The organism is Streptomyces sp. NPDC048565, assembly GCF_040650935.1.
GTDB lineage: Bacteria > Actinomycetota > Actinomycetes > Streptomycetales > Streptomycetaceae > Streptomyces.
Map to the genome: position 1 here is coordinate 1 of NZ_JBEZIH010000019.1, position 108871 is coordinate 108871.

At 70.0% G+C, this 108871-nt stretch carries 110 protein-coding genes, 7 pseudogenes and 1 riboswitch; of the genes and pseudogenes, 63 read left to right on the forward strand and 54 right to left on the reverse strand.

The window, feature by feature from the left end:
- Positions 1-60: 60 nt before the first annotated feature.
- On the reverse strand, positions 61-1176 hold the full coding sequence (locus AB0C75_RS22370) for a chemotaxis protein (RefSeq protein WP_362893444.1): 1116 nt from the start codon (positions 1174-1176) through the stop codon (positions 61-63).
- 140 nt (positions 1177-1316) lie between these two features.
- Here AB0C75_RS22370 and glsA point away from each other — a divergent pair, with 140 nt between their 5' ends.
- On the forward strand, positions 1317-2669 hold the full coding sequence (gene glsA / locus AB0C75_RS22375) for a glutaminase A (protein WP_362893445.1): 1353 nt from the start codon (positions 1317-1319) through the stop codon (positions 2667-2669).
- 30 nt (positions 2670-2699) lie between these two features.
- Here the strand turns inward: glsA and AB0C75_RS22380 are convergent, their stop codons facing one another.
- Positions 2700-3539 carry an endonuclease gene (locus tag AB0C75_RS22380; protein ID WP_362893446.1) on the reverse strand — a complete coding sequence of 280 codons (840 nt, stop codon included), beginning with the start codon at positions 3537-3539 and terminating at the stop codon, positions 2700-2702.
- Positions 3540-3774: 235 nt separating this feature from the next.
- Here AB0C75_RS22380 and AB0C75_RS22385 point away from each other — a divergent pair, with 235 nt between their 5' ends.
- The 4 genes from AB0C75_RS22385 (at position 3775) to AB0C75_RS22400 (ending at position 8426) form a co-directional block, all read left to right on the forward strand.
- Positions 3775-3981 (forward strand): hypothetical protein, encoded by a 207-nt coding sequence (locus AB0C75_RS22385; RefSeq protein ID WP_362893447.1) that lies wholly within the window; start codon positions 3775-3777, stop codon positions 3979-3981.
- Between the two features lie 70 nt (positions 3982-4051).
- Positions 4052-5209 (forward strand): methyltransferase, encoded by a 1158-nt coding sequence (locus AB0C75_RS22390; protein ID WP_362893448.1) that lies wholly within the window; start codon positions 4052-4054, stop codon positions 5207-5209.
- A 50-nt stretch (positions 5210-5259) separates the two neighbouring features.
- Entirely contained in the window at positions 5260-6198 is a 939-nt protein-coding gene (locus AB0C75_RS22395) for an oxygenase MpaB family protein (protein ID WP_362893449.1), read from the forward strand.
- Entirely contained in the window at positions 6180-8426 is a 2247-nt protein-coding gene (locus AB0C75_RS22400) for a serine/threonine-protein kinase (RefSeq protein ID WP_362893450.1), read from the forward strand. The genes AB0C75_RS22395 and AB0C75_RS22400 overlap by 19 nt, the downstream gene beginning before the upstream one ends.
- 3 nt (positions 8427-8429) lie before the next feature.
- Here the strand turns inward: AB0C75_RS22400 and AB0C75_RS22405 are convergent, their stop codons facing one another.
- Positions 8430-9056, reverse strand: coding sequence for a DinB family protein (locus tag AB0C75_RS22405; RefSeq protein WP_362893451.1), 627 nt, complete (start codon positions 9054-9056; stop codon positions 8430-8432).
- A gap of 146 nt (positions 9057-9202) precedes the next feature.
- On the opposite strand from AB0C75_RS22405, the gene AB0C75_RS22410 reads away from it, so the two are divergent.
- Complete coding sequence (locus tag AB0C75_RS22410; RefSeq protein ID WP_362893452.1) at positions 9203-10777, forward strand: NAD(P)/FAD-dependent oxidoreductase; 1575 nt, start codon at positions 9203-9205, stop codon at positions 10775-10777.
- 204 nt (positions 10778-10981) lie between these two features.
- On the opposite strand, the gene AB0C75_RS22415 is transcribed toward AB0C75_RS22410, so the two are convergent.
- The gene (locus AB0C75_RS22415; protein WP_362893453.1) at positions 10982-12232 is read right to left on the reverse strand and encodes an endo-1,4-beta-xylanase; all 1251 of its coding nucleotides are present in this window, start codon (positions 12230-12232) and stop codon (positions 10982-10984) included.
- Between the two features lie 342 nt (positions 12233-12574).
- Positions 12575-13768: pseudogene (locus AB0C75_RS22420) on the reverse strand (serine hydrolase domain-containing protein); the annotation flags it as partial.
- A 109-nt stretch (positions 13769-13877) separates the two neighbouring features.
- Between AB0C75_RS22420 and AB0C75_RS22425 the strand changes: the two are divergent.
- Entirely contained in the window at positions 13878-15383 is a 1506-nt protein-coding gene (locus AB0C75_RS22425) for an acyl-CoA synthetase (protein ID WP_362893454.1), read from the forward strand.
- Positions 15384-15413: 30 nt separating this feature from the next.
- Here AB0C75_RS22425 and paaK read toward each other — a convergent pair whose 3' ends face one another.
- Together paaK and AB0C75_RS22435 are read right to left on the reverse strand one after the other, a co-directional pair.
- Entirely contained in the window at positions 15414-16703 is a 1290-nt protein-coding gene (gene paaK / locus AB0C75_RS22430; RefSeq protein ID WP_362893455.1) for a phenylacetate--CoA ligase PaaK, read from the reverse strand.
- Positions 16704-16829: 126 nt separating this feature from the next.
- Complete coding sequence (locus AB0C75_RS22435; RefSeq protein WP_362893456.1) at positions 16830-17297, reverse strand: nuclear transport factor 2 family protein; 468 nt, start codon at positions 17295-17297, stop codon at positions 16830-16832.
- A gap of 99 nt (positions 17298-17396) precedes the next feature.
- Between AB0C75_RS22435 and AB0C75_RS22440 the strand changes: the two genes are divergently transcribed.
- Both AB0C75_RS22440 and AB0C75_RS22445 read left to right on the forward strand, forming a co-directional pair.
- Positions 17397-17960 carry a TetR family transcriptional regulator gene (locus tag AB0C75_RS22440; protein ID WP_362893457.1) on the forward strand — a complete coding sequence of 188 codons (564 nt, stop codon included), beginning with the start codon at positions 17397-17399 and terminating at the stop codon, positions 17958-17960.
- A gap of 56 nt (positions 17961-18016) precedes the next feature.
- Positions 18017-19537, forward strand: coding sequence for an alpha/beta hydrolase (locus AB0C75_RS22445; protein WP_362893458.1), 1521 nt, complete (start codon positions 18017-18019; stop codon positions 19535-19537).
- Positions 19538-19574: 37 nt separating this feature from the next.
- Here AB0C75_RS22445 and AB0C75_RS22450 read toward each other — a convergent pair whose 3' ends face one another.
- A complete protein-coding gene (locus AB0C75_RS22450; protein ID WP_362893459.1) occupies positions 19575-21209 on the reverse strand; it encodes an FAD-dependent monooxygenase in 1635 nt (544 codons plus the stop codon).
- Between the two features lie 272 nt (positions 21210-21481).
- Here AB0C75_RS22450 and AB0C75_RS22455 point away from each other — a divergent pair, with 272 nt between their 5' ends.
- The 7 genes from AB0C75_RS22455 to AB0C75_RS22485 all read left to right on the forward strand — a co-directional run bounded on the left by AB0C75_RS22455 (position 21482) and on the right by AB0C75_RS22485 (position 26744).
- Entirely contained in the window at positions 21482-22603 is a 1122-nt protein-coding gene (locus tag AB0C75_RS22455; RefSeq protein WP_362893460.1) for a SchA/CurD-like domain-containing protein, read from the forward strand.
- 69 nt (positions 22604-22672) lie between these two features.
- Entirely contained in the window at positions 22673-23116 is a 444-nt protein-coding gene (locus AB0C75_RS22460) for a cupin domain-containing protein (RefSeq protein WP_362893461.1), read from the forward strand.
- Positions 23113-24381, forward strand: a complete 1269-nt coding sequence (locus AB0C75_RS22465) for a beta-ketoacyl-[acyl-carrier-protein] synthase family protein (RefSeq protein ID WP_362893462.1) — start codon at positions 23113-23115, stop codon at positions 24379-24381. Before AB0C75_RS22460 ends, AB0C75_RS22465 begins: the two co-directional genes overlap by 4 nt.
- Complete coding sequence (locus AB0C75_RS22470; protein ID WP_362893463.1) at positions 24378-25637, forward strand: ketosynthase chain-length factor; 1260 nt, start codon at positions 24378-24380, stop codon at positions 25635-25637. The genes AB0C75_RS22465 and AB0C75_RS22470 overlap by 4 nt, the downstream gene beginning before the upstream one ends.
- A gap of 16 nt (positions 25638-25653) precedes the next feature.
- A complete protein-coding gene (locus tag AB0C75_RS22475) occupies positions 25654-25911 on the forward strand; it encodes an acyl carrier protein (RefSeq protein WP_362893464.1) in 258 nt (85 codons plus the stop codon).
- Position 25912: 1 nt separating this feature from the next.
- Complete coding sequence (locus AB0C75_RS22480) at positions 25913-26392, forward strand: SRPBCC family protein (protein ID WP_362893465.1); 480 nt, start codon at positions 25913-25915, stop codon at positions 26390-26392.
- A gap of 19 nt (positions 26393-26411) precedes the next feature.
- A complete protein-coding gene (locus AB0C75_RS22485) occupies positions 26412-26744 on the forward strand; it encodes a TcmI family type II polyketide cyclase (RefSeq protein WP_362893466.1) in 333 nt (110 codons plus the stop codon).
- A gap of 73 nt (positions 26745-26817) precedes the next feature.
- On the opposite strand, the gene AB0C75_RS22490 is transcribed toward AB0C75_RS22485, so the two are convergent.
- Both AB0C75_RS22490 and AB0C75_RS22495 read right to left on the reverse strand, forming a co-directional pair.
- Entirely contained in the window at positions 26818-27903 is a 1086-nt protein-coding gene (locus tag AB0C75_RS22490) for a methyltransferase (protein WP_362893467.1), read from the reverse strand.
- 52 nt (positions 27904-27955) lie between these two features.
- Positions 27956-29041 (reverse strand): right-handed parallel beta-helix repeat-containing protein, encoded by a 1086-nt coding sequence (locus AB0C75_RS22495; protein ID WP_362893468.1) that lies wholly within the window; start codon positions 29039-29041, stop codon positions 27956-27958.
- A gap of 122 nt (positions 29042-29163) precedes the next feature.
- Between AB0C75_RS22495 and AB0C75_RS22500 the strand changes: the two genes are divergently transcribed.
- A complete protein-coding gene (locus tag AB0C75_RS22500; protein WP_362893469.1) occupies positions 29164-29565 on the forward strand; it encodes an ACT domain-containing protein in 402 nt (133 codons plus the stop codon).
- Between the two features lie 47 nt (positions 29566-29612).
- The gene (locus AB0C75_RS22505; RefSeq protein ID WP_362893470.1) at positions 29613-30113 is read left to right on the forward strand and encodes a hypothetical protein; all 501 of its coding nucleotides are present in this window, start codon (positions 29613-29615) and stop codon (positions 30111-30113) included.
- Here AB0C75_RS22505 and AB0C75_RS22510 read toward each other — a convergent pair.
- Positions 30052-32313, reverse strand: coding sequence for a terpene synthase family protein (locus AB0C75_RS22510; RefSeq protein WP_362893471.1), 2262 nt, complete (start codon positions 32311-32313; stop codon positions 30052-30054). The genes AB0C75_RS22505 and AB0C75_RS22510 overlap by 62 nt on opposite strands.
- Before the next feature lie 237 nt (positions 32314-32550).
- On the opposite strand from AB0C75_RS22510, the gene AB0C75_RS22515 reads away from it, so the two are divergent.
- Positions 32551-33882 carry a peptidoglycan recognition family protein gene (locus AB0C75_RS22515; protein WP_362893472.1) on the forward strand — a complete coding sequence of 444 codons (1332 nt, stop codon included), beginning with the start codon at positions 32551-32553 and terminating at the stop codon, positions 33880-33882.
- A gap of 151 nt (positions 33883-34033) precedes the next feature.
- Here AB0C75_RS22515 and AB0C75_RS22520 read toward each other — a convergent pair whose 3' ends face one another.
- Positions 34034-35170, reverse strand: coding sequence for an aminoglycoside phosphotransferase family protein (locus AB0C75_RS22520; RefSeq protein ID WP_362893473.1), 1137 nt, complete (start codon positions 35168-35170; stop codon positions 34034-34036).
- Between the two features lie 231 nt (positions 35171-35401).
- On the opposite strand from AB0C75_RS22520, the gene AB0C75_RS22525 reads away from it, so the two are divergent.
- Entirely contained in the window at positions 35402-36895 is a 1494-nt protein-coding gene (locus AB0C75_RS22525; protein WP_362893474.1) for a hypothetical protein, read from the forward strand.
- A gap of 57 nt (positions 36896-36952) precedes the next feature.
- On the opposite strand, the gene AB0C75_RS22530 is transcribed toward AB0C75_RS22525, so the two are convergent.
- Positions 36953-38410 carry a SpoIIE family protein phosphatase gene (locus AB0C75_RS22530; protein ID WP_362893475.1) on the reverse strand — a complete coding sequence of 486 codons (1458 nt, stop codon included), beginning with the start codon at positions 38408-38410 and terminating at the stop codon, positions 36953-36955.
- Between the two features lie 480 nt (positions 38411-38890).
- Here AB0C75_RS22530 and rpmG point away from each other — a divergent pair, with 480 nt between their 5' ends.
- Positions 38891-39055, forward strand: coding sequence for a 50S ribosomal protein L33 (rpmG, locus tag AB0C75_RS22535; RefSeq protein ID WP_362893476.1), 165 nt, complete (start codon positions 38891-38893; stop codon positions 39053-39055).
- Positions 39056-39305: 250 nt separating this feature from the next.
- Here the strand turns inward: rpmG and AB0C75_RS22540 are convergent, their stop codons facing one another.
- Positions 39306-39806 (reverse strand): tetratricopeptide repeat protein, encoded by a 501-nt coding sequence (locus tag AB0C75_RS22540; RefSeq protein ID WP_362893477.1) that lies wholly within the window; start codon positions 39804-39806, stop codon positions 39306-39308.
- A 62-nt stretch (positions 39807-39868) separates the two neighbouring features.
- Between AB0C75_RS22540 and AB0C75_RS22545 the strand changes: the two genes are divergently transcribed.
- Positions 39869-40561, forward strand: coding sequence for a VanZ family protein (locus AB0C75_RS22545; RefSeq protein WP_362893478.1), 693 nt, complete (start codon positions 39869-39871; stop codon positions 40559-40561).
- Here AB0C75_RS22545 and AB0C75_RS22550 read toward each other — a convergent pair.
- Positions 40558-41958 carry a glycoside hydrolase family 6 protein gene (locus AB0C75_RS22550; RefSeq protein WP_362893479.1) on the reverse strand — a complete coding sequence of 467 codons (1401 nt, stop codon included), beginning with the start codon at positions 41956-41958 and terminating at the stop codon, positions 40558-40560. The genes AB0C75_RS22545 and AB0C75_RS22550 overlap by 4 nt on opposite strands.
- A 786-nt stretch (positions 41959-42744) precedes the next feature.
- Here AB0C75_RS22550 and AB0C75_RS22555 point away from each other — a divergent pair.
- From AB0C75_RS22555 to AB0C75_RS22585, 7 genes are all read left to right on the forward strand, one after another.
- Positions 42745-43272, forward strand: a complete 528-nt coding sequence (locus AB0C75_RS22555; RefSeq protein ID WP_362893480.1) for a glycoside hydrolase family 48 protein — start codon at positions 42745-42747, stop codon at positions 43270-43272.
- Positions 43273-43279: 7 nt separating this feature from the next.
- A complete protein-coding gene (locus tag AB0C75_RS22560; protein WP_362893481.1) occupies positions 43280-43795 on the forward strand; it encodes a DinB family protein in 516 nt (171 codons plus the stop codon).
- A 90-nt stretch (positions 43796-43885) separates the two neighbouring features.
- Complete coding sequence (locus AB0C75_RS22565; RefSeq protein WP_362893482.1) at positions 43886-44599, forward strand: DUF4230 domain-containing protein; 714 nt, start codon at positions 43886-43888, stop codon at positions 44597-44599.
- Between the two features lie 290 nt (positions 44600-44889).
- Positions 44890-45564 carry a TNT domain-containing protein gene (locus tag AB0C75_RS22570; RefSeq protein WP_362893483.1) on the forward strand — a complete coding sequence of 225 codons (675 nt, stop codon included), beginning with the start codon at positions 44890-44892 and terminating at the stop codon, positions 45562-45564.
- 7 nt (positions 45565-45571) lie between these two features.
- Entirely contained in the window at positions 45572-45805 is a 234-nt protein-coding gene (locus AB0C75_RS22575) for a hypothetical protein (RefSeq protein WP_362893484.1), read from the forward strand.
- Between the two features lie 120 nt (positions 45806-45925).
- Positions 45926-46927 carry an alpha/beta hydrolase gene (locus AB0C75_RS22580; protein ID WP_362893485.1) on the forward strand — a complete coding sequence of 334 codons (1002 nt, stop codon included), beginning with the start codon at positions 45926-45928 and terminating at the stop codon, positions 46925-46927.
- Positions 46928-46979: 52 nt separating this feature from the next.
- Positions 46980-47492 (forward strand): DUF664 domain-containing protein, encoded by a 513-nt coding sequence (locus AB0C75_RS22585; RefSeq protein WP_362893486.1) that lies wholly within the window; start codon positions 46980-46982, stop codon positions 47490-47492.
- Here the strand turns inward: AB0C75_RS22585 and AB0C75_RS22590 are convergent.
- A complete protein-coding gene (locus AB0C75_RS22590; RefSeq protein WP_362893487.1) occupies positions 47450-48292 on the reverse strand; it encodes an AraC family transcriptional regulator in 843 nt (280 codons plus the stop codon). The genes AB0C75_RS22585 and AB0C75_RS22590 overlap by 43 nt on opposite strands.
- An 89-nt stretch (positions 48293-48381) precedes the next feature.
- On the opposite strand from AB0C75_RS22590, the gene AB0C75_RS22595 reads away from it, so the two are divergent.
- Positions 48382-48813: a DUF2000 domain-containing protein gene (locus tag AB0C75_RS22595; RefSeq protein ID WP_362893488.1), complete on the forward strand. Its 432-nt coding sequence runs from the start codon at positions 48382-48384 to the stop codon at positions 48811-48813.
- A 123-nt stretch (positions 48814-48936) separates the two neighbouring features.
- Positions 48937-49224 (forward strand): hypothetical protein, encoded by a 288-nt coding sequence (locus AB0C75_RS22600; protein ID WP_362893489.1) that lies wholly within the window; start codon positions 48937-48939, stop codon positions 49222-49224.
- A gap of 24 nt (positions 49225-49248) precedes the next feature.
- Here AB0C75_RS22600 and AB0C75_RS22605 read toward each other — a convergent pair whose 3' ends face one another.
- The 6 genes from AB0C75_RS22605 to AB0C75_RS22630 all read right to left on the reverse strand — a co-directional run bounded on the left by AB0C75_RS22605 (position 49249) and on the right by AB0C75_RS22630 (position 54184).
- Positions 49249-49683 (reverse strand): protein-tyrosine phosphatase family protein, encoded by a 435-nt coding sequence (locus tag AB0C75_RS22605; protein WP_362893490.1) that lies wholly within the window; start codon positions 49681-49683, stop codon positions 49249-49251.
- Entirely contained in the window at positions 49680-49979 is a 300-nt protein-coding gene (locus AB0C75_RS22610; protein ID WP_362893491.1) for an HPr family phosphocarrier protein, read from the reverse strand. Before AB0C75_RS22610 ends, AB0C75_RS22605 begins: the two co-directional genes overlap by 4 nt.
- Before the next feature lie 47 nt (positions 49980-50026).
- The gene (locus AB0C75_RS22615) at positions 50027-52006 is read right to left on the reverse strand and encodes a fructose-specific PTS transporter subunit EIIC (protein ID WP_362893492.1); all 1980 of its coding nucleotides are present in this window, start codon (positions 52004-52006) and stop codon (positions 50027-50029) included.
- Positions 52007-52087: 81 nt separating this feature from the next.
- The gene (gene pfkB / locus AB0C75_RS22620; RefSeq protein WP_362893493.1) at positions 52088-53035 is read right to left on the reverse strand and encodes a 1-phosphofructokinase; all 948 of its coding nucleotides are present in this window, start codon (positions 53033-53035) and stop codon (positions 52088-52090) included.
- Complete coding sequence (locus AB0C75_RS22625) at positions 53032-53793, reverse strand: DeoR/GlpR family DNA-binding transcription regulator (protein ID WP_362893494.1); 762 nt, start codon at positions 53791-53793, stop codon at positions 53032-53034. Before AB0C75_RS22625 ends, pfkB begins: the two co-directional genes overlap by 4 nt.
- A 139-nt stretch (positions 53794-53932) precedes the next feature.
- On the reverse strand, positions 53933-54184 hold the full coding sequence (locus tag AB0C75_RS22630; protein ID WP_362893495.1) for a DUF6296 family protein: 252 nt from the start codon (positions 54182-54184) through the stop codon (positions 53933-53935).
- A gap of 276 nt (positions 54185-54460) precedes the next feature.
- On the opposite strand from AB0C75_RS22630, the gene AB0C75_RS22635 reads away from it, so the two are divergent.
- Together AB0C75_RS22635 and AB0C75_RS22640 are read left to right on the forward strand one after the other, a co-directional pair.
- Positions 54461-54706, forward strand: a complete 246-nt coding sequence (locus AB0C75_RS22635; protein WP_362893496.1) for a DUF5133 domain-containing protein — start codon at positions 54461-54463, stop codon at positions 54704-54706.
- Positions 54707-54889: 183 nt separating this feature from the next.
- On the forward strand, positions 54890-55744 hold the full coding sequence (locus AB0C75_RS22640; RefSeq protein ID WP_362893497.1) for a PepSY domain-containing protein: 855 nt from the start codon (positions 54890-54892) through the stop codon (positions 55742-55744).
- Positions 55745-55891: 147 nt separating this feature from the next.
- Here AB0C75_RS22640 and AB0C75_RS22645 read toward each other — a convergent pair whose 3' ends face one another.
- On the reverse strand, positions 55892-56395 hold the full coding sequence (locus tag AB0C75_RS22645) for a GNAT family N-acetyltransferase (RefSeq protein WP_362893498.1): 504 nt from the start codon (positions 56393-56395) through the stop codon (positions 55892-55894).
- A gap of 66 nt (positions 56396-56461) precedes the next feature.
- On the reverse strand, positions 56462-57865 hold the full coding sequence (locus AB0C75_RS22650) for a hypothetical protein (RefSeq protein WP_362893499.1): 1404 nt from the start codon (positions 57863-57865) through the stop codon (positions 56462-56464).
- Between the two features lie 206 nt (positions 57866-58071).
- Here AB0C75_RS22650 and AB0C75_RS22655 point away from each other — a divergent pair, with 206 nt between their 5' ends.
- Positions 58072-59220, forward strand: coding sequence for a hypothetical protein (locus AB0C75_RS22655; protein WP_362893500.1), 1149 nt, complete (start codon positions 58072-58074; stop codon positions 59218-59220).
- Between the two features lie 139 nt (positions 59221-59359).
- Complete coding sequence (locus tag AB0C75_RS22660; protein ID WP_362893501.1) at positions 59360-60127, forward strand: NPP1 family protein; 768 nt, start codon at positions 59360-59362, stop codon at positions 60125-60127.
- 15 nt (positions 60128-60142) lie between these two features.
- Here the strand turns inward: AB0C75_RS22660 and AB0C75_RS22665 are convergent, their stop codons facing one another.
- On the reverse strand, positions 60143-60565 hold the full coding sequence (locus AB0C75_RS22665; RefSeq protein WP_362893502.1) for a PPOX class F420-dependent oxidoreductase: 423 nt from the start codon (positions 60563-60565) through the stop codon (positions 60143-60145).
- A gap of 156 nt (positions 60566-60721) precedes the next feature.
- Here AB0C75_RS22665 and AB0C75_RS22670 point away from each other — a divergent pair, with 156 nt between their 5' ends.
- A complete protein-coding gene (locus AB0C75_RS22670) occupies positions 60722-60988 on the forward strand; it encodes a hypothetical protein (protein WP_362893503.1) in 267 nt (88 codons plus the stop codon).
- A 158-nt stretch (positions 60989-61146) separates the two neighbouring features.
- Here AB0C75_RS22670 and AB0C75_RS22675 read toward each other — a convergent pair whose 3' ends face one another.
- A complete protein-coding gene (locus AB0C75_RS22675; RefSeq protein ID WP_362893504.1) occupies positions 61147-61524 on the reverse strand; it encodes a MerR family transcriptional regulator in 378 nt (125 codons plus the stop codon).
- 129 nt (positions 61525-61653) lie between these two features.
- On the opposite strand from AB0C75_RS22675, the gene AB0C75_RS22680 reads away from it, so the two are divergent.
- Complete coding sequence (locus AB0C75_RS22680) at positions 61654-62727, forward strand: alkene reductase (RefSeq protein WP_362893505.1); 1074 nt, start codon at positions 61654-61656, stop codon at positions 62725-62727.
- Between the two features lie 278 nt (positions 62728-63005).
- On the opposite strand, the pseudogene AB0C75_RS22685 reads toward AB0C75_RS22680, so the two are convergent.
- Positions 63006-63242: pseudogene (locus AB0C75_RS22685) on the reverse strand (SAM-dependent methyltransferase); the annotation flags it as partial.
- A gap of 115 nt (positions 63243-63357) precedes the next feature.
- Here AB0C75_RS22685 and AB0C75_RS22690 point away from each other — a divergent pair.
- Positions 63358-63528 (forward strand): hypothetical protein, encoded by a 171-nt coding sequence (locus tag AB0C75_RS22690; protein ID WP_362893506.1) that lies wholly within the window; start codon positions 63358-63360, stop codon positions 63526-63528.
- Between the two features lie 35 nt (positions 63529-63563).
- The gene (locus AB0C75_RS22695; protein ID WP_362893507.1) at positions 63564-64079 is read left to right on the forward strand and encodes a GNAT family N-acetyltransferase; all 516 of its coding nucleotides are present in this window, start codon (positions 63564-63566) and stop codon (positions 64077-64079) included.
- 45 nt (positions 64080-64124) lie between these two features.
- Here AB0C75_RS22695 and AB0C75_RS22700 read toward each other — a convergent pair whose 3' ends face one another.
- A complete protein-coding gene (locus AB0C75_RS22700) occupies positions 64125-65030 on the reverse strand; it encodes an LLM class F420-dependent oxidoreductase (protein WP_362893508.1) in 906 nt (301 codons plus the stop codon).
- A 223-nt stretch (positions 65031-65253) separates the two neighbouring features.
- Here AB0C75_RS22700 and AB0C75_RS22705 point away from each other — a divergent pair, with 223 nt between their 5' ends.
- The gene (locus AB0C75_RS22705; protein WP_362893509.1) at positions 65254-66333 is read left to right on the forward strand and encodes a glycerophosphodiester phosphodiesterase family protein; all 1080 of its coding nucleotides are present in this window, start codon (positions 65254-65256) and stop codon (positions 66331-66333) included.
- Between the two features lie 165 nt (positions 66334-66498).
- Here the strand turns inward: AB0C75_RS22705 and AB0C75_RS22710 are convergent, their stop codons facing one another.
- Positions 66499-67134 carry a hypothetical protein gene (locus AB0C75_RS22710; RefSeq protein WP_362893510.1) on the reverse strand — a complete coding sequence of 212 codons (636 nt, stop codon included), beginning with the start codon at positions 67132-67134 and terminating at the stop codon, positions 66499-66501.
- Between the two features lie 515 nt (positions 67135-67649).
- Here AB0C75_RS22710 and AB0C75_RS22715 point away from each other — a divergent pair.
- Positions 67650-67853 (forward strand): cold-shock protein, encoded by a 204-nt coding sequence (locus AB0C75_RS22715; RefSeq protein WP_014158060.1) that lies wholly within the window; start codon positions 67650-67652, stop codon positions 67851-67853.
- Positions 67854-67934: 81 nt separating this feature from the next.
- The gene (locus tag AB0C75_RS22720; RefSeq protein ID WP_362893511.1) at positions 67935-69257 is read left to right on the forward strand and encodes a geranylgeranyl reductase family protein; all 1323 of its coding nucleotides are present in this window, start codon (positions 67935-67937) and stop codon (positions 69255-69257) included.
- Positions 69258-69305: 48 nt separating this feature from the next.
- Here the strand turns inward: AB0C75_RS22720 and AB0C75_RS22725 are convergent, their stop codons facing one another.
- From AB0C75_RS22725 to AB0C75_RS22735, 3 genes are all read right to left on the reverse strand, one after another.
- On the reverse strand, positions 69306-69749 hold the full coding sequence (locus tag AB0C75_RS22725) for a hypothetical protein (RefSeq protein ID WP_362893512.1): 444 nt from the start codon (positions 69747-69749) through the stop codon (positions 69306-69308).
- A gap of 123 nt (positions 69750-69872) precedes the next feature.
- Entirely contained in the window at positions 69873-70184 is a 312-nt protein-coding gene (locus AB0C75_RS22730) for a nuclear transport factor 2 family protein (RefSeq protein ID WP_362893513.1), read from the reverse strand.
- Between the two features lie 101 nt (positions 70185-70285).
- A complete protein-coding gene (locus tag AB0C75_RS22735; protein ID WP_362893514.1) occupies positions 70286-71662 on the reverse strand; it encodes a cytochrome P450 in 1377 nt (458 codons plus the stop codon).
- Positions 71663-71937: 275 nt separating this feature from the next.
- Here AB0C75_RS22735 and AB0C75_RS22740 point away from each other — a divergent pair, with 275 nt between their 5' ends.
- From AB0C75_RS22740 to AB0C75_RS22750, 3 genes are all read left to right on the forward strand, one after another.
- On the forward strand, positions 71938-72462 hold the full coding sequence (locus tag AB0C75_RS22740; protein ID WP_362893515.1) for a hypothetical protein: 525 nt from the start codon (positions 71938-71940) through the stop codon (positions 72460-72462).
- Positions 72463-72569: 107 nt separating this feature from the next.
- Positions 72570-73676 (forward strand): histidine kinase, encoded by a 1107-nt coding sequence (locus AB0C75_RS22745; protein ID WP_362893516.1) that lies wholly within the window; start codon positions 72570-72572, stop codon positions 73674-73676.
- The gene (locus AB0C75_RS22750) at positions 73673-74338 is read left to right on the forward strand and encodes a response regulator transcription factor (RefSeq protein ID WP_362893517.1); all 666 of its coding nucleotides are present in this window, start codon (positions 73673-73675) and stop codon (positions 74336-74338) included. Before AB0C75_RS22745 ends, AB0C75_RS22750 begins: the two co-directional genes overlap by 4 nt.
- A gap of 55 nt (positions 74339-74393) precedes the next feature.
- Here AB0C75_RS22750 and AB0C75_RS22755 read toward each other — a convergent pair whose 3' ends face one another.
- Positions 74394-74855 (reverse strand): MarR family transcriptional regulator, encoded by a 462-nt coding sequence (locus tag AB0C75_RS22755; RefSeq protein WP_362893518.1) that lies wholly within the window; start codon positions 74853-74855, stop codon positions 74394-74396.
- Between the two features lie 91 nt (positions 74856-74946).
- On the opposite strand from AB0C75_RS22755, the gene AB0C75_RS22760 reads away from it, so the two are divergent.
- Together AB0C75_RS22760 and AB0C75_RS22765 are read left to right on the forward strand one after the other, a co-directional pair.
- Positions 74947-75318, forward strand: coding sequence for a VOC family protein (locus AB0C75_RS22760; protein WP_362893519.1), 372 nt, complete (start codon positions 74947-74949; stop codon positions 75316-75318).
- Position 75319: 1 nt separating this feature from the next.
- Positions 75320-76258 (forward strand): DNA-3-methyladenine glycosylase 2 family protein, encoded by a 939-nt coding sequence (locus tag AB0C75_RS22765; protein ID WP_362893520.1) that lies wholly within the window; start codon positions 75320-75322, stop codon positions 76256-76258.
- A 4-nt stretch (positions 76259-76262) separates the two neighbouring features.
- On the opposite strand, the gene AB0C75_RS22770 is transcribed toward AB0C75_RS22765, so the two are convergent.
- The 3 genes and pseudogenes from AB0C75_RS22770 to AB0C75_RS22780 form a co-directional block, all read right to left on the reverse strand.
- Positions 76263-77129 (reverse strand): bifunctional 5,10-methylenetetrahydrofolate dehydrogenase/5,10-methenyltetrahydrofolate cyclohydrolase, encoded by an 867-nt coding sequence (locus tag AB0C75_RS22770; protein ID WP_362893521.1) that lies wholly within the window; start codon positions 77127-77129, stop codon positions 76263-76265.
- A gap of 21 nt (positions 77130-77150) precedes the next feature.
- Positions 77151-77236: riboswitch (ZMP/ZTP riboswitch) on the reverse strand.
- 5 nt (positions 77237-77241) lie between these two features.
- Positions 77242-77988, reverse strand: a pseudogene (locus AB0C75_RS22775) (isocitrate lyase/phosphoenolpyruvate mutase family protein); the annotation flags it as partial.
- A 96-nt stretch (positions 77989-78084) separates the two neighbouring features.
- A pseudogene (locus AB0C75_RS22780) lies at positions 78085-79518 on the reverse strand (glycoside hydrolase family 30 beta sandwich domain-containing protein); the annotation flags it as partial.
- Positions 79519-79794: 276 nt separating this feature from the next.
- On the opposite strand from AB0C75_RS22780, the gene AB0C75_RS22785 reads away from it, so the two are divergent.
- Positions 79795-80334 (forward strand): TetR family transcriptional regulator C-terminal domain-containing protein, encoded by a 540-nt coding sequence (locus AB0C75_RS22785; protein ID WP_362893598.1) that lies wholly within the window; start codon positions 79795-79797, stop codon positions 80332-80334.
- A 24-nt stretch (positions 80335-80358) separates the two neighbouring features.
- On the opposite strand, the gene AB0C75_RS22790 is transcribed toward AB0C75_RS22785, so the two are convergent.
- The 5 genes from AB0C75_RS22790 to AB0C75_RS22810 are packed head-to-tail and all read right to left on the reverse strand — an operon-like array spanning position 80359 to position 85141.
- Positions 80359-81753: a cytosine permease gene (locus AB0C75_RS22790; protein ID WP_362893522.1), complete on the reverse strand. Its 1395-nt coding sequence runs from the start codon at positions 81751-81753 to the stop codon at positions 80359-80361.
- 53 nt (positions 81754-81806) lie between these two features.
- Complete coding sequence (locus tag AB0C75_RS22795) at positions 81807-82739, reverse strand: ABC transporter substrate-binding protein (RefSeq protein WP_362893523.1); 933 nt, start codon at positions 82737-82739, stop codon at positions 81807-81809.
- 11 nt (positions 82740-82750) lie between these two features.
- Positions 82751-83422 carry an ABC transporter permease gene (locus tag AB0C75_RS22800; protein WP_362893524.1) on the reverse strand — a complete coding sequence of 224 codons (672 nt, stop codon included), beginning with the start codon at positions 83420-83422 and terminating at the stop codon, positions 82751-82753.
- Between the two features lie 4 nt (positions 83423-83426).
- A complete protein-coding gene (locus AB0C75_RS22805; RefSeq protein WP_362893525.1) occupies positions 83427-84077 on the reverse strand; it encodes an ABC transporter permease in 651 nt (216 codons plus the stop codon).
- Positions 84074-85141 (reverse strand): ABC transporter ATP-binding protein, encoded by a 1068-nt coding sequence (locus tag AB0C75_RS22810; RefSeq protein WP_362893526.1) that lies wholly within the window; start codon positions 85139-85141, stop codon positions 84074-84076. The genes AB0C75_RS22805 and AB0C75_RS22810 overlap by 4 nt, the downstream gene beginning before the upstream one ends.
- A 127-nt stretch (positions 85142-85268) precedes the next feature.
- On the opposite strand from AB0C75_RS22810, the gene AB0C75_RS22815 reads away from it, so the two are divergent.
- Positions 85269-86822 carry an aromatic amino acid ammonia-lyase gene (locus AB0C75_RS22815; protein WP_362893527.1) on the forward strand — a complete coding sequence of 518 codons (1554 nt, stop codon included), beginning with the start codon at positions 85269-85271 and terminating at the stop codon, positions 86820-86822.
- 249 nt (positions 86823-87071) lie between these two features.
- On the opposite strand, the gene AB0C75_RS22820 is transcribed toward AB0C75_RS22815, so the two are convergent.
- Entirely contained in the window at positions 87072-88055 is a 984-nt protein-coding gene (locus AB0C75_RS22820) for an IS481 family transposase (protein ID WP_362893528.1), read from the reverse strand.
- A 101-nt stretch (positions 88056-88156) separates the two neighbouring features.
- Positions 88157-88744 (reverse strand): helix-turn-helix domain-containing protein, encoded by a 588-nt coding sequence (locus AB0C75_RS22825; RefSeq protein WP_362893529.1) that lies wholly within the window; start codon positions 88742-88744, stop codon positions 88157-88159.
- A gap of 72 nt (positions 88745-88816) precedes the next feature.
- Here AB0C75_RS22825 and AB0C75_RS22830 point away from each other — a divergent pair, with 72 nt between their 5' ends.
- Positions 88817-89629: an SDR family oxidoreductase gene (locus tag AB0C75_RS22830; protein ID WP_362893530.1), complete on the forward strand. Its 813-nt coding sequence runs from the start codon at positions 88817-88819 to the stop codon at positions 89627-89629.
- Positions 89630-89681: 52 nt separating this feature from the next.
- On the opposite strand, the gene AB0C75_RS22835 is transcribed toward AB0C75_RS22830, so the two are convergent.
- Both AB0C75_RS22835 and AB0C75_RS22840 read right to left on the reverse strand, forming a co-directional pair.
- The gene (locus AB0C75_RS22835) at positions 89682-90188 is read right to left on the reverse strand and encodes a DinB family protein (protein ID WP_362893531.1); all 507 of its coding nucleotides are present in this window, start codon (positions 90186-90188) and stop codon (positions 89682-89684) included.
- 229 nt (positions 90189-90417) lie between these two features.
- Positions 90418-91287 carry a 2-dehydropantoate 2-reductase N-terminal domain-containing protein gene (locus AB0C75_RS22840; RefSeq protein ID WP_362893532.1) on the reverse strand — a complete coding sequence of 290 codons (870 nt, stop codon included), beginning with the start codon at positions 91285-91287 and terminating at the stop codon, positions 90418-90420.
- 68 nt (positions 91288-91355) lie between these two features.
- Here AB0C75_RS22840 and AB0C75_RS22845 point away from each other — a divergent pair, with 68 nt between their 5' ends.
- Both AB0C75_RS22845 and AB0C75_RS22850 read left to right on the forward strand, forming a co-directional pair.
- Complete coding sequence (locus AB0C75_RS22845) at positions 91356-91985, forward strand: TetR/AcrR family transcriptional regulator (RefSeq protein ID WP_362893533.1); 630 nt, start codon at positions 91356-91358, stop codon at positions 91983-91985.
- A gap of 57 nt (positions 91986-92042) precedes the next feature.
- Positions 92043-92462 (forward strand): annotated as a pseudogene (locus AB0C75_RS22850) (GNAT family N-acetyltransferase); the annotation flags it as partial.
- Positions 92463-92600: 138 nt separating this feature from the next.
- Here AB0C75_RS22850 and AB0C75_RS22855 read toward each other — a convergent pair.
- Complete coding sequence (locus tag AB0C75_RS22855; protein WP_362893534.1) at positions 92601-93368, reverse strand: MerR family transcriptional regulator; 768 nt, start codon at positions 93366-93368, stop codon at positions 92601-92603.
- A gap of 90 nt (positions 93369-93458) precedes the next feature.
- Here AB0C75_RS22855 and AB0C75_RS22860 point away from each other — a divergent pair, with 90 nt between their 5' ends.
- Both AB0C75_RS22860 and AB0C75_RS22865 read left to right on the forward strand, forming a co-directional pair.
- Positions 93459-94076, forward strand: coding sequence for a putative immunity protein (locus AB0C75_RS22860; protein ID WP_362893535.1), 618 nt, complete (start codon positions 93459-93461; stop codon positions 94074-94076).
- On the forward strand, positions 94073-94588 hold the full coding sequence (locus AB0C75_RS22865) for a putative immunity protein (protein ID WP_362893536.1): 516 nt from the start codon (positions 94073-94075) through the stop codon (positions 94586-94588). Before AB0C75_RS22860 ends, AB0C75_RS22865 begins: the two co-directional genes overlap by 4 nt.
- 318 nt (positions 94589-94906) lie before the next feature.
- On the opposite strand, the gene AB0C75_RS22870 is transcribed toward AB0C75_RS22865, so the two are convergent.
- The gene (locus AB0C75_RS22870; protein ID WP_362893537.1) at positions 94907-95611 is read right to left on the reverse strand and encodes a TetR family transcriptional regulator; all 705 of its coding nucleotides are present in this window, start codon (positions 95609-95611) and stop codon (positions 94907-94909) included.
- Between the two features lie 153 nt (positions 95612-95764).
- Here AB0C75_RS22870 and AB0C75_RS22875 point away from each other — a divergent pair, with 153 nt between their 5' ends.
- Positions 95765-97033: an NAD(P)/FAD-dependent oxidoreductase gene (locus tag AB0C75_RS22875; RefSeq protein WP_362893538.1), complete on the forward strand. Its 1269-nt coding sequence runs from the start codon at positions 95765-95767 to the stop codon at positions 97031-97033.
- A gap of 135 nt (positions 97034-97168) precedes the next feature.
- On the opposite strand, the gene arsM is transcribed toward AB0C75_RS22875, so the two are convergent.
- Positions 97169-98002, reverse strand: a complete 834-nt coding sequence (arsM, locus tag AB0C75_RS22880) for an arsenite methyltransferase (RefSeq protein ID WP_362893539.1) — start codon at positions 98000-98002, stop codon at positions 97169-97171.
- A gap of 98 nt (positions 98003-98100) precedes the next feature.
- Between arsM and AB0C75_RS22885 the strand changes: the two genes are divergently transcribed.
- From AB0C75_RS22885 to AB0C75_RS22910, 6 genes and pseudogenes are all read left to right on the forward strand, one after another.
- The gene (locus tag AB0C75_RS22885; protein ID WP_362893540.1) at positions 98101-98490 is read left to right on the forward strand and encodes a metalloregulator ArsR/SmtB family transcription factor; all 390 of its coding nucleotides are present in this window, start codon (positions 98101-98103) and stop codon (positions 98488-98490) included.
- Positions 98487-99602, forward strand: a complete 1116-nt coding sequence (gene arsB, locus AB0C75_RS22890) for an ACR3 family arsenite efflux transporter (protein ID WP_362893541.1) — start codon at positions 98487-98489, stop codon at positions 99600-99602. The genes AB0C75_RS22885 and arsB overlap by 4 nt, the downstream gene beginning before the upstream one ends.
- A gap of 141 nt (positions 99603-99743) precedes the next feature.
- Positions 99744-100493 carry an ATP-binding cassette domain-containing protein gene (locus AB0C75_RS22895; protein ID WP_362893542.1) on the forward strand — a complete coding sequence of 250 codons (750 nt, stop codon included), beginning with the start codon at positions 99744-99746 and terminating at the stop codon, positions 100491-100493.
- Between the two features lie 242 nt (positions 100494-100735).
- Positions 100736-101725: a hypothetical protein gene (locus tag AB0C75_RS22900; RefSeq protein WP_362893543.1), complete on the forward strand. Its 990-nt coding sequence runs from the start codon at positions 100736-100738 to the stop codon at positions 101723-101725.
- A complete protein-coding gene (locus AB0C75_RS22905) occupies positions 101722-102306 on the forward strand; it encodes a hypothetical protein (protein ID WP_362893544.1) in 585 nt (194 codons plus the stop codon). Before AB0C75_RS22900 ends, AB0C75_RS22905 begins: the two co-directional genes overlap by 4 nt.
- A 56-nt stretch (positions 102307-102362) precedes the next feature.
- Positions 102363-102677 (forward strand): annotated as a pseudogene (locus AB0C75_RS22910) (sugar nucleotide-binding protein); the annotation flags it as partial.
- A gap of 13 nt (positions 102678-102690) precedes the next feature.
- Here the strand turns inward: AB0C75_RS22910 and AB0C75_RS22915 are convergent.
- Entirely contained in the window at positions 102691-103176 is a 486-nt protein-coding gene (locus tag AB0C75_RS22915) for an NUDIX hydrolase (RefSeq protein WP_362893545.1), read from the reverse strand.
- A 223-nt stretch (positions 103177-103399) separates the two neighbouring features.
- Here AB0C75_RS22915 and AB0C75_RS22920 point away from each other — a divergent pair, with 223 nt between their 5' ends.
- Positions 103400-104164, forward strand: coding sequence for a glucose 1-dehydrogenase (locus AB0C75_RS22920; protein ID WP_362893546.1), 765 nt, complete (start codon positions 103400-103402; stop codon positions 104162-104164).
- A gap of 56 nt (positions 104165-104220) precedes the next feature.
- Here the strand turns inward: AB0C75_RS22920 and AB0C75_RS22925 are convergent, their stop codons facing one another.
- The 4 genes and pseudogenes from AB0C75_RS22925 to AB0C75_RS22940 all read right to left on the reverse strand — a co-directional run bounded on the left by AB0C75_RS22925 (position 104221) and on the right by AB0C75_RS22940 (position 107467).
- Positions 104221-104829, reverse strand: coding sequence for a TetR/AcrR family transcriptional regulator (locus AB0C75_RS22925; RefSeq protein ID WP_362893547.1), 609 nt, complete (start codon positions 104827-104829; stop codon positions 104221-104223).
- Between the two features lie 129 nt (positions 104830-104958).
- Positions 104959-105366 (reverse strand): annotated as a pseudogene (locus AB0C75_RS22930) (response regulator transcription factor); the annotation flags it as partial.
- 36 nt (positions 105367-105402) lie between these two features.
- A complete protein-coding gene (locus AB0C75_RS22935; protein WP_362893548.1) occupies positions 105403-106068 on the reverse strand; it encodes a DUF998 domain-containing protein in 666 nt (221 codons plus the stop codon).
- 184 nt (positions 106069-106252) lie between these two features.
- Positions 106253-107467, reverse strand: coding sequence for an FAD-dependent monooxygenase (locus AB0C75_RS22940; RefSeq protein ID WP_362893549.1), 1215 nt, complete (start codon positions 107465-107467; stop codon positions 106253-106255).
- Positions 107468-107641: 174 nt separating this feature from the next.
- Here AB0C75_RS22940 and AB0C75_RS22945 point away from each other — a divergent pair, with 174 nt between their 5' ends.
- Positions 107642-108160 (forward strand): MarR family winged helix-turn-helix transcriptional regulator, encoded by a 519-nt coding sequence (locus AB0C75_RS22945; RefSeq protein WP_362893550.1) that lies wholly within the window; start codon positions 107642-107644, stop codon positions 108158-108160.
- Between the two features lie 300 nt (positions 108161-108460).
- Here AB0C75_RS22945 and AB0C75_RS22950 read toward each other — a convergent pair whose 3' ends face one another.
- The gene (locus AB0C75_RS22950; RefSeq protein ID WP_362893551.1) at positions 108461-108841 is read right to left on the reverse strand and encodes an FKBP-type peptidyl-prolyl cis-trans isomerase; all 381 of its coding nucleotides are present in this window, start codon (positions 108839-108841) and stop codon (positions 108461-108463) included.
- Between the last annotated feature and the right edge of the window lie 30 nt (positions 108842-108871).

Here is a 108871-nt window from a genome sequence, read left to right on the forward strand (position 1 = left end):
CTACCCCCCGCTCTTCCGATCTGGCCTCGACGGGGGGAGGGGCGCCCCCCCCCCGCTTCGTCAAAAGCGCAGGACCGCCGCGAGCCGGCCGTGGTCCGCGAGGGAGTCGTCGGCGACGAACGCCACCTCGCCGCCGTTGTCCAGAACGGTCTCGATGAGCTCGTCCACGATGTCCTCGCGGATCCCGCCGTCGCCCGGCGCGACGTCCGCCGGGTCCACGGGCTGCAGGTGGTTGTCGGTGACCCTGACCGTCCGCTGGAAGTGCTCCTCGACCGCGACGAAAGCCACGCGGCCCTCCCTGGCGGCTGTCCAGACCTCGTCGAGGCCGCTCGTGAAGGACTTGGCGCCCCGGGCGGTGTCGAGCCTGCGCCGGGCAGCGGTGTCCGTCTGCGCGTGCCAGTCGTCCAGCGCGGCCTTCAGTTCATCGGCCAGCTCGGGCGCGGTGGTTTCCGCGGTCGTTCCCTTCGGAACCTTGCAGGCGGCAGACTTCGCGCTCTCCCCGACGTCCTCGAGCAGGGAGAGCGCCTGAGGCAGTCCGACCAGGAACAGTGGCCGGGGGTCCGCGGCCAGTACGGCGCGCAGCTTGCCGTCAACGGTGCGGAAGAAGCTGCGGGTGTCCTCGTTGGAGTAGATGCTCGGAGCGCCGCCGCTCCTGGCCTGGCGCTCCGGGTCGAAGTTCTCGTGCGGAGGGCTCAGCGGGAATCCGTGCCGCTCCTCCGCGCGCAGCACCTCGTTCGTGCCCGACCAGAGTGCCGCGTGTTCGGCGGAAACGCTGAGCACCCGGAAGAGCTGCGCTCCGGCCTTCGCCGCGACCAGGTTGCGGGTCAGATAGCTGTCGCTCAGCACCACTCGTTCGGGTGCGGTGCGCGGCAGCTGCCAGATCTGGTACTCGTCGGTTCCGGCGAAGACGACGAGGGACTCCAGGGCGCGGCGCTGGTCCACCTCGGCCACCGCGCGGTCGAGTTGCGCCTTCACCGCGGCCCTGGCCTCGTGGGTGACCCGGGAGTCGGCGTCCAGCCGGTTGCCGGCCTCGGCCACGAGGTTCCGCAGGCGTACGGCGTCCTGGGCGTTGTCCGGCGCGCGTCGGTGGGTCGGCATCGTCAGCGACAGAGCCGGATAGGGCCTGGTCGCGCGGAGTTCCTGCAGCAGGCCGGGCGTCAGGGCGTCCGTATCCATCGTTCCCTCCCGGAGGGTTCGGGGTCCGCGGTGCTCAGGGCCGCTCCTTGGCGCGGAGCGGTCATTCAACGAGTCAATTCATACCTTTTGATTTTAGTATGGGCGAATTGTCCCTTTGTCCTTCCGGAGGTGGATGCGAGGTGAGCGCGTCCGAGGCCGTGACGGACGCGCTGCGCGAGCTCCACGGGCGCTTCGCCGACGTACGTGAGGGGCGGCGCGCCGACTACATCCCGGAGTTGACCAGGTCCGATCCCGAAGACTTCGGGATCGCACTCGTCAGCATGGACGGGCACTCCTACAGCGCGGGCGCGGCGGATGTCCCCTTCACCCTGCAGTCGGTGTCCAAACCCTTCGTCTACGCCCTCGCGCTCGGCGTGCTGGGACTCGACGAGGTGGGCCGCTGGGTGGGCGCCGAACCGAGCGGTGAGGCGTTCAACGCCATCAGTCTGGAGCCCGGCACGGGACGGCCGGCCAACGCGATGGTCAACGCCGGCGCCATCGTCACCACCGCCCTGGTCCCCGACAGTCGCGAGGCCCCCGCATTCCAACGCATCCTGACCTGCCTGAGCCGGTTCGCCGGACGGAGGCTGGACGTCGACGAGGACGTGTACGGGTCGGAGGCCGCGACCGGGGACCGCAACCGGGCCCTCGCCTATCTGATCCGCAGCACGGGCACCCTGCCCGTCGATCCGGTGGCCGCGGTGGACACCTACTTCCGGCAGTGTGCGGTGCTGGTCGATGCCACCGACCTCGCCGTGATGGCCGCGACCCTGGCGCACGGCGGGCTCAACCCGGTCACCGGGGAGCGGGTGGTCTCACCCGAGGTCGCGGCGCAGGTCCTGGCGGTCATGGCGACCTGCGGTATGTACGACGCGTCGGGCGACTGGCTGCTGAGGGTCGGGCTGCCCGCCAAGAGCGGTGTGTCCGGCGGGCTGATCGCGGCCGGACCTGCCCGCTTCGGCCTGGCCGCCTACAGCCCGCGGCTGGACGCGGCCGGCGCGTCGGTACGCGGCCACGCCGCACTCGGCGCGCTCTCGGAACGCCTCGGGCTGCACCTCATGAGGAACCCGGCGCTGCCCGGCTCCACCGTCACGTTGGTCACCACCGCCGATGTGCTGCCCTCGGCGCCGTCCGGCCCGCGTGAGCGTGCGCTGCGTGAGCGCGTGGGTGTCGTCGCGGCGCAGGGGGCGCTGGACTTCACCGCTGCCGAGCGTGTGCTGTACGCGCTGGACGAGTCGGGACCGGGGCAGGCCGGTTCGGTGGTGCTCGATCTGCGCGAGGTGACCGGCGCCGACTCCCTCGCCCTCGAACTGCTGCACGCGGGCCTGTCCCGGCTCGCCCGGGAAGGCCGGAGCGCGGCCGTCGTCGATCCGGGCGACCGGTTGGGCCCGCCGGACCTGGTCAGGGAGCGGACCGGCCAGGACCTGCCGCGCTTCGACTCCCGCGAGGAGGCGGCCGAGCACTGCGTGCGGGCCCTGGCCGGGCCGGGCTGAACCGCTACCGGCCCGTCACCGGACGGCCGGTCACCAGATCTCGTCGACCCACTCGGGGTGGTCGACGAACGGGTTCCTGTTGTGCTGGAACTGGTCGAATATGACCTCGTTCCGGTTCTGCTCGAAGCTGTCCGGCGGGTCCTCCTGGCTCCACTCCTTCAGCACGGAGAGCCGCCCGATGTTCGGGGCCGAGCCGTTGCTCACGCTGTCGTTCGGCTCCAGGTCGGCGAAGGCGTCGTCGCCCTCGTAGCGCACCGCCATGTAGAGGATCATCCGGGCGACATCGCCCTTGACCGCGTCGCGCGGCTCGAAGGAGTCGCTGTCGGTGTAGTTGCCCGGCGCCCCCGATACGGCGCTGCCGCCGTTGTCGAAGTCCTTGTTGCCGCGGACGGAGTTGACCTGGACGTCCTCGGGACGCAGATGGTGGATGTCGGTGCCGGGCCCGGTCGAGGTGCCGAAGTCGCCATGGGACTTGGCCCAGACGTGCTCCCGGTTCCAGTCGCCGGTGTCGCCCCCGTTCTCGCTCTTGGCCTGGGAGCGGCCGGTGTAGAGAAGGATCACGTTGGAGGAGTTGGCCGGATCCTCGTCGGTCTCCTTGAGCGCGTCCCAGACCTGGCTGTAGGAGAGCGTGGTCTGCTCGCTGATGATCGAGTGCAGCGAGCTCTTGAGTGCGGTGCCCGTCTTGCCCAGGGCGTCCTGGTAGTAGGTGTCGTCGAGTGCGACGGCCTGGGACGACCGCTCGGCGGACGCGGATGCGGACGCGACTGCGGGTGTGGCGGCGGGCGCGGCGGCCGCGACGCCCGTGAGAACGACGACAGAGGCGGCTGTCGCGAGTAGTGGACGCGCGTAGAAACGGCGACGGCTGGACATGTGGGGTGTCCTCTCCGGGGCTGTGGAACGGCGGCGTGTCGGCCGGACGTTGACTGCTCGGTCGGGAGCCTTCCACACGCACGGTGCCCGCCGTGTGAACGTTGCGTAGTCATCATGTGCAGGTCAAGTGACGGCTTTTCGTGACCGGTTCCGTGGCCGCTTCCAGGACCGTCCTGGCATCGGATGCGCCGAGGTCGCACGAGGGCGAGAATTACGGAAAGGACGAGGAGGCGGTATGAGCGAAGAGTCCGAACCCGGATCCGTGCCCGAAGTACGAGGGGTGACCCCTGACCGCCTGCTGCACGCGGGAGGCGGTGATCAGCCCACCGCGGAGGACCTGGTGCTCGCCTCCGGGCGGGATCTGACCCCGGAGAGCCTGGAGTGGGCCCGGCGCAGGCTGTCCGAGGAAGGCCGCTCCGCGATGGACAAGCGGCTCCCGTAGGACCTGCGGGGCCCCCTGGGACGGGGAGCGTGCGGAGCACTTCCCGCCCCTCGGTTAGCCTGAACGCCATATGAACCGTTTGACGACGTCACAGGGCGAATACGATCTCGCCCGCTTTCCCGAGAACCCGCGCGACCCGTTCCGTGCGTGGGATGCCGCCGACGAGTACCTGCTGCGGCGGCTGGAGGGGGCGGACGGGAGCGAACCCGTCCACCCGGCCGGCACCGTGGCCGTGGTGGGCGACCGCTGGGGCGCCCTGGCCACCGTGCTGGCCGCACACCGGCCCGTGCAGATCACCGATTCGTATCTCGCGCGGCGGGCCACCGAGGCGAACCTGGCACGCAACGGCGCAGCCCCGGATTCGGTGCGCGTGCTCTCGGTGCGCGACACCCCGCCGGACCGCGTCGACCTGCTGCTCGTACGGGTCCCCAAGAGCCTCGCGCTCCTGGAGGACCAGCTCCACAGGCTCGCCCCGGCCGTGCACGCGGGGACCGTCGTCATCGGTACCGGCATGGTGAAGGAGATCCACACCTCCACGCTCAAGCTGTTCGAGCGGATCATCGGGCCCACCCGCACGTCCCTCGCCGTGAAGAAGGCGCGGCTCATCTTCTGCACCCCGGACCCGGCCCTGCCCAGGACCCCCAGCCCCTGGCCCCACCGCTACGAACTCCCCGACGACGTGGGCGCGGTCTCCGGCCGTACGGTCACCAATCACGCCGGGATCTTCTGTGCCGAGCGCCTGGACATCGGCACCCGCTTCTTCCTCAAGCACCTCCCGCAGCGCGGCGGGCCCGAACGCGTCGTCGACCTGGGCTGCGGAAACGGCGTCGTGGGTACCTCCGCGGCCCTCGCCAACCCCGAGGCCACGGTCACCTTCGTCGACGAGTCGTACCAGGCGGTGGCCTCCGCCGAAGCGACCTTCCACGACAACGCCCCCGCCGACGCCGAGGCCGACTTCGTGGTCGGCGACGGGACGGCGGACATGCCCCCGTCGAGCGTGGACCTCGTCCTGTGCAACCCGCCGTTCCACTCGCATCAGGCGGTCACCGACGCCACGGCCCGGAACATGTTCCACGGAGCGCGTTCCGCCCTGCGCCAGGGCGGGGAACTCTGGGTCGTCGGCAACCGGCATCTCGCCTACCACACCCAGCTACGCCGGATCTTCGGCAACTGCGTCACCGTCGCGGGTGACCCGAAGTTCGCGGTCCTGCGGGCCGTCAAGCGCTGACCGCCGGGCCGGTGCCCGGCGCGGTCATCCTACGAGGAAGGCACGAGCCGATGGACGATCCAGACCCGGGACTGTTCGGACCGGGCTCCGTCACCTGGCAGATGCACGGGGACCCCATGATGTGGGTGGCCGGCGTACGAGCCCTCTATCTCCAGGCGCTCCACCCCAGGGCCGTGCGCGGCGTCACGCAGAACTCCGACTTCCGCAAGGACGCCTGGGGCCGTCTCATGCGCACGGCCGGCTTCGTCGGCACGCTCACCTACGGCACCACGCAGGCCGCCGAGGAGTACGGGGCGCGTGTCCGCAGGATCCACCGGCTCCTGCGGGCCACCGACCCGGAGACCGGCGAGGTCTACGGCATCGACGAACCCGCGCTGCTGCTCTGGGTGCACTGCGCCGAGGTCGACTCCTACCTCCAGGTCGAACGCCGTTCCGGCTACCCGATCACCGATGCCCAGGCCGACCGCTACGTCGACGAGCAGCGGGAGTCCGCCCGTCTCGTCGGCCTCGACCCGTCGGACGTCCCGGGCACGACGGCGGCCCTCGCCGCCTACTTCGAGCAGGTCCGGCCGCTGCTCGCCGCAGGCCCGGAGGCCGCGGACGTCGACGACTTCCTGCGTGAACCGCCGGTCCCCGCCCTCCTGACGCCTGCCCGCGCCCTGTTCTGGCGGCGCGTGGCCGCACTCGCCTACGACTCCCTGCCGGCCTACGCCCACGCGCTGTACGGCAGAGCGGCACCGCCTCAGGCAAGGGTCGACCGCCGCCTGCGCATCACGGGAACCGCCCTGCGCGCGGTGCCCGCCCGCCTGCGCAGGCGCCTGCCGCCCGGGCACATTGTGAAGGCGATGGCACGACTCGGGCCCGGGAGCCGACCCACCCCGTACAAACTCCGCAGACAGGCAGCCATACTGGACGGGCCGGGAGGGCGCAGCGGTAGTGGCAGCGAAACAAACGGGGGCGACAACAGGCGATGGCGGACACCAGGCTGATCCAGAGCCGGTACCGGCTGCTCGATCTGATCGGGCGCGGAGGCATGGGCGAGGTGTGGCGTGCGCGCGACGAATCGCTGGGCCGGCAGGTCGCCGTCAAGTGCCTGAAACCGATGGGGCCGCAGCACGACCCGGCCTTCACCCGCATACTCCGCGAGCGCTTCCGCCGGGAGGCGCGGGTGGCCGCCGGGCTCCAGCACCGCGGCGTCACCGTCGTCCATGACTTCGGCGAGTCGGACGGCGTCCTCTACCTCGTCATGGAGCTCCTGGAGGGACGCAACCTCAGCCAGCTCCTGGAGGAGAACAAGCAGCGTCCGCTGCCCGTGGCCGATGTCGTCGACATCGCGGAGCAGGTCGCCGACGCCCTCGGCTACACCCACCGGCAGGGCATCGTGCACCGCGACCTCAAGCCGGCGAACATCATGCGGCTCGACGACGGAGCCGTGAAGATCTGTGACTTCGGCATAGCCAGGCTCGGCCGCGAGATCGGCCTCACCTCCCGGCTCACCGGCACCGGCGTGGCCATGGGAACCCCGCACTACATGTCGCCCGAGCAGATCAGCGGCGGTGAGGTCGACCACCGCAGCGACCTCTACTCCCTGGGCTGTGTGCTGTACGAAATCGCCACGGGAGTACCGCCGTTCGACATGGACGACTCCTGGGCCGTGCTCGTCGGACACCGCGACACCGCTCCCGAGCCACCACGCAACCATCGCGCCGAACTCCCCGGGTTCCTCGACAGGGTCGTCCTGGACCTGCTGGCCAAGACACCGGCCGAGCGGCCGGCCGACGCACGTGACCTGCGGCAGCGCATCTCGCTCGGGCGCACCGGCGAGCAGCCCGGGACCATAGGGGTCCCGCTCGCCCCGCCCGTCCTGGTCCAGCACCCCGGTGGCTCCGCCCCCCGGCTGCCTTCCTGGACGCGCGACATGACCACCGGGCACAAGGCGATCGCCGCGACGCCCCCGGAGACCTCCGCCGCCGACCACGACGCCGCGCTGACAGGAGCCTGGACCACCGGCTCAGGGCTCGTCCCCGCCGGCGCGCTGCCGCCCGCGGGAGCCGTCCGCCCCACCCCGTCGCCCGAACTGCTCGCCACCCTGGCCGGCCGGCACAGCGCCGGGCTCAACCTGGGGCGCCTGGGGCACTGGGAGGAGGCGGGCGACGTCCACCGCATGATCGCCTCCGAACGCGAAAAGGCCCTGGGGCCCGACCACCCCGACACCCTCGCCAGCAGGTACGAGATCGGCTTCACCCTCAGCCGCACCGGGCGGGCCGAGGACGCGCTGCGGGAATTCGGCGGGGTCGCCGACGGCCGGGAACGCACCCTGGGCCCCGACCACCCGGAAACCCTCGCGGCACGGCAGGAGACCGCGTACGTACTCGGCCAGCTCGGCCGTCACTTCGAGGCCCACCAGATCTACGCGGCGGTCCTCGCCTCGCGGGAGCGCTCCATGGGGCCTGAGCACCCCGACAGCCTGCGCTGCCGCCACAACCTCGCCTTCAACCTCAGCAGGCTGGGCCGCCTCGACGCCTCGTACCGCATGGCCCGCGAGGTGGCCGACGCCCGCGGCCGGCTGCTCGGCGCCACGCACCCGGACACCCTGGTCACGCTCTACGAAGTGGCGTACACACTGGGCCGTCTCGACCGCTGGACCGAGGCCCTTGCGACCTACCGCGAGGTGGCCGACGGCCGCGCCGTCACCCTCGGCACCGATCACCCCGACACACTGTCCGCACGCTACGAGGTGGGCATCAGCCTCGGCAGACTCGGCCGCAGCGCCGAGGCCCTGGAGCTCTACCGAGCCCTGGTCGACGACCGCACCCGGGCCGGCGGTCCCGCCGACCCCGAGACGCTGCGCGCCCGGCACGGCCTCGGTGTCAACCTGGGACGGATGGCGCGCTGGGAGGAGGCGCTCGATGAGTCACGCGAGGTCTGCGCGATCCGGGAACGCACCCTGGGCCCCGACCACGCCGACACGCTCGTCAGCCGCCGCGAGGTGGCCGTCGGGCTCGGCTGGCTCGGCCGCTGGGCCGAGGCGCTCACCGACTACCGCAGGGTCGCCGAGATCCGCGAACGGGTGCTGGGCGCCGACCACCCCGACGCCCTCGCGAGCCGCAACGACGAGGCGCACTGTCTGGAGCAGCTCGGCCGCGGTCCTGAGGCCGCCGACCTCTACCGGCGGGTCGCCGACCTGCGCAGGCAGCACGGGGCGCCGCCGCACTGACCCTCAGGCCAGGTCGGCCCGTACGCGGTAGAGGTCGCGCAGCAGCGCGATCTCCGCCCCGTGGTGCAGCAGCTCCTGGTTGACCCACCACACGGTCTCCAGGAAGGGGTTCTCCGGGTCGCTGCCATAGGGATACGAGCTGTACCCGACCGTGTCGAGCGCCGCGTCGTCGGCGCCGAGCAGCGCCGAACGCCAGACGGCCGCCGAGGCGTCGAAGTCCGCGACGGCCCCCGCAGCGTCCCCCACCACGCGGTAGTCGTCCCGGGTGAGGCCGTGGCTCCCCGCCGTGTGATCGGCGCGCAGCGCAAGGAGTTCGCTGAGATGACTCAGTCGCCACGCGAGGGTGGTGAAGGGCGGCGGCGAGGGATGAGGGAACGGCGCCGTGTCGCGTCCCCATGTGCCGGCACCCGTCAGAAAGGCCGCGCTCCGCCCGGGCCCGGCGCTCCGGAGGCGGACCGACCAGCAGTCCGGCACCGGCTCCCACAGATACTCCTCGTCGGTCAGCACGGGAACCTCCACGTCCGTGCCGTTGCCGCTGTCCACATGCGGGCCACTGAGCCGGTGGGTGAGCCGTTCGCGTGCCTGGTCGAACTGCTCCAGCAACGGGACCAGACGGGCGGGTGTGCTCATCGGACGGATTCTCCTGTGCCGGGCGCGTGACGATGCGGTGCGGGGCAGTACCTTGCCACAGCGGCCGCCCTGGCCCCACTCGTTTTCGACGCCCACCCCGGGCCGCCACCCTGTCCAGAGACGATCACCCCGTGTTACGAAGGGGCATGGCCGCAGACGAGACAACCCCACCCGGCACCCCCGCGCGCGCCGCCTACGACGCGGTGATCGTCGGCGGTGGGCACAACGGCCTGGTCGCCGCCGCCTACCTCGCGCGCGCAGGGCAGTCGGTGCTGGTCCTGGAACGCCTCGCCGGCACCGGGGGAGCCGCCGTGTCGACGCGCCCCTTCGCCGGGGTCGACGCCCGGCTCTCGCGCTACTCCTACCTCGTCTCGCTCCTCCCGCGGAAGATCGTTCGCGAGCTCGGTCTCGACTTCGCCGTACGCAGGCGCACCGTCTCCTCGTACACTCCGGTGGTGCGCGGCGGCCGGCCCACCGGGCTGCTCGTCGGCGGTGACGGCACCCGGGAGTCGTTCGCCGCACTCACCGGCGACGGACGCGAGTACGAGGCCTGGCAGCGCTTCTACGGGATGACGGGCAGGATCGCCGAGCGGGTCTTCCCGACGCTCACCGAACCCCTGCCGAGCCGCGATGACCTGCGGGCGCGCGTGGACGACGCCGAGGCCTGGCGCATGCTGTTCGAAGAGCCGATCGGCGTCGCCGTCGAGGAGAACTTCGCGGACGACCTCGTACGCGGGATCGTCCTCACCGACGCGCTGATCGGCACCTTCGCCGACGCCCACGACCCGTCCCTGCTCCAGAACCGCTGCTTCCTCTACCACGTGATCGGCAACTCCACGGGGGACTGGGACGTCCCGGTCGGCGGCATGGGCGCGCTCACCGACGCCTTGGCCGGCGCGGCGCGCGCGGCGGGCGCCGAGATCCGCGTACTGCACGAGGCGACCCGTATCGACACCGACGGCACCCGCGCCGATGTGACTGTCCGCTCACCCGACGGGGAACACGTCGTCGGCGCGCGCCGTGTCCTGGTCAACGCCTCGCCCCAGGCGCTCGCCACGCTCCTCGGTGACGAGCCGCCCGCTCCGGCCGAGGGAGCCCAGCTGAAGGTGAACATGCTGCTCACCAGGCTGCCGAGGCTGCGTGACCACTCCGTCGATCCGCGCCGGGCGTTCGCCGGCACCTTCCACATCGCCGAGGGATACGAGCAACTGGCGACCGCGCACCGCGAGGCGGCGGCCGGACGCCTGCCCGGTGCCCCGCCGTCCGAGATCTACTGCCACTCGCTGACCGACCCCTCGATCCTCGGCCCCGGGCTCCAGGCCCGTGGCTACCAGACCCTCACGCTGTTCGGCCTGCACACCCCCGCCCGGCTGTTCACGGCCGACAACGACGCGACGCGTACCGCGCTGCTCGCGGCCACCCTCGCGGAACTCGACGCCCATCTGGAGGAGCCGGTCGCCGACTGCCTGGCCCTCGACTCCGACGGCAGGCCGTGCATCGAGGCGAAGACACCCCTGGACCTGGAGCGGGACCTGAGGCTCCCGGCCGGCCACATCTTCCACCGGGACCTCGCCTTTCCGTACGCCACGCGGGGCACGGGCCGTTGGGGCGTCGAGACCGCCCATGCCAATGTCCTGCTGTGCGGGGCGGGCGCGGTGCGCGGCGGCGGGGTCAGCGGGGTGCCGGGCCACAACGCCGCCATGGCTGCGCTGGGCCGCTGACCGGCGCGGCGCCGACAGCGCTCCGCCCGGCCCTGTCCGGTGCGGTGGACGCGGCGGGCGGAGCGCCTCGGGGAACGGGGCGGCGAGTGCGGGCTCGTCACCTCCGTCCCGTCCGGCCGGACGGGACGGAGGCGGTTGCGGGCCACCTCGCGCCCCGTGCGGGCCGGAGGCCCTCCCGGCCGGCCGGGAGGGGGTGCGGATCGGTCAGGAGCTGGTGCAGGCGCCGACGACCGGGGCCGATGTGCTGCCGTTCGTCGCGACGGTGAAGCCGAAGGTCGTCGAGGCCCCGGCCGCCAGGGTGCCGTTCCCGGCGGGCTTGACCGTCACCTCGCCGTTGTATCCGTCGCTCCACGTCGAGGTCCGGGTGTACGTCGCCGTGCAGGCACCGGCGTCGCCGCCGCGGTCGGAACCGCCGAGTGCGGCGAGCACGGCGTCGTAGGCCGGCTTCTTGTTGTAGTCGCCGTCGAAGAGCAGCGGGGTTCCGCTGCTGCGCCACGAGTACTTGTCGGTGACACCCCAGACCGTGAGGCCCGTGCACCGCGTGACGGCCAGGCAGGCCTCCACGACCTGGGTGTAGCTCTGTGCCTGAGCGGATCCGGAGCCTTCGATGTCCAGCTCGGTGATCTGCACATCGACGCCGAGGTCGGCGAAGCGCTGCAGGTTGGCCTGGTAATCCGAGGGCACGGGGGAGTTGCTGTTGAAGTGCGACTGGAAGCCGACACAGTCGATCGGGACGCCGCGCTCCTTGAAGTCCTTCACCATGTCGTACACGGCGTCGCTCTTCGCGTTCTGACCGTCGGTGTTGTAGTCGTTGTAGCAGAGCTTGGCATCGGCATCGACCGTACGGGCGGTGCGGAACGCCTCCTCGATGAACCCGTCCCCGAGGGTGTCCTGGAACGGCGAACTGCGCCGGGCCCCGGTGTTGCCGTCCTCGTACGCCTCGTTCACCACGTCCCAGGAGTCGATCTCGCCCTTGAAGTGCGTCATCACCTGGGTGATGTGGTTGTTCATGGCGGAGCGGAGGTCGTCGGCGCCCAGACCGCTCACCCAGCCGGGAAGCTGCGAGTGCCACACCAGGGTGTGGCCCCTGACCTTCATCCCCTGGCCCTGCGCGTGGCTGACGATCTGGTCGGCCGCCGAGAAGTTGAACGAATCGCGGGAGCTCTCGACGGCGTCCCACTTCATCTCGTTCTCGGGCGTGACTGAGCCGAACTGGGCGTCCAGCGTCGACGCGTAGTCCGCCTCGCCGAGGTGGCTGGCGGCCACCGCCGTGCCGAAGTAGCGGCCGCTCGCGGCCGCGGCGTCGCCGAGCTCACCGGCGGCCTGGGCGCTGCCTGCGAGCGCCACGACTCCGGCAGCGGCGAGGACGCCCGCCGTGACGAGGGAGAGCGCTCGTCTGCCGCGGGCCGGCCGGTGCGGGCGGGCGGGGACGCCGCTCGGGGGGATCTGGGCCATCACGTTTCCAGCCTCTTCTTCCGGTTGCCGGGTGACCGAACTGGACGCCCGGCATGGGGGGTTCGGACCGTTCGAGGTGCGGGAACAAGGGGGAGCGAGGGAGAGTATGCGCTGCATGGGAAGTCGCGTCAACGCTGCATTTCCGAAATGTTTCCGAGCCAACTGGCGCTGCTGTCGGCAGTGTTGGCCGTTCGACCTGCGTATATGCCGACTGTGTGACTTCCCTTCGGTGGCGTCTCGCCGGGGTCGTGGTAATTGAGCTGGGGCATGACGAAATATATGCATGCCGTGTGTCGAAAGTTTCGAAGGGTGGGTGGGGTGCCCCGCTCAGCTTCGGGTGCGGGGCACCGCGCGCGCCATCCGGTCGGCCGCAGCCACCCGCGGAGCACTGCCGGAACGCCAGGTACGCACCGGATGGACGGAGTTGCCCAGAACGATCAGGAAGGAGTCCGTCACCGGATCGAGGACCAGGCTGGTGCCGGTGAACCCCGTGTGGCCCGCTGTGCGCGGCCCGGCCATCGCGCCCATGTACCACGGCTGGCAGAGCTCGAAGCCGAGGCCGTGGGCGTTCCCGGGAAAGGCGGTGTTGAAGTCCGTGAACAGCAGCTCCACGGACTCCTCGGACAGGATGCGGGACGCGCCGTAGCTTCCCCCGTTGAGCAGGGTGCGGGCCAGCACGGCCAGATCCCAGGCGCAGGAGAAGACACCCGCGTGGCCGGCGACCCCGCCCAGGCTGTACGCGTTCTCGTCATGGACCACGCCCCAGACCAGCCCGCGCTCCAGCCCCGACCAGGGCGGCCGGGCGTCCTCGGTGGCCGCGATCTTCGGCCGCCAGGAGGCAGGGGGGTTGTACCGGGTGCGGTGCATCCCGAGCGGGCCGGTGATCTCCTCGCGGAGCAGGGTGTCCTGAGTGCTGCCGGTGATCCTCTCCAGGATCAGTTGCAGCGCGATCAGGTTGAGATCGGAGTAGAGATACGCCGTACCGGGGGCCGAGACCGGAACCTCGTCCCGGATCATGCGCAGCTTTCCCTCGCGGGTCGGCTCCTCGTAGAGCGGGATCCAGGCCTGGAGGCCCGAGGTGTGCGTCAGCAGCTGACGGACCGTGATGTCCTGTTTGCCGGCGCCGGTGAATTCGGTCAGCCAGGACGCGACCGGATCCCCGAGCCCCAGCGCTCCCCGCTCGATCTGCTGCACGGCGAGGACCGAGGTGAACAGCTTGGACACCGAGGCCAGGTCGAAGACCGTGTCCTCGGCCATCGCGATCTGCCGGTCAGGCGGAAACTCCACCCCGGTGCCGGTCTCCTCGTCGTACGCCGCGTAGCGCACCGCCCGGCCGATCGGCCGGTGCAGGGCCACCGTGCCGCCCCGGCCCGCGAGCAGGACCGCACCCGCGTACCAGGGGTGGGCGGGGGAGGGGGTGAGGTACCTCTCCGCGTCGGCGACCAGCAGACGGAGCTGGTCCGGCAGCAGCCCGGCACGCGCGGCCGAGCCGTGCGTCAGTGTCGGTCCGCCCCGCCCCGGCACCTGTCCGGTCATCAGGACCCCTCCGATGTGCGCCGTGCTGAAACTTCCCGCCGGACCAGAGGCTACGACACAGGCCTTCCGGACCCTTGACCCTCGGCGGCCCGCCACCCAGGATCACGCCATGACAGGTGTACGCAGCAGCACAGTGGACGGCGTCCTGACGCGCAGCGCACGGCGCACCCCCGGCCGTACCGCCGTACGGTATGCCGGGCGGTCCTGGACCTACGCAGCCATGGACGAGGCGGTCAGCACGGCGGCCGCGGTGCTGACCGGTGCGCACGGGCTGCGCCCAGGCGACCGGGTGGCGACCTACGCCCACAACTCGGACGTGTACCTGATCGCCTATCTGGCCTGCGCCAGGGCCGGACTGGTCCATGTGCCGGTCAACCAGAATCTCACCGGCGAGGACCTGGCCTACATCCTCCGTCAGTCCGGCAGCGCACTCGTCCTCACCGACCCGGGGCTCGCCCCGCGCATCCCGGCGGGCCACGACGTACGGCCGCTGCGTGACGCGCCGGGCTCCCTCCTCGGTGAGCTGGACACCCCGCGCCCCTTTGCACCCGCACGCGAGCCCGGCGCCGACGACCTGGTCCAGCTGCTCTACACCTCAGGCACGACCGCCCGGCCCAAGGGCGCGATGTTGACCCACGGCGCGCTGGTCCACGAGTACGTCAGTGCTGTCACCGCCCTCGACCTGCGGGCCACCGACCGGCCGGTGCACTCGCTGCCCCTCTACCACTCCGCGCAGATGCATGTGTTCCTGCTCCCGTACCTCGCGGTGGGCGCCGAGAACACCATCCTCGACTCCCCGGACCCCGGCCGGATCTTCGATCTGGTCGAAGCGGGGCAGGTGGACAGCGTTTTCGCGCCGCCGACCGTCTGGATCGGACTCGCCAACCACCCGGAGTTCGTCACCCGTGAGCTCGGAGCTCTGCGCAAGGCGTACTACGGTGCGTCGATCATGCCCGTGCCGGTCCTGGAACGTCTGCGTGAACGGCTGCCCGAGCTGGCGTTCTACAACTGTTTCGGGCAGAGCGAGATCGGCCCGCTGGCCACCGTCCTCGGCCCCGACGAGCACGAAGGGCGGATGGACTCCTGCGGGCGGCCCGTGCTCTTCGTCGAGGCGAAGGTGGTCGACGGGGACGGCAAGGAGGTGCCCGACGGCACCGCGGGCGAAGTGGTCTACCGCTCGCCTCAGCTGTGCCAGGGCTACTGGGACAAGCCGGAGGAGACCGCGGAAGCCTTCCGCGACGGCTGGTTCCACTCGGGCGACCTCGCCGTACGCGACCCGGAGGGCTACTTCACGGTCGTCGACCGGGTGAAGGACGTCATCAACTCGGGAGGCGTGCTCGTCGCCTCCCGGCAGGTGGAGGACGCCCTCTACACCCATCCCGCGGTGGCCGAGGCGGCCGTGGTGGGACTGCCCGACGCACGCTGGATCGAGGCGGTCACCGCGATCGTCGTGCTCCGGGGCGAGGCCTCCGAATCCGAACTCATCGAGCACGCCCGCGAGAAGCTCGCCCACTTCAAGGCGCCGAAGAGCGTCCTGTTCGTCAAGGAACTCCCACGCAACGCCAGTGGCAAGATCCTCAAGCGGGAGCTGCGCGACCGGTTCTCCGCAACCTGAGGGGCGCTCCCGCGGGTCACCGGGGTCCGCTCAGCCTGCCTCCCTCAGATCGACGATCCGCTTGATCTTGCCGACCGACCGCTCAAGGGTCTCCGGATCGACGATCTCCGCTCCGACGCTCACACCGACCTCGTCCTTCACCGCCGCCACGATGGCAAGGGCGGCCGCCTCACGCTCGGCCGTCGAGGCACCGGACCGCGCCTCGGCCCGTACGGTCAGCGCGTCCATCCGCCCCTGCCGGGTCAGCCGCAGCTGGAAGTGCGGGGCGACCCCCGGGGTCCGCAGCACGATCTCCTCGACCTGGGTGGGGAAGAGATTCACCCCGCGCAGGATCACCATGTCGTCACTGCGGCCGGTGACCTTCTCCATCCTGCGGAAGACCCGCGCCGTGCCCGGCAGCAGCCGGGTCAGATCGCGGGTCCGGTAGCGGATCACCGGCATCGCCTCCTTGGTGAGCGAGGTGAGCACCAGCTCGCCCTCCTCGCCGTCGGGCAGCGCCTGGCCGGTGAGCGGATCGACGACCTCGGGATAGAAGTGGTCCTCCCATATGTGGAGCCCGTCCTTGGTCTCCACACACTCCTGGGCCACCCCCGGGCCCATCACCTCCGACAGCCCGTAGATGTCGACGGCGTCGATGGCGAAACGCTCCTCGATCTCGCCGCGCATCCGCTCGGTCCAGGGCTCGGCGCCGAAGATCCCCACCTTCAGTGACGTCGACCGGGGATCGACCCCCTGACGCTCGAACTCGTCCAGGAGAGTCAGCATGTACGAGGGCGTGATCATGATGATCTCGGGCCTGAAGTCCTGGATCAGCCGCACCTGGCGCGCTGTCATGCCCCCGGACGCCGGAATGACGGTGCAGCCGAGGCGCTCCGCCCCGTAGTGCGCTCCCAGGCCGCCCGTGAACAGGCCGTATCCATAGGCCACATGGGCCTTGTGGCCCGGCCGCCCGCCCGCCGCCCTGATCGACCGGGCGACCACGTCCGCCCAGGTGTCCAGGTCGCGCTCGGTGTACCCGGCCACCGTGGGCCGGCCGGTCGTGCCGCTGGAGGCGTGGAGCCGCCGCACCCGGTCCTCGGGCACGGCGAACATCCCGAACGGGTAGTTGTCGCGCAGATCGGCCTTGACGGTGAACGGGAAACGGGAGAGATCGGCGAGCGAACGGCAGTCCTCGGGCAGCAGCCCCGCCTTGTCGAAGGCCTCGCGGTAGAAGCCGACGTTCTCATAGGCGTGCCGCAGCGTGGCGCGCAGCCTCTCCAGCTGAAGGGCTTCGAGCTCGTCGCGGCCGAGCCGCTCACCGGCGTCAAGCAGCACGGTCATACGGATCATCCCCTCGCCGACCGGCGACCGACCATTCGTTCGCCTCCTGGGAGCAGTAATTCAGGAGGTGAGGGGTTCTGGCAAGGGGGGTGCCGGGCCTGTGGACAAGTCCTGGACAACTCCAGGTCAGAAGCCCAGGTCGGTCAGCCCGGGGTGGTCGTCGGGCCGTCGTCCGGGCGCCCAGCGCAACCGGCGCTCCGACTCCTCGATCGGGGCGTCGTTGATCGACGCGTGGCGGGCCCGCATGAGTCCGCTGTCGTCGAACTCCCAGTTCTCGTTGCCGAAGGACCGGTACCAGCGGCCGGCGTCGTCGTGCCACTCGTAGGCGAAGCGCACGGCGATCCGGCTGCCCTCGTGCGCCCACAGCTCCTTGACGAGACGGTAGTCGAGCTCCCGGGCCCACTTGCGTGCCACAAAACGGATGATCTCCTGGCGTCCCGTCACCCACTCGCTGCGATTGCGCCATCGGGAGTCCGGCGTGTAGGCGAGCGCGACCTTCTCCGGGTCCCGGGTGTTCCAGCCGTCCTCGGCGCGGCGGACCTTCGCGAGCGCGGACTCCTGGGTGAACGGCGGCACGAGCGGTTGTGTGTTCATTGTGGCTCCTCCGGGAGAGTGAGAACGCGCGTTCTCATCTGGGTGTCGTACAGTAGGAGAACGCCTGTTCTCACGCAAGGCGGCAAGGGGGGAGTCCCGTTGGATCTCGAACGAGCCCGGTCCGCGGCGCTGGAAGCAGCCGAGGATCTGTTCTACGCACGCGGCATCCAGGCGGTCGGCATGGACGAGATCCGCTCCGCGTCCGGTGTGCCGCTCAAGCGCATGTATGCGCTGTTCCCCTCCAAGTCCGTACTGGTCCGTGCCTGCCTCGAAGCCCGGGACACCCGGTGGCGCGCACAGCTCGCCGCGTACGTGGACAGCCGGCCGGGGCCGCCGCGGGAACGCGTCCTGGCGGTCTTCGACTGGCTGTACTCCTGGTTCTCCGAGCCCGGCTTCCGCGGCTGTGCCTTCACCAACAGCTTCGGCGAGATCGGAGCCACGGACGCCTCCGTGGCCGGCATCGCACGCCTCCACAAAGATGCTTTCCGCGCCTACGTCACCGGCCTGGTCGTGGCGGCGGGACAGTCGCAGGACTCCGCCTGGGCCTGCGTACTGCTCGCCGAAGGCGCGATCGTCACCGCGGCACTCTCCGGAACGCCGGAGCCCGCACACCAGGCCCGTCGGGCGGCCGCCCGGCTCCTGGCACACCCCGTCGTCACCTGATTCGCTGTGGGCGTACGCGCCCGCGACGGTCCGCCGTGCCTGTTTGGATGTCTGCCATGCCGATCTTCAGTACGTACGACGGAACCGAACTCGCCTACCACCTGGTGGGCGAGGGCGAACCGCTGATCTGCCTGCCGGGCGGCCCGATGCGGGCGGCCCGCTACTTCGGTGACCTCGGCGGTCTGTCCGCACTGCGGCAGCTGGTGCTCCTCGATCTGCGGGGCACCGGGGACTCCGCCGTCCCGCAGGACCCGGCGACGTACCGGATCGACCGGCTCGTCGACGACGTCGAGGCGCTCAGAGCGCACCTCGGCCTGGAGCAGGCCGATGTACTGGGCCACTCCGCCTCCGGCGAACTCGCGGCGCTCTACGCGGCGAAGTACCCCCGGCGACTGCGCTCCCTCACCCTGGTCACACCCGGGACGGGCACCCTGGGCCTCCCCGCCACCGACCAGGACCGGCGCGACGCCGCTGCTCTGCGCGCCCACGAGCCCTGGTACGCCGAGGCCAGAGCCGCTCTGGACGAGATCCAGGCCGGACGGGCAACCCCCGAGGCCTGGGCGGGGATCCGGCCGTTCACCTACGGGCGCTGGGACGCCGAGGCCCGGGCCCACGCCGCCCTGTCACCCGCCCAGCGCAACACTTCGGCCGGGTCGCTCTACTACCCCGAGGACGGCCTCGACACGGAATCCACCGTCGCCGCACTGCGGGAGCTGCCGGTGCCCGTGCTCGTCCTCGCGGGGGAGTACGACGGAGGCCCCAGCCCCGACCGCGCCGCGGAACTCGCCGCGCTCTTCCCCCACGCGGAGTTCGTCGTCCAGCGCGGCGCCGCCCACTTCCCGTGGATGGACGACCCCGGTGCCTTCGTCCGCACCGTCGCCGCCTTCCTCGACCCCGACGTCAGTAGCGTGCAGGCGGGCGGTATCCGGCTCGCCTACCGCACCTGGGGTGATCCGGCGGCCCCGCCCGTCATCCTCGCCCACGGGCGGAGCGGCAGCAGCCTCGACTGGACGGACGTGGCCGAACAGCTCGCGGCCCGCCACCGGGTGTACGCACTCGACTTCCGGGGCCACGGTCTCAGCGACTGGCCCGGCCGGTACTCCTTCGAGTTCTTCCGTGACGACCTGCACGCCTTCCTGGAGGCCCGCAACCTGTCCGGTGCCACGGTGATCGGTCACTCGATGGGCGGCGCGGCGGCCCTGCTGCTCGCCGAGCTGCACCCGGCCCTGGTCGGCGCCCTGGTCATCGAGGACGCCCCGACCCTGCTCCCGCTCGACCCGCCCAGGCCCCCGTCCGAGCGGCCCGCGGGGGAGCTCGGCTTCGACTGGCAGGTCGTCCCGTCCACCGACGCCCAGCTGAACGACCCGGACCCGGCCGCCCGGGAGCGCCTCGGCGAGATCACCGCCCCCGCACTGGTCGTCGGAGGCGCCCGCAGCCATGTCGACCAGGAGCAACTGGCCTGGATGGCGGAGCAGATACCAGAAGGGCGGTTCGTCTCCGTCGACGCCGGCCACCTCGTGCACGCCGACAACCCACAGGCGTTCCTCGACGCCCTCAGGGCGTTCGGCGTCGGCTGACGGGGCCGCGCGGGCACCGTCAGCCGTACCGCCGCCGTCAGCCGCGGTGCAGCAGCGTCACCATGACCTCGTACAGCGTCGCCTCGGGGTCGGCCGCGGCGCCCTCGGAACGCCAGGCCACGAATCCGTCGGGGCGCACCAGCACAGCGCCCTCGGGGGACGTGCCGTGGGAGGCGGCCCAGTCGGCCCCGCTCCCGGCCTCCAGGTCGGCGCCCGGGACGGAGCCGATCCCGAAGGCTTCCAGCGGGACCGACAGGCGCTTGGCCACCTGCTCCGCCGCCGCGCGCCAGTCCGGAAACCGGGCGTCGCACAGCAGCACGAACGACTTCTCGTAGAGGTCGAGGGTCGACACGCGTTCGCCGTCCAGGCCTAGCCACATGTGCGGCGCCCGGGTGCCGGGTTCACCCGTCAGGCCCATGCCATCGGGAACCACCGGGAGGCCCGGGTCCACACCCAGGACGGCGCCCCGCACGTAGCGGTAGCCGAGCGCGACCGTGAGCATGCCGCCCTTGCGGCCGCCGGTCGGGCCGGGTGAACCCGCGTAACCAGGGTGGCTGTGCTCTCCCGAACGGGCCGACGCACGCGCGCTCGTGGCCTTCGCCACCGGCAGCCGTTCCGCCTCGTACGTCCGGAGCAGGCCCGGGCCCGCCGCCTCGTCGATCACGGCGGCCAGCTTCCAGGCCAGGTTGTGCGCGTCCTGGATACCGGTGTTGGAGCCGAAGGCCCCGGTGGGGGACATCTCGTGCGCCGAGTCACCGGCCAGGAAGACCCGGCCGGAGCCGTACCGCTCGGCGACCCGCTCGGCCGCGTGCCACGGGGCCTTGCCCGTGATCTCGACGTCCAGGTCCGGCGCTCCGACCGCCCTGCGGATGTGGTCGATGCACCGCTCGTCGGTGAAGTCCTCCAGCGTCTCGCCCCGGTCGGGCTGCCACGGCGCGTGGAAGACCCACTGCTCCTCGTTGTCCACGGGCAGCAGCGCCCCGTCCGCGTCCGGGGCGGTCAGGTAGCAGACGATGAAGCGCCGGTCGCCCACCACGGAGGCGAGCCGCCGGGAGCGGAACGTGACGCTCACATTGTGGAAGAGGTCACCCGGACCCGTCTGGCCGATGCCCAGCTGCTCCCGGACCGGACTGCGAGGCCCGTCGGCCGCGACGAGATAGTCCGCGCGCACCGTGGTGTGCTCCCCGGTCTCCCGGTCCTTGACCACCGCGGTAACCCCGTCCGCGTCCTGCTCGAAGGTCAGGAGCTCTGTGGAGAACCGCAGTTCACCGCCCTGTGCCCGGGCATGGGACACCAGCACGGGTTCCAGGTCGTTCTGGCTGCACAGGCACCAGCCGCTCGGGCTGAACCTGGCGATCCCGCCGCCCGGGTCGATCTCCTTGAACAGCCACTCCTGGTCGTCGCCGGTGAGCGACCCGGCCTGGAGGATTCCATGATTGTCCGCCAGTACGGACGCGGCGTCCCGGATCAGCTGCTCAGCCCCCGCGGTCCTGAACACCTCCATCGTGCGCACGTTGTTCCCGCGCCCACGTGGGTGGGTCGAGGTGCTGCCGTGCTTCTCCACCAGCAGGTGGCGGACGCCGAGCCGGCTCAGGAAGAGGGAGGTGGACAGGCCCACCAGGGAGCCGCCCACGATGAGGACCGGTACGCGGAGGTCGACGTTCTCGTTCATCAGTTGCTCCAGCTCGGACGCGGACGGATGCAGTGTCCATGCCCTCGCGGGAGGCCTTCGGCCGGGCTTCGGGCGGCGCCTCACCTGAACGGTTCATAAATCTCGCGCCGTCGCCACCCGCGTTCCACGATCAGTCGCGGGAGTGATGCCCGCGAAGCGGGGGCGGACTTCGCACGCCGGCGGTCAGGGACCTGCGCCGCCTCCACCGAAACCGACGGATGACGAGAGGTCACGGGACGTGGCCGCCGCACCGTCTCGAAGGAGAGCGAAAGATGACAACCCTCTCGGAACGGATATCTCAGTCCGCCTTCGACGGTTCGAGGCTCCGGGTCATACTGCTGCTGGACCTGCACGACGGCGCCCAGAACCAGTTCCTCGAGGCGTACGAGCACATGCGCAACCAGGTCGCGTCGACCCCCGGTCACATCAGCGACCAGCTCTGTCAGTCCATCGAGAACCCCTCGCAGTGGCTCATCACCAGCGAGTGGGAGAGCGCGCCGCCCTTCCTCGCCTGGGTGAACAGCGAGGAGCACGTGGCGATGGTGCAGCCGCTGCACAGTTGCGTACGCGACACGCGCTCCCTCCGCTTCAGCGTGCTGAGGGAGACCGGGGTCGGGTTCGAGAGCACCACCCCCGAGCCCGCCAGGGGCAGCCTCCAGGCCGCCCCCCGGCTCGGTGACGGCATCGTGCGTCACGCCCTCACCTTCACGGTGAAGCCGGGCACGGAGGAGATGGTCGCCAAGCTCCTCGCCGACTACGACTCCCCGCAGTCCCGCGTCGACGAGAACACCCGGCTGCGCCGTACCTCGCTCTTCATGCACGGAAACCGTGTCGTGCGAGCCGTCGAGATCGAGGGCGACCTCATGGCGGCTCTGCGCCACGTCTCCCGCCAGCCCGAGGTCAGGGCCGTCGAGGAGGCCATCAACCCGTACCTGGAGCAGGACCGCGACCTCAGCGACCCGGACTCCGCCCGGATGTTCTTCACCAGGGCCGCGCTCCCGACCGTCCACCATGTGACGGCCGGCCGTCACGCCCCCGAGGACGTCCAGCGGCACTCGCTGCTCTACCAGGCCAAGGAAGGCTGCGGCATGGCGCTGGCCCGGCTGCTGGCCGGCGAGGACGAGGAAGCGGCGAACGACACGTCGAGCCCCATCGAGAGCAGCACGATCTTCCAGCGCGACGACATCGTGGTGAGGCTCCTCGAGGTGAGCGGCCCGCTCGGCGCACAGCCCGCGCAGGCGCTCGGCATCGGCGGTCTCCGCAAGGCGGCCATGCTCGGCCGACTGCTCGACGGCGGTGCGAACGGCATCCCGACGAACGACCAGGAGGCCGCGCAGTTCCTCGCGCAGGCCGAGATGAACCTGATCACCGACCGTCGGGCCGCCGAGTCCTGATGCGTCGCCGGCAGCGGGGCCTCCCCGTGCTGCCGTCCCACCGCACAACGTGCCTGGAGGAGAACAGCCATGACCACCCACCGGCCTCGCATCGTGGACCTCAGCGAGACTCAGCCCAACCGCAGGCGCGGAGGTGACCTGCGCGCCATGCTCACCCCCACGGCGGTGGGCGCCACCAGCGGCTTCATGGGGCTGGCCATCGTCGCCCCCGGCGATCGCATCGGCGAGCACTACCACCCGTACTCCGAGGAGTTCGTGTACGTCGTGGAAGGGCTCCTCGAAGTGGACCTGGACGGCGAGTCGCACCCGATGCGGCCCGACCAGGGCCTGCTGATCCCGCCCCACGTCCGGCACCGCTTCCGCAACGTGGGCGACGGCGAAGCACGCATGGTCTTCCACCTCGGCCCGCTCGCCCCACGGCCCGAACTCGGACATGTGGACACCGAGGTCACCGAAACCGCGGGTCCCGGTGACGGCTACGCCCCGCCGGAACGAACGGGGGCCGCCTCATGACCCGGAGGGTGGCCGTCACCGGGGTCGGCGTCGTCGCCCCCGGTGGCATCGGGGCCCCGGCGTTCTGGGACCTGCTCGCCAACGGCCGTACCGCGACCCGTGGCATCACACTGTTCGACCCGGCGCAGTTCCGCTCACGCATCGCGGCCGAGTGCGACTTCGACCCCGTCGCCCACGGCCTGGACGCGGACCTGATCGCCCGCTCGGACCGGTACATCCAGTTCGCGCTGGTGGCGGCCAGGGAAGCGCTCGGGGACGCCGGACTCGATCTGGAGCGGGAGGACCCCTGGCGCGTCGGGGTCTCCCTCGGAACCGCGGTCGGTGGCACCACACGCCTGGAGCACGACTACGTCGCCGTCAGCGGCAGCGGTGCGCGCTGGGACGTCGACCACCGGCCGGCGGGCGCCCACCTCGAACGGGCATTCGCGCCCAGCACCCTCGCCTCCGCGGTCGCGGAGGAGGTCGGGGCGCACGGTCCCGTGCAGACGGTCTCGACGGGCTGCACCTCGGGCCTCGACGCGATCGGGTACGCCTTCCACTCCGTGGAGGAGGGCCGCGTCGACATCTGTGTCGCCGGAGCGTCCGACACGCCGATCACCCCCATCACGGTGGCCTGCTTCGACGCGATCAAGGCGACCTCGGCGAACAACGACGACCCTGAGCACGCCTCCAGGCCGTTCGACGCCCGCCGTGACGGCTTCGTCATGGGCGAGGGCGGCGCCGTCCTCGTCCTCGAGGAGCTGGAGCACGCCCGCGCCCGCGGCGCGACCGTCTACTGCGAGATATCCGGCTACGCCACGTTCGGCAACGCGTACCACATGACCGGGCTGACCACCGAAGGCCTGGAGATGGCCGAGGCCATCAACACCGCCCTCGCACACGCCCGGCTCGACGGGTCGCAGGTCGACTACGTCAACGCCCACGGCTCGGGCACCAAGCAGAACGACCGGCACGAGACAGCAGCGGTGAAGAAGGCCCTGGGCGCGCACGCGTACGAGGTGCCGATGAGCTCGATCAAGTCGATGGTCGGGCACTCACTCGGCGCCATCGGAGCGATCGAGATCGCCGCGTGCGTCCTGGCACTCGAACACCAGACGGTGCCGCCGACGGCCAACTACGAGACCGCGGATCCCGAGTGCGATCTCGACTACGTACCCCGCACCGCACGGCCACTCAAGCTGCGCAGCGTGCTCTCGGTCGGCAGCGGCTTCGGCGGATTCCAGTCCGCCGTCGCCCTGACCAGATCAGGCGGGAGGACCCCATGAACGCCCCGGCAACCCCGGCACGACGCAGGACCGTCATCACGGGGATCGGTGTCGTCGCCCCCAACGGGACCGGCGCCGGTGCCTTCTGGAAGCAGACCCAGGAAGGGGTCAGCGTCCTCGACAAGGTGACCCGCGAGGGCTGCGAGAACCTCCCGCTCCGCGTCGCGGGCGAGGTCAGGGACTTCGACCCGGTCGCGTTCATCGAGGAACGCTTCCTCGTCCAGACCGACCGCTTCACGCACTACGCCATGGCCGCCGCCGACCTCGCCCTTGACGACGCACGGCTCGGACGCGCGGACTACGAGGGCACGCCGTTCAAGGTGGGCGTCGTCACCGCCGCCGGATCGGGCGGCGGTGAGTTCGGCCAGCGCGAACTCCAGCGGCTGTGGGGCGAGGGCTCCCGCTTCGTCGGTCCGTACCAGTCCATCGCCTGGTTCTACGCGGCCAGCACGGGCCAGATCTCGATCCGCGGCGGCTTCAAGGGGCCGTGCGCCGTCGTCGCCAGCGACGAGGCCGGCGGTCTGGACGCGCTCATGCACGCCGCACGCTCCATCAGGCGGGGCACGGACGCCGTCGTGGTCGGCGCGGCCGAGGCACCGCTCGCGCCGTACTCGGTGGTCTGCCAGCTGGGCTACGAGGACCTCAGCCTCTGCGAAGAACCCACCCGCGCCTACCGCCCGTTCACCGCTGACGCCTGCGGTTTCGTACCCGCCGAGGGCGGCGCGATGCTGGTGGTGGAGGAGGAGACGGCGGCCCGCGACCGTGGTGCGAAGGTACGCGCCGAACTGGCCGGCCACGCGGCCACCTTCACCGGCGCGGCACGGTGGGAGGAGTCCCGCGCGGGCCTGGCACGGGCCATCGAGGGGGCCCTGCGCGAGGCCGAATGCGCGCCCGAGGACATCGACGTCGTGTTCGCCGACGCGATGGGCGTGCCATCGGCCGACCGGGCCGAGGCCCTGGCGATCGCCGACGCCCTCGGTGCGCACGGACGCCGGGTCCCGGTGACCGCGCCCAAGACCGGGATCGGCCGCGCCTACTGCGGCGCGCCCGTGCTCGACACCTCCGCCGCGGTGCTCGCCATGGAGCACGGTCTCGTCCCGCCGACGCCCAACGTCTTCGAGGTGTGCCACGACCTGGACGTGGTCACCGGGCGTGCGCGCCCCGCGGAACTGCGTACGGCGCTCGTGCTGAGCCGAGGACTCATGGGCTCGAACGCGGCCCTGGTGCTGCGGCGCCCCACCGACACCCCCGTGTGAGAAGGAGCAGTCCCCCATGACCGATCGACTGACGTACGAAGAGCTGGCCGTGCTGATGAAGAACGGCGCCGGCCTCACGGTCGACCCGTCGGAGATGGCCGACCGACCCGGCTCGGCCTTCGACGAGTACGGCCTCGACTCGCTCGGGCTGCTCGGCATCGTGGCCGCGCTCGAGAACCGGTACGGCCGCCCGCTGCCGGCCGACGCCGACCGGTGCAGAACGCCCGGTGAGTTCCTCGACCTCGTGAACAACACCCCAGTGACAGGAGTCTGACGTGTCCGGACACACCGAGAACGACATCACCATCGCCGCCCCTCTGGACCTCGTCTGGGACATGACGAACGATCTGGAGAACTGGCCGCAGCTGTTCAGCGAGTATGCGGCCGTCGAGGTGATCGAGCGGGAGGGCCAGAAGACGACCTTCCGCCTCACGATGAAGCCCGACGACAACGGCAAGGTCTGGAGCTGGGTCTCCGAGCGCACCACGGACCGCCAGGGACGCAACGTACGCGCCCGGCGTGTCGAGCCCGGCCCGTTCCAGCACATGGACATCCGGTGGGAGTACTCGGAGGTCCCGGGCGGCACACGCATGCTCTGGCGCCAGGACTTCGCGATGCGCCCCGACGCGCCGGTCGACGACGCGTGGATGACGGACAACATCAACCGCAACTCGCGCGTCCAGATGGAGCTCATCCGCGACAAGATCGAGCAGCGCGACCGGGAACGCCGCTCCGCCTCGGTCCCCGCCAACTGATGCCCCGAAAGGCAGTCGGATGCACCACGCACTGATCGTCGCCCGGATGGCCCCCGAGTCCGCGCCGGACATCGCGAAGCTGTTCGAGGCCTCCGACAACACCGACCTCCCGCACCTCGTCGGAGTCAACAGGCGCACCCTGTTCCAGTTCGGCGACGTGTATCTGCACCTGATCGAATCCGAGCGGCCCCCGGGCCCGGAGATCGCCAAGGTGACGGAGCACCCGGAGTTCAAGGCCATCAGCGACCGGCTCACGTCCTTCGTGAGCCCGTACGACCCGCAGACCTGGCGCGGTCCGAAGGACGCGATGGCGCAGCAGTTCTACCGGTGGCAGAGCGACGGCGCCGCCTGACACACCGACGACCGCCCCGGGACCGGCACCTGACTGCCGGACCCGGGGCGGTCCCCGCGCGTGGGGCCGTGCCCTACGGCACGACGCACTCGAACGCGTGCAGATACGCGTTGACGGGGTGGACCTCGCCCACCCGCAGCCCCGCGTCGGACATCCGGCCGAGCAGGCTCTCGCGGGTGTGCTTGGCACCCCCGACGTTGAGCAGGAGCAGCAGGTCCATGGCGGTGGTGAACCGCATCGAGGGGGAGTCGTCCACGAGGTTCTCGATGATCACCACACGGGCGCCGGGCCGGGCCGCGGCGACCACGTTGCGCAGGGTCCTGCGGGTGCTCCCGTCGTCCCATTCGAGGATGTTCTTGATGATGTACAGATCGGCCTCGACCGGGATGTCCTCACGGCAGTCACCGGGCACGATCCGTACACGCTCCGCGAGCGCGCCGCCCTCCCGCAGCCTGGGGTCCGCACGTGCCACGACGCCCGGCAGGTCCAGGAGCGTTCCCCGGACCGAGGGGTGCTTCTCCAGCAGACTCGCGAGCACATGCCCCTGGCCGCCGCCGATGTCGGCGACCGACGACACCCCGGTGAGATCCAGCCGGTCGGCGACATCCTGTGCGGACTGCACACTGGAGGTGGTCATCGCCCGGTTGAACACCTGGGCGGACTCGCCCGCGTCCTCGTGGAGATAGTCGAAGAAGCCCTTGCCGAAGGTCTCGGGGAAGACGCTCGCGCCGGAGCGCACCGCGTCGTCGAGCCGGGGCCAGACATCCCAGGTCCAGGGCTCGGTGCACCACAGGGAGATGTAACGCAGACTGTTCGGGTCGTCCTCCCGCAGCAGCCGGGACATCTCGGTGTGGACGAACTCCCCTTCCGCCGTCTCCTCGAAGATCCCGTAGCAGCACAGCGCGCGCAGCAGCCGCCGCAGAGGTACCTCCTCGGCGTCCACGAGCAGGGCGAGCTCGGAGGCCGACGCCGGTGTCTCTCCCAGCGCGTCGGGCACCCGCAGTCGCGCCGCCGCGCGCACGGCCGCCGCACAGGCGGCCCCGAACGCGAGCTCCCGCAGCCGCATGGACGGCGGCGGGCTATGGGTGACGGAAACCTTCGCCGCGGTGGCAGCGGCCGCGACAGGGGCGGTCTCGGGGGTGGGACTCACGGTGGTCATACCGTCTCGTTTCTCCTTGTACGGGGGTGAGCCGTCGTACGGGTGCGAGCCGTCATCCGGCGCACATGCCGGCCGGGACGGACGTCCCACACGTGTTGCTGACGAAGGTGTTGCCGGTACCCGAGGCGTCGCCGTCGGCGAGGTCGGCCGGCTTGTTGCCCTGCACGAGGTTGTTGCTGATGGTGTTGTCGGTGTTGAGCGCGCCCACGAAGCTCTTGAACAGCAGAACGCCGCCCGAGAGCGGGGTCGAGCCGACGTTGTCCCGGATGACGTTGGACCGTACGACGGTGGCCTCGCTGCCGGTGAGGACGATTCCGGACCCCTGGAGCGCGGGCAGACGCGGGGTCGCCGCACAGAACTTGTTGTTCCCGGTGATGCGGTTGCCGCTGATCGTCATCGCCCCGGCGGCGGGCTTGGACTCGTCGCCCACGACGAAGACCCCGCTGCAGTTGCCGGTCAGCGTGTTGCCGTCGATGCGCAGGTTCCGCACACGGCGGGCCGTGACGCCGATCCGGTTCCCGCTCACCGAGTTGTCCAGGACGGCCGTCCCTCCGGTGTCGGTCGCCCCGCCCTCCTCGGTGACCGAGTTGGCGACGAAGATCCCCGCGTCGCCGTTTTTGGTGGCGGTGTTCTGCCGGAAGTCACCACGGGTCGACCGCTCCTGCGCGATGCCCCAGGTGCCGTTGGACCGGGCGTCCACCTTCCGGACGCTGAGTCCGTCCGTCCACGACGCCCAGATGCCGCTCTCGTCGAAGCCGGAGACGGTCAGCGAGCGGATGCTGACATCGTCGACGGTGTGGCCCTTGGTCCCGATGACGCAGATGCCGTTCCCGCCGGTGGCACAGGCGTTGGCCGCCTTGGCGCCGTCCGCGGCCGCCGGGGTGATGACCGTACGCTCGCCGGTGCCGAGCAGGGTCAGTCCCGGCTTGGTGACCAGGACGCTCTCGCGGTACGTGCCGGGCAGGATGACGATGGTGTCGCCGGCCTGTGCGGCGTCCACCGCGCTCTGGATCGAATCACCCGGGCGCACCACATGATCACCGGGACCTGCCGCGGCGGTGGGAACGGCCGCAAGACCCAGTGCCGAGGCTGTGGCGACGGTGATACCCGCCAGGCATTTCATGTGTCTTTTGCTCATGAGCCGAAGCTATGGGCGATCCACCGCCGGTGCCACGCAAGGTGAGCGTATGGATACATGGCGTGCCTGAATGGCTTACCGCGCCCGCACCACGCCCTCCACGGCGCCGTAGCGTGTCCCCCATGACGGGCGAGCGCGATCTGCGAACACTGCTGCACGGCATGCGGCCGGAGCTGAGGCCCGGCCGTTACGTCTACGCGACGCTGCCCGGCGGCGAGGTACCCACCGGTGTCACGCCGGTGGTCACCGTCCGCGAGCAGGAAGGACTCACGCTCGTCGTCCCCGAGGAACAGGCCGTGGAGGAAGGACTCGCCCACGACTTCGTCGCCGGCTGGATCACGCTCCGGGTGCATTCGGCGCTGGACGCCGTCGGACTGACCGCCGCGGTCTCCCTGGCCCTCACGGACGCGGGGATCAGCTGCAACGTGGTCGCCGGATACCACCACGATCATCTCTTCGTGCCGTACACCCGTGCGGACGACGCGATCCGGGCGCTCGAAGCGCTGGCCGCGGAGTCCGGGTAGGAGTGCCCGGCTCCGTCACGTGAGCCGGGACACGTACCATGGCACCCATGTCCTTCCTCCGCCGCCGTAGCGCCGCCACACCCGCGGGCCCGGACTTCGACGTCCTGGCCATGGACCCGGGGGACTGGCCCGGCAACCTCGGCGCCGGTCTGCTCCCCGCGCCCGACGGGAGCTGTCAGGGCGTGTTCCTGCGCTACGACCTGTTCGGCGGACGCGGACCCGCGATGATCATCGGCAATCTGCCGGAGGGCTCACCGGCGCGCGAGACCGAGGAGGGCCAGGTCCCCTTCGAGGTCGCCCAGCTCCTCCTCGCCCTCGAGAACGACGAGCCGGTCGAGGTGACCGGCACCGAGGACATGCCCGTCATGCAGGGTGACAGCCTGCTGGTCGTGCGCCGGATCAAGCTCTCCGAGAGCCGGATCTCCTGCGTCCAGTTCGACCGGAGCGACGGCGTGCTCGTCACCATCGCCAGCTGGGACCGGCCGATCACGGACGATCTGTACGCCCTGCTGAAGCCACTTCCGGCAGAACTGTTCCAACAGGGCTGAAACGTCCCTGCGACGCCGGACGCGGCACCCGGGCCGCCGACGTCCCGATCCCCGTGGGCCCACTGATGTACCACGGGGTTCCGGTGCCCCGGCGCAGATCCTCCTCGCGGTAGCGCCGGCAGTCCCGGTGCCAGATCAGGATCCCCGCCATCCAGTGCTGGAGTTCCAGCACATAGCCGGCCAGCGTCTCCCTCGCCTCGGTGTCCAGGTCGAAGTCGTCGTAGAGAACCGGCAGTTCCTGCTCCGCGACATGCTGGAACTGGCGCATCCGGGAATTCATCAGGTCGTCCACGATCGCCACCCCCGTCGGATAGTCCACCCCGAAGAAGTTCTGGACGACCAGGACCCCGTTGTGCACCTCGCCCTCGTACTCGATCTCCTTCTGGTACGAGAACACGTCGTTGAGCAGGCACGCGTAGTCCGCCGCCGCGTTCTCCAGGGAGCGCAACGGACCACTGCGGTACACGGCGTCCGGGACCTTCCTGCCGTGACCCAGCCGGCACAGGCTCATCGTGAGATCGGAGCCGAACGTCGCCCTGCGCATCTCCATGTAATCCACCGGATCGGGAATCCGGTTCTGCGCCTGATTCGCCAGCTCCCAGAGCCAGCTCGCCGTCATCGACTCCACCGCCTCGCGGAAACTGCGGCGCGCGTCGTCCCCCATCGGCCCCGCCGTCCGCCGCCACAGGTCGCCGAGCCCGCGCTCCAGCGCGTTGACCGGCTCGGGCGTGGATGATCCGTCCAGCGGCATGAACAGGGACAGCCGCTCGTTCGCCAGCCGGGCCCCCGCCAGATCCCGCGTCCGGCCGTGCACCACGGGGAACCAGTCATCGCCGTACGTCCCCCAGGTCAGCCACCCGGAGGAGAGATCGAGCTCGTCCGGGGTCGCGTCCGGGTGCAGCCCCGCCGCGCAGAGCGGCAGATCGGTCGCGATGAGCCGCTCCTCGTCCCAGATGTGCGAACCCGGCACGCCCGGCTGAGCCTCCAGCAGCCCCATCCGGCGCGACCAGTCCACGATCCGTACGCGTGCCCCGTCCAGATGCGGGCTCAGTGTCGTGCTGAACGGCATGTCGAAGTCCGGCAGCAGCGACGGGCCGACGTGCTGGTACGGAACATGCGTATGGCTGCGCAGCCGAAAGGACTCCGAGCGGGGAGTGAGCCGCAGCGAGGCCGCGGCCATCCCGAATCCGGGAACGCTCTCGCCCGCGCCGCCGTCGTTCATGTAGCGGCTGGAGCGCATGTGCCACTCGTGGCCGCCGGACTGCCAGTCCTGGAGCCCCTTGACGTACGCCAGAACAGCGGCCGTCCCGTCGGGGGTGAGACCCTTCTCCGCGCAGAGCGGACCGAGCTCGGTGAGGGCGGTGTTCTCGAACTGCTGCAGGCGCGAGGTGAGCAGATCGTTGACCGCCTCGGCCGCCTCCTGGGTCGAGCAGCCAAGGAACCTCTCCAGGACCAGTACGCCGTTGCTGTTCTCGCCCTCCTCCTCGACCTCGCGCTGGTACGAGAAGAGGTCGTTGCGCAGATGCACGCCGTCGGAGAAGGCGTCCCGCAGCACCCGAAGCGGGCGTGAGGCGGCCACCGCGTCGGGGACGTCGGCGTTCGCCGCGTACTCCACGAGGCCCGCCGACCAGGGTGCTCCGCCCACTTTGCGGCGCATCTCGATGTACTCGACGGGGTTGGCGATACGCCCCTCGTTGATGTTCGAGAGTTCCCACAGGGACTCGTTGAGAAGATTCTCCGTCGCCTCGGCGAACCGGGCCCGCCAGGCATCCGACATGGCCGGCACGGTCCTGGCCCAGAGGTCGGCCAGTCCGGCCTCCACCGGATTGGTCGGCTCAGGTGTCGCCGCGCCCCGCTCCATCGGCATGAAGGCCGGCAGCCGGTCCAGGTACCGCTTCCCGCCCTCACGGTCCGGCGTGCGTTTGAAGAGCTCCAGGAAATGGTCGTCGAAGAAGAAGACCCACACATACCAGTCGGTGACCAGGGACAGGGCCTCGGCCGAGCAGTCCGGGTGGGTGTAGGAGCAGAGCAGCGCGTAGTCGTGGGATTCGAGATCCTTCTCCTCCCAGATACCGGAACCCTCCAGCATCCCCATTCCGCGCGCCCACTCCCGGGTGTGGCTCCGGGCCGCCTCCAGATGCGGGTTGAGACGCGCCGGGTACGGCACGTAGAAGTCCGGCAGTGAGAAGGGCTGTGCCATGTGCGTCCGGCCTTTCCGAGAACTCCGCGCGGTCCACGCGGACCGGTCCTGTCGGCGCCAGCACTACCCCTCGGCCATACGGGGCACGCACGACGCGAAATAGTCACACAAGCTCATCTACGGCGGCACACTGCACTCTTGACTCGCCAACACCTCGCGTCACAGAGTGTGCGCCGACCGGTGAATGCGGGGAGTGCCCCCGTAACCGCTCTGCCCACCGGCCCAAGAAGGGTTGTCATGATGTCGAAGCAGAGGATCAGACTCGCGCTCGCACTGACCACGGCGGGAGCGCTGAGCATGGCGCTCCTGACCCCGGGCGCGGCAGGCGCGGACACCGTGCGACCGGAATGCCCGCGCGGACTGGACTGCGACTGGGTCCCCGCGGCCTACCAGCAGACCGGTGACCCCGCGGACAAGGACACCTACGGCAACTACGACACGGCGAACCGGCCCGACACCAACGCCATCGAGTTCATCGTCCTGCACGACACCGAGGAAGACTTCGACAGCACCCTGAAGATCTTCCAGGACCCCACCAGGCAGACGTCCGCCCACTACGTGGTGCGTTCGGCGGACGGCCATGTCACACAGATGGTGAAGAACAAGGACGTCGCCTGGCAGGCGGGCAACTGGTACCTCAACTCCCACTCCATCGGCATCGAGCAGGAGGGCGTCGCGACCGAGGGCGCCACGTGGTACACCCCCGAGATGTACCGCTCGACCGCTCGGCTGGCCCGTCATCTCGCGGCGAAGTACGACATCCCGCTCGACCGGCAGCACATCCTCGGCCATGACGGGGTGCCGCCCACCAGCGCGGAGGGGACCCAGAACATGCACTGGGACCCGGGGCCCTACTGGGACTGGAACCGCTTCATGGCGCTGCTCGGCAGGCCCACCGAGCCGAGCGCGCCCAACAGCAGCGAACTGGTCACCGTCAGCGCGGACTTCACGAAGAACCAGCAGGACTTCCGCGACTGCGAGAAGGACGTCGACCTGCCCCGGCAGGCCAGCAGCGCGGTGCCACTGCACACCGGACCCTCCTCGGACGCGCCGCTCTTCTCCGACCCGGGGCTGCACCCGGACGGCTCGCCCGGGACGAACTGCGTCGCGGACTGGGGCAGCAAGATCAGTGCCACCCAGCAGGCCGTCGTCGCCGACCGGGCACCCGGCTGGACCGCGATCTGGTGGTACGGCGACAAGGCGTGGTTCCGCACCCCCGCGGGAACCCGGGTCGTCACCCCCACATCCGGCCGTGTCGTGAGGCCCAAGGCCGGCAAGGAGGAAGTCCCGGTGTACGGCGTCGCCTACCCGGAGAAGTCGGAGTACCCCACGGACTTCGACCGGCCGACCGTGGGCAGCCCGCTCGTCTACACGATCAAGGCCGGGCAGGCCTTCCCCGGTGGCGGCGAGGCACCCAACGGCTACTACTACGCACCGACGATCGACGCTTCGAAGCCGTACGACCACACGTACTTCCGAGGAAACCAGACGTATGTGACGGTTCAGATCGGCCATCGGATCGGCTTCGTGAAGACCTCCGACGTCGATGTGGTGCGAGCCGGATCATGAGCAGCCGCTGAGATCCGCGGCGTGAGAGCTGTTGTGCGAGAGCTGCGGTGTGAGCCGCGGACGCGCGCTGCGGGACCCATGTGTCGGCACCGGTCCCGCAGCGCGCTTCCCCCGTCGTCAGGCCGGTCGGACCCGGCGTGGTCATCGTGGGTCAGCGTGTGCCCACCGCCGCGCGCACGGCCCGCCGGGCCATCGCGCAGTCGTCATGCAGCCTGCGCAGCAGCAGCCGCTGCTCCTCGCCGGAGGAGAGCGCACCCTGCCGCAGTTGGCCGCCGCCGGCCGGTGCGCCTTCGCGCATGGCCCGCTGGACGGCGGTCTCGTACGTACGGATCTCCCGGGTCAGCACGATCATGAGGTTGACCAGGAAGGCGTCACGGGCGGCGGCGCCGGCCGACTGTGCCAGCTGGCTGATCTGGCGCCGGGACGCGGGTGCGTCACCGAGGACGGTCCAGAGCGTCGCCAGGTCGTACCCCGGCAGATACCAGCCGGCGTGCTCCCAGTCGACCAGCACGGGGCCGGTGGGCGGCAGCAGGATGTTCGACAGCAGGGCATCACCGTGGCAGAACTGGCCCATGCCCTGCCGGCCGCCCGCGTGTGCCAGGCCGTGCAACAGCTTCTGCAGATCACCCAGATCGCGATCGGTGAAGAGACCGAGCTCGTGGTACCGGGCGATGCGCGAGGCGTAGTCCAGGGGCGCCTCGAACAGACCGGCCGGTGGCCTCCAGGCATTGATCCGGCTGACGGCGCCGAGCACCGCTCGCAGATCCGCGCGGGGCGGTGCCTCCGCGGGATGCCTCGTCAGCGCCGCGACCCTGCCGGGCATCCGCTCGATCACCAGGGTGCAGTTCTCCGGGTCGGCGGCGATGAGCCGCGGGGCCCGGACCGGTGGGCGGTGCCTGACGAAGGCGCGGTATGCCGCTATTTCGTGCCGGAACCGCTCCGTCCAGGCGGGGGAGTGATCGAGTAAACACTTGGCCACCGCGGTCGTGCGTCCCGTGGTGCCCACGATGAGCACGGAACGTCCGCTCCGGCGCAGCACCTGCACGGGGCTGAACTCCGGACAGATGCGGTGCACGGACGCGATGGCCATCCGCAGCTGGGCGCCCTGAGGCCCCGACAGGTCCAGTCGCCCGCTGAGCGGTTGGGAGCCCGGCCCCGTCGCCCGCCGGGCCCGGACCGCGCCGGGTGCCGGTGCGGCTGCGCGGGGGGCGAGATACGGCCCGCCGCCCGCCCCCGTCGGACGAAGCGGCCGGGGAGGGGCGGACACGGAGGACGATGCTGTGTACATGGGCGAGACAGATCCCTTCGTGCGCCGACAAGTTGCGTGCGCCGCCCCGGCCGGCGGCCGTTCGGCACCCTGGGGAGTACCTAGGGCTGCCGGGCGGGGTGGCGCTTTCCTACCTGACACCGGCCCGCGGGTGGCACAACATCTAGCGACCCCTGGCGAACCCTGGCGAATATTCGCCCGGCATCAACCGGGGGGCTAGGGTCAAGTCAGCCGAGAACCTGGGGGCTTGACGTGACCGGAGAACCCAACACCCGCCTGTCGGACCTGTTCGGCCTGGCCGGCTGGTCCAAGGGCGAGCTCGCGAGAATGGTGAACAGGCAGGCGGCGGCCATGGGCCACCTTCAGCTCGCCACCGACACCTCGCGGGTGCGGCGCTGGATCGACATGGGGGAGTCCCCCCGCGATCCGGTGCCCGAGGTGCTCGCAGCTCTGTTCACCGAGCGGCTCGGCCGTGTCGTGACCATCGAGGACCTCGGGTTCGGCCGACGCGGGCGTGTGGGGAAGCGGCGAAAAGCCGGGACGGAAGACAATCCCGACGGTTTGCCGTGGGCGCCCGAACGGACGGCAGCGGTCCTCACCGAATTCACGGGAATGGACCTCATGCTCAATCGACGCGGCTTGGCGGGCGCGGGCGCAGCGCTCGCCGCTGGCTCAGCACTCACCGGCGCCATGTACGACTGGCTGCATTCCGAGCCCGCTCCGGCGGCCCGGGCCTCCCGGCTCAACGACCCCCTGTACGCCGACAACGCCGGCTTCGACCTCTACGAGGCGGCTCCCGTCGGATCCGACGAGATCGAGGCCCTCGAACGCTCGGTCGAGGTGTTCAGGGCCTGGGACGCCTCCAGAGGCGGTGGCCTCCAGCGCAAGGCCGTGGTGGGCCAGCTCAACGAGGTGGGCGGCATGCTCGCCTACCACCACCCCGAGCATCTGCAGCGCCGTCTCTGGGGCGTCGCCGCCAACCTCGCGGTCCTCGCCGGCTGGATGTCGCACGACGTCGGCCTCGAACCCACCGCTCAGAAGTACTTCGTGATCGCCGCTCACGCGGCGCGCGAGGGCGGCGACCGCCCCCGAGCGGGAGAGGCACTGTCCCGCGCGGCCCGTCAGATGGTCCACCTGGGCCGGCCGGACGACGCCCTGGACCTGATGAAGCTCGCCAAGTCGGGTTCCGGGGAGGAGACCCTGCCGCGTACCCGAGCCATGCTGCGCACCATCGAGGCCTGGGCGCAGGCGTCGATGGGACATGGGCAGGCCATGCGGCGCACACTCGGCGAGGCCGAGGAGCTCTTCGTCTCGGACAAGGGCGATGTCCCGCCGCCGAGCTGGATGCAGATGTTCGACGAGGCGGACATGCACGGGATGCAGGCCCTCGCTTTCCGTACGCTCGCCGAGCACGACCCGGGTGCGGCCTCCACAGCCCAGCGCCACGCCAAGCAGGCGCTCGATCTGCGGATGCACGGCCGCCAGCGGTCCAAGATCTTCGACTACATCTCGCTCGCCTCGGCGTGCTTCATCGCCGACGATCCCGAGCAGGCCGATCGCTACGCACGGCTCGCCCTGGTCTCGATGGGGGAGACGTCCTCGCAGCGGACCTGGGACCGGTTGCGCGCGATGTACCGGCTCACCGGCCAGTTCGCGGGATACGCCAAGATCGAGGACCTGCGTGCGGAGATCGAACGCGCCATGCCCCCGGGCGCGTCCAAGAAGGCGAAAGGCACCCAGATCTGACCTGGCCCGCCGTCGGCGGGCAGCACAGTACCCACCGCAAGTCCGTCAGGGACCCGGTCACGCCTCGACGCGGGCCACCAGCACGCAGGCGTCATCGAGCCGTTCGCCGGTTCCGAGTTCCTCGACGACGGTCCGTACACAGTCCTGTGCCGTGCGGGCCCGTGCGAACCCGGGTGCCAGTCCCAGAAGCATGTCCTGGCCGGTGTTCCGGTCGCTCGGGCCCCCCAGCCCACCGGTGTGCAGCACGAGTACATCGCCCGGCAGCAGGTCCACCTGGTCCTGCTCGTAGGTGACCCCGGACGTCGCTCCGAGCAGCACTCCGTCCGGCGCGGGCAGAGGCCGCCCCACTCCGTCGCGGAACAGCAGCGGCGCGGGGTGCCCTGCCTGTGCCCAGACGAGTGCGCCGGTCGCCGGATCGAAGCGGCAGCACACGGCGCTGCCCAGGGCCGGCTGCGCCGAGCATTCGATCAGCTGGTTCAGATGTCCCATGACCGGCCCGGGCTCCACACCTGCCACGGACATGCCGCGCAGCGCGCCCAGCAGTATCGCCATGGCGGAGGTGGCCGGGATCCCGTGGCCGGTGAGGTCCCCGACGGTGAGCAAGGTCTTGCCGTCCGGGAGTGCGAGCGCGTCGTACCAGTCGCCGCCGATGAGGTCGCTCGACCCCGAGGGAAGGTAACGCGTGGCGATGTCCAGGCGGCTCGCGCTCGGACCGGATGCCGGCAGCGAGCTGCTCCACCGTGGAAGAACGGCCTCCTGGAATTCGACCGCCATCCGGTGCTCCGCCTGGGCCGTCCGTTCCTGGTGCCGCACGGTGTCCCAGGTCCTGCCCACGACGTGCTGGCTGCGCCGCAGCCGGCTGACATCGCGCAGGACCGCCCACATGGAAGCGGTGCAGCCGTCCGCGTCGAGGACGGGTTCGCCCATCATGTGCAGGGTGCGCATGATGCCGTCGGGCAGCAGAATCCGGAATTCGCCGTCTATCGGCCTGCCGTCCACCAGGCAGTCGGTCACCATCGACGTCAGGAGGGGCTGGTCCTCCGGGAGGAGCACCGAGGGCAGCTCGTCCAGGGACAGCGCTCCTGCCCCCGGGTCCATGCCGAAGATCTGGTGGAGCTCGTCGGACCAGCTGACCTCGTCGGTGAGCAGATTCCACTCGGCGCTGCCCACCCGGCTGAGGAGCGAGCCCGTCGCCCGCCCGGGCGTCGACGGCTCGGCCGGCGCCGTGGAGTGTTCCGGTGCGGTGGAGTGCGCCGGCTCCGTGGGCGCGGGGTGGGAGATGCCGTCCCTCAGCTGCCCCAGGTGTTCGCCGAGGTCGTCGAGCTGATGTACGGCGAGTTCACAGAGCGCCCGCTGCCAGCGCAGCTGAGCATCGTCGTCGTCGATCACGGAGGTGTCGCGCCGCACGGCGTCCACGTCGCCACGCAGCAGCCGGGTCCGGTCGATCAGGGCGTCGACGGCCTCCCGCCCGGGCGGCTGTGGGGCGGGGCGGTCCGCAAACAGATGGGACGGCATCTGGATACTCCGATACAGGCGGTACAACCGGTTCGTGGGGTGGACCGAACACGACTGTCGCACAGGGGACGGGGCGTCGTAAGGGGTTTGGCAACACTCGATGCGTTCTTGCATCCGGCATATGCCGACGGCTGGCTGGGGCGCAGGTCCGCCGAACACCCTTGCCCGCGACGGGGAGTTGACGCAAGTCGCCGGGCGTGAGCGGCTGGGTGCGCGCCCGCGTGCGCGACCTCGCACGGCTCGCACGGGCCGCGATCAGGGCATATGCGGAGTCGCGTGGGCGCCTCGATCAGTGACCGGCGTCGACGGACCCATGAACGGTTGACCGGACGTTCGACCCCTCGGTCGTCTGTACATCAGCCATGCGTTCGAAACGGCGTGGGAATGGTGGAGCGGGCGTGCGTGTTGTGTGAACTGGAAACGAAAACGACACCCATTCCCAGCCTGGAGATGGGGTCGGATTCCCTGTCTGGAGGCCCCATGGCGCGCAGTGAGACCAGGCCCGTCGTCCTGCTCAGGTCCACGGCCGGAACCGGCCACACGTATGTGACGCGGAAGAGCCGGCGCAACGATCCCGATCGTCTGGAACTGCGGAAGTTCGACCCGGCCGCGGGGCGGCACGTCATCTTCCGTGAGACCCGCTGACGATCACCGCCGTGTCTGCCGCCGCCGGTGCCGGCACCCCCTACCTGCGCAGCCGTGGCGCGGATCACAGGAAGGGGGCCGGATTCACGGGAACGGCGGATGGTGGTTTATCGTTCATCTATACGTCGAGGTAAAGGGCCGAAGACCGCCGGACAGCGGTCCGCCTTCACCTCCGCACACAAGCCGCCCCGGCTGGATTCCCCCGATCCGGTCGGGGCTTCTCCTTGCCGCCGTTCCCGTAAGGCCCCGCTCACATGGTCCGCGTGAGATCCGCCGCGTAGTGCTCGATGGCGGGCCGGTACCGCTGCACCCGCGTGCTGTCGCTCGTCGTCGCCACCAGGCGCAGCAGGAGCTGCATGGCCTCGTGATGTTCACCGGTGTTGAACAGGGCCATGGACAGGAAGGTCCTCAGCGCCCCGTCGTCCGGGTACTCCGACACGCCGCTCCGCAGCGTCTCGACTGCCTGCCCGAACCTGCCCAGGACGCGATAGGTGCTGCCGAGCCCCAGCAGCGCTCCCCGGCGGTCCTCATCGGTGAGGCCGTCGCCCTGCAGGCTCCGCTCGTAGTACGGCACGGCCTCCGCCTCCAGGCCGAGCACATCGTGGACCCATGCGGTCTGATAAGCGACGTCCGCCGCGTCGGGGAACGAGGCGGTGAGGGAGAGGAGACGTTCCCTGGCCTGTTCGGGATGGCCCTGTTCCCGCAGCCGCACCGCTTCCGCCAGCAGTTCGTCCTTCTTCTGTTCGCTCATGCGCACATGGTCGCACCCGGGCCCTGGGTGTGGCCGCCATGGTTGGGGGCATCCGTTCCGCCATGACAGCAGAGGCGGACAGTGGTGTACGACGCAGAGCCCTGGGGCGATTACTGCTGCGTGTGGCGGCGCTGATCGCGACGTTCGTGGCGCTGGTCGCGTTCTCCGTGGTCCTGGCGAAGGTGACGCTCACACCGTCTCCCGCGTCGGAGGACCTCGTGGCGTCCAATCTGCGGCCGGGGCGGTCCCTGCGACAGTACGCGCAGGACTACACCTTCCTCGCCGCGTGCAAACAGGCGGGCGGGAATCTTCTGCTGGGCGCCCCGTTCGGCGTGCTGCTGCCGATTCTGGTGCCGCGCCGGCTCCGGATGCTCCGGATGACTCTGCTCACCGTTCTGGTCATGGCGCTCGTCGAGCTGGCGCAGGGCGCGCTCGTGGTGGGACGGGCCTTCGACATCGATGACGTCATCCTCAACACCGCGGGCGCACTGCTGGGTTACGCGTTCGTCGGGCGGCGCATCAGCCACCGTTACCACACTCTCTCGGCCGAGGAACCCCCGAAGGAGCGGGCCGCCGCGGCCAAGAAGCCCCGGCCCCGGAGGACGAAGCCGCGCGGTACGACCGGGGCAGGCTCCGCCGCACGCCGGAGCGCGTCCGCGCCGACGGCTCGCGGACGCGCTCTGCGTGACAGGTGGCGCAGTCGTCGGGAGGGCCCGGGCGGGGAAGCACCCGGAGCCCGCCGACGTGGAGCCTAGAGCGCCGGGTAGGCGTTCTTCAGGAGCTCCTGGAACTGGGCCGAGAACCACTTGCCGGAGACCGGGGCGTCGGGCAGCGCGCCGGACATGTTGTTGCCGTTGCGGACGTTACCCTCGTAGGTCGGGTCACACATCCGGTCGAATCCCTTGCCCTCGTTGTTCGGGATCTCCTCGCTGGAGCCGTCCGACTCCCCCGGGGGCTTCATCCAGACGTACGCGTCGATGCCGGCGGCGGGTGCCGCCTGGGGCCGTTCGCCGAGCCCGGCTCCGGCCTGGTTGCACCAGTTTCCCAGGTGTATGCGACGGTCGTAACGGCCGCCGTCCACGTAGGTGTCCACGCTGGTGGTCGCCCCCGGTCCGGTGGGCCGGTCACCGCCGCCCCAGCCGTTGCGCGAGGTGTCGATCAGCATGCCGACGTCGGAGTTGAAGCCGACCGAGACCAGTTCCTCACGGAACGCCTGGGCGTAGGACTGCTCGTCGGTGTACCAGTTCCAGTCGACCCACTTCGACTGGCGCACAGACGTGCCGTTGACGGAGTCGTCGATGGAGAAGTTGTCCTCCGTCGTCGCGCCGTAGTTGGCGGTGTTGGTGATGAAGCCGTGGACGTCGTCGACGGTCGCACCCTCGGTTGTCGCCGCCTCCTTGAAGAGGTCGGCGGTCGGGCCGAAGTTGTCGTCCCAGCCGATCCAGCCGTGGTGCCCCGCGTCGATGTAGTTGAAAACGTTCGGAGCGTCGCCGAGCTTGTCGAGTGCGTAGCCGACGCCCTTCTGGTAGTTGCCGTTGGCCTTCATCACGTCGCACTCCGGCGTGGCGGTGGGACGGCCGCCGGCGTTGGTGACGAGGTTCGGCAACGAGTCGATCTCGACAGTGGTGACGATGCGCAGATCCGCGTACTTCTCATCGGCGAGGATGGCCGCGATCGGGTCGATGTACTCGGTCTTGTAGCGGTCGATCTCGGTCGGACCGAGCTCCCCGTTGGAGGCGAGTGCCGAGCAGTCACGCCCCGGCAGGTCGTAGATGACGAGCTGGACGACGAGTTCGCCCGAGCCCTTCTGGGTCAGCGCCTCGTCCAGGTGGTCACGCAGGCCCATTCCGCCGTCGACGCCCTCGATGGCGGCGATACGGTCGAGCCACACACCTGTCGGCTCGTCGGCGACCTTGTCGCCGCCCGCTTCGGAGGCGGCATTGGCCGACCACTCCGGGTTCACATAGACGCTTGCGCCGTCGTAGGGGTTGTCGACCAGGGCGGCTGCGGCGGACGCGTGCGCCACCGTCGCGCCGGAGGCGCCGAAGGGGGCCGCCGCTGTGGCGGTTCCCGCGGCTGCGGCGACGAGTACTCCCGCCGCTATGAGCGCCATTCTGGATCGGCGCATGGTGGTGCGGCTCGTGCGGCTCATACGAATTCCGTTTCCTCAGCTGTAGAGGGCGCGCAGATGATCACGCAGCCCGATTCCGTACGGAGTGGGGATACCGTCGTAGTCGCTGATCAAGGACGGACCGTGGTGCGGTTCGGGGTGTACTCGCCCATCTCGCTCGCGGCGAGGGGGAGTGTGGCCCGACCGGTGCGAGCGGTGGTTCGACCGTCCTCGTTCGCACAGTTGGTGGAGCTGTGGGTGTGTCGTGTGTACCGCGGATCCGTGGGGGGTCAGGTCAAGCCGGTACTCCTCTTTCGGGGACACGGGGACGGGTTCGGGCGTCTTCGACGACGCCCGCCCGCACAGGGGCGCGCCCATGGCTCCGGATGCCCGCGGGCGTTCCGGTGGTGGGGCAGGAGAGATCCGCCGGACCGGTGGAGCCGGTCGGATCCATGGTGCAGGGCGCGCTGTCGAGCCTGGAGAAGCCGGCGCGGGGACCGGTTCCACCCCGTGCGCGGTGCTGTTCTCCACCGTGCGTACGAGGGCGGATCCGGAAGCCGTGACCGTGGCCGCGAGAGCGCCGCGGCCACGCCGGCACTGCTCCGGGGAGCAGCCTGAACAGGTGCGAGATGTGCGGGGGGTGACACATGAGCGACTCCTGACAGATCGGGCGTGCCCCCTACGGCACGTCGACTGGTGGAACCGCTCCCACTGGTGTGGCTTGACGTTAGAGCGTCAAGTGGTGTCGGTCAACATGCCAGTTCAGATCTCTTGGTCTCGAAACAATTCGACTCTTCAAGTCCCTTGACTCTCTTTTTCCTCGTCCTCATGCTGGGAGCGCTCCCACTGCTTCAAGGCTTGTGCTCAGCCCTGCAGACCCCCCATGTCGCCGAGCCGCGAGGAGGTACTGCGCATGCCATCGGGACGCGTACGAAGACCGTGGTCACCCGGAAGAGCGGGCAGAACCGGAGCCCGGAACCGACATTTGTGGAATACGCCGCCGGGTCCGGTGACGCCGAGGCGAAGGCCACGGCCGAAGGCCTGACCGACGGCATGTGGAGCAACTACCAGGACGAGGCACGGGTCGCGGTTCCCGAGACCCGTGCCAACCGTGTCGACGACCCGGTGTACGTCCCGAACGGCTGGACGGGGGCGATGCCCAACGGCGACACCGTGGACAACGACTCGACGTTCCTCTCCACCCGTTCGTTCTGCGAGGACGACCCGAACCGGCCCAAGGTGCAGGCCTGTCCGGACGGCGGGACCGCCCCGGTCTTCACCTACCACCGGTTCTGGGCACGGACCGGCGGCCGGTGCCCCGCGGGACCTCGCGCGAGCGGCCCGGGCGAGGCATGATCATGCGATGACATGGACAGCTCCCGAAGCCACCCGTACCGAAGGACCGCTGACCGGCGGTGAGCGCGAGACGCTGACCGCCTTCCTGGCGTTCTACCGCAGCACACTGCTGCAGAAGTGCGCCGGCCTGACCGGCAGCGGGCTCGCCGAGCAGACCGTCGAGCCGTCCAGCCTCACTCTGCTCGGCCTGATCCGGCACATGGCCAAGGTGGAGCGCATCTGGTTCCGTGAGGGGCTCGCGGGCCTCTCGTACCCCTCCATGTACGACGCGGAGAAAGGAAAGAACGCGGACTTCGACGACCTCTCGCCGGACCGCGCACCCGATGACTACGCCCGTCTCGTCGAGGAGATCCGCCTCGCCGACGAGACGGCGGCGGGCGTGCCGCTCGACACCACCTTCACCCTGCGCGGCACCGCATATTCGCTGCGCATGGTGTACGTCCACATGATCGCCGAATACGCCCGCCACGTCGGCCACGCCGATCTGCTGAGGGAGCGGCTGGACGGCGTCACCGGCGCCTGAGATCGGCCAACAAGGCGCGTCCGTACAGGATATGGCGTAGTTCCGCCGCCCCGGCGGACTGAAATCCCGGGACCCGGTCACACGGAAGGCATGACGTCCACCGGCGTAAGGACTGACAGCACCGAAGAACCCGGCCACAGCGGCGCACAGCCCCGCCGCGCCCGCGCTCGGGGATGCCTGCCGTTCGCGGGCGTGTGCGCCGCGGCGCTGGTCCTGCTGTTCCTGGGCTCCCGGCTCAGCCTGCTGCCGGGGCTGGGCGGACTCTTCGGCGAGGAGACCACCGACCGCTCGGGTCCCGCCGTGCTCAAGTCCATCCAGGACATGAGCGCGTACGAGGCGGCCTCCGGCAACTTCCAGGTCGTCGTCGACCTGGAGAAGGACACCAAATTCCTGCCCGACGCCGTCCGGGGGACCAGGACGCTGTACGTCGGCGCGGGCACCGTCAGAGCCTCCGTCGACCTCGGAAAGGTCGGGGCCGAGGGGGTGAAGGTCGACGAGGACCGTACGGAGGCCGAACTCGTCCTGCCGCACGCGGTGCTCGGCAAGCCCGCCCTGGACCCGGACCGCTCCTACGCCGTGTCCAAGCAGCGTGGCCTCCTGGACCGGCTCGGCGACTTCTTCTCGGACAACCCAGGCAGCGAACAGGCCGTCAACAAGCTGGCGGTGCAGCACATCGGCGATGCCGCCGAGGAGAGCGGTCTGACGAAGCGTGCCGAGAAGAACACCACGTCAATGCTCCAAGGTCTGCTCGGATCGCTCGGATTCGAGAAGGTCACCGTCCGCTACACCGATCCGCCTGGCTGACCCGGCGGGCGCGCGCAGGGGACCCGGCGGGCCTGCGTCTCACCGGTTCGAGGGCGAGTTCACCGTGACGGGCCGCCCGATGCCCGCGGTCCAGGCACTGGGCGAGGCCGTCCTGCGAGGGCTCGCCGAAGTCGGTCTCCTGCCGGACGGAACAGTCCACTGACGAAACGTCGCCCGGCCGGGTTCTCCCGGCCGGGCGACGAACGGCATGGCGCAACCGCGCTGCGGAGTCGGTCGGTTACCTTACGTGAGATTGCCGAGCACTCACCGGTATCCGAGGGGACTTCCGAATGAACCGTATCCGCACCACACTTGCCGCGATCGGCATCGCCGCCGGCCTGGTCACCGCACCCACCGCGAGCGCCGCGTCCCAGGAGGACAGCCGCACGACGGCGGCCGTCCGCCACGATCCCTGCACGGGTGAATACCTCGGGGACGCGCGGCTCGGCCCCCAGTGGCTGCCCTCCACGAAGCAGGCCCCCGTCGGCCCGCTGCTCAAGGGGTACCAGCGCACGGGCAGCCTGTCTCCCTCTGCCTTCCTGCACAAGTACTGGGAGGGGCCGGCCGGCACGGGCAGCTGGAAGTACCCGCCCAACGACGGCTTCGCCGAGGTCAACGGTGAGATCGACAAGGAGCCGGCGAAGCTGCGCACCGGCCAGCGCCTGGACCGCTTCGGGTCGGAGTACGGCGGCTACCTCGCCCCGGCCGGCGATGCCTACAAGGAGCGGGCCCTGCCGCCGCAGAACCTCAACACCCGTGAGACCGACGTGCCTTGTGACTACCACGTCTACAAGGTCACCAAGCCGTTCTGGGTCTGGCAGGGCGGCATCGCACCCTGGTTCGAGCAGCCCGGCGGAGGCCAGCAGATCAAGCTCGACGCGGTCTTCCTCGACCCGGGCGCGGGGCAGCGGCTCAATGTGAAGTGGCTGCTGGACCACGCCTATCTCACCGCCGTGGGCGCGTAGCACCGCCATGGACCGCCGGGAGCTGCGCGCCGCGCTGCGCGCGGCCGGCGTGGCCGACGGCTACTACCGCATCGCGGGCGTCCACGAACCGGTCCCCACACCCCCCGACTTCCTGTTCCTGAGGGAAGCGCCCGACGGGATGTGGGAGACCGGGGCCTACGAACGCGGTGCGTACGAGGTGATCGCCAGGCACCCTGACGAGTCGGCGGCCTGCGGGCATCTCCTGCACCTGCTCGTCTGAGAGGCATGGCGGGTCTCGGGCCGCAGCGGGTTTGCCGTAACGGCAAGTTCGCTTGGCCGGTGGTGGCGGGGCGCCGAATGATGGCCAGGTGCCGACAGGCCGGAGAGACCGAGGAGAGACATGCCACAGCCCACCCCTGAACCCTCCACCACCGTCCCCGGGGCGGTCCACCGGCTCGTGGACGTCCCCGGCGGCCGGATCCACCTGCTGGAACAGGGCACAGGCCCCCTCGTCCTGATGATCCACGGCTTCCCCGAGACCTCGTACTCCTGGCGCCACCAGCTCTCCGCCGTCGCCGCGGCGGGCTTCCGCGCGGTCGCCGTCGACGTACGCGGCTACGGGCGCTCCTCGGCCCCAGCCGCTGTGGACGCCTACCGGATGACGGCCCATGTGGCCGACAACGTCGGTGTCGTGCACGCCCTGGGGGAGGAGAGCGCGACGGTCATCGGCCACGACTGGGGCTCGCCCATCGCGGCGAACAGCGCCCTGCTGCGGCCCGACATGTTCACGGCCGTGGCCATGCTCAGCGTCCCCTACGCCCCCTGGAACGCGGTCCGGCCGACCGACGGCTTCGCCCGAATCGGCGGGAGCGACGAGTTCTACGTCAGCTACTTCCAGCAGCCGGGGCGCGCCGAGGCGGAAATCGAACCCGATGTGCGCGGGTGGCTGGCGGGCTTCTACACCTCGCTCTCCGGCGACACCATGCCGCCTCCGGGCGCGGACAGTCCCTTCTTCGTGCCCGAGGGAGCCGCCATGCGCGACCGCTTCACCGGCGGCGCCCTGCCGTCCTGGCTCACCGAGCGGGAACTGGGCGTCTACAGCGCCGAGTTCGAGAGGACCGGTCTGACCGGCGCGCTCAACCGCTACCGGAACGTCGACCGTGACTGGGAGGACTTGGCCGTCTGGGAGGGCGCCCGTCTCACCTGCCCCGCCCTCTTCGTCGGAGGCGCCCTCGACTCCTCCACCACCTGGATGGCGGACGCCATCGCCGACTACCCCACGACGCTTCCCGGCCTGGTCTCCTCGCACATCCTGGACGGATGCGGACACTGGATCCAGCAGGAACGCACCGACGAGGTCAATGCCCTGTTGACGACGTGGCTGCGCACCGTGCACCCGTGACAGCCGCGTGTCGAAGTCGGGGCCCCGTCCGCGGACCGGCCATGGTGGGTGTATGAACAGTGCAGGTATTCTCGCCGATGCGTTCGAACGCATCCATGAAGCGGTGCACGCCGCAGTCGAGGGTCTTCCGTCCGAGGACCTCAACGCCAGGATCGACGAAGACGCGAACTCCGTCGCCTGGCTCGTGTGGCACCTCACGCGCGTCCAGGACGACCATGTCGCCGACGCGGCGGGCATCGAGCAGGTCTGGTTCGCGAAGGGCTGGGCGTCCCGCTTCGAGCTGCCCCTGGAGGAGGGCTCGACCGGTTACGGCCACAGCAGCGCGCAGGTGGGTTCCGTGACGGTGGAGTCGGGTGACCTCCTCCTCGGCTACTTCGACGCCGTGAACGAGCAGACCCTCGGCTTCGTCCGGGGCCTCGACGGCCGGGCCCTGGACCGCGTCGTGGACGACGCCTGGTCGCCGCCGGTGACGCTCGGTGTGCGACTGATCAGCGTCATCGCCGACGACCTGCAGCACGCGGGTCAGGCGGCGTTCGTCCGCGGGGCGCTCGAGCGTCGTCGGTGATCCGCGGATCCGGTGCGTGCGTAGCGCCCCGGACTCGTACCGACGACGCGTTTGAAGTGCCGCGAGAAATGTGACTGGTCGTAGAAGCCGGCCGAGGCCGCGACCTCCGGCGCGCGCATCCCGCCGAGCAGCAGCCCGCGGGCGAGATCCACGCGACGCCCTGTCAGGTACTGGTGCGGGGCCAGGCCGAACTCCCGGCTGAAGGCCCGTACCAGGTGGGCGTGATGGGTGTGCAGACGGTCCGCCGCCTCGCGGAGCGTCAGCCCTTCCACGAAGTGTTCGTCCAGCAGATCCCTCAACGCGTACGCGACCGGGCGGTCGGGCACCTGAGGGGCGGCGGAGACCTCGTCGTGAAGGTGCACGGCGAGGCGTTCGGAGACGAGTGCGAGGCGGCTCTGCGCCTCCAGCTCGTCCCCGGGACGTTCGAGCGTCCGGTGGAGCTGGTCGACACGCAGCCGCAGCCGCGGATCCCGCAGCACCGGCCGGTCGACCGCACGCCCGACGAGATCCGCGTCGATCTGCGCGGTGTTCAGATAGAGGACACGCTTGCGGAACCCTCCGGGGGTCGCGGCGTCGCCGTTGTGCGGGACGTGCGGCGGCAGCAGCGTCACCACGGAACTGGGCGCCCCGTGCTCATGGCGGTCCAGGTCGTAGCGGACCATCCCCTCGTCCACCAGGAGAAGCGTCCACGCGTCGTGCGTGTGCATGGGATACACGTGGTCGGCGAAGCGCGCGTGGAAGACCTCGTCGATCCCTTCGACCCGCGGACGCCACGCGGTGATTTCCGGACATGCACCCATGAGTGAAGCGTACAAGAGCGCGCGGGGGCCGAAACAGCGTGCAAACTTCGTACAAGACGGCCGCACACCGTGCTCGGCAGACTCCTGTCATGACCGACGACAACGCACCCGTACGCTTCGACACCAAGATCGCTGTGCTGCTCCGCGACGACCTCGAGACCTGGCAGCGTCTCAACGTCACCGCCTTCCTGGTCAGCGGCCTCGGCACACAGGTGCCCGAGGTGATCGGCGAACCGTACGCCGACGCCGACGACACCCCGTACCTGCCCATGTTCCGGCAGCCCGTCCTCGTGTTCGCAGGGCCGAAGGAGCTGCTGACGGCCGCGCACACCAAGGCGGTCAACCGGGGCGCGACGATGGCCGTGTTCACCTCGGACCTCTTCGCGACCGGTCATGACAAGGCCAACAGGGCAGCTGTCCGAGCCGTGCGCAGGGACGGGATGGACCTGGTCGGTCTGGCCGTGTACGGGCCGCGCAACGCGGTCGACAAGATCCTCAAGGGCGCGTCCATGCACCCCTGAGCCCCGCCCCGGTGTCACGGCGCGGATACCCACGGACACACCCGTGCGTGTGATGGTTCGCGGTGCCATACTCGATAACAAGTCCGCTTGACCGGCTTGTCATTGTCCGAAAGGCGACGCGTCATGAACTGGGCATCGTGGACCACCCTCGGTGTCTTCGCGGGAACCGGCGGAGTGCGCACCGAAGAGGCAGGTGTCGTGAGCGGTGATCTCACCGTGCACACGACTTGGACCGAGAAGCAGGCCGAGGTGGCCGTTCAGTACAGCGGCGCCTCGGACTGGTTCACATTGGCCGGCAGTCCGGTGCCGTGCCCGTCGGAGGGAGAGAGCAGAGCCCTTCATCAGAGCGTCGTCGAGGCGGTACGCGCCGGCGGCGGAGCCACGGTTCCGGCTCCGTACTCCGTGGCGTGACCGACGGGGCGGCGTCGCCGCCCTTCAGGCTGCCGCGAAGCGCGCCACGTACCGGCGCTGCCACGGCGTCTCGACGGCCTTGGGGTGATAGTTCCGACGGACGTGGGCGACCGCTTGCTCCGCCGGGACACCGTCCAGCACGGCCAGGCACGCCAGGGCCGTCCCGGTCCGCCCCCGCCCGCCTCCGCACGCGACCTCGGCGCGCTCGTACGGAGCCCGCTCCCACACCTGCTCCAGCACGGAGCGCGCCGCGTCCTTGTCGGAGGGCAGACGGAAGTCGGGCCAGCGCAGCCACCACGACTCCCAGGCCACCGGGGGCGGCGGGCCGCCCAGCAGATGGACGGTGAGGGTCGGCTCCGGCCCCGCCGGGAGCGGACGCCGCAGACCCCGGCCACGGACCAGTCGCCCCGACGGCAGCCGCAGTACGCCCTCGCCCGCCGGGTCCCAGGTCTCCGTCATGCACGGTCCTTCCGCTCCCGGTCCTTCCGGAGGAGCTGGCCGTCCTGCGACAGCAGGACGGCCAGCTCCTCCGCCGCGTCCGGCGCGTCGTACCCCACGGCTGACAGCACCAGCGAATCGCCGTGCTGAGCCGCCAGGGCGAGCACCGAGAGCATGCTACTGGCGTCGACCGGGTCGCCGCCCTCACGCGCGACGGTGACCGCGACCGGCTGGCGGGCGGCCGCCTGGACGGAGAGCGAGGCGGGGCGGGCGCGCAGGCCACTGCGGGAGCCGACGGAGACGGTGCGCCGGTACACGGATCAACTCCTGGTGAAGGGAACTGCGGTTCGGCGGGGGAGGGGGATCAGGCGGCCACGGCGACATCGGACCCGTCGCCGGCCGGGGCCACGGCGTCCGGCTTCCGCCGCAGCCCCTTGAGGGCGACGACGAGAGCGGTGGAGACCGCTGTACCGGCGGCGATCGCCAGCAGGTAGAGGAACGGCTCGCCGATGAGCGGGATGACGAACACGCCCCCGTGCGGGGCGCGCAGCGTACAGCCGAACGCCATGGACAGCGCGCCCGTCACCGCTCCGCCGGCCATCACGGACGGGATCACCCGCAGGGGATCCGCCGCGGCGAACGGGATGGCGCCCTCGGTGATGAACGAGGCTCCCAGCACCCAGGCCGCCCTGCCGTTCTCCCGCTCGGTCCCGGTGAACAGCCCCCGGCGCACGGTCGTGGCCAGGGCCATCGCCAGCGGAGGCACCATGCCGGCCGCCATCACCGCGGCCATGACCTTGAGACTGCCGGGCGTCGGGTCGGCCAGGCCGCCGACCGCGAAGGCGTACGCCACCTTGTTCAGCGGGCCACCCATGTCGAAGCACATCATCAGACCGAGGACGACACCGAGGATGACCGCGTTGGAGCCCGAAAGCCCGTTCAGCCAGTCGGTGAGGGCGTTCTGGAGGGAAGCGATCGGCTTGCCGACCACGATGAACATCAGGAAGCCGACGACGATCGACGCGAGCAGAGGGATCACCAGTACAGGCATGATGCCGCGCAGCGTGGGATGCACCTTCACGCGCTGGATCGCCATCACCGTCGCACCGGCCAGCAGCCCCGCGACCAGGCCACCGAGGAAGCCCGCGTCGATGGTGAGCGCGATGGCGCCGCCGACGAACCCGGGGACGAGCGCCGGACGGTCCGCCATCCCGTAGGCGATGTACCCCGCCAGCACCGGGACGAGGAAGCCGAAAGCGGCGCTGCCGATCTGGTTGAGCAGCGCGGCCCAGCTGTCGGCCTCGCCCCAGACGAAGTGGTCGGCGACCGACTTCGCGCTCGCGATCTCGTAGCCGCCGATGGCGAACGAGAGGGCGATGAGCAGTCCTCCGGCCGCGACGAACGGCACCATGTAGCTGACGCCGGACATCAGATAGGTCCGCAGCCGGACACCGAAGTGCCCTGAGGCCCCCGCGGAACCGCCCGCACCGGGTTCCTCGCGGTTCTCGTGGATCGCGCTGATCTCTCCCCGCTCGGCCTTCTTCCGGGCCTCCGCGATGAGCTCGGCAGGCCTGTTGATCCCGGCCTTCACCCCGGTGTCGACCACCGGCTTGCCGCCGAACCGCGCCTTCTCCCGCACGTCGACGTCGTGCGCCCAGATGACGGCGTCCGCGGCGGCGATCACGGCCGGGTCCAGCCGCTCGAAGCCCGCCGATCCCTGGGTCTCGACATGCAGCTCGACACCCTGGGCGCGCGCGGCGGCCTCCAAGGACTCCGCGGCCATGTAGGTGTGCGCGATTCCGGTGGGGCAGGACGTCACGGCGACGATACGGAACGGCTCGGCCGCCTCCGTCTCCTCCGTCTCCTCCGTCTCGTCCTCCGCTTCCGGTGCAGCTGCGGGAGTCTCCTCGCCGCGGATCAGGGCCGCCGCGGCGGCGGGATCGCCCTCCGCCCGCAGCGCGCCGGTGAAGGCGGGTTCCATGAGCCGGCGTGCCAGGCCCGACAGGATGGTGAGGTGATCGTCGTCGGCGCCCGCCGGCGCGGCTATCAGGAAGACGAGATCCGCGGGTCCGTCAGCGGCACCGAAGTCGATGCCGCTCGCGCTGCGTCCGAAAGCCAGCGTGGGTTCGGTGACGTGCTCGCTCCGGCAGTGCGGAATGCCGATGCCGCCGTCGAGCCCGGTCGGCATCTGTGCCTCACGGGCCGCCACATCGGCGAGGAATCCGTCGAGGTCGGTGACGCGGCCGGCCGCGACCATCCGTTCGGCCAGTGACCGGGCGGCGGCGTTCTTCGTCTCGGCGGACAGATCGAGATCGACCAGGTCCGCGGTGATCAGCTCACTCATCGCGGGGCTCCTTGCTCGGGGACCGCCCGGGGGCGGCGGGGGACGGGGGAGTCGTACGGCTGGACAACAGGGGGACGGCGGTCATGGGGTCCGCTCCGTGAGAACCAGTTCCATGGGGATGTCAGCGGTGGCCGTCACCGCTGACGGATCGAGGTCGGCCGGGGTCGGCATGACGCTTCCGGGCAGCTGCACCGCCGCGGCGCCGTGCGCCACCGCGGCCGACAGCGCCGCCCGTCCCGTTCCGCCCGCGGACAGGAATCCCGCGAGTGAGGCGTCGCCCGCGCCCACGTCGCTGCGGACGGCCTCCACCCGTGCCACGGCGAAGTGCGCGCCCGACGGCTCCACCAGCAGCTGGCCGACGGCACCCAGGCTGGCGAGCACCGACCTGGCGCCGAGCCCGCACAGCTCCTGCGCCGCCTTCAGCGCGTCACCGACCGTGGTGAGCGGGCGGCCCACTGCCTCGGCGAGCTCCTGGACGTTCGGCTTGATCACGTCCGGTCGCTCGCCCAGCGCGGCTACCAGCGCCGCCCCGGAGGTGTCCAGCGCGATCCGGACGCCGGCCCGGTGGCTGCGGGCCACCAGTTCGGCGTACCACTGCGGCGGCAGCCCGCGCGGGAGGCTTCCGCAGCAGGCGATCCAGTCCGCACCGGCCGACTTGTCGCGGACGGTGTCCAGCAGGCGTTCGGCCTCTGCCGGGGCGATCTCGGGGCCCGCCGCATTGACCTTGGTGAGTGTCCCGTCGGGTTCGACGAGGGTGACGTTGATACGGGTGCTGCCGGCGATCGGGACCCCGGCGGCCTCGATGCCGTGCTCTTCGAGCAGCCGCGCCAGCAGTGCGCCCTCGGGGCCGCCCAACGGCGCGACGGCCACCGTGCGGTGCCCGGCGGCGGCGACCGCCCGGGAGACGTTGACGCCCTTGCCGCCGGGGTCGACCCGGTCCGCGGTGGCCCGCAGAACGGCGCCACGGGTGAGCCCGGGAAGTTCGTACGTGCGGTCCAGGCTCGGATTGGGGGTGACGGTGAGGATCATGCGCGTACCACTTCCGTGCCCAGGCTCTCGATGGCCCGGGCGTCCTCGGGGCTCAGCCCCGTATCGGTGATCAGCAGGTCGACGTGGGAGAGATCCCCGAAGCGTGCGAAGTGCTCCTGACCTGACTTGCCCGAGTCGGCGAGGAGGACGACCCTGCGGGCCGCCGCGATCACGGCACGCTTCACGGCGGCCTCGGCCAGGTCAGGGGTGGTCAGGCCGCCATCGGGCGAGAAGCCGTTCGTGGCCAGGAAGACGACGTCGGCGTTGATCTCGGCGTACGCGCTCAGCGCCCAGGCGTCGACGGCCGCCCGGGTGCGGTGGCGGACCCTGCCGCCGACCAGATGCAGCGCGATTCCCGGGTGATCGGACAGCCGGGCGGCCACCGGCAGGGCGTGGGTGACCACGGTGAGGCGCGAGTCGATGGGGACGGCGGTCGCCAGTCTGGCGGTCGTCGTCCCGGCGTCGATGATGATGTTGCCCTCGGCCGGGAGCTCACCCAGAGCGGCTGCGGCGATCCGCTCCTTCTCGTCGGCCGCCACGGTGTCGCGCTCGGCGAGATCAGGCTCGAAACCGAGCCGGCCGGCCGGGATCGCGCCACCGTGCACCCGGCGGAGGAGCCCCGCCCGGTCGAGGGCCTTGAGGTCCCGCCGAACCGTTTCGGCCGTCACCTGGAACAGCTCGGCCAGGGACAGCACGTCGACGCGCCCGCTCTCGCGGGCGATGCGGAGGATCTCCTGCTGCCGCTCCGGTGCGTACATGTGGTTACGTTTCCGTTCATGCCCGAGTCTGTGGGTTCACCGGCAGACTACGGACATGCTTCGGGGAAGTAAACACATCCGGGCGAAGAGTGGGCGTGAACAGACTTCGGTAAAGGAAATACGACGGAATCGGAGCCGCTCAGCCGGCGCCGCGCGTGCCCCGCGAGCTCAGCGGCCGGGCCAGCAGGGGCACCCCCAGGTCCTGATGGCCGCCGCTCGCCTGCATGCGCACCTCGCCGCGCGGACTGATCTCGGCACGCACGATTCCCGTCTCGTCCGCGTAGACCGGATAACCGCCCGCACCGGAACGGGCCGTGAGGTGGACGACGACCGCGTCGTCCTCGGCGCCGCCCGCCTGAAAGATGAGTTCGTAACTCTCCGGGTAATCCATGACGACCTCCCGACCGGGCCTCGGCAGCAGCCGCTCGCCCCTCACCTCCATTGTTTCTCACCAGGGCGCAGGACGCTCCGGGAGCGCGGAACGGTGACCTTCGGTGACTGCGGATGCGGAAAGGGTGAGGCCGGGTGACCATCATCTGCAAGGGACCGGACGCGTGCTGTCAGCTTCGCACGGCCGCCCGTGACGCCAGGCGGCATCGCCGGCGCGATCGGACTTCGTCGGCGCGGGGCCCACGGGCTCCCGGCCGCCCTGTGGAGAGGAACTGCCGTGCTGATGGCCAATCCCGCAACGCTGCGGAATCTCGTCAAGCGCTACGAGACACTGCGGAGCGCCCATGCATGGCTGGGCACCTCCGAGAGCCGCCGTCAACTCGACGACGTGTCCTACACCCTCTGCGTCACCACCGGGACCAGGACCGTGCCCGACGCACTCGCCGCAGCGGCGGCCCAGTTGCGCGCTGTCCCGGCGGGACAGCACGCCACGGTGCCGGCCGCGGTGCAGCTGACCGCCTGACGCCGCACAGCATCCACAGGAACGGCGCCGGTCCGATCGGACCGGCGCCGTTCCTGTGTCCGGACACCATCGGGAGGCGGTCCGCCCGCCCCACGTGCCGAATGGGCGGACGGCACCGTCGAACGGGTGACACCCGGCGGTCGGACAACATGAGTGTTCGCGCGGGCGGCTAGGCATGTGAGCATGAGATTTGAGCCCCGCCGAAACAAGACCGTTTCCCCGCGTGCCCGCCGGCTCCGCGTCGCCGGCGGCGCCCTGTGCGCTGCTGCTCTTGCCGCCACCCTCGTGACCGGCTGCGGGCAGGACAGCGGTGACCAGACCTCCGCGTCGACCTCCGAGGCTGCGAAGGTCCTGCCGAACCAGACGACCAGCCCTTCCGGGAGCGTTTCGGGCAGTCCCTCCGAGACGGCGCAGCTGACCGAGGACCAGGCCAAGCGCAAGGAACTGCTGTCGACCGCCAAGATCACGTTCGACACGGCGGCCACGACGGCCGTCGGCGAGGTGTCGGGCGGCAAGCTGGCCGACCTGGACCTCGAAGGCCTCGACGACGATGACGCGAGCGGCAGCCCGAGCCCGAGCGGCAGCCCGAGCTCCACCGGCAGCCCGACCGGAGGCACGGGCCCCAGCCCCGAGGGCAGCGCGAGCCCGGGCGGTTCCGGCAGCCCCAGCCCGAGTGGCAGCGCCGGCGCCCCGAAGTGGGTGGCGAAGGTCGTCGAGGAGGACGGCACCGCCCACGACGTGACCATCGACGCCGTGTCCGGAGAGGTCATCGACTCCTCACCGGACGCCGATCAGAGCGACGCCGACAAGAAGAAGCTGGCGGACCAGATCTCCAAGGCGACGCAGACGCCCGCCCAGGCGGCCAAGGTCGCCACGGACAAGAAGCAGGGCAAGGTCACCTCGATCGGCCTCGACGAGAACGACAGCAAGGTCCTCGTCTGGCAGGTCGATGTGGTCTCCAAGGACTGGAAGAAGACCACCTTCGACGTGGACGCCGCCAAGGGCACCATCAAGGACGAGCAGGTCGACGACGACTGATCACAGCACCGACGGACTCATCGGTGGCGCACCGCGACGCGGTGCGCCACCGATGTGCTTTCCGGATGCGTGGAGGTGTGCGTTCCTGCGCACGCGGGTGTGCTTCCCGGTGCACCCGGTGCACCCGGACCGACGGGACGCCCCGGTTCACCCCGCCGCCTGCACCGTGTCCGCGAGGGCGAGGGTGAACCGCAGCCCGGGCCTGTCCATCAGCGTGATCCCGCCGGCCTCCACGAATCCCGTGCGGGCCAGCACCGTCCTCGAACCCGCGTTGTCCAGCGTCGTCCTGGCCCGGAGGGTGGTGAGGCCGTACTCCGTGAAGGCCGGCGCACACACCGCGCGCACCCCTGACGTGGCCAGCCCCCGTCCCGCGGCCCGCTCCGCGATCCGGTAGCCGAGCTCGGCCGAACCGTCCGCTACGTCGACGAGGTTGATCCTGCCCAGCACGGCCCCGTCACCGTCCGCCAGGATATGGAAGTGGCACAGCCCCGCCGCCTGTTCCTCGAGCAACTCGGCGTGCCGTGCGCCGAACCCCGCGAAGAAGTCGTCCCCACGGTCCGGGACCGAAGCGGCGAAGTAGGCGCGGTTCTCCTTCTCGAAGGCGAGCAGAGCGGGAGCGTGGTCGGGACGCAGACGTTCGAGGGAAGCCATCCGGGGACGGTACTCAGCCGCGGCGCTCGACGCGAGATACTTTTCCGGAAGGGCCGCCCGCGCGGTTCAGGGCGTGATTCCCACGTCCCCGAGGCGGCTCCACCTCTTCTCCTGAGCCCTGGTCATCGCGGGCCAGTGCGTCGCACCCGCCCGGGGGTTCACCCGTGAGGCATAGGGGGCCGGGCGATAGTCAGGACGGAAGAAGCACCCGGTTGCGTACTCGGCGTCGTAGGCGGGGCAGGACGAGGCGACCGAGGCCGCCGTCGGCTTTCGTCCCGTCCGCACCCAGTCGGACAAGGCCGAGACCGCACTGGCGTACTCGGCGGTGCTGAGGCCGCTGTGCTCGCCCTCCTGGGTGAAGGTCTGCACGAGACGACGGTCGCGGTGGGACCCCTTCAGGCTGTCTCGGTACGCCGCTTCGTGCTCGACGAAGGCGGTGGGGTCGTCGATGGCGTGCATGGTCAGCACAGGGACCGACACGGATCCGGTCACATCACTGTCGTAGGACAGGTCACGACGCGCGGAGGGGTCGGCGGAGAACCGCTCGACCCCGGCGTTCAGCGCGGCGTCGTCGTGCGACCCGCTGTAACGCACATGTTCGTTGCTGAAGGGGCTGCGCATACCGAGCCGACCCACGATGTCGCGGAAGGTGAAGGTCGCGAAGGAGAGATGCGATTCGAGGGTCCGCTCGGGAATCTTCGTGACCGCGAGGATGTCGTCGAGGTTCCGCTGCTGCAGGGACGTGCGGTCCGCCGGCTCCGAGGCGTAACCCGTGCACTCCTGCAGCCTGGATCGCAGGCCCGCACCGGTCATGGTCGAATCCTGGCGCAGTCCCATCCACAACGGGTACGACGGCTCCGACGGACGCGGGTGGTTGTGGCAGTAGTACTGATAGACGACGCGGAGGTCCACGCGGTAGTCGTAACCACGTGATCCGCCCGCGAGGACACCGTTCGTGAGGAGGGCGCCGTCGTAGGGCGCGCCGGCCCCGGACCCGTACATCTCGATGGTCTTCGCGGCCACGTTCCCGCCCCAGGACTGCCCATGGATCAGCGTGGTGCGCGGGGGCCCGAACTTCTCCGTGAACAGTCGGCGCAGATTCTCCGTGTCCGAGGCGGCCATCCTCGTCCCGTACCCGCCGCGGCGGTAGGCCGATCCCGCCCAGGCGTAGCCCTCGTCGACCATGACCGACCAGCGCGCCAGGTCCTCGGCGCTGCGCTGTGGGTCCGACTCCTCGCCCAGGTCGGGTCCGCCGTGGGCGTGCATCACCAGCGTTCCGTTCCACGTGTGGGGGATCGCGACGGTGTAGTGGGCGCCGTGGGGATCCTGACCGGAGTAGCACGTCGCCTTGGCCGCCAGGTCCCCGGGACAGGGGACCGCACCCGGCGCTCCTGCCGCCGACGACTGGGCGGGGCCGATGAGACCGGCTGCGAGGATCCCCGCGACACAGCCCGCGGTCACCGTCGCCATCCTTCCGCGTGAACGCCGTCGTCCGAGAAAAGCGATCACGGTATTGCTCCCTGGCTTCTTGCTCCGATACATGCGGGCCGATGCTAGCCACGCCCATGACATGCACCAGAGTTCGCGTCATTGCGTTCATATCGTTTACCGACGGCCGCCCGGTCGCGCACCCGTACGAACGGTGACCTCCGCCTCCTTCGCGCGTTGTACAGGGCATGCCCTCCGCCTCGTCCTGCACGACCCCCGCCACCGCCGCGCCGGTGGTGAAACCGAAGCCCTTCCTGCTGACGCCCTGCCAGGGAGAGGCCGCCCGCGCGCTCATGGCGTACGTGGGCTCGCTGCCGCTGAAGGGAGCCGATGCGCAGCTCCTCGCGGTCGTCGTCACCATCCGGGCGGCCCGGAGCGGCGTCGGCAACCTCACCGGCCAGGACGTCCGTTCCCTGCGTCTGGCCGACCCGGAGGGAGCGGTCGGCGCCTTCGCCGCTCTGGGCTGGCAGCGGCAGGAGGCCCTGCTCGGCGAGGACCTCGTGACCCCTGTCGGGGTCCTGGTTCCTGACCTCTCCGGACGGCCGGACCCGCCGCTGCCCTTCGGTAAGGTGATGCGGTCCAGGGTGTCGGGCTGGACGCTGCGGACCATGTCGGCCAAGCCGGTCAAGAAGGCCTCGACCGCCGCGCGGCTGGCCGCGCTGTTCCTGGCCGCCCATGGCCCGGCCGATGAGTACGGCACGCTGCCCGCCCACCTGCCCGACGAGTGCCTGGCCGTTCTGCCCGAACTCCTCGACAAGGGCTTTCTGGCGGAGTTGGACGGTGACCGGTATCTGCTGTCCGAAGCAGTCCGCCATCTGTCGGGAACACGCCCCCCGTCCGACACCCCGCCCCGGGTGCGCGACGAGCCGGAGGCCGAACAGCTGAGCTGGGACGCGTGGAAGGACCGGGCGAGCGTGGCGCTGCGACGGCACGTCGAGGCGGTCGAACGCTGCCCCGACTGCGCCCTGTCCACGGCCCTGGTCTCCGAGGCGTTCATGCGCAAGGCGGTCCCCGCCCAGTTCGGGGAGAAGGTGCGTCGGGCGTACGACACCTGGGAGGTCAGGTATCCCCACCAGGGCCCCGCCGCTGCCGAGTTCACCGCCGTCTTCCGTGCCGCGCACGGTCACGGACCCTCCGTCAAACAGCTGTGCACGGGGATGGGCTGGGGGAAGATGTCACGCGAGCTGCGGATCCACGTCATCCGCAGGCTGATCGCCGACGGGTGGCTGATGAACACCGACCCGGTGCCCTGGACCCTGCGCCCGGGCAAGGCCGCCGCCCGGAACGGCGTGTCAGGGACCTCCGGCGCGACAGCCGGGGCCGTGCCTCCACGCTGAGTGCCCTCCGTCCCGGTCGAGTTACGTACGGCCACCTCCCAACTCGTGGCGTCCGTAGGGTTCAAGGAGTTTGTGCTGGGCATGCCAGGCGTAGCGCGCGTGCCCCCCCCCACAGACACGCGCCGACCTGGAGGACATAGTGAAGAGCAAGGCACCGCTCCGTAAAGCCGCTGTCGTCATGGCCAGTGCCGTCGCACTGGTCATCACCTCGGCAAGCAGCGCGCTCGCCGCCCCACCGGCCGCGCTGCCCGCCGACGCGGACGCGATCGAGCAGACGTTCCAACCGGCGTACGACTACGACACGGACGGCTGCTACCAGACGTCCGCGATCGGCCCCGACGGGACGATCGCCGAAGGCCTCAACACCACGGGCGCGATCAACGGAAACTGCCGTGACCAGGAGGACCTGGACAACACCAACGGCTATGCCCGCTCCCTGTGCAACAACGGCTGGTGCGCGGTCATCTACGGGTCCTACTTCGAGAAGGACCAGGCGGTGGCCGGCAGCGGGCTCGGCGGGCACCGCCACGACTGGGAGCACGTCGTGGTGTGGATCCAGGACAACGAGGCCCGCTATGTGGCCACTTCCGCCCACGGGAACTTCGACGTCTACCCCAGTGACCAGATCAGGTGGGACGGGACCCATCCGAAGGTCGTCTATCACAAGGACGGTGCGAGCACCCACTGCTTCCGCCCCGCCAACTCCAACGACGAGCCGCCGGAGAACCATTACCACGACTGGCGGTTCCCGGCGCTCGTCGGCTGGGAGGGCTACCCGGACGGCCTGAGGGACAAGTTGGTCGAGGCAGACTTCGGGAGTGCGGTCTTCGGCCTCAAGGACGGCAACTTCGCCGCCCACCTGGAGAAGGCACTGCCCCCGGACATCCCCTTCGACCCGAACGGATGATCCGGACGAAAGACCCTAGGTCGCCGCCTGGGAGCTGTCCCGGAAACCACCCCATCCGTGCCAGCGGTCGATCTCGATCCAGGCGTTGACCCGGGCGCGCTCGCGGTCCGCGTACGGCTGGCCGAGGTACTGCTGGGACAGCCGGTCGATGCCGGCCAGACCCTCGTCGTCGCTCATCTCGACGACGCGTCCGATCAGGGTCACATGCGTGTACCAGTCGGAGTCGTCGATCACTGTCAGAGTGACACGGGGGTCGCGGCGCACATGGTCGAGCCGCTTGCGGCCCTCGTCCATGTTGACCAGCACCCGGCCGTCGTCCCAGAGGTACCAGGTGGCCGTGGACACCGGCTGCCCGTCCGACCTGAGGGTGGCGATCACGGCCGGGTTGGGCTTGCGCAGCATGGCGACCGCGGCGTCGGGAAGGGGCGGCTTCGACATGTTCTCTCCTCTGTCTCGTGCTGCGCCCTTGTGTGGCGGTGAACCACCGGACGGATGCGAGGGCGCGTGTCCACGCTGCCACACGAGCGGTGCGGCGGCCGGGACCGCCCCCACGCTGCGCGTCCGATTGTCGGTGGTGGCTGTGATGCTGGAGGCATGGACGAACTGATGAGAAGGCGCGTCTACGGCGCCGATCACGACGACCCCGATCCGGGCCCCCGCCCCGGGCACGTCTACGTGGAACTGGTGGGCGGCCCGCTGGACGGGCTGCTCCTGGACGTGACCGGCTGGCCCGAGGACCGCCTCGCCGTGGGCGCGGTGCTCGGCACGGAGCTCGGGAAGTTCGGCGCGGGAGGGCGCGCCGTGTACGCGCCTGTGGTGGCCGCCCCCGGGCGCTGGGCCTGGGAGGCGGACAGTCCGTGAGCCGTCCGCCGGCACGGGGCGGTCAGGGGTGTGGCTCGCGGCGCCCGGTGGCGAGTACCAGGAGGCCGTCGCCTTCCCGGCTGCTGGACCTCGTCGCGGCGTGGGTGCCGGACGTGTCCTGACGGCGGACGTGGTGGGGCCCGGCCGACCGGGTCGCTTCAGCAGGCCGGTGCGTCCTGGAGCTGTTCGCGGTAGGTGCGGGCCGTCAGGATGAGCGCGTCGAGTGCGTCCCGGGTGGCTGCGAGGTCGGTGATGTGCCGGCTGAGCCGGTCGCGCTCCTGTGTCATCCGCTCGACGGCCGCGTCGGAGTTGTCCTGGCTCGGCGAATCCACGCACGGGAGCAGTTCGCTGATGGTGCGGCTGGAGAGGCCCGCCGCGTACATCCGCTGGATGAAGCGGACCCGCTCGGGCTGGTCGTCCGTGTAATGCCGCTGCCCACTGCTGCTGCGGGTGCTGGCGAGCAGCCCCTGCTCCTCGTAGTAGCGCAGGGACCTGACGCTTACCCCTGTCCGTGCTGCGAGCTCCCCGATGCGCATGGACCCTCCCTGTCACCCGCGACCTGTGGCGTGCGTCACGGCTCTTGCCTCTGACATTGATGTGAGGTTTTAGCGTAATCGATGTGCCCGGCGAGCGGGCACGAAGCCGACACCAGGGGAGTTCTCGACATGACGGACCTGTTCCACAGCTATCAGCTCGGCGACCTGAAGCTGCCCAACCGGGCGGTGATGGCCCCGATGACGCGGGTCCGAGCTGCGGCGGGCGGCCTCGCCACCCCGTCGATGGCGTCGTACTACGCCCAGCGGGCCACGGCCGGACTGATCGTGAGCGAAGGGGTGCAGCCGAGCCTGATCGGGCAGTCCAACCCCGGCACACCGGGGCTGCACACCGACGAGCAGGTGGCCGCATGGCGTCCGGTGACCTCCGCGGTCCATGCGAACGGCGGACGGATCTTCGCGCAGCTCATGCACGGTGGCCGGGTGTCGCACCCGGACACCACCGGTGCGCAGCCGGTCGGGCCCTCCGCGGTCGCGGCCGTGGGTGACGTGTTCACCCCCACGGGGCCCCAGCCCGCTCCGCTCCCGCGTGCTCTGGAAACCGCGGAGGTGGGGGAGCACGCCCTGGCGTACGCGAGCGCTGCCCGCCGTGCCGTTGACGCCGGCTTCGACGGAGTGGAACTGCACGGCGCCAACGGCTACCTGATCTCACAGTTCCTCTCGTCGAACGCCAACCTGCGCACGGACTCCTACGGGGGTTCGGTGGCCAACCGCATCCGGTTCGCGGTGGAGGCCGTCTCCGCGACCGTGCAGGCGGTCGGAGCGGCGAGGACCGGCATACGTCTGTCCCCGGGCGGTGGCTTCTGGGGCGTCGAGGAGACCGACGCCCCCGAGCTCAACGCCGCGCTGCTGGCGGAGCTGGCACGGCTGGAGGTGGCCTACGTACACCTTGAGGCCACGGCCGGCGAAGAGGTGCTGCTGGGTCTGCGGCGAGCCTGGCCCGGGACCTTGATCATGAATCCGGTGTTCCCCATGGGGCCCAAGCAGACCGGCCGGGAGGAAGCGGACCACTGGCTCTCGCTCGGGGCGGACCTGATCGGCTTCGGCCGTGCGTTCATCGCCAACCCCGACCTCGTGGAGCGACTGCGGTCCCAGCTGCCGATCGCCCCCGTCGACGAGGCCACGTACTACCAGGGAGGCGACGCCGGCTATCTGACCTACCCCGCCTACCAGCACACCGCTTGAGCCGGCGGCGGCCCGTCCGCGCCCGGCCCGCGCCACCCAGGCGTCGGACCGCGCGCCGAAGTCCGCCGCCGAACGGATCCCGGACGCCGGGCTCGGGACGGCGTCGTCGGGGGCAGGACCTCGTCGTCGGGAGCGGGACCTCGGCCTGCCTGACGTCCCGGTCGTTCGTGGCGACGGCGACCGTCTGCCGCTCGCCTCCAGGTCCGTCGACGTCCTCACTCCACCCGCTGTGACCATGCCTGCGGCCCGTCGGTCAGCCGTCGAGGTGGCCGAAGGCAGAACCGGGACGCCATGGCCGGGCCGGGCTCCACCGCGACGACGCGAGCACCACGGGCATGAAGAAGCGCCGTCGCGAGCCCGGTGCCCGCACCGATGTCGGCGACATCGGCGCCTCGCAACGGGCGCCCGGCGAGATCCTCGACCGCGTCGAACAGCTCGGGCGGATACGAAGGGCGGTGCGCGGCGTAGGCGGAGGCGGCCCGGTCGAAGGAGCGGGCCTGTGGAGTGGTCGTCATACGGCGATTCTGTCGAACACAGGGGCCGCACGTGCGACGGTCTGCCGAATGTCCGGGCGGGCCTGATCCACGCGTGCCGGGGCACATGTGTTCCAACGACAGAAGGAGCTACGTCATGCTGGGTATAGCCGCAGCAGTGCTGTTCTTCATCGCCTTTCTGATCAACGCCGCCGACATCGTGACGAACGACGTCTTCACCTCGACGAACGTCATGCTCCTGGGCCTGGTCGTCCTGGCCCTGCATGTCGCCGGCATCGGCAACGGGCGGCGCGTCGGCCGGCGGTGACCACCGGCCGGGTGTGTGGGGACGACAATGTGCCCATGCGTATTCGACCGGTGGACATCGACGAACTACCGCTGCTCCAGGACATCGAGCGAGCCGCCGGACAGTGCTTCCGCGACATCGGAATGCCCGAGATCGCCGAGGACGAGCCACTCCCGACCGGTGAGCTGGCGCGCTACCGGAGGAACGGCCTGGCCTGGGTGGCCGCCGACGCGGCAGATGCTCCGGTGGCCTACCTGATCGCGGAACACGTGGACGGGAACCTCCACGTGGAACAGGTTTCGGTCCACCCCGACCAGGCACGTCGCGCGGTCGGACGCGCCTTGCTGGACCACCTCGCGCACCACGCCGCAGCCGGCGGCGTGCCCGCGCTCACCCTCACCACGTTCGCCGACGTCCCGTGGAACGCGCCCTACTACGCGCGCCTCGGATTCCGCCCGCTGGACGACGGCGAGCTCGGTCCTGGCCTGCGGGAGGTCCGCCGGGCGGAAGCCGCTCACGGCCTGGACCGGTGGCCGAGAGTCCCTATGCGCAGAGATCTGCTGCGGGGGTAGCGGGCCCGGTGTGCCCGCAGGAGTGGTGCGCCCGGATGAGCCGCTCTAGAGCTCGTCCCCGAACGCCCCTGCCAGCTCACGCCACTCCGCGAGCGGCAGGCCCCCGCCACCCTCGTCGGCGGTGAGGATCTGGAGAGCCACGTGGTCGGCGCCGGCGTCGAGGTACTCCTGGGTCCTGGCCTTCACACGCTCGGCGTCACCCAGGGCGAAGAGCGCGTCGAGGAGACGGGCGCTGCCACCGGCGTCGAAGTCGCTCTCCGCGAACCCCAGACGCAGCAGGTTGGCGGTGTAGTTGGGCAGCTGGAGGTACATCGTCAGCATGTTCCGCGCGGTGGTACGGGCCCGGTCGGCGTCGGTGTCGAGAACCACCGACAGCTCCGGCGCGAGCATGGCGTCGGGCCCCAGCGCCGCACGCGCCTCCGCGGTGTGCTCCGCCGTGACGAGATAGGGGTGCGCCCCCAGCGCCCGGTCGGTGGCGAGTTTCAGCATCTTCGGGCCGAGCGCGGCGAGGACCCTGCTTCCTGGGCCCACCGGCGGGCCGGCGGCATCGAGCGCGTCGAGATAGGTGACCATCGCGCTGTACGGCTTCGAGTACTGCGGCACCATCGGGCCGTGGCTGACGCCCAGTCCGAGCACGAACCGCCCGCGTGCGCTCGCGTCGATCGCGGCGATGCCCGCCGCCACCTCCTCGGCGGGATGGTCCCAGATGCTCAGGATGCCGGTGGCCACGGTGATCCTGTGGGTGGCCGCCACGACGGCTGCGGCGTCCCCGATCGAGGGGCTGCCTCCGATCCAGAGCGTGCCGTACCCCAGCTCCTCCAGCTCGGCGACCGCTTCCCCGATCGCCTGCTTGCCCGTGTCGTCCGTACGCGACCCGTGCAGGGCACCGCTCCAGATGCCAACCCGTCCGAATGCCTCGCGTGTCTCGGAAGTCCTTGTCTCAGAAGTCATAGTGAGATCAACAGCGCCCCGTACCCGCTATTCCCAGCAGGGCGGAGTTCACCCGAACGGGGCCATGTGCGTCGGTGACACCCCGGCCGGAGGCGGACCGGAGCTTCCCCCGGAGTTGCCGTTCCGCGTACGTTCACGGTGTCCTTGCTGTGGGGCCTCGTGCGGGCCGAACCCTCAGGATTGGCTTCACGGTGTCCAGCTTGCCGCAACAGACGAGGCACACATGTCCCTGAGGCACACAGCCGCCGGCCTGGCCCTACTTCTCCCCACGCTCGCTGTTCCTGCGACTGCGCAGGCGGCCGCGCCGCCCCTTGGGCATGAACCGGTTCACGGCGCCGGCTTCGACCTGCAGGCCCACCGCGGCGGCCTCGGGATGACCACGGAGGAGTCCCTCGAAGGCTTCGCCAAGGCGATACGCCTGGGTGTCAGCACCCTGGAGCTGGATACCCAGATCACCAAGGACCGGAAAGTGGTCGTGACGCACGACCGGCAGGTCAGCGCCGAGAAGTGTGAGGACACCGGTTCGCTGACACCGGGTGACCCGGTGTACCCGTACGTCGGCAAGTACATCAAGGACCTGACACTCGCCCAGATCAAGAGCATGGACTGCGGCTATCAGCAGTTGCCCGGCTTCCCCGAACAGGAACAGATCAAGGGCATGCGCATGGCCGAACTCAAGGACGTCCTCAACCTGGTGAGGAGGTACGACGCCAAGCGGATCAAGCTGAACATCGAGGTGAAGGTGGAGGCCGGAGCACCCGAGCAGACCGCCCCGCGCAAGCTGTTCGTACGTCGGGTCCAGGAGGAGATCCGCCGCTCCGGCATCGAGAGGCAGGTGACCGTGCAGTCGTTCGACTGGGGCGCGCTGAAGGAGATGCACAAGGTCGCCCCGACCTACCCTCTGGTGGCGCTGACGAACCATGACTTCCTGGAGGTGGGGAAGCCGGGAGCCTCACCCTGGCTCGGAGGCATCGACGCCGATGACTACGACGGAGACTTCGTGCGGGCCGCGGCGTCCATCGCGGGTGTGACCGCACTGTCCCCGAACTATGGGTTCCCGCAGGACGGCACGATCGCGGATCCGGACTTTCGGTTCTACCCCGACAAGAAGATGATGCGCGAAGCGCACCGGCGCGGACTGAAGGTCATCCCCTGGACCTGCGACGACCCGGCGACGGTCGAGGCACTCATGGACCTGGGCATCGACGGAATCATCACCGACTACCCCGACCGCGTACGGGACATCATGGCTGCGCGTGGGATGCCTCTGCCCGTCTCGTACCCGGCGCCTCGCCACCGATGACGGAGAAGGACCTCCGTCGCCGGGAGCCGCGGAGACCGCGGGCCGGCCGAGGCAGCCGCGAGGCGGAGTGTGACACGCCTCCCGGCCGCCGCCGGCGGCACCACCACAGATGTGTGTGCCGGGCTCCGGTCCGCGCCGGACGGGTTCACGGCCATGGAGCCGCGGTTACTTGGCTTCGGCGCTGACCTTCGCGGCCTTCGCGGCCGGGACAGGGCTGTAGTAGACGGAGCGTCCCTGCTTGGAGCGCTCCAGCAGCCCGTGCGCCACGCCCTGCTCCAGGGTGTTGCGGACCACGGTGACCTGGGTCGCCCGCTGGGGGTTGGCCTCGGACAGCGCGGTGGCGACCTCGGCCGCGGACTTCGGTTCCCGCTGGTCCGCGAGATACGCGGTGACCAGCTCACGCCACGTCGGCTCACCGGCCTTCTTGGGCGCCGCGGTCTCGCCGGTCTTCGGCTTCGCGGTCCCACCGGCGTAAGTCTGCGGCTCAGCCTTAGCTTGAGACTTCGATGCGCCGCCGCCCTTCTTCGCGGCGGTCCCGCCCTTGGCGCGGCGCGCGGCGGGCACGGACGCCGCCGCCTTGCCGGCCTTGCCCTTGCGCGCAGCCGGCTTTCCGGCGCCGCCCAGTACCTCTTGCATCTTGACCAGGACCTGCTCGCCCTCCTCCAACTGGATGAGCTCGTCCTGCAGTCGGGTCAGCTCGGCACGCGCCCGGTCCTGCTCGCCCCGGTTCGCCGCGAGATCATCCGTGATTCGCTGGGCGTAGTCTGCGCTGATGCCGGATGTAGGAGTGTTTTCGGACATGCAGTCCTCGTCTTTCGCTGAGTGTTTCAAACGTCTATGAAGGCTGATGCTACCGACATCGACGTCACCAATACCCCAGTGCCTGCCGAATCACCATGGATCCAGGGCTCCTGGACACACCCGGACACCCGGATCCGGAGTGCACGGCGTCGGTGTCCGCGCGCCCCGCGCCGGGTGACTCCGCGGTTCTGGCCCGAAGTTGTGCGTGCTGCGGATGGCACGGGAACCGGCGTTCTTCCACGAACCGTCATGGCCCGACGCAAAGTATCCGTTGACACACATCCGAAGTTGGCTCCCAAATCACGCCGTAGGGGTGAGTCGATTCCCTCGGACGTACATATCGCGTCGTTGCTCTCTGGTGGGGGCCGGTTTCGCCATGTAGCGTCACTGTCAGATGTCGTGGTTCGCCGTACCTGCCCGCGCTTCGGTGCGGGCGTTTTGCTGTGTCGGTGCGGAACCACGGCGCCTCCGGGACCGCGAGGTGCGGATCCGGATATCAAACGGAAGGCACGAGCATGGCCAGCGGAACCGTCAAGTGGTTCAACGCCGAAAAGGGTTTCGGCTTCATCCAGCAGGACGGCGGCGGTCCGGACGTCTTCGCCCACTACTCCGCCATCAACGCCACTGGTTTCCGCGAGCTGCAGGAAGGCCAGGCCGTCACCTTCGACGTCACCCAGGGCCAGAAGGGCCCGCAGGCGGAGAACATCACGACCGCCTGAGAGCGCGGTTCGAGATTGCCCAGGCCCTCGGGGAGCAGGTTCCGGGGGCCTGGGCGCCCCCGCACATCGAGGAGTCAGCACGTGGAGACGGACGACGGTGTGGGCAGCACGGATCATCAGGCGCAGGTGATCGTAGTGGGCGCGGGACCCGCGGGTTCGGCCGCGGCGCTCCACCTGGCGCGGGCCGGGGTGGACGTCGTGCTGCTGGAGAAGGGCACCTTCCCCCGGGACAAGGTCTGCGGCGACGGCCTCACCCCGCGAGGTGTGCAGCAGCTGGTGCGCATGGGGATCGACATCGACGGCCCCGGCTGGACCCGGACCAAGGGCATGCGATGGGTCTGCGGAGGGCGTCAGGTACACATCGACTGGCCCCGCTCGGGCAGCCATCCGGACTTCGGCCTCACCCGCTCCCGGCACGACTTCGACGACATCCTGGCCCGGCAGGCCGTGGCCGCCGGGGCGCGGTTGTGCCTGGAGACGAAGGCGACGGCCCCTCTGACCGACCGCGCCGGACGCATCATCGGCGTGAGCACGGTCGCCGGAGCCGACAAGGAGCCGAAGAACTACCACGCCCCCGTGGTGATCGCCGCCGACGGAGCCTCTGCCCGTACCGCCCTCGCCATGGGACTGGAACGCGACCCGCGCAGACCGATGGCCACCGCCGCGCGCCGCTACTACCGCAGCGAGGCCCGCACCCATGACCCCTATCTGGAGCTCTGGGCGGACCTGCTCTGTTCCCGTACCGGCCGTGACCTGCCGGGATACGGATGGATCTTCCCGCTCGGCGACGGCCGTGTGAATGTCGGCCTGGGCGCCCTGCCGCACCGCGGTCATGGACCCGTGGACCTGCGGGCCACCATGGACCTGTGGCTGACCCGGCTGCCGGCCCACTGGGACCTGCGCGAGGAGAACGCCGATTCGCCCATGCGCAGTGCCGCACTGCCCATGGGTTTCAACCGCAGGCCTCAGTACCGGCGCGGTCTGCTCCTGGTCGGCGACAGCGGCGGCATGGTCAGCCCCTGGAGCGGCGAAGGCATCGTCCAGGCCATGGAGGCGGGCGAGGTCGCGGCCGAGACCGTCGCTCTCGCCCTGCACCGCCAGGAAGGGCCAGGCCGTGAGCAGGCTCTTCATCAGTACGCGAGCGAGGTGAACCGCCGCTGGGGCCGCTACTACCGGCTCGGCAACACCGTCGCCGACCTGGTGCTCGCCCGCTACGGCTACCGGCCGCTCCTCAGCCCCCGTGTCATGGCCTCGCCCGCCCTGGTGCGTACACTCGCCCGCCTGCTGACGCACGGAAGTGACGCACCCTCCGACGACCTGATCGACAGCGTCGTGCGCGGCATCGTACGGCTGGTTCCCGCGCCCCGCCGGGAGACGCGAGGCCTGGGCGCACGCCGTCGGTGACCGCCCGCGCCACCACCGGCCCCTTCGTAGGCGTCGGCAGTCCGCCGTCTACGAGGCCGGGGGCGGCGGCGGCAGAGGCGGGTAGTACGGCCGGGGCGGAATCCGGGGCCCGGGCGGTGCCACGGTGGTCGGAGGCGGCGGTGGCCCCGCCGGGAGACGGCCAGGCCGCCGGGCCCCGGGCTGCTGTGCGGGAGCAGGAGGCGGCGGACCCGGTGGCGGGGGCACCGGGGGCTCCACCGCCGGGAGCAGGGGACCGTTCGCGCGCAGGCGGGCAATGCTCAGCTCGTTACGGCGTCGTGCGAGCGGGGACTCGTCGCGTTCGTAGACGAGTCGGACGCCTGCCCGGCCGAGGTTCTCGACGGTGAGCAGCCGGTAGCCGAGCGCATGGCCGATCTCCTCGATCCGGGCCCGCTTCAGCGTCGTGACGTTGCCCGGCAGCAGCACGACACGGCTGCGGCCGTCGAAACGGGCGCGTATCTCGTCGTCCTCCACCTGTCTCCACTCTCCGAACGCTCGGCAGCCCACGGGCCGCCCGACACACGATCGTCGCACGGCCCGCGACCGCCCCGTGCCTGCATCAACGCACGGCCGGTGAAGTCCCGGTGGCGGACCCGGTCAGGCCTGCCCGGTGTCGAAGTGGCTGATCCTGTCGCGGGTCAGGGTGAACCGCCAGGCGGTTCGCATGGTTCCCCAGGTGTCGTTGGTGAAGTCGGCCACCAGCGAGCGCCCGTGGTCCTTGACCGACTGGATCTTCATCCGGCCGTTGCTGCTGAACATCTCCTTGTCGGTCCACTCGGCGATGTCGCGTTCGCTGCCGTCGTCGCTCATCGTCGCGTCGCCGGTGAGCGCGGCCTGGAAGGCCTCGCGGTCACCGGCGTTCACCGCGTCGACGAACTTCGCTACCGCGGGATCCAGCTCATTGCTCATAACGTCTCCGTCGCTGTACAGCGTTGTCTCGTGGGTTCGGTGGCCCCCCAGGAGGAGTCAACGAGGCTGCCCGCGCGGAGTTTCGAGGACGACGGAGTCGGTCAGTCGGGCTTCTGCTCCGTGGCACCGCTCCGCCGGTGCACATCCATCAGCAGCGTGCTGGGCCGCACGGTTGCCTGGGCCACCGGACGGACGCTCTGGTCCGGCGGGACCTCGAACCGTACGCGCCTGACGATCGTCGCGATGGCGGTGACCAGCTCGGTGAGGGCGAACCGGTCTCCGATGCACTTGTGCTTGCCCGCACCGAACGGGAGGAACGCTCCAGGTGTGAACGCCTTGGCCTGGCTCTCTTCCAGCCAGCGGTCCGGATCGAACACGAGAGGGTCCGGGAAGAACGCGGGATCGCGGTGCAGGGCGTGCTGGCAGTAGGCGAGTTCCGTGCCCGCGGGGATCGACCAGGGCCCCAGACGTGTCCGGGTGATGGTGCGACGGGTCACGAGCCAGCCGGTGTGGTGCAGCCGGAGTGTTTCCCGGATGACGCGGTCGAGGTAGGGCAGATGCGGAAGGTCCGCGAACGCGATGGGCCGGCCTTCGAGCACCCTGTCGAGCTCGTCCAGGACCCCTCGTTCGACATCGGCGTTCCGCGCGATCTCGTAGAGCGCCCAGGACAGCACGGATGCGGTGGTCTCGGTGCCGGCCACGGCCAGGGTGAGGATCTCCGAGCTGATCTGGTGCCCGGTCAGCGGCCGGCCGGTCTCCTCGTCCGTGGTGCGCAGCAGCAGGGACAGCATGTCTCCGTTGTCCTGCCCGGAGTCCTGGAGATCGGTCACGGCCCGGTCGATGGTGGCCCGGACCGCGTCCCTGGCAGCCGTGAACCGGCGGTTGAAGGGCAGGGGAAGCCGCTCCACCCAGTCGGGCAGCATGACGCGGGCGCCGACCCCGTTCATGACCACCGACAGGTCCTTGCGCAGCCGGAGGAACGTCGCCTCGTCCAGGCTGCCGGCGAAGACCGTCTGGGCGAGCATGTCGAGGGAGAGGCCGACCATGGCCTCACGGACGTCGAGCCGCCGGCCAGGGGTCCAGGTGGCGAGGGCGGCGGTTGTCGCACCCCGCATGGTGTCGACGTAACCGGCGATCTCGGGGCGGCCGAAGGCGGGTTGCAACTGGCGTCGCTTGCGGACGTGTTCCTGGCCCGCGGCGGTGACGACCGAGTCACCCAGCAGCTGGCCCATCTTCTCGAAGAAGCGTCCCTTGTCCAGACTGGGACCGAGGTCGGTCAGCATCGTGCGGATGAGGTCGGGGTCCTGGACGATCAGGGTGCGGGTGCCGGGCTGCAGAGTGATCTCGACCAGCGGGCCGTAGTTGGCGCGGAGCGAGGCGATGAAGCCGAGGTTGTCGCGTATGAGCTGTATCGCGTGACCCAGGAGCGGGACCGAGCCCGCTGCCCTGGGTATGGGGGGAGGCGCTACGAGCGTCACGAGGATATGCCACCTTTCGGACTGATCTTGGCGTCCTATGGCTTCCCTCGTCGTTCCCGTCAGCAATCCGTCCGGGGGAGTGGTCTATGCCACTCGGAAGGGCGTTTGGTACGGCTCACAGGGGGAATGACGCACGGCGGCCGCGAGGGTGACGGTGATGCCGGTCGGTGGTGGGGTGGACGTCGGGGGAGCGGTTGAACTCCACCCACGCGTCCACCCGTGATTCCACCCGTGGGTCCAGGCGTTGTGAGCCTCGGCGCGGGAGGCTTCCTGGCATGACAACAACCGAGTGGATCACCGACATCGCCCTCATCCTCATCGTCTTCCGGCAGCTGCGGGAAGGCCGCCTCGACCTCAAGTCCTTCCTGATCCCGCTCGGGATCGTGACCTTCGTGGCCTACTCGTACCTGGACACCATTCCCACCGCGGGCAACGACCTGGTGCTGATAGGCGTCCTGATGGGCATCGGTGCCGCACTCGGTGCCGCCGGTGGCATCTTCACCCGCATCCGCACCGTCGGAGAGCACGTCCTGATCAAGGCCGGCGCGGTGTCCGCGATCCTGTGGGTGGTGGGCATGGGGGCACGGATGGGCTTCCAGATGTGGGTGGAGCACGGTGGCGGGGCCGATGACGTCGCCCGGTTCAGCATCGCTCATCACATCACCAGCGACCAGGCATGGGTTGCGGCGTTCGTGCTGATGGCACTCGCCGAAGTGGTCGTGCGGCTGGCCACGATCTTCATACGCAGCCGGACCCGCGCGGTGACCCACCCGGCGCCCGTCTTCGAACGCACGGCGTGACCATGCGATATCTTCGGCCGGTGTCCGCAGCCGAGAGCGTCCCGCCCCCCAGGGAAGGTGCGGCCTCGGGAGCGGGCCCGCTCCGGGTTCCTGGACGGGACCCGCGTGTGCAGTGGTTCTGGACCGTGGCGGTCATCGTGGTCGGAATCCTGACGATCCGGCCCCTCGGGTTCAGCGGTTCGGGCCTGGCCGTTGCCGTTCTCCTCGTGGTCAACTCCGCGATTCTGCTGGACCGGCGTCTGCCCTGGAACAAGGTCGCCGAGCGACTTCCCCTGGTCTGGCCGGCGCTCAGCATCCTGGCAGCGGCCTGCCTGATCGGCGTCAGCCGCAGCGGGACGACTTACCTCTTCGCCTTCTTCCTCGTCGGACACCTCGGGCACCGGTTCGACACCAGGCCGGCTCTTGCTCTCGCGGGTCTCAGCAGTCTGCTCTGCGGCGGCGTCCTGTTCTTCCACCTCGGCCCCGGGTACCACGAGTTGCCCTGGGCCGTCGGTCTCGCCACGGGCCTCCCGGTCCTGATCGGCATCGTCAACCGCAGTCGGCACCGGGCTGTGGCGGCGGCGATCGCGGCGGCCGAATCGGCTGAGCGCGCCGCCCGGGCCGAGGCGCGGACCGCCGTGCTGACCGAGCGCAGCCGGATCGCGCGTGATGTGCACGATGTCCTGGCGCACTCGCTGGCCGGGATCAACATGCAGTTGGAGCTGGCCGACGCGTTGCTCGACACCGGAGACCTGGAGAAGGTCAGGGAGGCCAACGACAAGGCCCACGGTCTGGTCAAGGAGAGCCTGAAGCAGGCGCAGTGGACCGTGCACGCGCTGCGCGAGGACGCCCTGCCGCTGCTGGAGACCCTGACGGCGATGCTTGAGTCGTCGGGTCACCGTGACGTCCTCACCGTCACCGGAACCGTCCGTGAGGTGCCCGCCCGGGTGACCCAGAATCTGCTGCGGATCGCCCAGGAGGCGCTGACCAACGCCGCTCGTCACGCCCCCGGGGGAGAAGTCGGCGTGGAGCTGACGTTCGCGGCCGCATCGACCACACTGAGGATCCGTAACGGCGCCGCCACCCGTGAGGTGAACGCGGGTATCGGCAGCGGGATGGGGCTGATCGGGATGCGTGAACGTGTCGCCCTGCTGGGCGGAAGGGTCAGCGCACGCCCCCTCACCGAAGGACCTGACGACGGCGGCTGGCAGGTGGAAGCAGTGATACCGGGATGAGTGAACCGACCCAGAGTGCCCAGCGGTTGAGGGTGGTCGTCGCCGACGACCAGGCCGCCGTCCGGGAGCCGCTCGCCGCGGTGCTCGGACTGTCGGAGGACATCGATGTCGTCGCGACCGCCGCGGACGGCGGCGAGGTGCTGACGGCTGCTGCCGCCGGGCCGGTGGACGTGGTGCTGATGGACCTGAGGATGCCCGTGATGGACGGGATCGAAGCGACCCGCCGGCTGAGCGAGGAGTATCCGGAGGTGGCGGTGGTCGTCCTGACCACCTTCGCCGACGACGACTCGATCCTGGGCGCCCTGGGCGCGGGGGCCCGTGGTTACCTGACGAAGAACGCGGGACGCCAGGACATCACCCGGGCCATCCGGGCCGCAGGTGCAGGGCAGTCCGTGCTCGACCGCGAAGTCCAGGACCGGCTGCTCGCCACCGTCAGGACCAGGGCGCCCGTCGAGGGACAGGCCCTGCCCGGACACCTCACACCCCGCGAACGTGAGGTGCTCGCGCTGATCGGCCAGGGCATGCCGAACCGGGGCATCGCCGAGAAGCTCTTCATCAGTGAGGCCACGGTCAAGACCCACATCAACAACCTGTTCGCCAAAGCGGGGATCCGGGACCGGGCCGACGCGGTCCGCCGCGCCATCGAAGCAGGACTGGCCTGACGGCGCGGCCGACGCCGCAGGGTCGTGCGGGTCTGACGACGGGCGCTGCCCGGCCTCACTCGTCGAGGGCCAGCGTCATGCGGTCGAGGTCCTCGAGGAGCTCGGCCAGGCGCCCGGCGGGCACGGCGCGGATCATGCGGGCCTCTACGGCGTAGACCGCCGACTGCGCCGCCTGCAGCCGGAGCCTGCCCTCATCGGTGAGATGGGTGGGGCGGGCGCGGCCGGTGGCCACGGTGTCTGGGCGGGCTACCAGGCCGTCGTCCTGCAGACCGCGCAGGACGGTGTTGGCCGACTGGCGGGTGACGAAGGTGGCCCGGGCCAGCTCGGCGTTGGACAGGCCCGGGCGGGCGGCGAGGACCTCCAGGCAGGAGTACTGCGGAACGGTCAGGTCGTGGCCGCGCAGAACCTGGTCCAGAGCGCCTCGCAGAGCGGCGTGCGCGCGCTTGAGCCGGTAGCCCACGTGATCGGTCACGTCCTCGGCAGGGTGCGGCGGTTCGATCGGCGGCGTGTCATCCATGTCAGTATTTTGACATAGGCGGGAGAGCCTTCTACGCTCTGTTATGTCAAAGTCCTGACATCAGGTCTTCGCGTCAGTTCGAGGAGGAACCATGTCCGCCGCCATCGACGGTCCCGACTTCATCGCCCTGCAGGTCCGTGACCTGGAGGCTGCAGCCACGTACTGCGAGAACAACCTCGGCCTGCGCCGTGCCGCCGCCTCGCCCCCCGGCGCCGTCGTCTTCGACACCAAGCCCGTGGCGCTGGCCGTGCGTGATCCGCTCCCCGGCACCGATCTGGATGCGGGCCGCCCCGGCCTCGGTGTCGCTCTCTGGTTCTCCACCCATGACACCCAGGCGCTGTACGACCAGCTCATCGCCAACGACGTCGAGATCCTCACCCCTGTCACCGAGAGCCCCTTCGGCCCGATGTTCTCCTTCACCGGTCCCGAGGGCTACGTCCTGACCGTCCACCAGGGCGGCTGACATGGCCGCTGTCTCCTTCACCCCGGCCGGTCCGTTCTCCCTCGCCGCCTCCATCCGGTTCCTGGAGGGATTCACCCCCGCCTCCTACGAGCACGCGGACGAGGAGGTTCTTCGGCTGGCCTTCGTCTCCGACGACGGTCACACCGTGGTCGGAGCCGCGGTGCGGCAGGAGAAGACCGTGGACGGCGCCCCCGGCACCGTCCACGCGGAGTGCACCGTCCATGCCGACGGCCGGACCACCCGGCCCACCGCCGGCTCCGTGGCCGGCCGGGCCGCCCGCGCCCAGATCGCCCGCATCCTCTCCCTCGACGTCGATGCCACCTACTTCCCCGCCCTCGCCGACAAGGACGAGGCCGTCGCCGGTCTCCAGGCCGAGTTCCCGGGGCTGCGGCCCGTCCTGTTCCACTCGCCCTACGAGGCCGCAGCCTGGACGATCATCGGCAATCGCATCCGAGAGACCCAGGCCGCCGCCATCAAGGCCCGTCTCGCGCAGGAGCACGGCCGGGCCGTCGACGTGGCAGGCCGGCGGCTGCACGCCTTTCCGGCCCCCGCCGCGCTGCGCACCCTCGACCGCGTCCCGGGCCTCACCGGCCTCAAGGTCGAGCGCCTGCACGCACTGGCCGAAGCCACCCTGGACGGACGCCTCGACGCCGCGGTCCTGCGCGCACAGCCCGCCGAGTTCGCCCTCACCGACCTGAGGCAACTCCCCGGCATCGGACCGTTCTCGGCCGAGCTGATCCTCATCCGCGGCGCCGGACACCCCGATGTCTTCCCCACCGTGGAGCCCCGTCTCCACCGGGCCATGGCTACCGCGTACGGCCTCGACGCCTCCACCGCGGACAGCAGCCCCCGACGGCTCGCGGCGCTCGCCGACGCATGGCGCCCCTACCGCAGTTGGGTCGCCCTCCTCATGCGTGCCCACGCCCGGAACCGGCCGTGAGAGGTCAGTGGCGCCGGATTCCCAGCTGATGCGCTGTGGCCTCCACGGTCTGCGCCAGCAGGACGGCGATCGTCATCGGCCCGACGCCTCCAGGAACCGGAGTGATCAACCGGGCGCGGGTGCGGGCCGCGTCGAAGTCCACGTCGCCCACGTTGCCCGCGTTGTATCCGGCGTCGACCACCACCGCGCCGGGCTTGATGTCCTCGCCCCGGATCAGCCGAGGACGCCCCACGGCCGCGACCACGACGTCCGCCTGCCGGACGGCCTCCGACAGATCGGCCGTCCGGGAGTGGCAGTACGTCACCGTCGCGTCCTCGGCGAGCAGGAGCATCCCGGCCGGTTTGCCGAGAATCGCGCTACGGCCCACCACGACGGCGTGCTTGCCCGCCAGTTCGACCTCGTAGGCCTCCAGCAGCCGCATGATGCCGCCCGGGGTGCAGGACACGAAGCCGGGCAGCGCGAAGCTCATCGCGGCGAACGACCGTGTCGTGACGCCGTCGACGTCCTTCTCCGGGGCGATGGCCTCGAACGCCGCCCGCTCGTCGATGTGCGGACCGCAGGGATGCTGGAGCAGGATGCCGTGCACATCCGGATCACCGGACAGGCCCGCGAGCGTGTCGACGAGTTCGGCGGTCGTGGTGGCGGCCGGCAGAGCGATGTGCCGTGACCGGATGCCCGCCTTCGCGCAACGCGCCTGTTTCATACGGACGTACGTGGCCGACGCGGGGTCCTCGCCCACCAGCACCGTGGCCAGACAGGGGCCGGTCCCCGAACTCCGTGAGATCTCCGCCGCCTCGGCGGCAGCCTCCTCGATGATGCGCCGGGCGAGGCCGGTGCCGTCCATGAGCTGGGCCGTTCGAGTCGCGGACATGATGCCCTCCAGGCGTGGCTGACTGCTCGCCCAGGCGCACGGCAACGACATCTCGTCAGACCGCTCCCCGGTGGTGCTCCACCTCAGCGCCAGTCACGGCCCGCATCGCAGCCTACCGGGAGAAGCCCTGCACCTCGGCGTACTTCGCGACTCTGCCGGTCACCGGCCGCCCGCCACGGATGTCGTCCGCCGCGTCCACCGCCGCCCCCAGCGCGGCCCGGTAGAGCAGCGAGCCGAGGCTGACACGGCGTACGCCCAGGGCGCCGAGTTCCGCCACGCCGGGGCCCGAAGGCGCGTACAGGATGTTCAGCGGTACGTCGAGGAACCGCACCAGGGCGGAGATCCCCGCCGGGTCGGACAGACCGGGGACGAACACACCGTCGGCGCCGGCCCGGCTGTAGGCGTCGAGCCGGGTCGTGGTCTCGTCCTGCTGGGTGCGCAGCCAGTGGGTGTCCGTGCGGGCGTTGACGAAGAGGTCAGGTACGGCTGCCTTGACCGCCGCGATCTTCGCCGCGTGCACGGGGGCGGGGCTGAGTGTTCCATTCGCTCTGCCGTCCTCCAGATTGATGCCCACCGCACCGGCGGCGGCCAGCCTGACGGCCAGCTCCGCGACCTCCGCCGGGTCGTCGCTGAAGCCGCCCTCGGCGTCCACGGAGAGCAGGAACCCCCGGTTGCCCAGCAGCCGTGCCAGCCCAAGGGTCTCCTCCTCGGTGGCCCCCGCACCGTCGGGCAGCCCGGCCGCGGCGGCCACGGCCAGGCTGGTCGTTCCGATCGCGGGAAAGCCCCGTGCGGCGAGGGCCGCCGCGGACGCGTGGTCCCAGGCGTTGGGCAGCAGCAGCGGCGTCCCGGTGTGGTGCAGTGCGTGGAAACTGGTCATGGCGCCAGGCTAGGACCCGCATGGTTCGGCACCCGCCGAACCATGCGGGTAGGACTCCCTCGGAGTGGGTCAGGGCTGCCAGGTGAACGTCGCCACCGCACCCGCCGGAAGCGTGTACGTCAGCGAGCGGCCGTCGTCCGTGAGGGAGAACTGCTGGTCGGAAGCGCCCGTGTTCACGGCGTACAGGACGCGTTCGCCGTCCGGATTCCGGAAGGCGACGTTCTGGATCGTGCCGTCGGCCGTGGAGCCGATCCGGTCCGCGCCGACATCCACGAACTTCGACAGATGGCCGAGGGTGTAGTACTCGGCGTTGGGCGTGACGTCGCCGCCCGCGATCTCCACCACACCGTTGCAGCGGATCGAGCAGTTGCCCTGATGGGGGCCGCCGTTCTGGTCGAGGGCGAGATTCCAGTCGACGACGGTCTCACCGCCCGAGCGCATGTTCCGCACGACCAGGTTCTCGGCGTGCCACCGCAGGGTGTCCTCGAAGGTGTCGGCGGTGTTCTCGGAGTCGGAACCCGAGCACTCCGTGAAGAAGACGCGCTTGCCCGCGTCGCGGATCTGCTGCTGCGCCTCCGGGGCACCTCCGTAGCAGTGGAAGGCCGCGCCGATCAGCCGGTTCATCCCGGGCGTCCTGCTGAAGACGTCGAGCGGATAGCCGGGGTGGTCCCAGTTGTGGTCGTAAGCCAGGAGGTTGGTGTCCAGACCGTTCTCCGTGAGGGTCTCGTCCAGGACCTTCAGGAAGTCCGCCTGCTCGGAGGAGGTCATCGCCATGGAGGGATAGGTCGCCTCGAACTCCGGCTCGTTCTGAGCGGTGAGGTCGGTGAGCTCGATCCCCTCCGCTTCGTACGCCTTGATGGCCTTGACCAGGTAGTCGGCGTAGTCCTGGTAGTGGGCGGGGTCGAGCCTGCCGCCCTTGAGGTCGTTGCCGGTCTTCATCCAGGCCGGGGCGGACCAGGGTGTCCCCATGAAGCGGATCGAGGAGTTGACCGCCTGGGCCTGCTTGAGCACCGGGATGGTCTCCTGCCTGTCCCAGTCGATGGAGAAGGCCCCCGGGGTGTCCTCGTACGTCGTGAAGTCCGGTTCGGCGTTGAAATCACTGCTGCCCAGTGGCTGGCGCAGATAGTTCAGACCGATGCCGTCCCCCTCCCGGGAGAAGAGCGACCTGAGCAGGGAATCCCTGGTGTCCGAGGGAAGCTGCTGGATCAGATGGGCCGATGCCTCCGTCACGGAGGCGCCGGCGCCGGTGAACTTCTGTCCGGTGGCCCCGGCGTCGATCCTGATGTCCGTGGCCTGCGGGCTGCCGGTGAAGGGAGCGGTGCCTTCGTCCTTGAGCTTGCTGGTGCCGTCCGGCGTGGTGATCCAGACATGGGCGGCATCGTCGGCGGCCACACCGGGGGGTGTGCTGTGGGCGCCGTAGGCGATGCCCGTGCAGGTGAGAGTCAGAACGGCCGCCGCGACGGCGGTCTTCGTGGCTCTCGCCCGGGCGCGTGTGTGTACGGGTGCTCTCATCTTGCGGCTCCTTCGACTGCGGTGGGGCGCGTACGGGATGTGCCGCCGGCTCCTCTCGTGCGGTGGCTGCTGGAGTGGGTCACGGGCGGCATACAAGCACGCTTACTGAGTGCTTAGTAAGTGGTCGTGCGGAACTTCTTCTGCATCGATCAGGTCCGGCCTAGACTCCGACAGGTGAGCACCGAAAAGACGGCGACGTCCGCACCTCGAACCGGTCGGCGCAGCCGCCGGGAACGCAGCCCCGCCGCCCAGGAGCGTCACGACGAGATCCTCGGCATCGCGATGGAGACCTTCGCGGCCCGGGGCTACGGCAAGGCCTCCCTCGCAGAGATCGCCGACCGCGCGGGCCTGACCCAGGCCGGGGTCCTGCACTACTTCCACTCCAAGGCCAACCTGCTGACCGAGGTCCTCGACCTCCGGGACGCCACCGACATCGCCGACCTGGGCCCGGACCGGCCACGCGGCCTGACCTTCCTCCGGCACCTGGTGGACACGGTCCGCCACAACGCCGAGCGCGAGGGCATCGTCCGCCTCTACGCGGTGCTCTCCGCGGAGAGCGTCACCGACGACCATCCCGCGCAGGCGTATTTCCGTAACCGCTACGCCGGCCTGCGTGAATTCGTCGCCGAAGCGCTGACAGAGGCCTGCGCACTGGGCGAGGTACGCCAGGACCTGGATGTCCTCGGTGCCGCGAACGCGATCGTCGCCGTGATGGACGGCCTGCAGGTGCAGTGGCTGCTGGACCCGGAGGCGGTGGACATGGCCGCGTCGACGGAGTGTGTGATCGAAGCGCTGGTGGGGAGTCTGCGGCGCTAGGGTCTTTCGTTTGGACGAAAGACCCTAGACCCTCTCGTACGGGGTTTCCCGCCGGGCGACGGTGCTCCCGCGGCGGGCCAGCAGCCGGTAGAGGACCGCCGGGACCACCAGACCCACGATCCATGAGACGTCCGCGCCGCCCAGCGGATCCGCCAGCGGGCCCGTGTAGAAGTGCGTCACGAGGAACGGGAGCTGGGCGAGGATCCCCACGCCGTAGACCGTGAGGGCGTCCCAGCGCCAGGCGCCGTAGCGGCCCGCGGGGTCTGTGAGCGCCGGTATGTCGTACCGCTCCCGAGAGATCAGGTAGTAGTCGACCAGGTTGATCGCCGACCACGGGGTGAAGAAGGTCAGCAGGAACAGCAGGAAGTCCTTGAAGGACGTCAGGAAGGTGTCCTTGCCCAGCAGCGCGACCACCGTGCCGGCCACCATGATCAGGGTGATGTACGCGGTCCTGCCGCGTGCCGACAGAGTCTTCTGCCCACGGAACCCGCTGACGCTGGTCACCAACGACATGAAGCCGCCGTAGGTGTTGAGCACGTTGATGGTCAGCTTGCCGAGCGCGATCACGAAGTACAGGAACGAGGCGATCAGGCCCGTGCCGCCCAGACCGACCACGTATCCGACCTGGTTGTCGAGGAACGCGTCCCCCGCACTCGCCGCCACGAGCACCCCGAACGTCATCGACCACTGCGAGCCGACGGCCGACCCGGACAGGGTCCACCAGAACGTCGCGCGCCCCGACGTCGAACGCGGCAGATAGCGTGAGTAGTCCGCGACGTACGGCCCGAAGGCGAGCTGCCAGGAGGCCGAGAGCGACACGGCGAGCAGGAACATCGGCAGATCGAAGTGGGCGTCACCGAGCAGCGCCGACAGGTCCACGCGGTCGAGGAGCCGGATGCCCAGGTAGACGAAGGCGAGCGCGCAGACCACGCCGGCCACCCGCCCCAGGGCGTGGATCAGGCGGTAGCCGACCGTCGCCGTCACGGCGGTGACGACCGCGAAGACGATGATGCCCGTGGTGTCGCTCGTGTGCGTGAGCTCGGCGGTCGCCTGGCCGGCGAGGACGCTGCCGCTCGCGAAGAAGCCCACGTACATGAGGATGACCAGGAGGAGGGGGATGATCGCGCCGCGCACCCCGAACTGGGCGCGGGACTGGATCATCTGGGGCAGTCCGAGCTTCGGCCCCTGCGCGGAGTGCAGGGCCATGACGGCGCCGCCGAGCAGATTGCCCAGCAGCAGGCCGGCCGCGGACCACACCACGTCGCCGCCGAAGACGACGGCGAGTGCGCCCGTGACGACCGCGGTGATCTGGAGGTTGGCGCCGAGCCAGAGGGTGAACTGACTGAACGCGGTCCCGTGCCGTTCGTCGTCCGGGACGACGTCGATGGAGCGCCGCTCCACCAGGTCTTCAGCTGCCATGACTCGGCTCCCTGGCCTCTCGGTGTGTGTCCTGCCGCCCGGCCGGGCGGTGGCTACTTCTTGATCCCGTGCTGTGCGGCCCAGTCGTTCGCGACGTCCTCGGGGTCCTTCTTGTCCTTGTCCACCAGGCGGTTGAGCTCGGTGAGGTCCTTGGTCGTCAGTGCGTTGCCCAGGCGGGCGAGTGCCGCGCGGACCGTCGAGTCGGCCTTGCGGTCGGCGATGAGAGGCACCACGCGCTGGCCGGGGACGAGGTTCTTGGGGTCCGTGAGCACGACCCAGTTCTCGGCGACGATGTCGGTGTCGGTGGTGAAGAGGTTCGCGACATCGACGTCCCCCTTCTTGAGGGCGCCTTTGACCAGCGGCCCCGAGGAGTCGAGGGACTTGAACTCCTTGAACTCCACGCCGTAGACGTCCTTGAGGCCCACCGCGCCCACGGCGCGCTTCTTGACCTCGGGCGCCGCGCCGATGACCAGCTTGCCGTTGTGCGCGGCGAGGTCGGCGAGGGAGGTCAGTCCGTAGGTGTCGGCGGTCTCCCGGGTGACGACGAAGGCGTCGGAGTCCTCGGCCGTGCCGTAGGGCAGGACCTGGAGGCCGGGGGGCAGGGCCATGGCGAGAGCGTTCTGCATCTCGCCCTCCTCGGTCGCCGTGGCCTTGGAGTCGAGGTAGTGCAGCAGGGCGCCCTGGTATTCGGGCAGGAGGTCGATGTCGCCGCCCTTGAGGGCGGGGATGAGGATCTCCCGGGTGCCGAGGTTGGGGCGGACCGTGGTCTTCACCCCCGCCGCTTCGAGCGCGGCGGCGTAGAGGTGCCCCAGCACCTGGTTCTCGGTGAAGTTGGCGGTCCCGATGGTGACGCCGCCCTCGCTGGAGCCCGCGCCACCGCCGCCGGACCCTTGCCCGTCGAGGGAGGTGATGCCGCTGCTGCACGAGGCGAGCGCGGGGACGGAGGCGGCGGCGAAGAGCCCGCCGATGAGAGTTCTGCGGTTCATGGTGCGTACTCCTAGGCCGGCGTGGCCGGGCGGTGGCGGAAAAGGACGCGCTGGAGCGCGGAGAGCGCGAGATCGAGGACGACGGCGACGACCGCCACGAGCACGGCGCCGCCGAGCACCTGCACCAGGTCGCGTTGGGCGAGTCCGTCGAAGACATACCGGCCGAGCCCGCCGAAGGAGACGTACGCCGCGATGGTTGCCGTCGCGACGACCTGGATCAGCGCGAGCCTGAGCCCGGTCATGATCAGGGGGAGCGCGAGGGGCAGCTCGACCTGGAGAAGAACCTGGTGCCAGCGCATCCCCTGGCCGCGCGCGGCGTCCCGGACCTCGGGGTCGACGGCCGTCATCCCGGCGTACGTGTTGGTGACGATGGAGGGAACGGCGAGCGCCACGAGGGCGATGTAGACGGGCCACATCGACAGGCCGCTGGCGAGGAAGACCAGCACCACGAGTCCGACCGTGGGCAGCGCGCGTCCGAAACTGGAGAGGTTGATGGCGAGGAAGGCGCCGCGTCCGGTGTGCCCGATGAGCAGTCCGACCGGCAGTGCGATGGCGGCGGCGATGAGGGTGGCGAGCAGCGAGTACTGGAGGTGCTCGGCCAGGCGGTGCCCGATGCCGTCGGGGCCGGCCCACTGTTCGCCGCTGACGAGCCAGGAGCCGAGGCCCTTGAAGAGTTCGTACATGAGGTCAGGCCCTCTGCTTCTGCCGGCGGGTCCAGGGAGTCAGGACGTACTGGAGGGCGACGAGAGTTGCGTCCGCGACGAGCGCGAGGAGCAGGGTCAGGACGACGCCGACGATGACGGGGGTGGGGAAGTTGCGCTGGAACCCGTCCGTGAAGAGCTGCCCGAGTCCGCCGTCGCCGATGTATGTGGCCACGGAGACGAGGGAGATGGCCATCACCGTCGCGATCCGCACGCCCGCCATGATCACGGGCAGGGCGAGGGGCAGTTCGACGGTGAGCAGGGTGCGCAGCGGCCTGGAGCCCATGGCCCTGGCGGCCTCCTTGGTCCGGGCGGGGACGGAGTCCAGGCCTTCGACGGTGTTCCGCAGGAGCACCACGAGCGTGTAGATGGTCAGGCCGATGACGGTGGTGGTGCGGGTGAGCCCGCTGACCGGCAGGAGGAGCACGAAGACGGCGATGGACGGGATGGTGAACAGGATGTTCGACAGGCCCAGGAGGAGTCCGCGCAGCGCGCGTACCCGGTGGGCGACCACGGCCAGGGGGAGCGAGACGACCAGGCCGAGGAGCACTGCGGTGAGGGCGGCCTGGAGATGGGAGAGGGCCAGGGTGGTGAGATCACCGGCGTGGTCGGATATCCACGACCAGTCGACGGTCATGCGACCACCTTGCTCGCCGTACTGTGGACGTGCCCGGCGTGGTCGTGGATGTCCTCGCGGGACGTCACGCCGGTGAGGACGCCGTCCGCGTCCACCCGTGCGACCAGGCCGCTCGGTGCGGCGATCGACTCGTTGAGCGCAGAGAGCAGCGAGTCCGTGTCCCGCAGGGGGCGGACGGGGGTCCGGGTGTCCGTCTCGCTGTCGCGCCAGGCCAGCGGCTTGCGGGCGGCGTCGAGGACCAGCCGCCAGCGGGTGCCTTCGGGGGCGGGCCCCTGAGGGGCCTCGGCGAGCGTCGACAGGGACAGCAGCTTCAGACCGCGCTCGGCGCCCAGGAAGTCCGCGACGAATGTGTCCGAGGGGCGGGCCAGGAGCTCGGCCGGGGCTGCGCACTGGACGAGATGGCCACCGGTGCGGAAGACGGCTATGCGGTCACCGAGCCGTACCGCTTCGTCGATGTCATGCGTGACGAATACGATCGTCTTGCTCAACTCCCTCTGGAGTCTGAGCAGTTCGTCCTGGAGCTGGGTCCGGACCACCGGGTCGACGGCGCCGAACGGCTCGTCCATCAGAAGCACCGGCGGGTCGGCGGCGAGAGCGCGGGCCACACCGACCCGCTGCTGCTGGCCGCCCGAGAGCTGGTGCGGATAGCGCTTCCCCGCGTCGGCGGCGAGGCCGACCGTCTCCAGGAGCTCCGCAGCCCGCGTACGCGCCTTCCTGCGGCCCCAGCCGAGGAGCAGCGGCACGGTCGCGATGTTGTCGAGGACGGTGCGGTGCGGGAAGAGGCCGGACTGCTGGATGACGTAGCCGATCGAGCGGCGCAGCTCGGCGGCGTCCTGCTCCAGGACGTCCCTGCCGTTGACCCTGATGGTCCCGGAGGTCGGATCGACCATCCGGTTGATCATGCGGAGTGTCGTCGTCTTGCCGCAGCCGGAGGATCCGACGAGGACGGTCACGCCCCCTTCCGGCATCTCAAGGGTGAGGTCGTGCACTGCGGTTGTGCCGTTGGGGAAGCGCTTGTGGGCCTTGTCGAATTGGATCATGAGGAGTCCCTTGCCCGGCTGCATATCATCATGCAGAGTTCTCGGTGACTGAATAGGTTGTCAATAGGTCGTCGCCACTCAGGCGTAAATCCCTGGTTACGAGTGGTCGTAGTGCATGACAGAGCGCCCGATCGAGGAGGAATCACCACTGATGTCGTCTCGAATCGCGGACGAGGTCGTCGGCGGCACCGGCGCGACCGTCGTCCTGGACGGCTGCGGACTGATGGTCGCAGATGTCGTACGCCTGGCCGAATCCGCCGCAAAGCCCGTTCCGGCGGCGGACGGGATGAAGCGGGTGGAGACCTCGTGGAACGCAGCGCGGGAAATCGCCTCATGGGGCCGTGTCTACGGGCGTTCCACCGGTGTGGGCGCCAACAGGAACGAGTCGGTGCCGACCGAGGCGGCCTCCGACCACGGCCTACGGCTGCTGCGGAGCCACGCCGGCTCGATCGGTGCGGAACTGCCCGCACGGCAGGTCCGCGCCATGCTCGCGGTCCGGGCCAACCAGCTGCTCGCGGGCGGTGCCGGCGCGCGCCCGACCGTCGTCACGGCGCTCTGCGACGCCCTGGAGGTGGGCGCGTACCCGAAGGTAAACGAATTCGGCTCGGTCGGCACCGGCGACATCGCGGCGCTCGCGCAGATGGGCCTCGCGCTCGCGGGCGAGCATCCCTGGCAGGGAGCGGGGCATGCCCCGGGCCCGCAGCCCCTCGACAACAACGACGCCCTCGCCCTCATCAGCAGCAACGCCCTCACCCTCGGCCAGTCCGCGCTCGCCGTGCACGAGCTGCGCGGCCTGATCGAGGCCACACAGGTGGTGGCGGCGCTGTCCCTGATGGCGACCGACGGTTCGTACGAGGCGTACGCGCTGCCCGTGCACGAGGCACGCCGGCACGCCGGCTCCTACGCCGTCGCGGAACGCATGCGGCTGCTCCTGGGTGCGCCCGACCGCCCCACGCCGCCACTCGGCCGGATCCAGGACCCGTACGGCTTCCGCTGCGTGCCGCAGATCCATGGCCCGGCCCACGACGCGGCGGACGCGCTCGACGACATCCTGGTGGTCGAGATCAACGCGGCGGCCGAGAACCCGCTGATCTCGGCGGACGACATGGCGGCCTATCACCACGGTGGCTTCTACCTTGCTCAACTCGCCCTGTCACTGGACCACTTCAGGCTGGCGGTGTCACAGGTTGCGCGCCTGTCGACCTCACGTCTCTCGACCCTGAACGAGCCGGGCTTCACCCGTCTGCGGCCGTTTCTCGCGGACGGCGAACCGGCCTCGTCGGGTGTGATGATCCTCGAATACGCGGCCGGTGCGGCGCTCGGGGACCTGAGGGCGTTCTCCGCACCCGCCTCACTGGGCCACGCCGTGCTCTCACGGGGCGTCGAGGAGCAGGCCAGCTTCGCCTCGCTGGCAGCGCGCCAGACACTTCGTGCCTGTGAGGCGTTCCGTCTCGTGGTGGGATGCGAACTCGTGGCAGCCGTACGGGCGTTGAGGCAGCGGGACATGCGTCTGGACCCCGGACTGCCCGTCGGCCGCGCCTTCGAACTGGCGGACTCGGCGCTCGAAGTCGATCTGGCGGACCGCCCGTTGACGGATGATGTGACGGTGGCGGCCGGGCTGCTCGACCGCTTCAGCGAGCTATGGCTGAGCCTCGGCTCCGGGGGTGGTGCGGCGTTCGACGGCCGGGGCATGGTGCGGCGTTGACGTTCAGGGGGCGGGGGAGGGAATCATCGCGGCACTCCCCGCCGCCGACCGGGACCCCCAGGCCTACGGGCCCTAGGGTGCGTTTCGAAAGTAGCGCCGTCCGCCCGAAGGGCGGGCCCGGCGGCGTCTGGTGCGTGCGATCGCAAGGCGGAGGGTCACCCCGATACTGGGTGTATCGGGGTGATCCCGACAACGCGGCGAGCGTGCGTGCCAGGCGTCGCCGGGCAGGCGGGACTTTCGAAACACGCCCTAGCTGTATTGACCCGCAGCGTTGTTGACTCGGTTTTTCGGGGGCTGGCCTCCGAGTGCGGTGTGGCAGCGATGGTAGTTGTAGCTGTGGAGGAAGTCGTCGAGGGCTGCTGTCCGCTCGGTGTTGGTGGTGTAGGGCCGTAGGTAGGCCCATTCCTCCAGCAGGGTGCGGTTGAAGCGTTCAACTTTGCCGTTGGTCTGCGGTCGGTAGGGGCGGATGCGCTTGTGGGTGATGCCGGCCGCGGTCAGGGTCTGGGTGAAGAGCTTGGACTTGTAACAGGAGCCGTTGTCGGTCAGGACCCGTTCGACGGTGATGCCGTGACCGGTGAAGAATGCCTGGGCGCGTCGCCAGAAGCCGATCGCGGTGTGCTGGCGTTCGTTGGTGAGGACTTCGCTGTAGGCGAGGCGGGAATGGTCGTCGACGGCGGAGTGGATGTAGCTGTAGCCGATCACTGGTTTGGAGCTCTTGCGCAGGCCGGTGGTGGCCTGCCGGTTCTGGTTGCCCGTTGTTCTGCCGACCGTGCGCCAGCCACCGCCATCTGGGATGTTGCCGAGTTTCTTGATGTCGACGTGCACGAGTTCGCCGGGGCGGCTGCGTTCGTAGCGGCGTATCGGTTCGCCGGTCGGGCGGTCCAGCCAGGCCAGACGGTTCAGGCCGTGGCGGGTCAGGATCCGGTGGACGGTGGAGGCCGGCAGTCCGAGGATCGGGCCGATCCTGGCCGGGCCGAGCTTGCGGTCCTGGCGCAGATCGCACACGGCAGCTTCCGTCTCAGGGGCCGTGCGGTGCGGGGTCGTGTGCGGACGGCTCGGACGGTCGAGCAACCCCGGATCGCCTTCCGTTCGCCACCGCCGCACCCACTTGTGGGCGGTGGCCCGCGAGATCCCCATCTCACCGGCCACATGAGCGACCGGGCGGCCGGAAAGGACCCGCTGGATCAGCAGCCGCCTGCCGTGAACGGTCAGCCGGGCATTACGGTGGGACACGAAGACCTCCGGTGCGGTGCAGTCCTAGACAGCTCCACCACACCGGAGGTCTTCGCCTTTGATCAAGACCCTGGTGTCAACAACGCTCGTGGTTAATACACCTAGCTGCGGAGAGTGGCGACCGCCTCGTCGAAGAGGCGCTCGGGATCGTCCGTCCCGCCGGAGCGGTACCACGCGTCGACGGCCGCGTCGACGCAGGCCAGCGCGGCAGCGACGAACGCCAGGGCTCTGGGGTCGGCCTCTGTGGACGCGGGCAGGCCCAGGCGGCGCTGTATCTCGGGAGCGAGCAGGTGCTGCCAGCGCAGGTGCTTCTCCAGGTGCCGAGCGCGCAGCGAGGGCGCCTCGTGGTGGAGACCGGCGAGGGTGAGCCGCTCCGCCGGGCCGCCCCCTACCTGGCCAAGGATCAGCAGGGCTCCCCGGATGGCCTCCCAGGCCGACTCGCCTTCCGGCCGGGCCTCGAGTTCGGCTCGCACCGACTCGCCCAGTGCGTCGGTATCGCCCAGGACGAGATCTTCCTTGCTCCCGAAGTAGTGGAAGAACGAGCGGCGCGAGATGCCGACGGCGGCAGTGATCTGGTCGATCGTCGTCGCATCGAAGCCGTTCTCCGCGAAGAGCTGGATGGCGGTGGCGGCGATCTCTGCACGTGCGGCGCGGCGGGCACGCTCTCGGAGCGTAGGGGTGTCGGCCATGCACCCACCCTACGGTCGTGCACTTCATGCCGCACCTTGCACTCAGTGCAAAAGTCGGCCTACAGTGCAGAAATGACTCCGATCGACTTCTCCGGCCAGACCACGATCGTCACCGGCGCCAGCTCCGGCATAGGCGCAGCCTTCGCCCGTGAACTCGCCCGCCGCGGCTCCGACGTCGTCCTCGTCGCACGACGACGCGACCGTCTGGAGGCACTCGCCTCCGAACTGCGGGCGCGACACGGTGTACGGACCACCGCGATCTCACTCGACCTGGGCGAGCCGGGCGCGGGCCGGCGGCTGGCCGCCGACCTGGCCCAGCGAGGCATCACCGTCGACGGCCTGGTGAACAACGCCGGTTTCGGCACCGACGGCGCCTTTCACCAGGAGGACCCAGACCGCCTCACCGACGAGATCAACGTGGATGTCGCCAACCTCGTCGACCTCACCCGCGCGTTCATCGAGCCGCTGCGCACCTCCGGCCGGGGCATCCTCGTCAACCTGGCGAGCATGGCTGCGTACACGCCCACTCCCGCGATGGCGGTCTACGCCGCCTGCAAGGCATTCGTCCTCAGCTTCACCGAGGCGCTCTGGTACGAGTCGCGCGGCACCGGTCTGCGTGTGCTCTCCTTCGCCCCCGGGCTCACCCGCACCGAGTTCTTCGACGCTCTGGGCGGTGGGGCCTACCGGGGCAGGTACCAGACCCCCGAGCAGGCGGTCGCGACCGCGATGAGAGCACTCGACCGCGGCCGCAGGCCCAGTGTGCAGTCGGGCCGCCTGAACGCGCTGACGGTGAGACTGCCACGCCTCTTCACCCGCCGACGCGCCGCCCTGCTCAGCGGGATGATCTCAGCGCGCTCCACCGGGCTCGTGACAGCGGCCACCTGACTCGTCCTGCGACGCCGCCCGCGAGCTCCGCCGGGCACGCGGGGCAATGCACCTAGTCGCCGGTCGTGCCGTCCAGCATCTCGCGCAGGATGTCCAGGTGGCCGTTGTGGCGGGCTGTCTCCTCGGTGAGGTGAAGGAGGATCCAGCGCAGGTCGACATGGAGATCGCCACGGACGGCTCGCCGGGCCGGCTTGTCCAGGCCGTTGCCGGCAACCAGTTCGCGGTAGCGGGCGCTCTGTTCGGCGTATTCATCGACCAACTGCGTGAGTGGGAAATCTACGGCGATACGCATCTCGCGGTCGGGGTCCTCGTCGGTCCAGGGCCCCCGGTCCTTCTCGCCGAGGAAAACCACCTGGAACCAGTAGTACTCGACCCAGCGGAGGTGGTTGATCACCCCGCTCATGGTCATCAGCGGCGAGCCCGGCAGGAGCGCCTTGTGGGCGTTCTCCGCAGAGACGCCGTCGCACTTGGTGCGGGCGGTGTCACGTGCGTAGTCGAGAAATGTGGTGAGCTGGGTGCGCTCGTCCCACGCGGGCGGCGTGTCGTCGATTCGTGTCATCGCGTGAAGAGTCCCCGATCACCGCGACCCATGTCGAGGCATTTAACGCCGGGCCCAACGCCGCGTTCCCGGACCGGGCCGACAGCCCGGATCTTTCCAGCGCGAGGTCGAGCAGTTTGTCGGCCCAGCCACAGGATCGGCACTTTCACATTCCACGATTCCCGACAGCGTCAGGTTCTGTGCGACTGGCGGTGGTGTGCGTGGTGAGCCTTTCGCCGTCCTGGTTCGCTTAGCGGGCTCCCGCCGGGGCGCGGAGCTGTTCGGTCAGCCGCTCGAGTTCGGCCACCGTGGCAGGTGAGAGGTCGCTGAGTCCGCTGTTCACAGCCGTCGGGCTCTTCAGGAAGCGTTGGAGCGCGGGCACAAGGAGTCCTTGCGGCAGAGCCCGCAACGCGGCGAACGCGCGAGGTACCGGCGGCGTCTCCAGCGCGGCGAGGTTTTGCCGCATGCGGTGGAGCATGCCGCGTACAGCGTCCGGGGCGTCGGCCAGCGCTACCGGGCCGCCCGCCGCGTGTACCGCCTGACCGAGCGGGACCTCGAACGCGGCGTGCGTACTGAGCCAGGCATCCATCTGCGGCTCGGCCTTGGCGTTGATCCCGGCAGTACGGAACGTCTCCACGATCCGTGCCAGTCGCGGGGTGGTGCGGCCGTCGGGTTCGCCGATCGGCATCGCGACCCGGCGGGTGATGAAGTTGGTCTTGCGGTAACGGACCACGTCGCCGTCCATCGTGCCGCCGACCGCGGGGAAGCCGAGCAGCACCCGCTCGTGGCCGATCACCGAACCCAGCGTCTTCGGACCGGCTGCCCAGTTGAGCAGGAACAGCACGTCACCTTGGACACCAGCGAGTGATTCCAGCACTGCATCCACCTGGTGGGTGCGGACGAAGACGGCGATCAGGTCGTACCTGCCGTCCGGACGGTCTATGGCCGCTACCGGCACCCGCCTGACAGGGCCGTCCTCCTCGGCAAGCCGCACTCCCTGTAGGCGCAGGGCGGTCAGGCGTTCGCCCCGGGCGAGGAGCGAGACCTCGTGGCCCGCCTCGTGCATGTGGGCGGCGAACAGGCTGCCGCAAACCCCGGCGCCGTACACGAGCAGCTTCATGACAGTCTCCCTCATACGTTCGTTTGATTCATACGTTCGTTTGATTCAAGCATATGTAGAGTCCTCGTGTGGCGACTCCAGACACCCGCACCCAGATCCTCGACGCGGCCGAGCACCTCTTTGCCGAGCACGGATACCGTGGCACCTCGGTCCGTGCGATCACCCATCTCGCCGGAGCGAACCTGGCCGCCGTCGGCTACCACTTCGGCTCGAAGGCTGAGCTGATGGCGGCAGTCGTCCGCCGTGTGGTCGAGCCCATCACCGCTGCCCAGTGCGCCGGGCTCGACAAATTGCTCACCCGGACCCCCGAACCACCGGTCGGCAAACTGGTGGAGGCGTTCGCGGGGCCGCTGTTCGACGAGATGCCGGCCGGCGGCGAGGGCGGCGCCCGGACGTCCCGGCTGATGGTGACGATCCTCAGCGACCCGGCCGAGGAGGCACGCAGCTGGACCGGCCCGGCCGAGGACTCCGTCCGTGAGCGCTACTTCGCAGCCTTCACGCGCGTACTGCCCGGCCTTTCCCCGGAGGAGCTGTCGTTCCGGATGAGGGGGATCTTTGCCGTAACGGCCGTCGACCGCCTCCAGGTCCACCAGCAGCCCACACCTGGCTGTATGTCCCCGGTAGCGGGCGAGGCGGCCCGACGGTGGGCGATCACCTTCCTGACGGCAGCGATGAGTGCGCCACCGATCCGGTCCTGAGGACCCAAGACAGACGCCGGCGTCACGGGTCAGGCGGCGTTCGCAACGGTCCGCGCAGACCTGAACGGCGCGCTCGCCGGCACCGCAGACTGCACAGTGCTGCCCAACCTCACCCGCGGCGGACGATCGATCCTGGTAGTGGAGGACGTCGTCGTCGCCGAGGCCCACCGTAGGCAGGGCGTCGGCAAGCAGCTGATGGATGCCACCGCGCGACTTGCCGCATCAGGACCGGATCACCGCGGCAACACGGTGATCCAACGCGATCGGACACCTGAGGGGCCGGGTTGCCCGCGGCCTTGGTGGAAGGCCCAGGACATGAACCATGACTCCGACCATCCGCTACGGCAAGACCGCTACCGCATGCGCACAAAAGGGCCGCCATCTGTCTTCGGCCGCCTGGCCGCCGCGTACATCGCCCAGTTGCGGTCCGTGCCCCACCAGCGGCCGTCTGAGAGGGGGTTGCCCGGAATCCGGTGATCACTACGCGCGGCGAGTCGTCTCGGCTTGGCTCGGTGGACCCGGCCTCACCGGGCAGGGAGGTGCGCCGCTCCGATCCGCTGCTTTGACATACCGAGGCGTTCATACGTGGCGACAGCAGGCGCGTTGCCGGTGAGCTTACCGGGCATTCCTGGAAGCCGATCTGTACTCCGAGGGTGAGCCGGTTCTCGTCGATGCGTCCAGGGAGTCGAGGTACGTGGAGAGTTGCCCGGCGGCGTGCAGCTGGGCCGTTCCACGGGACCTGAGGTCGCGCCGCCATCCTTCCAGGGTACGGGTCAGCGCTTCGGGGCTTCCGGCTTCGCGGAGTTCTCGGAGGACCGTGGCGATGGTGTCCAGGGGCCGGCCTCCCCGGCGTAGCAGGTGGGCCAGTTCGGCGTCGCGTACGTCCTGCGCGAAGTACTGGCGGTGTCCGCGCGGGTCACGTTGGGGGGCGAGCACTCCAGCGCGCTCCCAGGCGCGCAGGGTGGCCGGGTCGAGCACGAGGTGGCGGGCGAGTTCGCCGATGCTGTACGGCGCCGAGACGCTGTACGGCGCCGAGTTGCCGGACGGCGTAGCCGGGGCGAAGGATCCGAGGTGTGAGAGTGCCGCTTCGACGGTTCGTAGCGTGTGGCGGTCGCGAGCCAGAAGGCAGTGCCCGTCGTCGACGTACTCCAGTGCTTCGTCGAGTCGGCCGCCGGTGACGGCGTGCATGATGCGACGGCTCGTCGAGTAACCGAAGGCAGGCACGAGCGCAAGGTAGGCCGCGAGGCCGGCGGCGTGAGTGGCGGTGTAGTTCCGGTACCCCGTCCGGCTGCGCTGGGCCGGCGGGATGATGCCGCCGTCCTCGTAGTTGCGGACCGCCTGCGTGGAGAGGCCATGGCGACGGGCCAGGTCCACGGGCCGCATGTGTCCTCCTGATTGAGGGTTGGGACGGCAAGTGAGCGGAGGACTCGTCGCAGAGTCTCCACCGGCCGTTCAAGGATACGATTCAGGGCCATGGCACAGAGCAAGCACACCGTGTCCGGAGACTTCGATCTGACGATGGACGAACTGCGCGTCGTGGCGCGTTACGTGGTCCGGCACGCAGAGGACGTCCTATCTGTTTTTGAGCAGACTGTTCCCGATGATCCGCGTCCACGTACGGCGATCGACGCAGCCTGGGTGTTCATCAACGGCGCCAGCAGGACGATATTGCAGCGCGTCACGTCTCTCGACGCTCATCGAGCCGCTGGATGTGCACCTTCCGAAGCCGCGCGACTGGCCGCGCGATCTGCCGGTGACGCGGCATCGGCCGCATACCTGCACCCCATCGCCCAGGCCGGCCAGGTCGGTCACATCCTGCGAGCCTCCGCGAGCGCCGCACACATCGCGGAGATCAGGGCGGGCGGCGATCCCGCGACGGTGGACGCCCTGCTGGAACGGTCGAGGCGGCGTGCGACACCGGTGCTCGTCGATGTGCTGTGCCGCTATCCGCCCGCGGCGGGCGGCGGCAGTCGCGTCGCTCGGCTGATGAGCACGCTGGACCATTCCCTGCGTCAGGCGGCTGGACGGCCGTCAGGGCGCACTGCGGCGCGCGGCGCCGACGTGCGCAAGGAGAGGGAGTGCACGTCATGATCCTTCCGAAGGTACGTGACCCTCGCTTCGTGACGATCCGCCGCGGCGGGACGCTCACCGATGCGGATCACCATCTCCTCGCTCTCTGGGCTGCCGACTGTGCGGAGCACGTCCTTGGTCTCTTCGAGTCGGCCCGGCCTCAGGACCCGCGACCGCGTCAGGCGATCGAGCAGGCGAGGGCCTGGGTGCGTGGCGAGGTCAAGATGATGCAGACGCGCGCGGCGGGCGGCCATGCGATGGGGGCAGCCAGAGATCTGAGCGGGGCCGCACGGCATGCCGCGTACGCCGCAGGCCAGGCCGGGGCCGTCGCCCATGTCGCCGCGCACGAGCTCGGCGCGGCCGCCTACGCGATCAAGGCCGCGCGTGCGGCGGCATCGGAGGGCGAGAGCGAGACTGCGGGACGAGCCGAGTGCCAGTGGCAGCGCGACCAGCTCCCGGAAGCGATCCGGGAGCTCGTACTTGATGACCAGCAGCTGCGCAACGACATCTGCTGGTCGGTGTTCGACTGCTGAAGCTGAAGCTGAAGCCGAAGCCGAAGCCCGCTCCACGGCCCGGGCGTCGGCCGAATCCGTGGAAGCCGCCCGCCCGGACGCCGGTCCTTGAAGGAGCAGGCGGCCCTCGGAAGCCGCGGCCCGGCGTCGTTCCGGCCCCCGCAGTCACACACCGCAGGAGTATGAGCATGTCTCGACGTATCGCTATCGTGCTCACGGGTCTCGTCCTCGCGGGGTCCCTCGGACGGTATGTGCCTCGGAGCCCGCACTGTGGTGCCGTGCCACCCGGCACCCACTGGGCCGAACGCTTCGGCGCCACACCGCGATCTCCCCGACCACTCACCGGGCGTGGACGAGTGAATTCAGTCCGGTTTCGAGGAGCCGGGCCGCGCGCCGGACGTCGTCGGTGACCGCGTCGTGCAGTTGATCGAGGGGCCGGGCGCCGCTGAGATGTCTGCGCAGCGCCCGGGCCTGGATGGGCCACAGGGCGAGCAGGGCGGCTGCTGTGATCTGGAGCTCGGGGTCGTCCGGGCTTCCCGCGCAGCGCTGGGACAGGGCTTCGGCGGCCACGACGGACTGCTCGTCGGCCATGTCCCTCTGGTAGGCCCGCAGGGACGGCGTCGATCTGATCAGTGCGCCGAAGCGCAGAAACTCTGCCTTGGCCTCGGCCGCGTCGTCCTGTGCAGTCAGCCAGGAGGTGACGTCGGTCAGCTCCCCGGACAGGATCCTCAACGCCGCCTCGACCGGCGGGAGATCCGGGTCGGCCAGGGCGGTGCGCACAGAGTCCGACGTGACCGCGCCCAGGTCAAGGACGAGGGACTCCTTGGTGGGGAAGTAGTTGAACACCGTCTTCTCTGACACCCCGCACGCCGCGGCGACCTCGGAGACGCGTACGGCATCGAAGCCCCGCTCCATGAACATCTCGGTCGCCGTGTCGGACAGCTGCCGGCGCAGCATCCGCTTCTTGCGTTCTCTGAGGCCTTCGTTGGCGGGTTCCTCGTCGCGGCGGCGCAGCGCCGTCCAGTCCACCGTGCGCATGGTCATGACGCAAGCATAGTCCAGTCACCGTATAAGTTCTGCTACTGTAAATATGCAGTGACAGTAAATGTGAACCCGCATCGTCCGTCCTGTCCTTGACGGCAGCGACGGGGCGCTGTCTGCCGAGAGCTGTCTGCCGACATCGGAAGAGGTACGACCATGAGCAGCGCCCTTTCCCCTCGTATCGCCATCGTGGGCGCCGGGCCCGGCGGTCTGCTGTGTGCGCGCATGCTTCAGCTGCACGGCATCCCCGTGATGCTTTACGACATGGACGCCTCGGTCGACGAGCATGACCTCGGCGGCACTCTGGACCTGCATCTGGACACCGGTCAGATCGCGCTGGAGGACGCAGGGCTGATGGGCGCGTTCAACAACTTGGCCCGCCCCGAGGGGCAGACCAAGGCGACCATGGACCACCACGCCACCGTGCTCTCCCGCTTCGTACCCGAAGTGGACGACACCGCGGCACTCGAGATCGACCGCGGCCAGCTGCGCCGCATGATCTACGACTCGCTGGACCCCGCGACGGTGCGGTGGGGCCACAAACTCACCCATGCCGAACCCCTGGGCAACGGAGCCCACCGCCTTCACTTCGACCACGGCGACACCGTCGAGGCGAACCTGGTCATCGGCGCCGACGGCACGTGGTCGCGCACCAGGCCGCTGGTCTCGTCCGCGAGCCCCTGCTACACCGGTGTCTCATTCCTCGACGCCCGATACGACGACGCCGACCGCCGGCATCCGGACATCGCAGCCATCGTCGGGGACGGGCACGCCTTCATCCGCGACGGACAAGGCAACGCCGTCATCGGTCAGCGCAACAGCAGCGGCTACGTCAGGGCCTACCTCGCCATGCGCACCCCCGCCGACTGGTACCGCGAGGCCGGCGTCAGCGACCCGAACGATCCGGCCGACGAGGAGGCGGTACGCGCCCACCTGATCAAGACGTTCGCCTCCTGGGACGCGAGCCTGCTGCCGTTCCTCAGCGACGTCGACGGCGGCTATCGCAACCGGCCCATCCACGTCCTGCCCGACCACCACACCTGGCGCCACACCCGGGGCGTGACGCTCCTGGGTGACGCGGCCCACGTCATGGCACCCTTCGGCGGATACGGCGTCAATCTCGCCCTGCTGGACGGGGCCGAACTTGCCACTGCCATCGCCGCGGAACTCGCCCTCGACACCGCGGAACCCGCCCTCGACACAGCGGAACCCGCCCTTGACACAGCGATACGTCGCTACGAGAGCACCATGTGGAAGCGCGCCGGTGAACTCGCCACCGGCTCCAACGCCGCACTGCAACGCTTCTTCAGTGACGTTGCCCCCGCTCAGCACACACCCCCCGACCATGCCGCCGAGCACCGCGCCTACCAGCAGAAGGCCGCCGCCTATCGCGCCAACCATGGCCACACCGCCGAAGGCGATTAGCTCAAGGCCACCATCAAGGCGCCCCTCGGGTCGCGCTCCCCTTCAAGCGGTCCGCCTCCCGAGGCCCACCCGCCCGGGCCCCGAACCGCTCACCCTCGCCCCCATGGGGCGGAGTGGGCCGACCGAGTACCCCGGTCAGTTCCCGCAGCAGCCGGCCGTGGAGTCAGTCCGGCCAGGCGCGGGGGAAGCGGTGGTCGGCTCTTCGGGCGGGGTGTTCGCGGTGTGGGGCTTGGTGGCCTTGACGAGCGCGGAGTGCATCTCGTCGGCCACGGCGTGGGTCGGGGTGATCTCGATGTCGGTGAACCCGGCTGCCTGAAGTCCACGGCGGTACTCGGTGAAGGACAGAGCGCCTGCGATACAGCCGACATGGTCGCCGCGCTCGGCCCTCTGGGCAGGGGAGAGGGCGTCGTCGGCGATGACATCGGAGACGCCGATACGGCCACCGGGCTTGAGGACGCGGTAGGTCTCGGCGAAGACCGTCTGCTTGTCCGTGGACAGGTTGATCACGCAGTTGGAGATCACCACGTCGATCGTCGCGGCGGGCAGTGGGATGGCCTCGATGGTGCCCTTGAGGAACTCGACGTTCGTGGCACCGGCCTTCTTCTGGTTGGCCAGGGCGAGGGTCAGCATCTCCTCCGTCATGTCGAGGCCGTACGCCCTGCCGGTGGGCCCGACCCGGCGGGCGGAGAGCAGGACGTCGATGCCGCCGCCGGAGCCGAGGTCCAGTACCCGGTCGCCTTCGTGCAGGTCGGCGACGGCAGTCGGGTTGCCGCAGCCGAGCGAGGCGGCGATCGCCTCGGCGGGCAGGTCGTCGCGCTCGCCGCCGGTGTAGAGGGCGGAGCCGAAGGTGTCGTCGATGTCGATCGCGGCCGGTCCGCAGCAGGCGGTGCCGCCCTCGGTGACCTGTACCGCGGCTGCGGCGTAGCGCCGGCGGACGGTCTCGCGCAGATCGGTGGACTGCTCGGTCATGACTGACTCCGTACGTTGTTGGACGGCCTGGACCGGGTTGTATTCGCGTTCTTCGATTCAACCTTGCGCCTTGGATCGAAAAACGTCAACATAGAAGCATGTCGAAACAAGAGCTTGTAGTGCTCGGCCCGGACGAGGCCGACGGCTGCTGTCCGGCCCTGCTGACCGCCCCGCTGGACGATGGGACGGCCACCGATCTGGCCCGCGTGTTCAAGGCCCTGGGTGATCCGGTGCGGCTGCGGCTGCTGTCGATGATCGCCTCGCGGGACGGCGGGGAGATCTGCGTCTGCGACCTCACCCCTGCCTTCGAGCTGTCCCAGCCGACGATCTCCCACCACCTGAAGCTGCTGAAGCAGGCAGGGCTGATCGACTCCGAACGCCGCGGCACGTGGGTGTACTACCGGCTGCTGCCCGCCACGACCGACCGTCTCGCCGCCGTCCTGACCCGCCCCGGCAGCCCCGCCGACGCCGTACCCGCCACCTCATGAGCGATACGACGTCCACGGCGGCCGGGCCGGTCGCGTCCCGGCTGTCGTTCCTGGACCGGTTCCTCGCCGTATGGATTCTTGCCGCGATGGCCGCGGGCCTGGGCCTCGGCCGCCTCGTGCCGGGCCTGGGCGACGCGCTCGCGAAGGTCACCGTCACCGGCGTCTCGCTGCCGATCGCGCTGGGCCTGCTCGTGATGATGTACCCGGTCCTGGCGAAGGTGCGCTACGACCGTCTCGACACCGTCACCCGCGACAGCCGTCTGCTTGTCCCGTCCCTGGTCCTGAACTGGGTCGTCGGCCCGGCGCTGATGTTCGCGCTTGCCTGGATCTTCCTGCCGGACCTGCCCGAGTACCGCACCGGTCTGATCATCGTGGGTCTGGCCCGCTGCATCGCCATGGTCATCATCTGGAACGACCTGGCCTGCGGTGACCGGGAAGCCGCCGCTGTCCTCGTCGCCCTCAACTCTGTCTTCCAGGTGATCGCGTTCGCCGCACTCGGCTGGTTCTACCTGAGCGTGCTGCCCGGCTGGCTCGGACTGGAACAGACCACGCTCGACGTCTCCGTGTGGGAGATCGCCCGCAGCGTCCTCATCTTCCTCGGCATCCCGCTGCTGGCCGGTTTCCTCACCCGCCGCCTAGGCGAGAAGGCCAAGGGCCGGGACTGGTACGAGGCCGAACTCGTCCCGCGTATCGGCCCGTTCGCCCTGTACGGGCTGCTGTTCACGATCGTGGTGCTGTTCGCCCTCCAGGGTGACGCCATCACCTCCGAACCGCTGGACGTCGCCCGGATCGCGTTGCCGCTGCTTGTGTACTTCGCCCTGATGTGGGCCGGGTCCATGGCCGCCGGCCGTGCGGTCGGCCTCGGCTACCCCAAGGCGACGACGCTGGCGTTCACCGCGGCGGGCAACAACTTCGAACTCGCCATCGCGGTCGCCATCGCCACCTTCGGCGCCACCTCCGGCCAGGCCCTCGCAGGAGTCGTCGGCCCCCTCATCGAGGTCCCTGTCCTCATCGGCCTCGTCCACGTAGCCCTCGCAGCCCGCCGCTACTTCCCCGAGCCCCAACCACGGTCTCCCGCGGCCGCCGCCCGGGAAGGTTCCGCTCAGGTCTGACTCATCGGCCTCTCCGCGTAATTTCGTCGCTCATGGAGCCGGGGACCACTACTTCGACGTCCATGAAGGTGGCGGTGTGAGTGTGTCGGTCACATCGCTGACTGTTGCTCACCGAACCGTTCTGTGGACGAGGTTGCCTTCATGCCGTTGCACTACCGATCCTGCACGTTCCGCTACAGCCGCAGGAGACCCCCTGTCATCGACAGGCTCGACCTGAATCTCTCGCCGGGCAACACCGTGCTCCTGGGTCCCAACGGGGCCGGCAAGAGCACTCTGCTCGCGCTCGGAGCGAGCGCGAGCGCGCCTCAGGACGGGGAGGTCCGCTTCGGTGAGCTGCGGTCCTCGAACAGCAGGACCCTGCGCGACTACCGGCGCAAGGTTTCCTGGCTTCCCCAGCGGGCTTCGTTCCTTCCAGGTATGACATGCCAGGAACACGTCGCCTACGTCGGCTGGCTCAAGGGAATGAGGGAGCGTGAGGCATGGAGCGCCGCCCCCGGAGCGATCGAGCGTGTGGGACTGACGACGAAGGCCAAGGACAAGGTCGGCACCCTGTCCGGTGGACAACAGCAGCGGCTGGCCATCGCCCAGGCCCTGGTCCACGATGCGGAACTCCTCCTGCTGGATGAGCCCACAGTCGGCCTGGACCCCAGCCAACGCCGCAGGTTCCACGACCTGCTCGTCGCACTCCGCGGAAGCGTGCACGTGATCGTCTCCACCCACGACATCGCCGATTTGGACCAGGCTTTCGACGAGGTCGTGGTCGTGGAGGACGGCACTGTGAGGTTCCAGGGCGGAGTGGCGGAATTCGAGAGTCACGCCGACTCCGAAAGCGTTCCAGGGCGGCGTATGGAGAGTGCGTACTCGGCTCTGCTGGGAGTCGTGGAACAGTGATCGCACTCGGGAACCTACGTGCGTCCTCCACCCCTTGGCTGGTACTGCCGGCACTTCTCTACATGGGAAGTCTCGTCCGGGGTGAAAGCTTCTGGGGCATACCTGATTACGGACCCGCGTCGGGTGAGTTGGCCTCGTGGGGAATCGCCGCAATTGCTCCTGTGGTTGCTGGGGCCACGGCCTGGGAAGCCGGCCGTCAGCGAAGCATGGGGGACATCAGGAAAGTCAGCTCACGAAGCACGGTGAGCCAGTGGTTCTGGGCAGCCCGACCGGTCTTCGTGCTCCATCTCCTTCTCGTCGGCGGCGCTCTCATCATGGCCAGGCTCGCAGTCGGGGTCTGGCCCAGCGGCTCCGGACTGTTCGCCGTCGGGCACCTGCTGCTGCTCCCTTGCGGCTGGATGGTCATCGGTTGGGTGGTGGGGCTGCTGTGCCCCCGCGCCGTGGCCGCACTGGTCGCCGCGGTCGGCAGCTGGGCGTGGCTGGCCATTCCGCACTCCATGAGCGCTCCTGCATGGCGCCATCTGGTCGGTTTCCCGACCGAGAGCTCCACGCTGACCGACACGCTCGACCCGATGGTCTACCTCGTCCCATGGCTGGTCACAGCAAGCCTCACCGCGGCCGTTGTTCTGCTGACCGGTGTCCGCCGCAGGCCATGGCTGCTCGCCTGCAGCGCGGCCGTCGTCGCAGCCGCACTGTTCACCGGCCGCATCCTGGTGTCGGACTGGGGGTACAGCCCACTGATGAATGCGCGTGTGGGCCACACCGCATGCGTGGGTAAGGCGCCCGCGCTCTGCCTGCCCGAGGAGTACGAGCAGGAAGCAGCCGGTCTGCGTCTCGATTCCTTGCCTGCCCTGGAGGCACTGCGAGCCGCCGGAGTGCCCAGCCCTCGGACGCTTCGAATGGTCTCTGACGACCTCGACCTGAAACCGGGCACCTGGCCCCTGTACTGGTCGCCGGGAAACTCCGCGCAGCAATTCGAGACCGACCTCGCGCGGTCGGCCGTCGTCGGCGTTGCCGCACTCCACGGCGTGCGTGACTGCCGGCAGCCGTACCTGGCCGACACATGGGCGCAACTGGTCGTGGGTGCGGACGAGAAGGACGTGCGAGCGAGCGTCCCTCCCCAGGACTGGGCACAGGTGCAGCGGATACGCGAACTCCCGGCCACGCAGCAGGCCGACTGGTTCACCAAAGCCGCCCAGGACCGGACGCACTGTGTGGCAGGCCAGACGTGAAGCTCTACTTCTCCGTCGTACGACGCTGGTGGACAGTGCCCGTAGCACTCGTACTGCTCACCCTGGTCTGCTGGACACTCGGTGGGACAGAGGTACCCGTCCCAGGTTTCCTGGGCGGCATGGTCAGCATGCGCATCGAGTACTTCACACCGATCCTGGTCATCGGAGCAGTCCTGTACTGCTTCGACCGCTGCCTCGGCGCCCCGGAGGCCACAGCAGTTGTGCATGTGCTGCGCTGGGACCTGACGGTCGTCACGACGGCTGTGGCGTTGTGCCACCTGCTCGGCCTGGTCGTGGGCATGGACATCCCACGCAACCTCATGGTGCTTCTTGCGGTGGCCCTGATCGTCCGGCGACTGACCAACGAGGCCGCGGCCGGCGCCGCCTGCTTACTCCTCCTGCTGGTCAGCGCCAGCCTCGGCCGCGCCAACCAGCCTTCCGGGCAACCTGTCGGCCGGTGGTGGGCCCTCACTCTTTACCCACCCGAGAGCCTGAGCGCTTGGACGGCAGCTCTCGTCCTGTTCGGATTGGGGCTACTGGCATCCGGCAATCGACTCTCATCGAAACGCTCATCGCGATGACCAGATGACCAGCAGACAGCGGTGCGGCGATCCCGAATCCCTTACAGTGTCGCGTGATGACGATCCTGATCATCGGCGGTAGCGGTTTCCTGGGGTCCGAGCTGGTCCACCAGGCGGCAGTAGTCGGCCACGCGACGGCAGCGACGTTCGCGACCAGGCCGGGTCGGTCTGCGGACGTCGCATGGCACGCACTCGACCTGAGGGACCCCGAACGTGTCGAAGCGGTCGTGGCTGAGACCGCCCCGCGCCTCGTCGTCAACGCGACGAGCGGTGGATCCGACTGGGCGGTCACGGCCGAAGGCCCTGTCCGGCCGGCGATGGCCGCGGCGAAGTACGGCTGCCGTCCGGTTCACGTATCCAGCGACGCGGTGTTGCTTCTCCTCCCTACACCGGCACCCCATGCTCCAGGTACACCGTCAGCCCTTGCTCATGGGCCCGCACACACGCCTCCACCCGCACGGCGAGCCGCTCCACCAAACGCTCCCGGATCCGGCTGACCGCAACGAACTCCATGGCCCCGAGTTCCTCGGGCTGCAAGCGGATCTCCGCCAGCCGGTCCTTGCTGAGCACCCCGCCGTCGAACACATAGGCCAGGCTCTCGCTGCGCCCCGGCCGTGGGCCGCGCCAGTCCACGCCGAGGAGCCGCCCAGGTGCCCACTCCAGCCCCAATTCCTCCTTGACCTCTCGCGCCGCGCCGGCGCGAGGGGACTCGTCCCGCTCCACGGCACCGCCGGGGATCTCCCACAAGGGCTTGTAGACCGGGTCCACCAGCAGCACCCGCCCCTCCGGGTCGAAGAAGAGGACACCTGCGGCGACGCGCTTCCGCGGCAGTGTCCGTTCGTACTCTTCCGGGCTCAATTGCACGTTCATGCACAGGACCCAAACACACCCGCCCGGAGAACCAGCGACTCCTCGCTGGAACTGGTGGAGGTCTTCCTGAGTACCGGAAGCTCACATTTTCTGGACTTGCAGGTCCAATTTGTTCGTCGCACAGTGGCACTCCGCCCCGGCTTTCCAGGGCCCCGACCGGTCGGAAGCGCTATGCGGTTCGGCCGTGCGTTTCGTAGCAGATGACCAAGCAACGGAGTGAATCATGTCGACGCGACTTGAAGGCAGGACCGCCCTGGTGACCGGAGCCACCAGCAACATCGGACGAGCCATCGCGGAGGCGTTCGCTGCCGAGGGGGCGCACGTCGTCGTCTCGGGCCGCAGCGTCGGACGTGCTAAGGAGGTCGTCGACGGCATACGCGCCCGGGGCGGCCGCGCCGACTTCCTGAGGGCCGACCTGGACGGTAGCGCCGCTGCCTCGCAGACGCTGGCCCAGGAGGCTACGCGGGTCCTCGGCGGCCGCATCGACGTATTGGTCAACAGCGCGGGCATTTTCCCCGCGAACACCACAGCGACCACCGATGAGAAGACCTTCGACCAGGTCTACGCGGTCAACGTGAAAGCCCCGTTCTTCCTCACCGCGGCCGTCGCACCGGCCATGGCGGAGGCCGGTGGAGGCGCGATCATCAACCTGGGCTCCTGGATCGCCCGCCTGGGCATTCCGATCAGCGCCCTCTACAGCTCCACCAAGGGAGCCACGGAAACCCTGACCCGCGCCTGGGCAGCGGAGTTCGGGCCGCAGGGCGTCCGGGTGAACGCCATCTCGCCGGGCGTCGTGCAGACGCCCGTCCCCGGCGAGATCCACCCCGGCGAGGTCATGATGAAGGGCACACCCGCAGGCCGGACGGGGACCCCGGACGCCATCGCGAAGGCCGCTGTCTACCTGGCCAGTGACGAGTCGGCTTTCGTTCACGGCATCGTGCTCGATGTCGACGGCGGCCGCACCGCGGTTGCTGTCGTTGCCGACTGACGCGCACGACGCTGTCGCCCTGGGTGAGGGGGCGCGGTTGAGCGTCCGGCGCCGGGTCACGGACCTGCAGTGCCCGCGCGGCGCAGGTCCGCGATCCCTTGGCCGAGGGCGGCGCGTAGGTGAGCGGAACGGCCCGTCGACAGCAGGATCGACACGCCCCCTTGGATCGCGGCCAGCAGCGCCGCAGCCCTGGTGTCGACATCGAGTGTCGCAGGAAGCTGGCCGGTGGCCTGTAGCGACCGGATGCCCGCAGCCAGGTTCTCCTGCCAGCGGCGCATCAACTCGATCACGATGGCCCGCGCCCCAGGGGTCGAGCGCCCGACCTGATGAAACAGCGATCCGAGCGGGCACTCGTCCCCCTGGACCTCGTACCGCTCGATCACCACGTCCCGCCACTGCTCCCAGGCCTCCCACGAGTCCAGGCGGCCCAGGTACGGCTGCTGGTCTTCCAGCACTTGATCCGCCTCGAACTGGGCGACCGCGACGAGCAGTTCGTCCTTGCCTTCCGGGAAGTAGTGGAACAGCTGACTCTTGCTGGCGCTGGTCCGCGCCATGATGTCGTCCAACCTCGCCGATCCGACACCCTTCTCCCGCAGCACCGCGGCGGCTCCCGCGACGATCCGGCTGCGCGTCGCCTTCCCCTTCGTCGTCAGCTCCCCGCGCAAGACCTGCCTCCTCAAAATGGACTCCACGGTCCAGCGTAATCCCGGCACGCGTCCGTGCCGCGGTCGACGACCACGAGCTACGGGGAGAACGATGGGTCCGACCACCGCTGGACCGCGCGACGATCACAGTCAGCCGTTGGCCTCCGCGAGCCGGGCCGCCTCGGCGCGGGTGCGGGCCTGCGTCTTGCCGATCGCCGGCGACAGGTGATTGCGCACCGTGCCCTGGGACAGCCGGAGTGCCCTGGCGATGTCAGCCACGGTGCCGCCCTCTACGGTGGCGCGCAGTACGTCCGCCTCGCGGTCGGTCAGCGGGCTCGCACCACCGGCCAGGGCTTCCGCGGCGAGGGCCGGATCCACGAAACGCAGCCCGGAGTGGACGCGGCGGATGGCGTCGACCAGCTGTTCGGGCGAGGAGTCCTTCACGACGTACCCGGACGCGCCCGCGGCCATCGCCCGCGAGGGGTAGCCGGGCCGGCTGAACGTCGTGCAGATGATGGTGCGGCAGCCGGGCAGCGCACGCTGGAGGTCGGCGGCGGCGGCCGTCCGGTCGCGCGAAAATTGCCTGCCGCGGCGCTAGGACGCGCTTGCCCGGACTGGGTGCATCCGGTGAAGACCCCTCCGGGCGACCCCACGAATGCCGACCGCCAGTACCCAGAACAGGAGGGGAAAGGCAGCGACCCGTTCCATACCTCCCATACCGAGCCCGAGATAGTGGTGGGAGAGGAACAGCCCGAAGGCCGTGAGCGCTGCGACCCCCAGCAGGCCGGTGCCCCAGCGCAGAGGACCCGGTATGTGTTCTGCCAGGGCGAATCCCGCCAGGACGAGACCGATGTTGCCGGCTGCCATGATGAGCAGGGCGCCCAGGAGGTGCTGGTTCTCGTTGACGTCAGCAGGGGCCAGCCCGGCCAGCGCGAAGCCCACGCCGGCTCCGGCGAGCAGCAGTCGGGCCGTGGCAGCGGCCCGACTGCTGCGCCACAGGGCACCACCGGTCAGGGCCGCGCCGACAATGACCAGCACTCCCAGTCCGATGAACGAGACATTCATCAGGCCGTGTTCGGGGGAGCAGACATACCGCGGCTCAGGCTCTGCCTGCAGGGCGCAGTGAGCGTTGCCCAAGTCACTGATGTTGTTCCGCGCCCAGCTGTACGGTCTGGCCCAAGCCGACTCGGCGACCTCCTGGACGACGAAGAACTGCACCACGCCCACGATCCATGCCGAGTACCCGATCCGGACTCTCACCCGTTCACCCCTCCGTCACGCAGAATGCAGAATCACGTGTGGACAGCCGATCACGCGGTGCGGGACCCAGACACTCCGACGAGCCCCCTGGATCAGGGTGGGGCAGACCCTACGGAACGATCCCGCATGCTCGGCACTCGCGCGCTCGTGCTCGAAATCCCCGCCCAGGCCTGCCACTCGGCGATCAGCAGTAGTCGGGCAGTGCCATCGCCGAGTGTGCCTCGCGTCCTTCCTGCGCACTGGCCATCGCCAGCTCCTTCGCCGCCACCTCCGGATCGCGCACCAAGGCGTTGCGGGCCTCGAGCTCTTCGCGCGTCGCGGGCGTGACCACCGAGCCGCCGTTGGTGGCCAGCGCCTGGTTGAGCTCCGCGAAGGGCCGCATCCTGCGCTCGTAGGCCGCGAAGGCCTGGGTGTGGTCCGCGTGTGCGGCGAGTTCGCCGGCCAGGACGTACGCGCCGACGAGCGCGACGCTGGAGCCCTGACCGGAGAGGAACGAGGTGGCGTGCGCGGCGTCCCCCGCCAGTACGACGCGCCCCCGGGACCACGTGGGCATGTGAATCTGGCTCACGATGTCGCAGAAGAGGTCGTCGGCCTCCCGCATGCCCGCCACCAGACGCGGCACGTGCCAGACCTGCTCGGGGAAGTGTGCCGCGACCAGGTCGCGTTGGGCCTGCGGGTCGCGGAAGGCGTCGAAGGGCGCGGTTTCGCTGGCGAAGGTGAGGAAGCCGTGCACACGGTCGGACTGCTCGTAGGCGTAGAGAACCGCGCCGCGTCCCGGCTCGTTCCAGAGGACGGCCTCGTGTGCGAACCCGAACTCGTTCGGCAGTGTGAAGCCGGCGAACACGCGCCCGAGATAGTGGTGAAAGGGCTCCTCGGGGCCGAAGACCAGCCGGCGTGTGTTCGAGTGCAGTCCGTCCGCGCCGATCACGAGGTCGAAGGTGCGGCGTATCCCGCTGTCGAAGGCGACGTGCACGGCGTCCCCGGTGTCGTCGAGTGTCGCGATCGAGTCGTTGAAGAGGAACTCGACCCGCTCCCGCACCGGCGTGTGGAGCGCGTCGGCCAGGTCACCGCGCCGGACCTCGAGGTCCAGGCCCGCCTCTCCACCGGTGAACTGCTCGGGCCGCACCGAGCCGACCGTCTCGCCCGCCGAGTCCACGAAGGTGATCCGCCGGCTGTCGACGTGCGCCTCGGTCAGGCGGGGCAGCAGGCCCATGCGGTCGACGACCTCGCGGGCCGTGCCGCGAATATCGATGGCGTACCCGCCCCCGCGCACGGCGGCAGCCTTCTCGACGACGGTCACCTCGAAGCCGTGGCGGTCGAGCCAGTACGCGAGCGCGGGGCCCGCGATACTGGCTCCTGAGATCAGTACGCGACGGGCGGGACGAGAGTTCTTGGTCATGGGTTCTCACCTTTCTGCCCGGGTGGGCCCCGGGATGACGAAGGCGGTACGCATGGCATGCACACTAAAGATGCGTACCTTAGGTATCTTTATGTAGGTCATAGGGCGCCGCCATCGACGCCGACCGAGCCCGACTGTATAGATACCTAACTCAGGTATGCAAATGGAGACGTCATGACGACCGAGCCACCAGGGCCTTCCACGCCGGAGAACCCACCCCCTGACCTGCTTGCCGTGCTGCCCCGGATCACCCAGCTCAGCAGCGCACTCACCAAGGGCCGACTCATCGAACATGCCGCCGAAGCGGCCGGCCTCACTCTCGACCGCCCCGCCGTGGGCGTGCTGGTGGCCCTCCGGACCGCGGACAAGCCCCTGCGGATCGGCGAAATCGCCGACCGTATGCAGGTCGTGGGCCCGCACGTCACCCGTCAGGTTCAGGCCCTGGAGAAACGGGGCCTGGTACGGCGCGTCGCCGATCCCCACGACCGCCGCGCGAGCCTCATCGAACCCACCGAGGCGGGCACGGAGGCTGCCAACCGTTACGTGACCTCCCTGCTGGGCTGGTTCGCCAAGGCGCTCGCCGACTGGCCGCAGCAGGACCGCGACGACCTCACCCGCCTCCTTGCCCGTCTCGCCGACGACGTGACGGCACGGCTGGCGCGGTTCGACGAGGAGGAGGGGGGAGGCGTGTGAACACCCGGCGCTCCGGCTCGGCGCTCCGGCCCGGCGGGCCGCAGGCCATGGACGGGGTGTCAGGACTCGCGAGAACACCGACTCAGCCCAGGTCGGCGTGGGGCTGGAGAACCAGCAGGACGGGGCCGGAGCCGCCGCATGGTCTGAACGGCCCCGCGCACGTAGGGCGGTGTGTCCACCGCCTACCGCCCACCGTTCGGTGGGTGCGGGTTCGACCAGCTCGCGCCACGCCATCGCGCGCTCCGCGCGATGTGCCGTCAGTGCTGCTGCTCATCCTCGACGATCGTCGGATCCGAGGTCTCAGACCGCGACGGAGACCAGGTCCACCACGAAGACGAGTGTCGAGCCCGCCGGGATCAGCGACGAGGGCGACTGGTTGCCGTAGCCGAGGCGCGGGGGAACGATGATCTCGCGCCGGCCGCCGACCTTCATCCCTCTGACCCCGCGGTCCCAACCCTTGATGACCTTGCCACCGCCCACGGCGAACTTGAACGTCCGGCCCCGGTCCCAGGAGGCGTCGAACTCCTTTCCGGACTCGAAGGTGACCCCGGCGTAGTGAACCTGGACGACCCTGCCCGGCTTCGCCTCGAGCCCGTCCCCGACCACGAGGTCATGGATCGTCAGCTCGGTGGGAGCGTCACCCTCCGGAAGGTCGATCTCGGGCTTCGTCTGTTCACTCATGGGGTCACCGTACGGCCTGGCCGCATTCGA

Excerpts from the sequence above, each read along its gene's own strand:
- AB0C75_RS22370 (WP_362893444.1), bottom strand. The coding sequence starts at position 1,176 with ATGGATACGGACGCCCTGACGCCCGGCCTGCTGCAGGAACTCCGCGCG.
- AB0C75_RS22380 (WP_362893446.1), bottom strand. The coding sequence starts at position 3,539 with ATGTCCAGCCGTCGCCGTTTCTACGCGCGTCCACTACTCGCGACAGCC.
- AB0C75_RS22385 (WP_362893447.1), top strand. The coding sequence starts at position 3,775 with ATGAGCGAAGAGTCCGAACCCGGATCCGTGCCCGAAGTACGAGGGGTG.
- AB0C75_RS22390 (WP_362893448.1), top strand. The coding sequence starts at position 4,052 with ATGAACCGTTTGACGACGTCACAGGGCGAATACGATCTCGCCCGCTTT.
- AB0C75_RS22395 (WP_362893449.1), top strand. The coding sequence starts at position 5,260 with ATGGACGATCCAGACCCGGGACTGTTCGGACCGGGCTCCGTCACCTGG.
- AB0C75_RS22400 (WP_362893450.1), top strand. The coding sequence starts at position 6,180 with ATGGCGGACACCAGGCTGATCCAGAGCCGGTACCGGCTGCTCGATCTG.
- AB0C75_RS22405 (WP_362893451.1), bottom strand. The coding sequence starts at position 9,056 with ATGAGCACACCCGCCCGTCTGGTCCCGTTGCTGGAGCAGTTCGACCAG.
- AB0C75_RS22410 (WP_362893452.1), top strand. The coding sequence starts at position 9,203 with ATGGCCGCAGACGAGACAACCCCACCCGGCACCCCCGCGCGCGCCGCC.
- AB0C75_RS22415 (WP_362893453.1), bottom strand. The coding sequence starts at position 12,232 with ATGGCCCAGATCCCCCCGAGCGGCGTCCCCGCCCGCCCGCACCGGCCG.
- AB0C75_RS22425 (WP_362893454.1), top strand. The coding sequence starts at position 13,878 with ATGACAGGTGTACGCAGCAGCACAGTGGACGGCGTCCTGACGCGCAGC.
- paaK (WP_362893455.1), bottom strand. The coding sequence starts at position 16,703 with ATGACCGTGCTGCTTGACGCCGGTGAGCGGCTCGGCCGCGACGAGCTC.
- AB0C75_RS22435 (WP_362893456.1), bottom strand. The coding sequence starts at position 17,297 with ATGAACACACAACCGCTCGTGCCGCCGTTCACCCAGGAGTCCGCGCTC.
- AB0C75_RS22445 (WP_362893458.1), top strand. The coding sequence starts at position 18,017 with ATGCCGATCTTCAGTACGTACGACGGAACCGAACTCGCCTACCACCTG.
- AB0C75_RS22450 (WP_362893459.1), bottom strand. The coding sequence starts at position 21,209 with ATGAACGAGAACGTCGACCTCCGCGTACCGGTCCTCATCGTGGGCGGC.
- AB0C75_RS22455 (WP_362893460.1), top strand. The coding sequence starts at position 21,482 with ATGACAACCCTCTCGGAACGGATATCTCAGTCCGCCTTCGACGGTTCG.
- AB0C75_RS22460 (WP_362893461.1), top strand. The coding sequence starts at position 22,673 with ATGACCACCCACCGGCCTCGCATCGTGGACCTCAGCGAGACTCAGCCC.
- AB0C75_RS22465 (WP_362893462.1), top strand. The coding sequence starts at position 23,113 with ATGACCCGGAGGGTGGCCGTCACCGGGGTCGGCGTCGTCGCCCCCGGT.
- AB0C75_RS22470 (WP_362893463.1), top strand. The coding sequence starts at position 24,378 with ATGAACGCCCCGGCAACCCCGGCACGACGCAGGACCGTCATCACGGGG.
- AB0C75_RS22475 (WP_362893464.1), top strand. The coding sequence starts at position 25,654 with ATGACCGATCGACTGACGTACGAAGAGCTGGCCGTGCTGATGAAGAAC.
- AB0C75_RS22485 (WP_362893466.1), top strand. The coding sequence starts at position 26,412 with ATGCACCACGCACTGATCGTCGCCCGGATGGCCCCCGAGTCCGCGCCG.
- AB0C75_RS22490 (WP_362893467.1), bottom strand. The coding sequence starts at position 27,903 with ATGACCACCGTGAGTCCCACCCCCGAGACCGCCCCTGTCGCGGCCGCT.
- AB0C75_RS22495 (WP_362893468.1), bottom strand. The coding sequence starts at position 29,041 with ATGAGCAAAAGACACATGAAATGCCTGGCGGGTATCACCGTCGCCACA.
- AB0C75_RS22500 (WP_362893469.1), top strand. The coding sequence starts at position 29,164 with ATGACGGGCGAGCGCGATCTGCGAACACTGCTGCACGGCATGCGGCCG.
- AB0C75_RS22505 (WP_362893470.1), top strand. The coding sequence starts at position 29,613 with ATGTCCTTCCTCCGCCGCCGTAGCGCCGCCACACCCGCGGGCCCGGAC.
- AB0C75_RS22510 (WP_362893471.1), bottom strand. The coding sequence starts at position 32,313 with ATGGCACAGCCCTTCTCACTGCCGGACTTCTACGTGCCGTACCCGGCG.
- AB0C75_RS22515 (WP_362893472.1), top strand. The coding sequence starts at position 32,551 with ATGATGTCGAAGCAGAGGATCAGACTCGCGCTCGCACTGACCACGGCG.
- AB0C75_RS22520 (WP_362893473.1), bottom strand. The coding sequence starts at position 35,170 with ATGTACACAGCATCGTCCTCCGTGTCCGCCCCTCCCCGGCCGCTTCGT.
- AB0C75_RS22530 (WP_362893475.1), bottom strand. The coding sequence starts at position 38,410 with ATGCCGTCCCATCTGTTTGCGGACCGCCCCGCCCCACAGCCGCCCGGG.
- rpmG (WP_362893476.1), top strand. The coding sequence starts at position 38,891 with ATGGCGCGCAGTGAGACCAGGCCCGTCGTCCTGCTCAGGTCCACGGCC.
- AB0C75_RS22540 (WP_362893477.1), bottom strand. The coding sequence starts at position 39,806 with ATGAGCGAACAGAAGAAGGACGAACTGCTGGCGGAAGCGGTGCGGCTG.
- AB0C75_RS22545 (WP_362893478.1), top strand. The coding sequence starts at position 39,869 with ATGACAGCAGAGGCGGACAGTGGTGTACGACGCAGAGCCCTGGGGCGA.
- AB0C75_RS22550 (WP_362893479.1), bottom strand. The coding sequence starts at position 41,958 with ATGAGCCGCACGAGCCGCACCACCATGCGCCGATCCAGAATGGCGCTC.
- AB0C75_RS22555 (WP_362893480.1), top strand. The coding sequence starts at position 42,745 with ATGCTGGGAGCGCTCCCACTGCTTCAAGGCTTGTGCTCAGCCCTGCAG.
- AB0C75_RS22560 (WP_362893481.1), top strand. The coding sequence starts at position 43,280 with ATGACATGGACAGCTCCCGAAGCCACCCGTACCGAAGGACCGCTGACC.
- AB0C75_RS22565 (WP_362893482.1), top strand. The coding sequence starts at position 43,886 with ATGACGTCCACCGGCGTAAGGACTGACAGCACCGAAGAACCCGGCCAC.
- AB0C75_RS22570 (WP_362893483.1), top strand. The coding sequence starts at position 44,890 with ATGAACCGTATCCGCACCACACTTGCCGCGATCGGCATCGCCGCCGGC.
- AB0C75_RS22575 (WP_362893484.1), top strand. The coding sequence starts at position 45,572 with ATGGACCGCCGGGAGCTGCGCGCCGCGCTGCGCGCGGCCGGCGTGGCC.
- AB0C75_RS22580 (WP_362893485.1), top strand. The coding sequence starts at position 45,926 with ATGCCACAGCCCACCCCTGAACCCTCCACCACCGTCCCCGGGGCGGTC.
- AB0C75_RS22585 (WP_362893486.1), top strand. The coding sequence starts at position 46,980 with ATGAACAGTGCAGGTATTCTCGCCGATGCGTTCGAACGCATCCATGAA.
- AB0C75_RS22590 (WP_362893487.1), bottom strand. The coding sequence starts at position 48,292 with ATGGGTGCATGTCCGGAAATCACCGCGTGGCGTCCGCGGGTCGAAGGG.
- AB0C75_RS22595 (WP_362893488.1), top strand. The coding sequence starts at position 48,382 with ATGACCGACGACAACGCACCCGTACGCTTCGACACCAAGATCGCTGTG.
- AB0C75_RS22600 (WP_362893489.1), top strand. The coding sequence starts at position 48,937 with ATGAACTGGGCATCGTGGACCACCCTCGGTGTCTTCGCGGGAACCGGC.
- AB0C75_RS22605 (WP_362893490.1), bottom strand. The coding sequence starts at position 49,683 with ATGACGGAGACCTGGGACCCGGCGGGCGAGGGCGTACTGCGGCTGCCG.
- AB0C75_RS22615 (WP_362893492.1), bottom strand. The coding sequence starts at position 52,006 with ATGAGTGAGCTGATCACCGCGGACCTGGTCGATCTCGATCTGTCCGCC.
- pfkB (WP_362893493.1), bottom strand. The coding sequence starts at position 53,035 with ATGATCCTCACCGTCACCCCCAATCCGAGCCTGGACCGCACGTACGAA.
- AB0C75_RS22625 (WP_362893494.1), bottom strand. The coding sequence starts at position 53,793 with ATGTACGCACCGGAGCGGCAGCAGGAGATCCTCCGCATCGCCCGCGAG.
- AB0C75_RS22630 (WP_362893495.1), bottom strand. The coding sequence starts at position 54,184 with ATGGATTACCCGGAGAGTTACGAACTCATCTTTCAGGCGGGCGGCGCC.
- AB0C75_RS22640 (WP_362893497.1), top strand. The coding sequence starts at position 54,890 with ATGAGATTTGAGCCCCGCCGAAACAAGACCGTTTCCCCGCGTGCCCGC.
- AB0C75_RS22645 (WP_362893498.1), bottom strand. The coding sequence starts at position 56,395 with ATGGCTTCCCTCGAACGTCTGCGTCCCGACCACGCTCCCGCTCTGCTC.
- AB0C75_RS22650 (WP_362893499.1), bottom strand. The coding sequence starts at position 57,865 with ATGGCGACGGTGACCGCGGGCTGTGTCGCGGGGATCCTCGCAGCCGGT.
- AB0C75_RS22655 (WP_362893500.1), top strand. The coding sequence starts at position 58,072 with ATGCCCTCCGCCTCGTCCTGCACGACCCCCGCCACCGCCGCGCCGGTG.
- AB0C75_RS22665 (WP_362893502.1), bottom strand. The coding sequence starts at position 60,565 with ATGTCGAAGCCGCCCCTTCCCGACGCCGCGGTCGCCATGCTGCGCAAG.
- AB0C75_RS22670 (WP_362893503.1), top strand. The coding sequence starts at position 60,722 with ATGGACGAACTGATGAGAAGGCGCGTCTACGGCGCCGATCACGACGAC.
- AB0C75_RS22675 (WP_362893504.1), bottom strand. The coding sequence starts at position 61,524 with ATGCGCATCGGGGAGCTCGCAGCACGGACAGGGGTAAGCGTCAGGTCC.
- AB0C75_RS22680 (WP_362893505.1), top strand. The coding sequence starts at position 61,654 with ATGACGGACCTGTTCCACAGCTATCAGCTCGGCGACCTGAAGCTGCCC.
- AB0C75_RS22690 (WP_362893506.1), top strand. The coding sequence starts at position 63,358 with ATGCTGGGTATAGCCGCAGCAGTGCTGTTCTTCATCGCCTTTCTGATC.
- AB0C75_RS22695 (WP_362893507.1), top strand. The coding sequence starts at position 63,564 with ATGCGTATTCGACCGGTGGACATCGACGAACTACCGCTGCTCCAGGAC.
- AB0C75_RS22700 (WP_362893508.1), bottom strand. The coding sequence starts at position 65,030 with ATGACTTCTGAGACAAGGACTTCCGAGACACGCGAGGCATTCGGACGG.
- AB0C75_RS22705 (WP_362893509.1), top strand. The coding sequence starts at position 65,254 with ATGTCCCTGAGGCACACAGCCGCCGGCCTGGCCCTACTTCTCCCCACG.
- AB0C75_RS22710 (WP_362893510.1), bottom strand. The coding sequence starts at position 67,134 with ATGTCCGAAAACACTCCTACATCCGGCATCAGCGCAGACTACGCCCAG.
- AB0C75_RS22715 (WP_014158060.1), top strand. The coding sequence starts at position 67,650 with ATGGCCAGCGGAACCGTCAAGTGGTTCAACGCCGAAAAGGGTTTCGGC.
- AB0C75_RS22730 (WP_362893513.1), bottom strand. The coding sequence starts at position 70,184 with ATGAGCAATGAGCTGGATCCCGCGGTAGCGAAGTTCGTCGACGCGGTG.
- AB0C75_RS22740 (WP_362893515.1), top strand. The coding sequence starts at position 71,938 with ATGACAACAACCGAGTGGATCACCGACATCGCCCTCATCCTCATCGTC.
- AB0C75_RS22750 (WP_362893517.1), top strand. The coding sequence starts at position 73,673 with ATGAGTGAACCGACCCAGAGTGCCCAGCGGTTGAGGGTGGTCGTCGCC.
- AB0C75_RS22755 (WP_362893518.1), bottom strand. The coding sequence starts at position 74,855 with ATGGATGACACGCCGCCGATCGAACCGCCGCACCCTGCCGAGGACGTG.
- AB0C75_RS22760 (WP_362893519.1), top strand. The coding sequence starts at position 74,947 with ATGTCCGCCGCCATCGACGGTCCCGACTTCATCGCCCTGCAGGTCCGT.
- AB0C75_RS22765 (WP_362893520.1), top strand. The coding sequence starts at position 75,320 with ATGGCCGCTGTCTCCTTCACCCCGGCCGGTCCGTTCTCCCTCGCCGCC.
- AB0C75_RS22770 (WP_362893521.1), bottom strand. The coding sequence starts at position 77,129 with ATGTCCGCGACTCGAACGGCCCAGCTCATGGACGGCACCGGCCTCGCC.
- AB0C75_RS22790 (WP_362893522.1), bottom strand. The coding sequence starts at position 81,753 with ATGGCAGCTGAAGACCTGGTGGAGCGGCGCTCCATCGACGTCGTCCCG.
- AB0C75_RS22795 (WP_362893523.1), bottom strand. The coding sequence starts at position 82,739 with ATGAACCGCAGAACTCTCATCGGCGGGCTCTTCGCCGCCGCCTCCGTC.
- AB0C75_RS22800 (WP_362893524.1), bottom strand. The coding sequence starts at position 83,422 with ATGTACGAACTCTTCAAGGGCCTCGGCTCCTGGCTCGTCAGCGGCGAA.
- AB0C75_RS22805 (WP_362893525.1), bottom strand. The coding sequence starts at position 84,077 with ATGACCGTCGACTGGTCGTGGATATCCGACCACGCCGGTGATCTCACC.
- AB0C75_RS22810 (WP_362893526.1), bottom strand. The coding sequence starts at position 85,141 with ATGCAGCCGGGCAAGGGACTCCTCATGATCCAATTCGACAAGGCCCAC.
- AB0C75_RS22815 (WP_362893527.1), top strand. The coding sequence starts at position 85,269 with ATGTCGTCTCGAATCGCGGACGAGGTCGTCGGCGGCACCGGCGCGACC.
- AB0C75_RS22825 (WP_362893529.1), bottom strand. The coding sequence starts at position 88,744 with ATGGCCGACACCCCTACGCTCCGAGAGCGTGCCCGCCGCGCCGCACGT.
- AB0C75_RS22830 (WP_362893530.1), top strand. The coding sequence starts at position 88,817 with ATGACTCCGATCGACTTCTCCGGCCAGACCACGATCGTCACCGGCGCC.
- AB0C75_RS22835 (WP_362893531.1), bottom strand. The coding sequence starts at position 90,188 with ATGACACGAATCGACGACACGCCGCCCGCGTGGGACGAGCGCACCCAG.
- AB0C75_RS22840 (WP_362893532.1), bottom strand. The coding sequence starts at position 91,287 with ATGAAGCTGCTCGTGTACGGCGCCGGGGTTTGCGGCAGCCTGTTCGCC.
- AB0C75_RS22855 (WP_362893534.1), bottom strand. The coding sequence starts at position 93,368 with ATGCGGCCCGTGGACCTGGCCCGTCGCCATGGCCTCTCCACGCAGGCG.
- AB0C75_RS22860 (WP_362893535.1), top strand. The coding sequence starts at position 93,459 with ATGGCACAGAGCAAGCACACCGTGTCCGGAGACTTCGATCTGACGATG.
- AB0C75_RS22865 (WP_362893536.1), top strand. The coding sequence starts at position 94,073 with ATGATCCTTCCGAAGGTACGTGACCCTCGCTTCGTGACGATCCGCCGC.
- AB0C75_RS22870 (WP_362893537.1), bottom strand. The coding sequence starts at position 95,611 with ATGACCATGCGCACGGTGGACTGGACGGCGCTGCGCCGCCGCGACGAG.
- AB0C75_RS22875 (WP_362893538.1), top strand. The coding sequence starts at position 95,765 with ATGAGCAGCGCCCTTTCCCCTCGTATCGCCATCGTGGGCGCCGGGCCC.
- arsM (WP_362893539.1), bottom strand. The coding sequence starts at position 98,002 with ATGACCGAGCAGTCCACCGATCTGCGCGAGACCGTCCGCCGGCGCTAC.
- AB0C75_RS22885 (WP_362893540.1), top strand. The coding sequence starts at position 98,101 with ATGTCGAAACAAGAGCTTGTAGTGCTCGGCCCGGACGAGGCCGACGGC.
- arsB (WP_362893541.1), top strand. The coding sequence starts at position 98,487 with ATGAGCGATACGACGTCCACGGCGGCCGGGCCGGTCGCGTCCCGGCTG.
- AB0C75_RS22895 (WP_362893542.1), top strand. The coding sequence starts at position 99,744 with ATGCCGTTGCACTACCGATCCTGCACGTTCCGCTACAGCCGCAGGAGA.
- AB0C75_RS22915 (WP_362893545.1), bottom strand. The coding sequence starts at position 103,176 with ATGAACGTGCAATTGAGCCCGGAAGAGTACGAACGGACACTGCCGCGG.
- AB0C75_RS22920 (WP_362893546.1), top strand. The coding sequence starts at position 103,400 with ATGTCGACGCGACTTGAAGGCAGGACCGCCCTGGTGACCGGAGCCACC.
- AB0C75_RS22940 (WP_362893549.1), bottom strand. The coding sequence starts at position 107,467 with ATGACCAAGAACTCTCGTCCCGCCCGTCGCGTACTGATCTCAGGAGCC.
- AB0C75_RS22945 (WP_362893550.1), top strand. The coding sequence starts at position 107,642 with ATGACGACCGAGCCACCAGGGCCTTCCACGCCGGAGAACCCACCCCCT.
- AB0C75_RS22950 (WP_362893551.1), bottom strand. The coding sequence starts at position 108,841 with ATGAGTGAACAGACGAAGCCCGAGATCGACCTTCCGGAGGGTGACGCT.